The 112,049-nt window shown below is 42.7% G+C and carries 95 protein-coding genes (1 of these 95 only partly in view); 42 read left to right on the top strand and 53 right to left on the bottom strand.

Going from position 1 to position 112,049, the window contains the following annotated elements; translation table 11 throughout:
- Positions 1 to 263: hypothetical protein (locus tag BMX50_RS34805; RefSeq protein ID WP_208864766.1), on the bottom strand; the 263-nt coding region annotated here is incomplete at its 3' end.
- Positions 264 to 636: 373 nt separating this feature from the next.
- Between BMX50_RS34805 and sucD the strand changes: the two genes are divergently transcribed.
- Complete coding sequence (gene sucD, locus BMX50_RS28430) at positions 637 to 1,515, top strand: succinate--CoA ligase subunit alpha (RefSeq protein WP_091218750.1); 879 nt, start codon at positions 637 to 639, stop codon at positions 1,513 to 1,515.
- A 436-nt stretch (positions 1,516 to 1,951) separates the two neighbouring features.
- Here sucD and BMX50_RS28425 read toward each other — a convergent pair whose 3' ends face one another.
- Positions 1,952 to 3,133 (bottom strand): asparagine synthetase B, encoded by a 1,182-nt coding sequence (locus tag BMX50_RS28425; protein WP_208864822.1) that lies wholly within the window; start codon positions 3,131 to 3,133, stop codon positions 1,952 to 1,954.
- A 274-nt stretch (positions 3,134 to 3,407) separates the two neighbouring features.
- Between BMX50_RS28425 and BMX50_RS28420 the strand changes: the two genes are divergently transcribed.
- The 3 genes from BMX50_RS28420 (at position 3,408) to BMX50_RS28410 (ending at position 5,037) form a co-directional block, all read left to right on the top strand.
- The gene (locus BMX50_RS28420; protein WP_091218746.1) at positions 3,408 to 3,908 is read left to right on the top strand and encodes a hypothetical protein; all 501 of its coding nucleotides are present in this window, start codon (positions 3,408 to 3,410) and stop codon (positions 3,906 to 3,908) included.
- Positions 3,909 to 4,012: 104 nt separating this feature from the next.
- Complete coding sequence (locus tag BMX50_RS28415; RefSeq protein WP_091218741.1) at positions 4,013 to 4,450, top strand: peptidylprolyl isomerase; 438 nt, start codon at positions 4,013 to 4,015, stop codon at positions 4,448 to 4,450.
- A gap of 80 nt (positions 4,451 to 4,530) precedes the next feature.
- Entirely contained in the window at positions 4,531 to 5,037 is a 507-nt protein-coding gene (locus tag BMX50_RS28410; RefSeq protein ID WP_091218823.1) for a DUF5606 family protein, read from the top strand.
- 85 nt (positions 5,038 to 5,122) lie between these two features.
- Here the strand turns inward: BMX50_RS28410 and BMX50_RS28405 are convergent, their stop codons facing one another.
- The 8 genes from BMX50_RS28405 to rlmH all read right to left on the bottom strand — a co-directional run bounded on the left by BMX50_RS28405 (position 5,123) and on the right by rlmH (position 9,432).
- Positions 5,123 to 5,581: a hypothetical protein gene (locus BMX50_RS28405; protein ID WP_143065286.1), complete on the bottom strand. Its 459-nt coding sequence runs from the start codon at positions 5,579 to 5,581 to the stop codon at positions 5,123 to 5,125.
- Positions 5,582 to 5,723: 142 nt separating this feature from the next.
- On the bottom strand, positions 5,724 to 5,978 hold the full coding sequence (locus BMX50_RS28400; protein WP_091218733.1) for a hypothetical protein: 255 nt from the start codon (positions 5,976 to 5,978) through the stop codon (positions 5,724 to 5,726).
- A gap of 65 nt (positions 5,979 to 6,043) precedes the next feature.
- Positions 6,044 to 6,451, bottom strand: coding sequence for a Dabb family protein (locus tag BMX50_RS28395; RefSeq protein WP_091218728.1), 408 nt, complete (start codon positions 6,449 to 6,451; stop codon positions 6,044 to 6,046).
- Between the two features lie 79 nt (positions 6,452 to 6,530).
- Complete coding sequence (locus tag BMX50_RS28390) at positions 6,531 to 6,962, bottom strand: DUF1801 domain-containing protein (RefSeq protein WP_091218724.1); 432 nt, start codon at positions 6,960 to 6,962, stop codon at positions 6,531 to 6,533.
- 52 nt (positions 6,963 to 7,014) lie between these two features.
- Positions 7,015 to 7,296 (bottom strand): hypothetical protein, encoded by a 282-nt coding sequence (locus tag BMX50_RS28385; protein ID WP_091218721.1) that lies wholly within the window; start codon positions 7,294 to 7,296, stop codon positions 7,015 to 7,017.
- Between the two features lie 84 nt (positions 7,297 to 7,380).
- Positions 7,381 to 7,833, bottom strand: coding sequence for an SUKH-3 domain-containing protein (locus BMX50_RS28380; protein ID WP_091218717.1), 453 nt, complete (start codon positions 7,831 to 7,833; stop codon positions 7,381 to 7,383).
- A 15-nt stretch (positions 7,834 to 7,848) separates the two neighbouring features.
- Entirely contained in the window at positions 7,849 to 8,793 is a 945-nt protein-coding gene (locus BMX50_RS28375; protein WP_091218714.1) for a cation diffusion facilitator family transporter, read from the bottom strand.
- Positions 8,794 to 8,958: 165 nt separating this feature from the next.
- Positions 8,959 to 9,432, bottom strand: a complete 474-nt coding sequence (rlmH, locus tag BMX50_RS28370) for a 23S rRNA (pseudouridine(1915)-N(3))-methyltransferase RlmH (protein WP_091218820.1) — start codon at positions 9,430 to 9,432, stop codon at positions 8,959 to 8,961.
- 63 nt (positions 9,433 to 9,495) lie between these two features.
- On the opposite strand from rlmH, the gene BMX50_RS28365 reads away from it, so the two are divergent.
- Positions 9,496 to 11,304: a MutS-related protein gene (locus BMX50_RS28365; protein WP_091218711.1), complete on the top strand. Its 1,809-nt coding sequence runs from the start codon at positions 9,496 to 9,498 to the stop codon at positions 11,302 to 11,304.
- A gap of 202 nt (positions 11,305 to 11,506) precedes the next feature.
- Here BMX50_RS28365 and BMX50_RS28360 read toward each other — a convergent pair whose 3' ends face one another.
- The 5 genes from BMX50_RS28360 to BMX50_RS28340 form a co-directional block, all read right to left on the bottom strand.
- Positions 11,507 to 14,053, bottom strand: a complete 2,547-nt coding sequence (locus BMX50_RS28360; protein ID WP_091218706.1) for a TonB-dependent receptor — start codon at positions 14,051 to 14,053, stop codon at positions 11,507 to 11,509.
- 484 nt (positions 14,054 to 14,537) lie between these two features.
- Positions 14,538 to 15,350, bottom strand: a complete 813-nt coding sequence (locus BMX50_RS28355) for a DUF4249 domain-containing protein (protein ID WP_091218703.1) — start codon at positions 15,348 to 15,350, stop codon at positions 14,538 to 14,540.
- Positions 15,341 to 18,145: a TonB-dependent receptor gene (locus BMX50_RS28350; RefSeq protein WP_091218699.1), complete on the bottom strand. Its 2,805-nt coding sequence runs from the start codon at positions 18,143 to 18,145 to the stop codon at positions 15,341 to 15,343. Before BMX50_RS28350 ends, BMX50_RS28355 begins: the two co-directional genes overlap by 10 nt.
- 397 nt (positions 18,146 to 18,542) lie before the next feature.
- On the bottom strand, positions 18,543 to 19,247 hold the full coding sequence (locus BMX50_RS28345; RefSeq protein WP_243770910.1) for a LytR/AlgR family response regulator transcription factor: 705 nt from the start codon (positions 19,245 to 19,247) through the stop codon (positions 18,543 to 18,545).
- Positions 19,244 to 20,278: a sensor histidine kinase gene (locus BMX50_RS28340; RefSeq protein ID WP_091218695.1), complete on the bottom strand. Its 1,035-nt coding sequence runs from the start codon at positions 20,276 to 20,278 to the stop codon at positions 19,244 to 19,246. Before BMX50_RS28340 ends, BMX50_RS28345 begins: the two co-directional genes overlap by 4 nt.
- 228 nt (positions 20,279 to 20,506) lie before the next feature.
- Between BMX50_RS28340 and BMX50_RS28335 the strand changes: the two genes are divergently transcribed.
- Positions 20,507 to 20,875 carry a glyoxalase superfamily protein gene (locus BMX50_RS28335; RefSeq protein ID WP_244281130.1) on the top strand — a complete coding sequence of 123 codons (369 nt, stop codon included), beginning with the start codon at positions 20,507 to 20,509 and terminating at the stop codon, positions 20,873 to 20,875.
- A 118-nt stretch (positions 20,876 to 20,993) separates the two neighbouring features.
- Entirely contained in the window at positions 20,994 to 21,551 is a 558-nt protein-coding gene (locus BMX50_RS28330) for an REP-associated tyrosine transposase (protein ID WP_091218814.1), read from the top strand.
- A gap of 159 nt (positions 21,552 to 21,710) precedes the next feature.
- On the opposite strand, the gene BMX50_RS28325 is transcribed toward BMX50_RS28330, so the two are convergent.
- The 4 genes from BMX50_RS28325 to BMX50_RS28310 all read right to left on the bottom strand — a co-directional run bounded on the left by BMX50_RS28325 (position 21,711) and on the right by BMX50_RS28310 (position 26,487).
- Entirely contained in the window at positions 21,711 to 23,810 is a 2,100-nt protein-coding gene (locus tag BMX50_RS28325) for a putative porin (RefSeq protein WP_244281129.1), read from the bottom strand.
- Positions 23,810 to 24,625, bottom strand: a complete 816-nt coding sequence (locus BMX50_RS28320; RefSeq protein WP_091218692.1) for a purine-nucleoside phosphorylase — start codon at positions 24,623 to 24,625, stop codon at positions 23,810 to 23,812. The genes BMX50_RS28325 and BMX50_RS28320 overlap by 1 nt, the downstream gene beginning before the upstream one ends.
- Complete coding sequence (lpxK, locus tag BMX50_RS28315; RefSeq protein WP_091218688.1) at positions 24,609 to 25,652, bottom strand: tetraacyldisaccharide 4'-kinase; 1,044 nt, start codon at positions 25,650 to 25,652, stop codon at positions 24,609 to 24,611. Before lpxK ends, BMX50_RS28320 begins: the two co-directional genes overlap by 17 nt.
- A 376-nt stretch (positions 25,653 to 26,028) precedes the next feature.
- Positions 26,029 to 26,487, bottom strand: a complete 459-nt coding sequence (locus BMX50_RS28310) for a hypothetical protein (protein ID WP_091218685.1) — start codon at positions 26,485 to 26,487, stop codon at positions 26,029 to 26,031.
- A gap of 119 nt (positions 26,488 to 26,606) precedes the next feature.
- On the opposite strand from BMX50_RS28310, the gene BMX50_RS28305 reads away from it, so the two are divergent.
- Positions 26,607 to 27,515 carry a serine hydrolase gene (locus tag BMX50_RS28305; protein ID WP_091218681.1) on the top strand — a complete coding sequence of 303 codons (909 nt, stop codon included), beginning with the start codon at positions 26,607 to 26,609 and terminating at the stop codon, positions 27,513 to 27,515.
- Between the two features lie 91 nt (positions 27,516 to 27,606).
- Here the strand turns inward: BMX50_RS28305 and BMX50_RS28300 are convergent, their stop codons facing one another.
- Positions 27,607 to 27,810: a hypothetical protein gene (locus BMX50_RS28300; protein ID WP_091218678.1), complete on the bottom strand. Its 204-nt coding sequence runs from the start codon at positions 27,808 to 27,810 to the stop codon at positions 27,607 to 27,609.
- Between the two features lie 225 nt (positions 27,811 to 28,035).
- Between BMX50_RS28300 and BMX50_RS28295 the strand changes: the two genes are divergently transcribed.
- From BMX50_RS28295 to BMX50_RS28275, 5 genes are all read left to right on the top strand, one after another.
- Positions 28,036 to 30,396 carry a TonB-dependent receptor gene (locus tag BMX50_RS28295; protein ID WP_167668131.1) on the top strand — a complete coding sequence of 787 codons (2,361 nt, stop codon included), beginning with the start codon at positions 28,036 to 28,038 and terminating at the stop codon, positions 30,394 to 30,396.
- Between the two features lie 310 nt (positions 30,397 to 30,706).
- Complete coding sequence (locus BMX50_RS28290) at positions 30,707 to 31,234, top strand: hypothetical protein (protein WP_091218671.1); 528 nt, start codon at positions 30,707 to 30,709, stop codon at positions 31,232 to 31,234.
- 178 nt (positions 31,235 to 31,412) lie between these two features.
- Positions 31,413 to 32,156 carry a 3-oxoacyl-[acyl-carrier-protein] reductase gene (gene fabG / locus BMX50_RS28285; RefSeq protein WP_091218667.1) on the top strand — a complete coding sequence of 248 codons (744 nt, stop codon included), beginning with the start codon at positions 31,413 to 31,415 and terminating at the stop codon, positions 32,154 to 32,156.
- Positions 32,157 to 32,381: 225 nt separating this feature from the next.
- On the top strand, positions 32,382 to 34,463 hold the full coding sequence (locus BMX50_RS28280) for a vWA domain-containing protein (RefSeq protein ID WP_143065284.1): 2,082 nt from the start codon (positions 32,382 to 32,384) through the stop codon (positions 34,461 to 34,463).
- A 512-nt stretch (positions 34,464 to 34,975) separates the two neighbouring features.
- Entirely contained in the window at positions 34,976 to 36,133 is a 1,158-nt protein-coding gene (locus BMX50_RS28275) for an acyltransferase family protein (RefSeq protein WP_091218660.1), read from the top strand.
- 104 nt (positions 36,134 to 36,237) lie between these two features.
- Here BMX50_RS28275 and BMX50_RS28270 read toward each other — a convergent pair whose 3' ends face one another.
- The 6 genes from BMX50_RS28270 to eno all read right to left on the bottom strand — a co-directional run bounded on the left by BMX50_RS28270 (position 36,238) and on the right by eno (position 42,140).
- Positions 36,238 to 36,792 (bottom strand): hypothetical protein, encoded by a 555-nt coding sequence (locus BMX50_RS28270; RefSeq protein WP_091218657.1) that lies wholly within the window; start codon positions 36,790 to 36,792, stop codon positions 36,238 to 36,240.
- A complete protein-coding gene (locus tag BMX50_RS28265; RefSeq protein ID WP_091218654.1) occupies positions 36,789 to 37,682 on the bottom strand; it encodes a hypothetical protein in 894 nt (297 codons plus the stop codon). Before BMX50_RS28265 ends, BMX50_RS28270 begins: the two co-directional genes overlap by 4 nt.
- 241 nt (positions 37,683 to 37,923) lie before the next feature.
- Complete coding sequence (locus tag BMX50_RS28260; RefSeq protein WP_244281128.1) at positions 37,924 to 38,247, bottom strand: FtsB family cell division protein; 324 nt, start codon at positions 38,245 to 38,247, stop codon at positions 37,924 to 37,926.
- Between the two features lie 196 nt (positions 38,248 to 38,443).
- Positions 38,444 to 39,817 (bottom strand): DEAD/DEAH box helicase, encoded by a 1,374-nt coding sequence (locus BMX50_RS28255; protein WP_091218651.1) that lies wholly within the window; start codon positions 39,815 to 39,817, stop codon positions 38,444 to 38,446.
- A gap of 151 nt (positions 39,818 to 39,968) precedes the next feature.
- Positions 39,969 to 40,505, bottom strand: coding sequence for a signal peptidase II (gene lspA / locus BMX50_RS28250; protein WP_091218648.1), 537 nt, complete (start codon positions 40,503 to 40,505; stop codon positions 39,969 to 39,971).
- Between the two features lie 339 nt (positions 40,506 to 40,844).
- A complete protein-coding gene (gene eno, locus BMX50_RS28245) occupies positions 40,845 to 42,140 on the bottom strand; it encodes a phosphopyruvate hydratase (protein ID WP_090528991.1) in 1,296 nt (431 codons plus the stop codon).
- A 399-nt stretch (positions 42,141 to 42,539) separates the two neighbouring features.
- Between eno and BMX50_RS35070 the strand changes: the two genes are divergently transcribed.
- Positions 42,540 to 42,665 carry a hypothetical protein gene (locus BMX50_RS35070; protein ID WP_262494049.1) on the top strand — a complete coding sequence of 42 codons (126 nt, stop codon included), beginning with the start codon at positions 42,540 to 42,542 and terminating at the stop codon, positions 42,663 to 42,665.
- Between the two features lie 82 nt (positions 42,666 to 42,747).
- Here BMX50_RS35070 and BMX50_RS28240 read toward each other — a convergent pair whose 3' ends face one another.
- The 4 genes from BMX50_RS28240 to BMX50_RS28225 all read right to left on the bottom strand — a co-directional run bounded on the left by BMX50_RS28240 (position 42,748) and on the right by BMX50_RS28225 (position 46,198).
- The gene (locus BMX50_RS28240) at positions 42,748 to 43,485 is read right to left on the bottom strand and encodes a DUF2490 domain-containing protein (protein ID WP_091218642.1); all 738 of its coding nucleotides are present in this window, start codon (positions 43,483 to 43,485) and stop codon (positions 42,748 to 42,750) included.
- A 260-nt stretch (positions 43,486 to 43,745) separates the two neighbouring features.
- The gene (locus BMX50_RS28235) at positions 43,746 to 44,870 is read right to left on the bottom strand and encodes an ABC transporter permease (RefSeq protein WP_091218639.1); all 1,125 of its coding nucleotides are present in this window, start codon (positions 44,868 to 44,870) and stop codon (positions 43,746 to 43,748) included.
- Between the two features lie 96 nt (positions 44,871 to 44,966).
- On the bottom strand, positions 44,967 to 45,731 hold the full coding sequence (locus tag BMX50_RS28230; protein WP_091218636.1) for an ABC transporter ATP-binding protein: 765 nt from the start codon (positions 45,729 to 45,731) through the stop codon (positions 44,967 to 44,969).
- Between the two features lie 257 nt (positions 45,732 to 45,988).
- A complete protein-coding gene (locus tag BMX50_RS28225) occupies positions 45,989 to 46,198 on the bottom strand; it encodes a hypervirulence associated TUDOR domain-containing protein (RefSeq protein ID WP_091218631.1) in 210 nt (69 codons plus the stop codon).
- 485 nt (positions 46,199 to 46,683) lie between these two features.
- Between BMX50_RS28225 and BMX50_RS28220 the strand changes: the two genes are divergently transcribed.
- Positions 46,684 to 48,279: a hypothetical protein gene (locus tag BMX50_RS28220; protein WP_091218627.1), complete on the top strand. Its 1,596-nt coding sequence runs from the start codon at positions 46,684 to 46,686 to the stop codon at positions 48,277 to 48,279.
- 302 nt (positions 48,280 to 48,581) lie between these two features.
- Here the strand turns inward: BMX50_RS28220 and BMX50_RS28215 are convergent, their stop codons facing one another.
- The 4 genes from BMX50_RS28215 to BMX50_RS28200 form a co-directional block, all read right to left on the bottom strand.
- A complete protein-coding gene (locus tag BMX50_RS28215; protein ID WP_091218622.1) occupies positions 48,582 to 49,295 on the bottom strand; it encodes an SIP domain-containing protein in 714 nt (237 codons plus the stop codon).
- A gap of 76 nt (positions 49,296 to 49,371) precedes the next feature.
- Complete coding sequence (locus tag BMX50_RS28210) at positions 49,372 to 50,223, bottom strand: helix-turn-helix domain-containing protein (RefSeq protein WP_091218617.1); 852 nt, start codon at positions 50,221 to 50,223, stop codon at positions 49,372 to 49,374.
- A 105-nt stretch (positions 50,224 to 50,328) separates the two neighbouring features.
- Complete coding sequence (locus tag BMX50_RS28205) at positions 50,329 to 50,655, bottom strand: DUF6686 family protein (protein WP_091218614.1); 327 nt, start codon at positions 50,653 to 50,655, stop codon at positions 50,329 to 50,331.
- 89 nt (positions 50,656 to 50,744) lie between these two features.
- Entirely contained in the window at positions 50,745 to 51,668 is a 924-nt protein-coding gene (locus BMX50_RS28200; protein WP_091218608.1) for a DUF6607 family protein, read from the bottom strand.
- A gap of 402 nt (positions 51,669 to 52,070) precedes the next feature.
- On the opposite strand from BMX50_RS28200, the gene BMX50_RS28195 reads away from it, so the two are divergent.
- Entirely contained in the window at positions 52,071 to 54,605 is a 2,535-nt protein-coding gene (locus tag BMX50_RS28195) for an NACHT domain-containing protein (RefSeq protein ID WP_091218604.1), read from the top strand.
- Here the strand turns inward: BMX50_RS28195 and BMX50_RS28190 are convergent.
- Positions 54,595 to 55,143 carry a DUF892 family protein gene (locus BMX50_RS28190; RefSeq protein ID WP_091218599.1) on the bottom strand — a complete coding sequence of 183 codons (549 nt, stop codon included), beginning with the start codon at positions 55,141 to 55,143 and terminating at the stop codon, positions 54,595 to 54,597. The two genes, BMX50_RS28195 and BMX50_RS28190, sit on opposite strands and share 11 nt — an antisense overlap.
- 659 nt (positions 55,144 to 55,802) lie before the next feature.
- On the opposite strand from BMX50_RS28190, the gene BMX50_RS28185 reads away from it, so the two are divergent.
- Positions 55,803 to 56,357: a hypothetical protein gene (locus tag BMX50_RS28185; RefSeq protein ID WP_143065282.1), complete on the top strand. Its 555-nt coding sequence runs from the start codon at positions 55,803 to 55,805 to the stop codon at positions 56,355 to 56,357.
- A 133-nt stretch (positions 56,358 to 56,490) separates the two neighbouring features.
- A complete protein-coding gene (locus BMX50_RS28180; RefSeq protein WP_091218592.1) occupies positions 56,491 to 58,674 on the top strand; it encodes a TonB-dependent receptor family protein in 2,184 nt (727 codons plus the stop codon).
- Between the two features lie 291 nt (positions 58,675 to 58,965).
- On the opposite strand, the gene BMX50_RS28175 is transcribed toward BMX50_RS28180, so the two are convergent.
- Positions 58,966 to 59,337, bottom strand: coding sequence for a response regulator (locus BMX50_RS28175; protein ID WP_091218588.1), 372 nt, complete (start codon positions 59,335 to 59,337; stop codon positions 58,966 to 58,968).
- Between the two features lie 128 nt (positions 59,338 to 59,465).
- On the bottom strand, positions 59,466 to 60,047 hold the full coding sequence (locus tag BMX50_RS28170; protein WP_091218582.1) for a thymidine kinase: 582 nt from the start codon (positions 60,045 to 60,047) through the stop codon (positions 59,466 to 59,468).
- 73 nt (positions 60,048 to 60,120) lie between these two features.
- Here BMX50_RS28170 and BMX50_RS28165 point away from each other — a divergent pair, with 73 nt between their 5' ends.
- Positions 60,121 to 61,188, top strand: coding sequence for a hypothetical protein (locus tag BMX50_RS28165; RefSeq protein ID WP_091218577.1), 1,068 nt, complete (start codon positions 60,121 to 60,123; stop codon positions 61,186 to 61,188).
- A gap of 145 nt (positions 61,189 to 61,333) precedes the next feature.
- On the opposite strand, the gene rodA is transcribed toward BMX50_RS28165, so the two are convergent.
- The 6 genes from rodA to purH form a co-directional block, all read right to left on the bottom strand.
- The gene (gene rodA, locus BMX50_RS28160) at positions 61,334 to 62,599 is read right to left on the bottom strand and encodes a rod shape-determining protein RodA (RefSeq protein WP_091218571.1); all 1,266 of its coding nucleotides are present in this window, start codon (positions 62,597 to 62,599) and stop codon (positions 61,334 to 61,336) included.
- A complete protein-coding gene (gene mrdA, locus BMX50_RS28155) occupies positions 62,596 to 64,632 on the bottom strand; it encodes a penicillin-binding protein 2 (protein ID WP_091218564.1) in 2,037 nt (678 codons plus the stop codon). Before mrdA ends, rodA begins: the two co-directional genes overlap by 4 nt.
- Complete coding sequence (gene mreD, locus BMX50_RS28150) at positions 64,629 to 65,147, bottom strand: rod shape-determining protein MreD (RefSeq protein WP_091218801.1); 519 nt, start codon at positions 65,145 to 65,147, stop codon at positions 64,629 to 64,631. Before mreD ends, mrdA begins: the two co-directional genes overlap by 4 nt.
- Positions 65,140 to 65,973, bottom strand: a complete 834-nt coding sequence (mreC, locus tag BMX50_RS28145; RefSeq protein ID WP_091218563.1) for a rod shape-determining protein MreC — start codon at positions 65,971 to 65,973, stop codon at positions 65,140 to 65,142. Before mreC ends, mreD begins: the two co-directional genes overlap by 8 nt.
- Before the next feature lie 90 nt (positions 65,974 to 66,063).
- A complete protein-coding gene (locus tag BMX50_RS28140) occupies positions 66,064 to 67,086 on the bottom strand; it encodes a rod shape-determining protein (RefSeq protein WP_090528947.1) in 1,023 nt (340 codons plus the stop codon).
- Positions 67,087 to 67,359: 273 nt separating this feature from the next.
- Positions 67,360 to 68,886 (bottom strand): bifunctional phosphoribosylaminoimidazolecarboxamide formyltransferase/IMP cyclohydrolase, encoded by a 1,527-nt coding sequence (purH, locus tag BMX50_RS28135; protein ID WP_091218562.1) that lies wholly within the window; start codon positions 68,884 to 68,886, stop codon positions 67,360 to 67,362.
- 138 nt (positions 68,887 to 69,024) lie between these two features.
- On the opposite strand from purH, the gene BMX50_RS28130 reads away from it, so the two are divergent.
- On the top strand, positions 69,025 to 69,420 hold the full coding sequence (locus BMX50_RS28130) for a lipocalin-like domain-containing protein (protein WP_143065281.1): 396 nt from the start codon (positions 69,025 to 69,027) through the stop codon (positions 69,418 to 69,420).
- Between the two features lie 3 nt (positions 69,421 to 69,423).
- Here BMX50_RS28130 and purN read toward each other — a convergent pair whose 3' ends face one another.
- Together purN and BMX50_RS28120 are read right to left on the bottom strand one after the other, a co-directional pair.
- Positions 69,424 to 70,002 (bottom strand): phosphoribosylglycinamide formyltransferase, encoded by a 579-nt coding sequence (gene purN / locus BMX50_RS28125; protein WP_091218552.1) that lies wholly within the window; start codon positions 70,000 to 70,002, stop codon positions 69,424 to 69,426.
- Positions 70,003 to 70,117: 115 nt separating this feature from the next.
- The gene (locus tag BMX50_RS28120) at positions 70,118 to 70,624 is read right to left on the bottom strand and encodes a lipocalin family protein (RefSeq protein ID WP_091218542.1); all 507 of its coding nucleotides are present in this window, start codon (positions 70,622 to 70,624) and stop codon (positions 70,118 to 70,120) included.
- Positions 70,625 to 70,714: 90 nt separating this feature from the next.
- Here BMX50_RS28120 and yiaK point away from each other — a divergent pair, with 90 nt between their 5' ends.
- Genes yiaK through BMX50_RS34965 form a run of 3 tightly spaced genes read left to right on the top strand, consistent with a single transcriptional unit; the run spans position 70,715 to position 72,213 of the window.
- Positions 70,715 to 71,707 (top strand): 3-dehydro-L-gulonate 2-dehydrogenase, encoded by a 993-nt coding sequence (gene yiaK / locus BMX50_RS28115; RefSeq protein WP_091218535.1) that lies wholly within the window; start codon positions 70,715 to 70,717, stop codon positions 71,705 to 71,707.
- A gap of 42 nt (positions 71,708 to 71,749) precedes the next feature.
- Positions 71,750 to 71,968 carry a hypothetical protein gene (locus tag BMX50_RS28110; RefSeq protein ID WP_091218527.1) on the top strand — a complete coding sequence of 73 codons (219 nt, stop codon included), beginning with the start codon at positions 71,750 to 71,752 and terminating at the stop codon, positions 71,966 to 71,968.
- Entirely contained in the window at positions 71,968 to 72,213 is a 246-nt protein-coding gene (locus BMX50_RS34965; protein ID WP_244281127.1) for a PIN domain-containing protein, read from the top strand. Before BMX50_RS28110 ends, BMX50_RS34965 begins: the two co-directional genes overlap by 1 nt.
- Before the next feature lie 268 nt (positions 72,214 to 72,481).
- Here the strand turns inward: BMX50_RS34965 and BMX50_RS28100 are convergent, their stop codons facing one another.
- Positions 72,482 to 73,207 (bottom strand): RluA family pseudouridine synthase, encoded by a 726-nt coding sequence (locus tag BMX50_RS28100; RefSeq protein WP_091218520.1) that lies wholly within the window; start codon positions 73,205 to 73,207, stop codon positions 72,482 to 72,484.
- A gap of 136 nt (positions 73,208 to 73,343) precedes the next feature.
- Positions 73,344 to 74,159 (bottom strand): 3-methyl-2-oxobutanoate hydroxymethyltransferase, encoded by an 816-nt coding sequence (gene panB / locus BMX50_RS28095; RefSeq protein ID WP_091218517.1) that lies wholly within the window; start codon positions 74,157 to 74,159, stop codon positions 73,344 to 73,346.
- Between the two features lie 330 nt (positions 74,160 to 74,489).
- Between panB and carA the strand changes: the two genes are divergently transcribed.
- Positions 74,490 to 75,590, top strand: a complete 1,101-nt coding sequence (gene carA, locus BMX50_RS28090; RefSeq protein WP_091218510.1) for a glutamine-hydrolyzing carbamoyl-phosphate synthase small subunit — start codon at positions 74,490 to 74,492, stop codon at positions 75,588 to 75,590.
- A 125-nt stretch (positions 75,591 to 75,715) separates the two neighbouring features.
- Complete coding sequence (locus BMX50_RS28085) at positions 75,716 to 76,213, top strand: helix-hairpin-helix domain-containing protein (RefSeq protein WP_091218507.1); 498 nt, start codon at positions 75,716 to 75,718, stop codon at positions 76,211 to 76,213.
- A gap of 191 nt (positions 76,214 to 76,404) precedes the next feature.
- Here the strand turns inward: BMX50_RS28085 and BMX50_RS28080 are convergent, their stop codons facing one another.
- Together BMX50_RS28080 and BMX50_RS28075 are read right to left on the bottom strand one after the other, a co-directional pair.
- On the bottom strand, positions 76,405 to 77,265 hold the full coding sequence (locus tag BMX50_RS28080; protein ID WP_091165711.1) for a sigma-70 family RNA polymerase sigma factor: 861 nt from the start codon (positions 77,263 to 77,265) through the stop codon (positions 76,405 to 76,407).
- Positions 77,266 to 77,596: 331 nt separating this feature from the next.
- Positions 77,597 to 80,107, bottom strand: a complete 2,511-nt coding sequence (locus BMX50_RS28075; RefSeq protein WP_091218503.1) for an AsmA family protein — start codon at positions 80,105 to 80,107, stop codon at positions 77,597 to 77,599.
- Between the two features lie 141 nt (positions 80,108 to 80,248).
- On the opposite strand from BMX50_RS28075, the gene BMX50_RS28070 reads away from it, so the two are divergent.
- The 4 genes from BMX50_RS28070 to BMX50_RS28055 all read left to right on the top strand — a co-directional run bounded on the left by BMX50_RS28070 (position 80,249) and on the right by BMX50_RS28055 (position 83,700).
- Positions 80,249 to 80,923 carry an NAD-dependent epimerase/dehydratase family protein gene (locus BMX50_RS28070; protein WP_091218499.1) on the top strand — a complete coding sequence of 225 codons (675 nt, stop codon included), beginning with the start codon at positions 80,249 to 80,251 and terminating at the stop codon, positions 80,921 to 80,923.
- A gap of 144 nt (positions 80,924 to 81,067) precedes the next feature.
- Entirely contained in the window at positions 81,068 to 81,883 is an 816-nt protein-coding gene (locus BMX50_RS28065) for an alpha/beta hydrolase (protein ID WP_244281126.1), read from the top strand.
- Between the two features lie 320 nt (positions 81,884 to 82,203).
- Positions 82,204 to 83,070 carry a helix-turn-helix domain-containing protein gene (locus tag BMX50_RS28060; protein ID WP_091218494.1) on the top strand — a complete coding sequence of 289 codons (867 nt, stop codon included), beginning with the start codon at positions 82,204 to 82,206 and terminating at the stop codon, positions 83,068 to 83,070.
- Between the two features lie 87 nt (positions 83,071 to 83,157).
- On the top strand, positions 83,158 to 83,700 hold the full coding sequence (locus BMX50_RS28055) for a YbhB/YbcL family Raf kinase inhibitor-like protein (RefSeq protein WP_091218489.1): 543 nt from the start codon (positions 83,158 to 83,160) through the stop codon (positions 83,698 to 83,700).
- A gap of 380 nt (positions 83,701 to 84,080) precedes the next feature.
- Here the strand turns inward: BMX50_RS28055 and BMX50_RS28050 are convergent, their stop codons facing one another.
- A complete protein-coding gene (locus tag BMX50_RS28050; RefSeq protein ID WP_091218485.1) occupies positions 84,081 to 85,574 on the bottom strand; it encodes a family 43 glycosylhydrolase in 1,494 nt (497 codons plus the stop codon).
- A 120-nt stretch (positions 85,575 to 85,694) separates the two neighbouring features.
- Positions 85,695 to 86,591 (bottom strand): AraC family transcriptional regulator, encoded by an 897-nt coding sequence (locus tag BMX50_RS28045; RefSeq protein ID WP_091218482.1) that lies wholly within the window; start codon positions 86,589 to 86,591, stop codon positions 85,695 to 85,697.
- Between the two features lie 165 nt (positions 86,592 to 86,756).
- Here BMX50_RS28045 and BMX50_RS28040 point away from each other — a divergent pair, with 165 nt between their 5' ends.
- The 12 genes from BMX50_RS28040 to BMX50_RS27985 all read left to right on the top strand — a co-directional run bounded on the left by BMX50_RS28040 (position 86,757) and on the right by BMX50_RS27985 (position 105,129).
- A complete protein-coding gene (locus tag BMX50_RS28040) occupies positions 86,757 to 88,205 on the top strand; it encodes an arabinose isomerase (RefSeq protein WP_091218480.1) in 1,449 nt (482 codons plus the stop codon).
- A 550-nt stretch (positions 88,206 to 88,755) separates the two neighbouring features.
- Positions 88,756 to 90,462 (top strand): ribulokinase, encoded by a 1,707-nt coding sequence (locus BMX50_RS28035; RefSeq protein WP_091218477.1) that lies wholly within the window; start codon positions 88,756 to 88,758, stop codon positions 90,460 to 90,462.
- A 7-nt stretch (positions 90,463 to 90,469) separates the two neighbouring features.
- Positions 90,470 to 91,168 (top strand): L-ribulose-5-phosphate 4-epimerase, encoded by a 699-nt coding sequence (locus BMX50_RS28030; protein ID WP_091218472.1) that lies wholly within the window; start codon positions 90,470 to 90,472, stop codon positions 91,166 to 91,168.
- Positions 91,169 to 91,174: 6 nt separating this feature from the next.
- Positions 91,175 to 92,536 carry a glycoside hydrolase family 27 protein gene (locus BMX50_RS28025; RefSeq protein ID WP_091218468.1) on the top strand — a complete coding sequence of 454 codons (1,362 nt, stop codon included), beginning with the start codon at positions 91,175 to 91,177 and terminating at the stop codon, positions 92,534 to 92,536.
- 46 nt (positions 92,537 to 92,582) lie between these two features.
- The gene (gene araA, locus BMX50_RS28020) at positions 92,583 to 94,076 is read left to right on the top strand and encodes an L-arabinose isomerase (protein WP_091218464.1); all 1,494 of its coding nucleotides are present in this window, start codon (positions 92,583 to 92,585) and stop codon (positions 94,074 to 94,076) included.
- Between the two features lie 490 nt (positions 94,077 to 94,566).
- Positions 94,567 to 96,267 (top strand): sodium:solute symporter family transporter, encoded by a 1,701-nt coding sequence (locus tag BMX50_RS28015; protein WP_091218460.1) that lies wholly within the window; start codon positions 94,567 to 94,569, stop codon positions 96,265 to 96,267.
- A gap of 17 nt (positions 96,268 to 96,284) precedes the next feature.
- The gene (gene fsa, locus BMX50_RS28010; RefSeq protein WP_090528887.1) at positions 96,285 to 96,944 is read left to right on the top strand and encodes a fructose-6-phosphate aldolase; all 660 of its coding nucleotides are present in this window, start codon (positions 96,285 to 96,287) and stop codon (positions 96,942 to 96,944) included.
- Between the two features lie 210 nt (positions 96,945 to 97,154).
- On the top strand, positions 97,155 to 98,327 hold the full coding sequence (locus BMX50_RS28005) for an aldose epimerase family protein (protein WP_244281125.1): 1,173 nt from the start codon (positions 97,155 to 97,157) through the stop codon (positions 98,325 to 98,327).
- A gap of 7 nt (positions 98,328 to 98,334) precedes the next feature.
- The gene (locus BMX50_RS28000; RefSeq protein WP_091218452.1) at positions 98,335 to 100,305 is read left to right on the top strand and encodes an alpha-L-arabinofuranosidase C-terminal domain-containing protein; all 1,971 of its coding nucleotides are present in this window, start codon (positions 98,335 to 98,337) and stop codon (positions 100,303 to 100,305) included.
- A gap of 3 nt (positions 100,306 to 100,308) precedes the next feature.
- Positions 100,309 to 101,313, top strand: coding sequence for a family 43 glycosylhydrolase (locus tag BMX50_RS27995; protein ID WP_208864820.1), 1,005 nt, complete (start codon positions 100,309 to 100,311; stop codon positions 101,311 to 101,313).
- A gap of 272 nt (positions 101,314 to 101,585) precedes the next feature.
- Entirely contained in the window at positions 101,586 to 102,563 is a 978-nt protein-coding gene (locus BMX50_RS27990; RefSeq protein ID WP_091218449.1) for a glycoside hydrolase family 43 protein, read from the top strand.
- Between the two features lie 337 nt (positions 102,564 to 102,900).
- Positions 102,901 to 105,129 carry a glycoside hydrolase family 2 protein gene (locus tag BMX50_RS27985; RefSeq protein WP_091218446.1) on the top strand — a complete coding sequence of 743 codons (2,229 nt, stop codon included), beginning with the start codon at positions 102,901 to 102,903 and terminating at the stop codon, positions 105,127 to 105,129.
- Positions 105,130 to 105,472: 343 nt separating this feature from the next.
- Here BMX50_RS27985 and BMX50_RS27980 read toward each other — a convergent pair whose 3' ends face one another.
- Complete coding sequence (locus BMX50_RS27980; RefSeq protein WP_167668130.1) at positions 105,473 to 109,024, bottom strand: VCBS repeat-containing protein; 3,552 nt, start codon at positions 109,022 to 109,024, stop codon at positions 105,473 to 105,475.
- A gap of 239 nt (positions 109,025 to 109,263) precedes the next feature.
- On the opposite strand from BMX50_RS27980, the gene BMX50_RS27975 reads away from it, so the two are divergent.
- Positions 109,264 to 110,583 carry a vanadium-dependent haloperoxidase gene (locus BMX50_RS27975; protein WP_208864819.1) on the top strand — a complete coding sequence of 440 codons (1,320 nt, stop codon included), beginning with the start codon at positions 109,264 to 109,266 and terminating at the stop codon, positions 110,581 to 110,583.
- A gap of 238 nt (positions 110,584 to 110,821) precedes the next feature.
- Here the strand turns inward: BMX50_RS27975 and BMX50_RS27970 are convergent, their stop codons facing one another.
- A protein-coding gene (locus BMX50_RS27970) for a hybrid sensor histidine kinase/response regulator transcription factor (protein ID WP_244281124.1) crosses the window boundary here: on the bottom strand, positions 110,822 to 112,049 show its 3' portion. 2,765 nt of this gene lie beyond the right edge of the window; the window shows 1,228 of its 3,993 coding nt (coding positions 2,766–3,993); its start codon lies off the right edge, out of view; its stop codon occupies positions 110,822 to 110,824.

Raw genomic sequence — 112,049 nt, 5'->3', positions numbered from 1 at the left:
ATCTTTGAGCGCTGTTGACTAAAAGCAGACTTGGTGGCTTTCAGTTCCTGAAAACCCATATGATCGAAGAATGCTGATAGCTCTATATCATAACTTCTCTTAAAAAAATTAAGCAGCATGCATACTACCAGTTCAAAATGAAGCTTACGCCTTCTGCTAAAAGCATTACAAGAGTTGGTGAATAGCTGTCTTAACTCGCTATTTTGAGATGAAAGGGCAATAAAATTCCGTAAATCTGAAATGATTTTTAAGTTTGCTGACATACCACAGTTTTTTGATTCGTAACCATAAAGAACCGGATTTTATCCGGTTCTGAACTGTGGTGTTCCTTAACTTAATGACATTGGGATACCGGCCATGTGGATAAGGCCTGTAGGCGTATGAGCGTACAGCCCGGGCCGCAGGTAATGCCCTAATTTTAGTTGGCATCAGGCAGTTTTCAGCAGGCAGTTTTATTCTTCTACAACATAATATCCATTGTGCCATTATCATAAATTTCAGGCCTCCAAAACATGCCTGTCTCTTAATCCCAACTCTTTAAAAGTCACTTTTATGTTAACATATAAATTTAGATTACAATAGGGTTTGACATTCGGGCAAAAACTTTAGCTTTGCCGTACTAAAACGAAAAAACCAATGAGTGTACTCGTAAATAAAGATTCAAAAGTTATTGTACAAGGTTTCACCGGTAAAGAGGGTTCATACCATGCCGAGCAAATGATTGCTTATGGCACTCAGTTAGTTGGTGGTGTTACACCAGGTAAAGGTGGCCAAAGCCATTTAGACAGGCCGGTTTTTAACACGGTTAAAGATGCCGTAGTTGCAACCGGTGCTGATGTATCCATCATTTTTGTACCTCCAGCTTTTGGCGCTGATGCCATTATGGAAGCTGCCGAAGCCGGTATTAAGGTTATTGTTTGTATTACCGAAGGTATCCCTACAAAGGATATGATTGCGGTTAAAGAATATTTATCAGATAAGGATGCCCGCCTGATTGGTCCTAACTGCCCTGGTATCATCACTGCTGATGAGAGCAAAATTGGTATCATGCCTGGCTTTATCTTTAAAAAAGGTAATGTTGGTGTGGTTTCAAAATCAGGTACTTTAACTTACGAAGCGGTTGACCAGGTAGTTAAAGCCGGTTTGGGTATCACTACAGCTATCGGTATCGGTGGCGACCCGATCATCGGTACACCAACCAAAGAAGCTGTTGAATTATTAATGAACGATCCGGATACTCATGGTATCATCATGATTGGCGAAATTGGCGGAAACATGGAAGCTGATGCTGCCCGTTGGATCAAAGCAAACGGTACTAAACCGGTTGTAGGTTTCATTGCAGGTCAAACAGCGCCTCCGGGCCGCCGTATGGGACACGCAGGTGCTATTGTTGGCGGTGCCGATGATACTGCTGCTGCTAAAATGAAGATCATGGCCGAGTGCGGTATCCGCGTGGTTGAATCTCCTGCCGAAATTGGCGCTGCTATGGCTGAAGAATTGGCTAAGTTAGCTTAAAGCTTAAGGCTGAAAGCCGAAAGCAAAAGCTTTATAATATTTGAAAATCCCGGTCATGATTTGGCCGGGATTTTTTGTTTAACGTATAATAAAATCATGTGGACTTGCGCTCGTTTGTAACGAGTGCTTAATATGGTTTGGCGATTGTATCGCCTGTTGCGTTATAAACGCAAACCCAGACTACGCACTCGTTGCAAACGAGCGCGAGTATAGTTTGGCCGGGATTTTTTGTTTAATGTATAATAAAATCATGTCATTGCCAGGAGCAAAACGGGTATGAGCTTCGGCGCGACGTGGCAATCGCATGCTATACAGGGCGGCTTTGCTTCCGTGCGGTTGCCACGCTGCGCTCGCAATGACATGGTTTGTTTTGAACTTGTGCTCGTTTGCAACGCGCGTTTCATGGCTTTCAGCCTTTTGCTTTAAGCTAACAACATCACGTTTTCTGTTTTTTCTTTTTAGCAGCCGGGAAAAGCACGTTGTTTAAGATCAGCCTGTAGCCCGGCGAGTTTGGGTGGAGCTTCAAATCTGTTGGCGGATCATTTACGGCATGCTGGTAATCCTCAGGATCGTGGCCGCCGTAGAAGGTCCATTGGCCTTTGCCATATTCACCGTGAATGTAGCGTGCCTCATTGGCGGTTTTCATCTCGCCCATGATGGTAACGCCGGGTTTAAGCATGCTTTTATTATAAGCTGTGGTTAGGCCCATAAAGCCTTTAATTACCTTATCATGATCTTGCGTAAGCATACTTGGTACGACATCCCATTTGGCCGAAAAATCAAACAGCGTAAAGAAATCCCTTGTCCGGTCTACCTGGCGGGTAGTAGTAACATCAATATTGCTGAATGAGTGTGAAATGGGGTTCATATCCAGCGTGAAATTCTGGAAGGCGAAAGTCTGGCTGAAATCGAGTTTAGCTTGTGCATCCTGGTCGGCAGCGTCGCCATCAAACATGCGTTCGCAGATATCGGTATTGGCCGCGGAAAGGGCAATATCAAAGGTATCGGTACCGGAGCACATAGCAAACAGGAAGCCGCCGCCGGCACAAAAGTCGCGGATGTTTTGCGCTACTGCCAGTTTCATTTTTGATACTTTGCTAAAGCCCAGTTTATGCGCCATAGCCTCCTGGATCTTGATATCATCGGTATACCATTGCGCATAACGGAAAGCACCGTAAAACTTGCTGTATTGCCCGGTAAAATCCTCATGGTGCAGGTGCAGCCAATCGTACTTGGGCAGCTCGCCGTGGATCACTTCTTCATCGTAAACCAGGTCGTACGGAATTTCGGCGTATTTCAAAACGAGGGTAACGGCATCATCCCAGGGTAATTTGTTTTTAGGCGAGTACACTGCCATCCGTGGTGCTTTCTCCAGTTTAACCAGGTCCATGTTTACCGATGGATCGCTTACCTCGGTAATAATTTCGTTGGCTTTGGCATCGGCAATAACTTCGTAGCTTACCCCGCGAATCTTACACTCTTCTTCAACTTTTTGGCCGTACTTCATCATGAAGCTGCCGCCACGGTAATTGAGCAGCCAATCAACTTCTTCACCGTTTTTGAGCACCCAAAAGGCAATACCATATGATTTTAAGTGGTCCTTTTGCTCATCATCCATAGGGATTAAGATTGAGGCAGCTCGTGAAAAAAAGGGTAAAAGGATAAAGGCAAAAGGCAAAAGGAACTTTAGCTTTATAAGTAAAAAACGAAATGTAAGAGGTGAAAAGTTATTGTCTGATGAATTATCCACGATCCTTAATGATTTGTTACTGCCGGGTTATCAAATGTAACGAATAAACAGCTAATGTATTTTAACCATTTTTAACACACAGGGACTTCGGGCTTTGGGCATGTTGTTTTAGTTTTATACCGCTGTTAAATCCTGGCCTTAAATGAGTTTATCTGTTATTAAAAATATCATCCTTGTTGCAATTATATTAATATCTTGTTTGCCTGCGCATGCGCAGATTGGCAACGCCGGAATGCGCCTTAATCGTAACGTGTTAATTAAAAAGCTTACTGAGGCCGATAGTAGCCTTGTTTTTAAGCAAGACACAGATATCAGCCTGCTTCCGAATTTTGTTGCTACAGATGCTAATGGAAGCCGGGCCCAGCTGATTGGCAAGCCTGATGAACTGATGATAGTAAAGTGGACTTACGTTTTCAAAGCTGATGAAAAAGTAAACCTCATAGAACTGCAAAAGCTGGCCTGGTTTGCCAATACCTTAGGCGATCAGGAAGGGCTCGACTGGTTTTTTGCTCAATTGGCCGAATTGGGGAAGGATTATAAAAAGCCAGTTTCGGAGATCAAAATGTTTGATTCAAAGAGAAAAGGTGAGATCAGCTATTCGCCTAAAGAGAAAACGCTTACTATGACATTTACGCCCTGGTAATTAATAAGTATTGCAAACCTTTCGCCTTTTACCTTTCGCCTTTTACCTTTTCTTTAATCCTCAATTTTATTACCTTTGCCAACTGTTTTCTAAAAAAACAAAAAATGAGCAAAGCAATAATCAAAACCGAAAAAGGCGATATGACCGTAGAATTTTACGATCAGGATGCCCCTAATACCGTTGCTAACTTTAAAAAATTAGCAAAATCAAACTTTTATGATAACGTGACCTTTCACCGTGTTATCCCTAATTTTGTGATTCAGGGCGGCGACCCAACCGGTACCGGTGCAGGTGGCCCAGGCTACAAAATTGATTGCGAGCTTACCGGCAACAATCAATACCATGACCGTGGCGTGCTTTCAATGGCTCATGCTGGTCGTAACACTGGTGGTTCACAGTTTTTTATCTGCCATAGCCGTGACAACACTGCACACCTTGACCGTAACCATACCGTTTTTGGTAAAGTGATTGAAAATGTTGAGGTAGTTGACGCTATTCGCCAGGGAGATAAAATTTTAACCATCGAAGTTATTGAAGATTAAGTGAATAGTTGATAGGTGGATGATTTGTCTTTTTATGATGATGAATCATCCGCTTCATCAGGTTGACTAACAAAAAATATATGAATTTACAGGGAATTGTATCAGTATCAGGAAAACCTGGTTTATGGAAGGCTTTGGCTCAAAACAAAACCGGTTACGTGCTGGAAAGTTTAGACGCGCAAAAAACAAAGCTAATAGCTAACCTTTCTACAGCTAAATTAGCCGCTTTGAGCGAGATTACCATTTTTGGTGTTGAAGATGATATCAGGTTAACTGATGTTCTTGAGCGCATGAAATCAGCATCAAACATACCTGATGTTAAAGCCGACGGAAAAGCATTACGTACCTTCTTTTATGAAGTTGCACCAGATCATGATGAAGAAAAAGTTTACTCATCTGATATTAAAAAGGTAATAGCCTGGTTCCAGATATTAAAGCCGCTTCCAATTTTTGAAGAGGCCGATCCAACCCAAGCCCCTGCCCCGGTTGCAGAAGAGCCGGTTGCCGAAACAGTAACTGCTGAGCCGGAAGCTGAACCTGCTGCTCCAAAAGCAAAAGCTAAAAAAGCCACAAAAAAAGCCGAATAATCGGCTTTTTTTGTTTGTAGCAATTCTTTCCTTATTCGATATATACGTTGACACCAACCAATTAGCTTAATGCTACCTTAGCATCTTAATCAAGCGAACCGGTGATCTTTTTACCGGTTGAATCTATACTGATAGTATAGCCCCAGCCTTCTCCGGATAAAGGTATATTTATATTATAATCGATGGATAGCCGCTTTCCCGATATGCTCAGATCTGGAGTGTAGTAGAGTACGCCATATTTTTTCAGTCTCATGGAAACGGACTTACTAAAATCACTTTTAGTTATAGCGCCTTTATAAATCATCCTGGAGTTGATCTTAAACTCTATCTCCGATATAAAGTTGTGTGTTTGAAATTCGGAGATTCCATAAACATCCAGATATTCCTGTGGTACGCTTATTTTATTATCATAACTACAATAATGCCTGAATTTTATCGATACAGTATCGCCATTATCTGCTATTTCTGTGCTATCCACTTTAATGGTATCCCTGTAACTCCTTAATACCGCATCTTTAATGCTATCAAGTTGGGATTTATCCATGCTTTTTAACCGTTGTAAAGCAGTACGTTTAGGATTAGAACAGCTTAAAATAAAGTTACATACCACTGTTATCAACAAAATGTTTATGAAATAATTTAAGCATTTTGTTTTCATGATAAACTTTAAATCCAGGTGGGTAGTCTTATTGTTGTGTTTTAATGAAGTTGATCAAAGCGAAACCTCCTTTTGTACGTATATCAAAACACCATACGTTCTCCAACCCGGTAAGCAAAACGGCTTCATCATCATCAAAGCCATTTTTAATAATTATCGTTTTGTCATCAAGTGTTAAACCTTTAATTTCATCGGTTTCCAGTTTCTTCGCCCAAAGAATCATTGCCTCATTTTCATTATGTGCCCGTACTTGCGAAACGTAGGTGCCTCCAAGGTAATCCATAATAAAAGTATACAAAGAAACCATTCTTTTAGAAGAAGAGAGTTATAACGTGGGATAGTTGAGACTTAAGCATCCTGCGCGTCATAAACAATAACCTTTTCCCAAAGGTGGCTGCAGTTTTTAATAAACTCCAGGTGGATGGGGTGAGTTTGATAGGTTGCCTGTCCGGCCAGGTCGCTGAAGAACATGAGCTCAGATACAGCCCATGAGTTATCAACCACATCGCGTTTTTCGGTACTGGCTACAACACCTACACGAAGCTTGCGTACTGTTTCAATTTTGGCAAGGGTTTTAACACCGGCTACCAGTTTATCACGATCTTCTGTTGATCCCGGGTTTTTAAGCCAGAAAAATACATGGTGAACTATTGGCCATTCTTCTTTTTGCTCTTTCAATGATATTGCCGATGCAGTAACTGTTCCTGCAGCTAATGCCGCTGTTGTGGTTATAAATTTTCTCCTGGTTGATTTCATAATAGGTTAAATAATCGCTTTAAGGTAGCAAGAATTATTAAATAAACATTGGTATTTGCGTAGTGCCCCGGTTTAAGATTTAATTTTCAGCTGTAACCTTAACTCCGTACTGTATTGCCGCATCAAGTGTACTAAGGTTGATATCTTTCAGCGTTTTGAATTTAATGCAATATCCGGTTACGCTTGCCTTGCCGAGGTCTTTTCCAAAAGTTTGAGCCAAATATGTTTTATCCTTTATCCCGAGGATATAAACTGAAATTCCGGTTGTATTTGCGCTGATGCCAATTTGATAAAACTCTTTGGTTGTACCATCGGCGTATTTTATGGTGTATGATCCATATCCGATATTGGGATTACTAACAACTTTATTTTCGCTGTCCCTACCATCCAGGAACCATAATTTACATCCCGGCAGTAACTGAAGTATGTGTAAATGCAAGGTTTGCATGTCATTCCGTTTTGGTTCGGGCTGGCTGGCGATATATGCTTCGATTTGTTCCTGTATGTTCATACTAAATTCCTTTGGTTGTCATCAATATTTCAAACTGAATACTGTCCGTTTATCAAAATATGTCTAAAACATAAAGCAGCCCGATAATAGGTATTATATTAGAAAATATAATGAGGCCAATATTTTGATCGTCCTTCTCCCTTTTTGCATAGCGCGACAGGAATATGAGGAAGCCGATATAGTAAAAGAACGGTAAGATAAATATGGTAAAGAGCAGCTTCCCTGCCGGGCCGATCAACTGGCCCCATCCTAATATAACCGGCCATGCCACCATTGCGATTATTTCAAGAAAGGTAATTACAGAAAGTGCTTTTAAGGTTTTGGCTTTGCTCATCTTCAGGTAATAGTTTTACCATAAAAATAAGAAAATCAGTGGTTTTAAGAAATAGTTTCGCAGCGAACCATTTGTTGCTAAATATCATAAATAAGGTATTTCCTTAGAATTAAGACGCAGACATATTGCCTCGATTGCTTCTCGCCCGCTATTTGCTATAAAACACAAGAAATCATCATATCCGCCATACACCGCACCATCTTCATCCATCATTAAAGTCAAATGATTTGAATATGCTTCCCCTATAATGCAAAGGTTTTTGTTTGCCAACCGTGTTTTATAATCTTTCTGAGCCCACAACGGATCTACACCACGTACAGCTTCTTTAGCATCGAAATGTACTGTATCGGTTCCATGGGCTCGGAGAAAGATAATATTAAGGCGACCAAATTCGGTTAAAAATTTTTCTACTGCTATTGGGATGGTAAACCCATTAACCGTTAGTTCCTGTTTGAAATCTGTTATATCAATTTCCCTGCCTTGATACCACCCTGCCTGGCTTAATAATGATGCTATGGGCGCTGCGAATTGAAACATGTAACATTAAAGCAATTACAAACACTCAGGCTGCTTACACTCCTCTTCCGAAAATTCGGGTTCAAAGGTGCTATGGCTGATATCCAGATGCTCCAGCCGGTGACGCAGATCATGTTTGATATTATCAAAATCGGCCATTGATTCGGGGCTGATCACCAAATGAGCAGTAAGCGCATTTTCGGTAGTGCTGAGCGCCCAAACGTGCATGTGGTGTACATCAACCACACCTTTGGCTTTTTTGAGTTCGGCTTTGATTTTATCGAGGTCCATTTCGGCAGGTACGCCGTCCATTTCCAAACGTAAACTGGCAATAAGCAGGCTCCAGGTGCCACGCAATATCACAAAACCTATTATAAGGCTCACTACGCTGTCAATCCAATATAGTTTGGTGAAGTATATGATGAGGCCGGATACCACTACGCCAAACGATACAATGGCATCCACAGCCATGTGCAGGTAAGCGCCTTTAATATTCAGGTCGGTATCTTTATCCTTTACAAACAGCCATGCGGTAAAGGCATTAATGCCTATGCCTATAAAAGCCACCCAGGCCATAGTTCCGCCGGATACTGTTTCGGGGGTCATGAAACGCATAACGGCTTCATAAATAATAAAGCCAACCGCAACAAATAATATTACTGCGTTAAAGAACGATACGATGATGGTAGACCGTTTATAGCCATAGGTGTATTTACTGTTGGCACTTACCTTAGTCAGCTTGAAAGCAAGCAGGGCCAGTGCAAGTGAGGCCACGTCGCTCAGGTTATGACCGGCATCGGTTAACAGGGATAGCGAGTGTGTTATAAAACCAGTAATGGCCTCAACCACCACAAATACCGAGTTAAGCACGATACCCCATATAAAAGCCGAATTTAAATGATCGAGCTTAGGGGCGTGATCATGGTGATGGTGCCCATGCCCGTGCGAATGCGAGTGTGAATGATCGTGACCTGCTGACATTTAGCAAAGGTAGGGAAAGATTTTAGATGTGCAGATTTTAGATGTGCAGATTCATGTGTTGTTCATTTTCTGAACCTTGATTAACTTGATTTTAGGATTTCATGAATTTGGTTACGAGCATGCTTTATCAGGGCAATCCTCAAATCCTAAGAATCATGGTTCGAATTACTCATGATGATAAGGCTCACCCTTCATAATGGTATATGCCCTGTACAACTGCTCCACAAAAAACAGGCGTACCATCTGGTGTGAAAATGTCATGCGCGAAAGGGAAATTTTATCGTTTGCACGCTGATAAACGGAATTATCAAAGCCGTATGGTCCGCCTATGATGAATATCAGGTTGGCCGATGTGGTAACCTCCTTTTTGTTAATGTAAGCGGCAAACTGGGTTGAAGTAAATTCAGCTCCCTTTTCATCCATCAGGATCACAAAATCAAGCGGGGTGATCTTTTTCAGGATCAGCTCAGCTTCTTTGGCTTTTTGCTGCTCGGGGCTCAGGGCTTTGGTATTCTTGAGCTCCGGGATTTCGGCAAGCTCCAGTTTGGTGTAGTGCTTTAACCGTTTTACATATTTGTCTATGCCTTCTTTCAGGTAGGCATCCTCAGTTTTTCCAACGGTAAGGAACGTGATCTTCATATCTGCAACAAATAAACGTTTATTTAAAATATATGTGTTTATTTTGGTTGAATTTATCTGCAAATGGAACAAACAATTATCACCGATTATACCCAAAGGGCCAACCTCGCAGCTGCCGAAGCAGCCAAATATAAAAGTCTTGCCAATACTTATTCGCTTATGCGGCTTGGCATTTTTGCTATGGTGGCCGTAACTATAGCCTTCGCCATTCACTTCGACAATTTCAGCATCATTGCTGTTGCTTTTGTGTTGCTGGTTTTTGCCTTTGCCTGGTTGGTGGCCCGGCAAAGCGCTTTTGAAAAGGAAAAGCAGTATTATGATGACCTGAAACAGGTAAATGAAAATGAAATAGGCAGCATCCAGGCTCATCGTAATATTTACAATGATGGCACACGTTATGCCAACGACAAGCATTTTTATACGTCCGATCTGGATGTCTACGGCAATGCGTCGTTATATCAGCTTATTAACCGTACTGCTACCACACCAGGTAATAACAAACTGGCCGGTTGGCTCAATGCACCGGCAAACAAGCAAACTGTATTGCAGCGGCAGGAAGCTGTTAAAGAAATTGTCACTAAAAATAGCTGGAAACTCGACCTGCAAACTCGCCTTGTTTTTGCCATAAAGCAGGATGTGAACCAGCTTAAAAACCTGTTCAAATACCTGCATATCCCGCTTGATATGCCCGGCGAAAAGTGGCTCGCCGCTTATACCAAAATAGCTCCTTACCTTTTTACAGCTTTACTTATCGTGGCTTATTTCTATTCCCCGGCAAAATTGGCGGCAATAACCGTTGGTTTGTTCAATATGGGAGTAGTGTTTTCAAAAGCGGCCTATATCCGTAAAGCCGATCTCATTGCCGGAAAAATAGGTGATACTTTAGCCAATTATGCCGGTGTATTTAAGTGCATTGAAGATCAGCAATGGCAGTCCGGTTACAGCAACACGCTGGCGCAACAACTAAAAACCGATAAAACATCGGCCAAAATAAAAGAGTTGGGGCAATTGATCAATAAGCTTAATTACCATCTTAACTTATTAGTTGGCTTTGTGCTCAACCTGTTTTTTTTATGGGATATCCGCCAGATCATCGCCATTGAAAACTGGAAACGCCAAAACCAGGATAGTCTTGAAGCGTCTTTTGATGTTATTGCCGAATTTGAATCACTACTGAGCCTTGCCGGTTTGGCTGTGAACTATCCGGAGTGGAGTTTTCCCGTTATTGACGACAGGCAGGGCTATACCCTTACGGCCAAAGCCATTGCCCACCCACTTATTGATGCCACCAAACGCATCGAAAATGATTATGAGCTGGATAATACTTTCAAAGTTGATATCATCACCGGATCAAACATGGCCGGCAAAAGCACTTTTTTGCGTACGGTGGGTATCAATACTGTACTGGCTTTAAGCGGAGCACCTGTTTGCGCCAAAAGTATGCAGGTATCGGTGATCACCATGATCAGCTATATGCGGATCAAAGATTCGCTTAATGAAAGTACATCAACCTTTAAGGCCGAGCTCGACCGCTTGCAAATGTTGCTGGCCGCAGTTGAAAATGAGCCTAAGGTGTTTTTCCTGATAGACGAAATGCTGCGCGGTACCAATTCCGTTGATAAATACCTCGGCTCAAAAGCAGTTATAGAACAGCTGATCCGCAAGAACGCCGTAGGTATGGTAGCCACCCATGATTTGCAGATAGCCCATCTCGAGACTAAATATCCTAATTATGTTCGCAACTTTTATTTCGATATCCAGGTGGTAAACGGCGAAATGTTGTTTGACTATAAGATCAAGCATGGCGAATGCAAAACTTTTAATGCCTCGCTATTGCTTAAGCAGATTGGTATTGAGGTGGATGCGGAGTAACTCTTCGCTGCGTCATTGCGAGGTACGAAGCAATCCCCAACAGGCAGAGAGGCTGTGCAAGTCCGCCCTGTAAAGTAGGGGATTGCTTCGTGCCTCGCAATGACGGACACTGATAAAAAAGAAAAAGCCGGAAGCATTGACGCTTCCGGCTTTTTTATTTTTCTTGATTCCTGACTCTAACAGTCTTGACTTCTAAGCAAAATTATCTGCCGCCTGGGCCACCCTGACCGCCGGCCTGATCGCCTTGTTTTTGGTCGTCGTTGTTAACGCCTTTTTTCTGCTGATTAGGGTTGCTGAAGCTTAACTTACCAAAGCTGTAGCTAAACGTGATCCCAAACGAACGGAATGGGAATGCTGTTGAGCTGGTTTGCGTAAAGCCTGGGCTATTGATGTTCTGGTCAAAATGCTTGTCCCTTGCAAATGGCTGTACGGTATTGAAGCCGATAGCCAGTTTTTTATCTAAGAACTGTTTTTTAACACCGAAGGCATAGATACCGAACGATGGGTTAGTACCCTGGATAGTACGGCGTGATGAGTTGGTGAAACCAAACAGCTCGGCAAGGAAGTTATGCGGAAACTGGTACGATGCACTTCCGAAAGCAGAGTACTGAAAATAAGTACCTGTTGCAGATGAGTTTTGTACAAACACACCCTGCGGACTTGGACTATAAGTAAAACCGTTAATGCTGGCACGGATAGTTAATGGCTTAATTGGATTTATTGATCCGAAAAAGCTGGCACCAATTGAATTATTTACACCAACGTTTGAGTATGTGGTACGGGTAGCTATAACCGGTTTGTTGTTGATAGTATCAACAATTGGGCTTGCTATACCTTCAATCAAATCGCTGGTATGTTTGTAATACACAGAGAAGTTAAGTACTGATGATTTGATAAAGGTGTTATAGTTTAACTCAACAGTTTGTGAAATCTCCGGCGATAAGTTAGGATTACCTACAGTTTGGTTCTGCACGTTAGCACGGTTGATGAACGGGTTCAAAAACTGAAGGCTTGGGCGCTGGATCCTTTTGCTGTATGATAACTTGATAGTGTTTGAACCAAATTGTTTTTGTAAGGTTAAACTTGGGATAAAAGTTGTATAACTTGCAGTAAATGGCTCCAGGGTTTGGAAACCTGAACTACCTTCTTCCTGGAAAGGATTTTGTGGATCACCTTTAATCCTGGTGTTTTCAACACGACCACCTACCAATATCGAATAGCTTTTAGGAAGCGTGAACGTTAATACGGTATAGCCTGCGTACACATTCTGATTGTAATCATACAGGTTTGAATTTAATACATCTCTAACCGGATTGTTACCTTCGGTATCTGTATTAAAAATATCGTAATTACTGTTGATGCGGCGTTGAATGGTTTTAGCGCCTGCTTCTACCTTTAACAGTTTGCTTACAGGTAAAGTATAATCGGCTTGTCCAGTATATTCGTTGTTTTTGCCATTGTTATCACCTATCTGGCTTGGGTTAACAGCGGTAAAAATGCTTGTATAGTCTGTTGTGATATCACTATGGCTCCACTGACCTGATATGGTCAGTTCGTGACCTTCTTTTTTAAATTTGTGGGTATAGTCGATATTCCAGTCAAAACCGCCAAAATGGTTGTGTGATGTAGTTCGGCCGTTATAAGTTAACAAGTTGCCATTCAGCGTACGGTTGTAATCGCCGCCGCCATTGGTATTAAAACCACCATCATTTAACCTGAAGGTACTGTTGATGCTGTTAAAGGCGTTAAACTCATAACCTGCGGTAACCGAACCTATAGCGCCGTGTCTTTTGATCCTGCTTGATGTATTATTGCGGTTATGGAGGCTAACAGCAGCAACTGTATCATGTGCAGGGGTATTGATCATCTGGTCGAAAGTAGTCAACGAGGTTTGCGGCCATGTTAAGTTACCGCCGGCGTTAATACCTAAGCTGAAACGGTTTTTGTTATAGTTTAGGTTGATGTTACCATTGTTTTGGCGTGTACCTACACCACCGCTCACCGAACCGCTAAAGCCCGAAACATTTTTTTGCTTGGTAATGATATTGATGATACCACCTGAACCTTCAGCATCATATTTGGCCGACGGTGAAGTTACAACCTCAATGCTTTTGATCTGATCGGCTGGGATGGTTTTTAACACATCAGATAAACTTGCTGATGTAGCGCCGGATGGCTTACCGTTTATCAATACTTTAATGTTCTGGTCGCCACGGATAGATACGTTACCGTTAATGTCAACGTTTACCAACGGTACTTTTTGCAATACGTCGGTAGCGTTACCGCCGGCAGCTGTAAGGTCTTTTTCGGCATTGTAAACTATTTTGTCAATCTTGTTTTCAATCAACGCAGCCTGGCCAACTACCGAAACTTCTTTCAGCGCATGGGCCCCCGGCGAAATGAAAAGCTGGCCCAGTTTATTATCGGGTTTTGAGGCTGTAGTAGTAACCGGTTCAATAAACTTGGTTGGGTATCCAATAAACGAAACCGCCAGCTTGTATGTGCCTGGCTTTACATTATCCAGTTTAAAGTTTCCTTTTTCATCGGTTAAAACACCTGTAATTGGCGATTTGCCGCCGGTACGGTATAAGCCCACCGTGGCATAATCCAATGGTTTTTTGGTAAGTGAGTCAATCACAGTACCAGAAATTCTGCCTGTTACACTCGGGCCGCCTCCGCCAACTCCAAACTGAGCCTGGGCCGAAAAAGCAATGCAGAATAATACAATAAGTATGTAAAAACGTTTCATTTAGTGTTATTTTGGTAATTGGAGGCGAAAATACCCTAAATGTTACATGCTTAAATTTTATTTTTTTACAAAAAGTGCAATTGTCATGTATTAGTTACACTAACATGATACAAACCGTATATTTTACAATAAACGTTTAAACGGGTGTTTACAATGCAGTGACAAAGAGGGATAATTAATACATGTCATTGCGAGCGAAGCGTGGCAATCTCGTAGCTATACAGGGTAAATATGCACTGCGGCTGACATGGCTACGAGAAAGCCACGTCACTCCCTTCTTTGAGCCCCCTGCTATTTACAATGCGGTGATAAAGGGGGGCGAAACCAAAGGTAATTTAAAATAAACGCTTTGGAAGCGACGCTGGCTTTATAACATGCGGTTGCCGCGCCGTCCCATTGCATTAATCCTTTTTGCTTTTTTCAATTCGTCTTGTTCAGAAGACTTACGAAGTTTTTAAAACTTCGTAAGTTCGGATTATCAGAGTTACTCTGTTGTTACCTTCAAATTCAAGGTATCGGCCTGCATCGCTGTAAAAATGCCCAGGCCGTTAACAACATTGGTTGGGGTGTTTACCAGGTTTTGCGAGCTGCCCCGGGTATTGCTGGTTAATACATTGATGTATTCGTCATTTACCCTCAGCAATATCACCTTATAAGCCCCGTAGTATTTGAACGTAGTTTGCGTTATGCTGTAGGTCGAGGCACGTTCAGTATTGATTTCGAAGCTTGCATTTCTATTATTTCTTACTGCTATGATCTCGAAAGGGTTACTGTCGGTATTCTTGAAAAGCAGCATATGCTGTAACGAATCAGGGTTGGTCCAGGTGATGGTTTCACGAACCTTGTCGTTATATGCCTGATCGATAGTATTAGGCTCATGAAATACAGTATCAGTTATTTTAAAACCTTCAGGTTTACCTGGCATTACTGTCGAAGCACTGATGGCCACATTATTATAGGTAAACTGCATGCTATAAGTTTTACCCGCAGTTACAAATGAGGCATCGCTGTAAGTGTAAGTTCCGCTTGTTGTTTCGGTAAGTTTTACGGTTTGCGCGCCGTTGCTCACATTGATACTTAAACCGGTTAAAGCTGCGCCATAAGTAGCAGTATCGGTAAGGTCTTTTTGCTGATAAACTTTTACCGAAATCGGCTGCCCGGCAACCAGGTATGCTTCAACAACAGGTTTATTCACCGCGTTCGTATCTGAAGAGTTTTTTTTGCAGGCCGATGCCATCATCAGGCAGCCGGTTATCAGTGCAAAAAACGTATATTGTATGTATGTTTTTATTTCCATCTTAAGCTTAATGTAACGTTAGGGGTAAAGCCGAGGTAGTTAACATCGGTGGTGATAACCTGGTTGTTTTGCATCTGGTATTCGCGGTACCAGATATTGGTATGATTATATACGTTAAACAGCGATAAACCTATCGAACCTATTTTATGTCCGTCAATCTTCAGCAGGTCATATGAAACCGACATATCCAACCTGTGATAGGCAGGCAGGCGTTCGGCATTTTTGTCGCTGATGTTGAGGTAAGTAATGCTGTTGCCGTCAACTGTTTTAATGGTGTAGCTGGATAATGGTGCCGTGTAAGGGTGACCGGTACTGAACAGGAAAGTAGCAGCAAAATTCCAGCGCTCGTAATGGTACATGTTGATGGATTTAAACTCATGGCGTACGTCCTGATCGGCAGCATAATAATCAGTGCCAAATGCCGAGAATTTATTCTGTGCCTGGGCAAGGGTATAGCTGATCCAGCCGGTGTAACGCCCCATTTTTTTCTGTACCAAAAACTCAATCCCTTTAGCACGGCCTGTTCCCTGGTAAAAATCTTCGGTTACTGTTTGTGTTTGGTTTTGATTAGCCTCCATCCTGAAACCGCCTCCCGCAGGCTGTGTTTGCCTTACGGTGTATTGGGTAAGGCCGCTAAGCGTTTTGTAATATCCCTCAACGCTAAACAAAAGCTCATCCGTTTCGTAGCTGGTACCTAATATGTAATGCCTTGACATGCCAACAGGGATATTGCTGTTGTTGGATAGCACCCAGAAATTACGGTTACCGCCTAAAATGTCCTCGCGGATCACCTGGTTCTCAAACTGGTAAAACTGTCCGGTCGCGCCTTTGATAGTAAGCCGGTCGTTAACACTATAACTTGCCGAAAGGCGGGGTTCAAAGTACGGTTTGGATGTGGGACCGAAATAACTGGTACGCAAGCCCGGCTGAATATGAAATTTATTGTTTGGGTCGATAGCCAGCTCGGTGTAGAAGCCTGCTAATATGGCATTATTATGCTGGTTGATGAGCTTGCTGGTATCGTTTTGGGTATACTCATAGTCTATTTTTTTGTAGGATGCAAAACCACCGAAGAGCAGCTTGTATTTGTTGCTGGCCGTCCATTCCCACTCAGATTTATAACCCACATCTTTCAGGTTGTTGGTCTCCAAAGTTCCGTTGCTAACGGTATGCGAAATGCCGTTGGTATCAATCTGTGCAAAGCCCGAGGTACTCCTGTTTCTGTCGTTAAAATAAGATGAGTAGGTGATGTAGTTGTTTGAATACAACTTTTTGTTCCACTGCCTGAACCATTTAATACTACTGCCAAGGTTACCGTATTTGGTATAGTCGGTTATGTTGATACCGCTGCTGCCCGACGACAGAAACGAAGGCAGGCCCAGTTGCCTGCTATTGTCTGTTTTATCGGTACCGGTGTATAAGGTCCAGGAAACTTTATCTTTTGAGCTGATACTGTAGGTGTACTTGGCATCAAAATCATAAAAGTATGAACTTGGGGTAATCTGGTTGGCAAAGCCACCACCGCCAAAGCCGCCCCGGCCACCACCGCCACCCGGACCGCCGCCCTGCGTGGTTGAGGTTTGATTAAACTGGTTAAAGATCTTATTATAAAACGGTCCCTGGTATGAACGCCTCACTGCTAATAACAAGGTTGATTTATCAGAAAGCGGCGTTTCCAGGTAACCACTTGCGCTCAGTAAACTCAAATCGGTACCTATATTAGTTTCGTTCTTGTTGCCCTCCTTGCCGTTAAGCTCGGTAACGCTCGAAAGCCTGCCACCATATTTCGCCGTAAAACCACCTTTATATAATTGCACATCTTTGATAGCGCTGGCGTTAAAGGCACTGAAAAAACCGTACAGGTGATCAACCTGGTAAATGGTAAAACCATCCAGCACAACCAGGTTCTGATCGGGGGTACCGCCGCGTACATAAGCACCCGACGATGACTCGTTGGTACCGCTTACACCGGGCATCAGCTGAAATGCCCTTAGTACGTCCTTATCGCCCATGGTTGGCAGCTTATCCAAATTGGCCGGCGAAAGTTGTAACACGCCAACCTGCCTGCTATCGGTATTCATAACGCCGCTTTTTTTACCGGTAATGGTAACCTCGTTTAAGCTGTTGAGCGATGAATACAAACCACAAATCAGTGGCGAATTCAGCTTTTCGCTGCTCAGCCTGAAGTAGTCGGTTTGGTAACCCGTATATGAAACCTCCACTACTGATGTATCTGATGGCACCCTGAACATGGTAAAATAGCCATCAGAGTTGGTCATAACATTGAGGTCGGTACCCCTGATCTTCACCGTTGCCGATGGCAGCGACTCGCCAGTTTGCTGGTCAATCACCCGCCCGTTAATACTCACCAGGAAATGCTTGGGCTTGGCCTTGGGGGCTTCAATTTCTTTGGCCTTTACTGCGTTGGATGCCTGCAATGAAAGCTTGTTGAGTTTTTGCAGCCGTGCCAGGTCGTCGGTATTTTGAAGGATGTAGATGGTGCCGCTTGACTCTATCCAGTAATGCAGGCTGTTTTCATTACAAACCTTGGCAATAACTTCTTTAAGCGGTTCCTCAAAAAAGTGCTCCACAACATCCATTTCGTGAAGGGGCTCCCGTTCAAACACTATGCGAACTTTATAGTTCATAGCCAGCGTATCAAAGAGCTCATCAAGCGGACATGAAAAAAAATGGTTTACTACAATCTTTTTTAGCTTTTGTTGAGTTTGCTGACTATGGGCCACCGTACCGCACATTACAAGGGTGGTTAATAACAATAGGGAAAATTTCTTCATGTAGGGGTATATTTTCTTCAGCGCCGAAATTGCACCATGTTTTGAAGCAGCTCAAATAAAATCGACCATGAGAGGCTTTGTGTCGACAAATTGCCCGGATGTGTGGCAGGGGAATTTTGCTTAGTAGTAGTTGTTAGGGGCAGTTGCAGGTAGTTCCAGGGGCAGTAGCAGGTAAGAACGGGAGTAGTAGTTGGGAACGATGATGAATTTTTGGCTCACCACAAGGCAAGTAGTAGAATACGTTCAAGAAAACTATGTCATTGCGAGGAGGAACGACGAGGCAATCTCGTAGCTATGTAGATCGGACTTGTATTGACTACGAGATTGCCACGCTTCGCTCGCAATGACATAGTTTTTTATATTTGATATTCGACGTCGGAGGCACCAAACAACATTCTTACACCTTCCCGATCATCCTGTTAATCACATCACGGTAACCATCGCTTAGCGGGATCTCGGTGTTGATAAGTTTGATACGGGCACGGCGCATCTGCGATACATGGTCGAGGTTAACGAGGTATGATTTATGTACCCGGAAAAACTGGTCGGGAGGTAATTGCAGCTCAATAGCTTTTAGGCTGATACGGGACAATACCGGTTTTTGCTGATTAATGAGATGTACTTTAATATAATCTTTAAGGCCTTCAATGTATTCAACCTGGTCAAAGCTAATCTTAACAAGGTTATAATCAGCATGCAAAAAGAAATAGTTTTTAGTTGTAGGCTGCGGCACATAACTGCGACGAAGCTCATACAGGTCAAGCGCTTTATGACAGGCTTTCAAAAAACGGTCTAAGGGCACGGGTTTTACCAGGTAATCAACCACATCGAGTTCAAAACCCTCTACCGCAAATTTTTCATAAGCGGTTACAAATATTACCATAGGTTTTTGAGTGAGGCTTCTGATGAGCTGTAAACCATTAATGCCAGGCATGTATATGTCGCTGAAAATAAGGTCAATTTGTTCCTTTTGCATGGCAATGATCGCTTCGCCCGCGTTGCGGCAACGTGCTACTACCTGTATGGTGTTTACGTGTTTCAGGTTATCTTCCAGCAGATCAAGCGCCAGCGGCTCATCGTCAATTATTAAACATCGCATCATTTAAGTTCCAGTTGCAGCATAACTATATAAGCCTGCTCGTTTTGATTGATATATAGGTTGTGTTTGCCGGGATATAACAGTTCGAGCCGGCGTTTAACATTGGCAAGACCGATACCTGAGGCATTATCTTTACTGTCTTCGGTAGGATTATACACGTTTTGTACGCTGAAACGCAGGTTTTTTTCGTCGGTAAAAAGTGTAATAGCTATAGCCGGTGCTTCAATATCTCCAGTGCCATGTTTAAAAGCATTTTCCACAAAGGGGATCAGCAGCATGGGTTCTATCGTTTTTTCGGGAGCTTTGATATCAGAACTGAAGCTCACTTTCACCTGGTCGCGAAAACGGAGCTGCTGCAGTTCGATATAGCTGCGGAGATAGTCTTCTTTTTGGAACAGCGTAACTTTTTCTGCATCGGTTACATAAAGCATATACCGGAGCAATTTGGAAAGCTGAATGAGCGTTGGCTCAACTGCCGAGGGGTTTAACCGTGAAAGCGCGACTGCGCTGTTAATTACATTAAAAATAAAATGCGGACTGATCTGTGAGCGTAAAAAGGCCAGTTCAGAGATCAGCGAAGCATTATCAATGTCCTTTTTTTTGTTGATGGCCTTAAACTGATCGGCCAGGTAGTGATAGGCAAAACTCCCTGCTGTGATGGAGAGTAATGGGAATATAACCAGATAAGGCCCCTGTGGCCGGTGATGCTGCCCCATCCACGGAAAATGAGGTACTGGAAAATAGTGCCGTACTGCCATCAGTATGATATTAAATACCACAAAAGAGGCAAGCAGCGAAAAAAAGTAAAGCCAGATATTCTTTTTTAAGATCCCGGGAATAAGGACAAAAGCGTTGAGATAAAACTCGGCCGCCAGCACGAGGTTAAAACTGATAATATGGCCCAGCGAAAAGGCTGGTTGCGGAAAACCCCGCATATCCGGTCTGGAAATTACGGGCGTAAATATGATCAGTGCCCAAAATAAAAGATGGATACAAATTTCGATAATCAGCGCCGGTTTTATCCGTTTAAACATATCATGCTAAGGTAGTCTCATTTTGAACCCACTCTCAATGTAATAGACGAGGGGGCTAAATGTGCCGACGAAAGTAAGGTATCTGTTGTATGGAAACCTAATTTACAATGTCTTTCGGGGCGTATTTAACATCTATTAACATTTGCAGCCAGTTAATTGAAAACAAGTATGTTCGCTGTACAAAAGCGGCAGCATTTTCCGTTAAATTTGTTTAACAATCAATTACCTATGTCGATAACAAAACCCATTCTCCGAATTTTTGATTACGATAAAGCCATTGAGTTTTATATTACTTGGCTCGGCTTTAAAACTGATTGGGAACATAAGCCCGAAGGTGTGCCGGTATACATTCAAATATCCCTGCGCGATGTGGTGCTTTACCTTTCCGAACATCACGGCGATGCCAGTCCAGGCAGCCACGTGGCTATTGATGATTTTACAGAGCTAAGGGATTATCACGCGCACCTAATCGCCAAGAAATACAAATACAACCGTCCCGGCCTGGAAGTGCCCGAATGGAATGACAAAACTATAACCATGACTGTTCATGATCCTTTTGGCAACAGGCTTACATTTAGTGAAGAATTGAAGGGGTAAGAAGGTTTTTTTTGCGGATTTATAATTATAGAAGCTGTTTTTTAGCGCAAGTGTTGTGTGGTTGGCCGGAGGGATGCTCACTTGTGCTTTCTTTATTATATTTAACTATTTTCAGCGTGTGAGTACCAAATATAAATTCGCTAACCCAGAGGGTGTCTACTTCGTAACCTTTGCAGTGGTTCATTGGGTTGATGTTTTTACAAGAAACATATATCGTGATATCTTGCTTGATAGCTTTCGCTATTGTGTGAAGGAAAAAGGTTTAATTATTTATGGGTTTGTTATTATGAGCAATCACGTTCATTTGCTCATAGGCAAAAAAGGTGATCAAAGTCTATCAGCTATTATGCGGGATATGAAAAAGTTTTCGTCTGTTAAAATTATCAGGGAGATCATAGAAAATCCGGTAGAAAGCCGAAAGCAGTGGATACTTAAACTCTTTTCCGATACAGGAAAAGCAAATTCAAATAATACTCACTATCAATTATGGCAACAAGAAAATCATCCGATAGAAATTGAACCCAATTCAGATATGTTTGATCGAAAGTTGGATTATATTCATCAAAATCCGGTTAAAGCAGGATGGGTCGACGAAGCGTCAGCGTATGTTTATAGCAGTGCTTCTAATTACGAAGAAAAAGGTGGCGTTTTGAGGGAAGTTGAAGTAGTATATTAACTCAAAAGGCACAAGTCATCCACCAGCATTCCTGCCGCACAAGACTTGCGCCAAAAACACAAGACATCTTTGCAAAGGCACAAGTCATCCGCCTGCTTTCCTGCCACACAAGACTTGCGCCAGTCTAAGACATTTTTTTGAACTGTATAGGATGCTTTATTAATTATAAAACGTCCACGAAACGCCAAACTTCAGGATAGCATCCTGCTGAGGATAGCGGTTTACGGTATAATAGCCTTTGCTCCAGGCACGCTGGTTAATGTAATCATAAGCAACAAACAGGTTGGTACGTTGTAATGTTGCTTTGAAAAATACGCCGAATATAGGGTATGATGAAAAAGTTACGTTTGCGCCGTTATAAAACTGACCCAGGCCCGGGGCATATGAAGGGGCAACATATTCTGTATTATATCGTCCATTTATACCCATACTGGCATGTAGTACATTAAGCAAATTCCTGTTAACATACAAGCTGCTGTAAGCATATACCTCCGGCGTACGAAGCGTGCTCTGATAGTCGGTTTTTTGATATACTACGTAGTTATCAAAATGCAGGCTCCTGTAAGCGAAGTTTTTACCCAGACTTATTTTTAACAGGTTGATGGAACTGCCAAGTTGCGCCGGGCGTACATCACTGCCGCCATCTTGTGCCGTAAAATACAGGTAATTGCTAATCAAAAAGTATTCGGCTTTTAAATCAATTTGCAGGGCATTGTTAATGTAGTTGAACGATGCGCTGGTAGTTTTCTGATTGCTGAAATCATTATGGAAAATATAATGATTGGAGATCCAGTTGTTATAAACCAACGGCGGCGAGCTGTTTTGCGAATAGGCTTCTAAAATGATCTTACCTGTTTTTTTGCCGCCAGCCAGGGTAAGTTTGGCATCATACAAATAATTGCCAAAATCGCGGCCCTGGGCAATTTGCCTGAAATCGGCATCAAGGGCTATACGATCGCTGAAACGATACCCTAATTTAGCTTTCAGCGTAATGTCCTGAAATGTATTGTGCTGTACTTTATCCTGGTGAATGTATTTTGCACCGTACTGGTTAAGCGTGGTATCACTTACATACTGGTTATAAGAGTAAAAGTCATGCACAAGGCCCAGATCAAGCTTCAGCTCATTCTTAACAAATTTCACCGATTTGCTTCGGAGGTAAAAGCTGTACGAAAACTCATTCTGAATATGCGTGACGACTGTTGAATCGCGCGACCGGTTATTACTGTAATAATAATCGGGAAATACATTGTAGGTATCAACGCCGCTTTGCTTATAAAGGTACCTGCTGTTTGAGATATGAAGGGTATGTGATACGCGTTGGGTAGGCAGGATCTTTGAGTTATCCTTACCTTTATTTAGGCTATCTATCCGACCTAAATAGTAAAACTGTTTAATGTAAAGTCCTTTGTCGTTCCAGTTCTCATAGCTATACGGCAGGCGTACCGCTGCCCTGTCTTTTGAAAAGGCGTTGTTTACATTAGTGCTGGTAAATACCGAATCGTTGAGGATGCTACCCGTTTCGGGCGCCTTGAGATTGTTAAACAACAGGTTGGCCAGCAAGTTGTACCGTTTGCTTTTTGATTCGTACCAGGTAAAAATGGAGGCATTCAAACCACTTACGTTTTGGCCCAGCACGTTGTTATAGTTATAAAACCCCTTTGATCCGTTGAAATTGAGGTTAAAGCCGATATTCCAGTTGGGCTTTATGTTTTGGGTATGGACGATATTGAATAACTGGATAGCCGAGCCACCAAAGGCATTGTACAATGTAAGCTTGGTATAAGGTACCCGGGTATTATAATAATTGATGTCCTGCGGCTTTAGTGCGTAAATATCAAGTGCATGCAAACCGAGGTCAAAGCCGATGGTCCTGCTGGGCTCAAAAAGTAAAGGCCGTTGCGATAAGCCAATATTACCCAAATGGATCCGCGGGCTGCGCGGATCAACAAGCGGACTGTAGATCTCGAAATTAGTAATACCGGTATCAATCGGGAACAACTGTGTGCTATCGTTCAGCAGGCGCTCGTTGGTAACACGGATAAATTTGGAACTGAAGACTACCGAATCCTTTTTGTTTTCTTCCTTGCGGCGTAAGCTGTCCAGGAGTTGATCGTCGGTCATTTGTTTTTCCTGACGGCGTGCAGTATCACGTGTAGGCAGGTTGCGCGGATTAGTGCGGTTTCCATACTGCGCGAAAGCAGCCTGTACCGACAGGCACATCAGCAATAAAAAAATATATTTGAGCTTTTGGCGCATTAATTACCGGCTATCAGTTCTTTAAGTATCAGGGTCATTTTAGGTTCGGCTTCCTGCGCAATAGCAAGGATCTCCTCAAGTGTTATCGGCTTCAATATTTCAGGGAAGCCCTCATCGGTTAATACCGAAATAGCAAATGTTGGGATGCCCATGTGGTTAGCAACAATAACTTCGGGCACGGTGCTCATACCAACCGCGTCGCCTCCAATGATGCGCAGGTATTTGTATTCGGCACGGGTTTCCAGGTTAGGGCCGGTTACTGCTACGTAAACGCCTTTATGGCAGGTGATATTGTTTTTTTGTGCAATGGCTAAACCTTTTTCGATCATATCATGACGGTAAGGTTCGCTCATATCAGGGAACCGGGGGCCAAGCTCTTCATAATTGCGGCCAACAAGCGGGTTTTGCGGCTGCAGGTTAATATGGTCTTCAATGATCATCAGGTCGCCTTTTTTAAAATCGGGATTGAGCGAGCCGCTGGCGTTTGATACGTAAAGCGTTTTGATGCCCAGGTATTTCATCACCCTCACCGGGAAGGTGATTTGCTGCATATTATAGCCTTCGTAATAATGTAGGCGGCCTTGCATGGCAACAACTTTAACACCTGCAAGCGTACCAAAAATAAGTTTACCCGAATGGAACTCTAATGTTGAGATTGGAAAATCAGGGATATTAGAATACATGAGCTGTTTTTCAACCTCAATTTCTTTTACCAGGCCTCCAAGACCGGTGCCTAAGATAATCCCCACTTCGGGTACAAAATCGCCTATTCGGTTTTTGATGTATTGCGCAGTGCCTTCAATATTGTCTAACATATGTTTGTATTAATTCGTCAAATTGTTGTTGCCCGTTATTTAAAAAACTAATGCCTATGGGCAGCACCAAAATGGGTAGTTTTTTAACCATCGGAAGCAGGTCCTGTTCCCCTAAACGCTGTGCATCCTTTTCTGTTGTGATGATCACTTTTTTTTGTGAGGAGCAGGCCCAAAAATCATTGGCAAGTTTACTGATATTTTTTAAGCTAAAACGGTGATGGTCGGGATAATTGTGATGAATAAGCAGTTCGGTTTGCTTTTTCAGATACGCCAGCAATGGCTTAGGATTAGCTATCCCGGTAAGCAGGAAAACCGTGGTTTGCTTGTCGATATCATTGGTAACCGTTGCCCCCTCCATAGTTTGAGCAGGGAGATAATTGATAGTTGTGAAAAATAGCGACTGGTGAGGATAAGGCTTGATCCGTTTAATTACCCGGCCCTGTTCCAGATCGGTAAGGGAGGCAGGGCATTTACTGATGATGATCACATCCGCCCTTTTGCGCCCGGCAAATGATTCGCGCAGGTTACCCGCCGGAAGCAGGAAGTGAGGCTCGTTAACCCGACTATAATCAAAAAGTAAAATGCTCATGCCCGGTTCAAGTGCCCGGTGCTGGTAAGCATCATCTAAAATGATAATATCATGATTGTCTTTCAACTGTTCAACGCCATCAACCCGTTTTTCGGAAACGGCTACGTCAATATCCGGAAATTTATGTTTGAATTGTGCAGGCTCATCGCCAATATCGGAGGCTTTGCTTTCAGCAGATGCTAATAAAAAGCCTTTTGTGGTGCGACCATAACCCCGGCTGAGTGTGGTTATTTTATAACTGTCTTTTAACAGCCTGATCAGGTATTCTGTCATGGGGCTTTTGCCGGCACCGCCAACATCAAGGTTACCTACAACGATAACCGGCATATCAAACCCGGTGCTTTTGAAGATGCCCCGGTTATAACACCAGTTACGGATCCCAACAATAAGGCCATAGATCAGCGAAAAAGGGATTAAAAGCCAGCGCAGGAATTTCATATATGGTTTTTCTCAACCCGTCATTGCGAGGTACGAAGCAATCCCCTATTAGCAGGGCCACTCTGTATTGTTTGCGATTGCTTCGTACCTTATAATGACGTAATTGTAAGTTATTGATTATTAGGTGTGTTTTTTTTGATAGGTTTTATAACATGGGCGTTGCCTGCGGCCCGGGCTGTACGCTCATACAACACGGGCCTTAGCCACAGGCCGGTATCCGCTCCCATCCCTAACGCAACCCATCGCACTATCTCTAAAACATATTTTACACGTCATCACGATATTTTCCAAGGCTTCCCTGGTGGTTACTCGCAATGACGTTTTTCTTCTTTTAAATTTATGAAGAACAGCAAAGTTAATATTTGATACCAATTTACTACGAGCCTATCACCCCAAACTGCTTTAAATGGTGCGTAAAATGTTTACCATGCCATATGATCCATTCGTTATAATCCAGTGGGCCGAAACCGCCGTGAATCACTTTAAGGTCAAGCGTGTTGAAATGCCTGTCGAAGGCATCCAGCTCTTTCATTAATTGATTAATAGCTGTTTCCAGGTCTGGGTAGGTTAACGTTTCGGGCAACTCTTCTAAAATGATATTGCGCGGCATTTCATTGTCGGTATAAATGCCATTCTGCTTACGTGTAGGGGTGTTTTCATGAGGCCCGTCCCAGGTTGGTATTTTAACGCCGTTGGTGTATTGAACCTGAGTTATAAGATGTTCGATCATTTGTTGAGGCGTCATTTTACCCCAAAGTGGCTTAGCCTGCGCATCGATGTTAAGCAATAAGCGGTACAGTACTTTGCGGTTGGTGATATCAACAAAATGGTTCATGTGCTACGCGAGTTTTTGTAAATATAGAAAACATAGTTTTGAGTAGTACCTCCGGTTTGAACGCATGGTTGCTCATCGATTAAAAATTTGTATTTTCATTTTTCCAGATCGCTCATCTCATGAAACATAAACTCACCCTGCTGTTGCTGTTATTGGCGGCATCAGCCTTTGCTCAAACCGATAGTAAGCTCACCGCTAAATTAAATGATGCAGTAAAAGATTTTCACGGACAGGTTGGCATCTATGTACACAATTTAAAAACAGGTAAAACTGCTGAGATCAATGCAGATACGCTGTTCCCTACGGCAAGCATGATTAAAGTAAGTATTCAATGCGGGGTGATGGATAAGATAGAAAAAGGCGAACTGAAATATAATCAGAAACTGGGTTATCGCGACTCGTTACTGTATGCAGGCGAAGATTTGTTGGGTTCTTTTAAAGATAAAGATACCGTGCAACTGAGTAAGGTAGCCATGCTCATGATCACCATGAGCGATAACACCGCAAGCCTTTGGCTGCAAAAGCTGGTGGGCAGTGAATATATCAACAACTGGCTCGATCAGAATGGATTTAAGGTGATGCGTGTAAATTCAAGAGCACCGGGCCGTGAAGCTATGCGCAAAATATATGGGTGGGGCGTAAGTACCCCGCGCGAAATGTGCCGATTGTTTACCATGATCCGTGAAGGTAAAGCAGTAAGCCCGGCAGCCAGCGAGCGGATGTACCGTAATATGGGCCGTATTTACTGGGATGAGCATGCGCTGTCGCAAATTCCGCCTTATGTACATACCATATCCAAACAGGGTGCTGTTGACGAATCGCGCTCAGAAACAGTGCTGGTTAACGCCCCACATGGTGACTATGTGTTTTCGATCATTACCAATCATAATACCGATACCAGCTGGACGCCCAACAACGAAGCAGGCTTGCTGATCAAAAAAATATCGGCCCTGCTATGGCATTATTTTGAACCAGCTGATAAGTGGCAGCCGGCCGATGGAGTAGATAAGTTTATGTTGAATGAATAGTTATGCAATGTCAGCTTCGTGACGTTAATGCGGGACAAAAGCAGGAGGATTGCGGCAGCAACGCAGTAGATAAAATAAGCTTATTTAAAATTTATACTGATAAGGATTGAAAAATCAATATTATTCCAGCGATAATAGCCGTAATCACTAAGCCCCAACTTTTAATGTAACTGACTTTAAGAACTTTCCGGCCGATATCTTCATAGTATGGTTTTCCATCTTTAACAAATAGCCTATAAAATAGATATGCGGCTGCTAAAGAACCTGCGCCACCAATAAACAGTTCCCAATTCATTTCTTTTTTATTTGAAGAATTACTTTTAAACAGACCCGAAGCTTTGAAGTTTATGTGAATTTAATACATTACTCAGCTATCAGATTCGGCGTCATTCAAATTTGTATAAATATTACTTAAATTTAAGTAATATTTATGCGGGATAGCTGTTAATTGTTTGTCAATTGCTATTATTGACAATCGATTACAATGTGTGATCCGTACACATTTAAATACACCTATTTTATGCGTAAATTATTTACTTTATTACTACTTATTATTATTGCATTTTCGGCCCGGAGCCAAACCTCGGGCGATTTTTCGGGCACCGTTACCGATAGCAAAAATCAACCTGTTGCAGGCGCTTCTGTGTACCTGCTCAATACCAACTACCAAACCAGTGCCGACAAAAGCGGAAAGTTTGTTTTAAAAAATATAACTACCGGAAAATATACACTGCATATCAGCGCTATTGGTTACGCGGCCAAAAACATACCGGTGAATATGATCGGTACCAGTCGCCCGATAACCATTCAGTTGAATGATGCCAGCAACCAGCTGGATGAAGTTACGGTATCGGCCCAAAAAACAGAAGAACAGGCCCAGCGGGTACCTTTCAGTATTTCAACATTATCGGCCAAACAAATTCAGGATTACAGGCTTTGGGATTTGAAAGACCTCACCGCTATTGTTCCTAACTTAAACTCAGGCGCCCCCGGCGATGGCCGTACGGTTACAGGCATCCGCGGTATTGTTACCACATCGTATGATCCGGCTGTGGCAACTTATGTTGATGGTGTAAACCAATACGGGCTGGATACTTATATTCCGCAATTGCTTGATGTGGATAGGATAGAGGTTTTGCGCGGTCCGCAGGGAACACTTTACGGGCGTAATGCTACCGGCGGTGTTATCAATGTGATCACCAAACAACCGTCAAACACCTTGAGTGGTTTTGCGGGTATCGACATTGGCAATTACAACCAGCAGCGTTATACCTTAGGCATTAAAGCGCCATTGGTAAAAGATAAGTTGTATTTAGGCGTAGCCGGAATCTATTCTGGCTTTAATGGTTTTTACACCAATACATTTAACAATACCCATTTTGATAAGCAGCATTATTTTTTAGGCAACTATTACCTCAAGTTTTTAGCTACCTCAAAGCTGGCCTTTACGCTGAATGTTAAAAACTACAACAACCGTAATAACGGTGCATTCACCTTGGCGGGTTCTCCTGATGAAGCACTGAGCCATCCGTTTGAGGTTAACCAGAATGCTACTACCAAAATGATTGATAATACCTTTCAATCGTCCTTAACAGCCAATTACAGTGGCAGTGATTTTAACTTTACCTCGCAAACCTCTTACCAGGTAAATAACAGGTATTATACCACACCTATTGATGGTGATTTTTCACCGATTGATGCGGTTTCTATAGTAAATAACTATGGCGGTAAATGGAACAAAGTGAAAACCACTATCCAGGAGTTCAGGTTTACATCGCCTGCCTCATCAACCTCAAAACTTAAATGGGCAGCCGGTACTTATGGCTTTTACCATTATGCGCCAAATAAACAGGGAACCTATTTTGGCGATGACGCGGCCGCAGTTGGCTCGCCGATCAGTGATTTTACCAGCATCAACACCAATACCGACAGGAATTATGGTTTAGCCATTTACGGCCAGGCCACTTATTCGGTTAGTGAACAGTTTGATGTTACCGCTGGTTTGCGTTATGATTACGAACACAAAAAAGAAAATATAATGGGCGAGTTTTTGCCAAACGGTGGCGAATCAATGGTTACCCGCTCGGATACCTCATCAACCGCACACTATAAAGCATTTACGCCCAAAGTGAGCCTGGCTTACCATGTATCGGCACATAATAACCTGTTTGCTACTTACAGCCGTGGTTTCCGCGCCGGTGGTATCACCGAGTTAGGTTCTGACCCTTCGTCTCCGCCGCTTTATTCTTTTAAACCGGAGTATAGTAATAACTTTGAAGTAGGTTCAAAAAACGACTTTTTAGATAATCGCCTGCGTGTAAACGTAACCGCGTTTTATACCCGCGTTACCGATGCGCAGGTGCCAACGCTGGTTCTGCCCGATGCTATCACCATCACTAAAAATGCAGGTAAGTTAAGCAGCAAAGGTATCGAGGCCGAAATTAACGCCACTCCAATTAAAGGTCTGGAGTTTGATTACAATTTCGGCTATACCCATGCGCGTTACACTACATTAGTGGTAGGCAGCAATGGCGAAGAAGTGAACTTGAAAGGCAATAAACAAATTTACACACCAAACATTACCAGCATGCTGGCCCTTCAATATGGCTATGACCTGGGTGGTCCGCTGAAAACAAAGCTGATTGCCCGTGGCGAGTGGCGCTACCTTGGCGATCAGTATTTTGACCTCGCCAATCAGATCGAGCAAAAAGGATACAGCAAGTTTAATGCAAGGGTAGGCGTAAGCACCAAAAGGTTCGGTTTGTTTTTCTGGGAGAGCAACATCGCCAACAAAAAATACATTGATTATGCCTATGACTTCGGCGCAACGCACTTAGGTAACCCGAGGACTTATGGAGTATCGTTGAATACTACTTTTTAATCGATGTAGATAAGGAGGCACCTACGGAGCCAAAGCATCTCATCTATTTTTCTATAAACATGGGGCTCCTACGGAGCCTTTTGTTATTTATATACCTTGCCCGTACATTTAGTGTTCACGCTCTTGGTTTGTAGTGAAAGATCGACTCCATAGGAGTCACATGTTTATAGCATTTTTGCAAAAAAGAAATTTGCTCCGTAGGTGCACCCTTTCTGCCGCAAAACCAATAATGGTTATTTTGCCTTATGTTATCCCGGATATTTTTTGTTAATTCAATCAAAATCTGATCGTTAATAAAACCCTGATCTTCATGAAAAAGAATATCCTGCCACTGCTCATTGCTATTATAAGTATTGCCGTTACTTTCCCTGCGCATTCGCAGGTTATTACCAAATACGGCGATAATGTAAGTACCCTTGACGGCATCATAAAAGCCTATTACGGTGTAGTCTCCGTTAAAAAAGGCGAAAAAGTAAGTTATGAGCGCGATAGCCTGCTGCATATCGCCAATGCCCATGTTGGTGCAGGTTATACCGATAAACAAGGCAAACAACAGTTCAGCTATATGACCCTGAAACAATACCATAAGCTTGCCGATCCATCACTGTCAAAAAACGGTTTTGATGAACGCGAAATAGCCCGTCGGGTTGAAAAGTTTGGCAGCATTTACCATGTGTGGAGCACTTATGAATCGCGCAACACGGTCGACGGCCCTGTAACAGAACGGGGTATCAATAGTATTGAACTGTTTAACGACGGCACCCGTTTCTGGATCCTGGCCTGGTTTTATGATGGCGAACGTAAGGATAACCCGATACCGGCAGAGTATTTGAAGTAAGTCTAAAGTCCTGAGTCGGAAGTACAAAGCCTTGAAATCATTGCGGGAATTTAAGTTCTGCTCTTTACTGACTTTAGACTTAACACTTTGAACTTCTGACTTAAGACTTCCAACTCCGGACTTTAGACTTTCCAACTAAATACCTAACTTCACCGCCCTGAAATCATATACTTTAATTATGAAATTATTAGAAGGAAAAACCGCGTTGGTTACCGGCGCGTCAAAAGGAATAGGCCGTAAGATTGCCGAAAAATTTGCCGAGCATGGCGCTAACGTAGCTTTCACTTATTTATCATCAGTTGAAAAAGGTCAGGCCCTTGAGCAGGAACTGCAAAGCTTCGGTACTAAAATAAAAGGTTACCGTTCTGATGCTTCCAAATTTGAGGAAGCTGATAAACTGATCACCGATATTGTTGCTGATTTCGGTACGCTTGATATTGTGGTTAACAATGCCGGTATCACTAAAGACGGCTTACTGATGCGCATGACCGAAGAGAACTGGGACGAAGTGCTTGACGTAAACCTGAAATCGATATTCAACGTTACCAAGGCCGCTTCAAAGATCATGATGAAAAACCGCAAAGGTGTATTCATTAACATGAGCTCGGTTGTAGGTGTGCAGGGTAATGCAGGTCAGGCCAACTATGCCGCTTCAAAAGCAGGTATCATTGGTTTCTCTAAATCGGTAGCTAAAGAGCTGGGCTCACGTAATATCCGTACCAACGTGGTTGCTCCGGGCTTTATCCGCACCGAAATGACCGAAGTGCTGGATCCCAAAGTTGTTGAAGGCTGGGCAGCGGGCATCCCGCTTAAACGTGCCGGCGAAACAGAAGACGTAGCCAATGCCTGCGTATTCCTGGCATCGGATATGGCCGCTTATATCACCGGACAGGTTATTCCTGTTGACGGTGGGATGTTGTAGGAAATAAAATACTAAAAATAGCTTCACCACGCGTCATTGCGAGGTACGAAGCAATCCCCAGTTAGCAGGTCCGCCCTGTACAGTAGGGGATTGCTTCGTACCTCGCAATGACGTTTTTAGTTAAATGGGAAAAACTTATTCCCCTCGTTTCACAATAATTTCGCATTTTGCAGGTAATGTTTATTGGGCCGGATGATCTGCGCCCTGATGATACCATAGCTACAAATGTTTTCACTTACATGGGGTTCTGTTTCGGGATGGTGGTTGCCTGCCGGCTTATTGCTGGGTTTGGCATATGCCTGGCTCATGTACCGCAAGCCGGTTGATTTAAACAAAAACTTACGCTATATACTGGCTGCTATCCGTGCGGTAACCGTATTTTTCATAACGGTATTGCTCATATCTCCTTTGGTGAAATCGGTTAAGTATGAGCCGCAAAAACCTTTAGTACTTATTGCACAGGATAATTCATCGTCCATAAACACTTTTAAACCAGCGAATTTTAATCCATCTGCCTTTATTGATGACCTGGCTAAACTGAAGCAGGAACTTGGCGATAAGTATGATGTACAGGAGTTTAATTTTGATAAAGACCTGCATCCCGGCTTTTCAAAAAGCTTCGGCGGTAAACAAACCGATATAGCAGGGGCGCTGCATCAGCTTAACGACAGGTTCATTAACCAAAACATCGGCGCACTGATATTGGCTACCGATGGTTTATACAACCAGGGGAACGATCCGCAATATGAAGCCCGTAATATCAAAACCAGTATCTATACCGTAGCCCTTGGCGATACCACTGCCAAACGCGATCTGCTCATTGGCAATGTAAACTACAACAAGACGGCTTTTTTAGGGAACGATTTTGTGATAGAGGTACTTGCCACGGCCTATCAAAGCAAGGGTGAAAACATGGCTATTTCGGTTACTGAAGATGGTAAACAGGTTTATACTCAAAGCATCCCGGTAACGGGTGCCGATTTTAAAAAGATCGTTCCCATAAAATTGAACGCCGCTAAAAAGGGCCTCAGAAAATATAATATTAGCATTGCACCTGTAAAAAACGAGTTATCGATCCAAAACAATACCGAAACTATTTATGTGGAAGTATTGGATGCAAAGCAAAAGGTGCTGCTGTTATATAATGGTCCGCACCCCGATTTAACGGTAATTAAACAAGCTATAGAAACCAACAAAAACTTTGAGGTAAAGGCAAGTTCTCTCGCCGATGCCGCTACCATTAAACCAGGGGATTATAGTTTGGTAATTTTATACCAGATCTCGGCAGGCGAATATGCCCCGATAAAGAATTTTATAGCTAAAAGTAAAACGCCGGTTTGGTATATAGTGGGCTCGCAAAGTAACCTGCAGGCGGTTAACAGCGAACAAAACACCATACGCATAAGTGCAGGAAGGGCCGAAACACAGGAGGTGATGCCGTTGCCTGTGAATGATTTTACAGCTTTTACGCTGTCTGATTCGGCAAGGAGAAAGATTGCCGTTTTCCCGCCGTTGGTGGCACCCTTTGGGAGTTATGGAACAGGTACCGGCACTTCGGTTTTATTGAAGCAAAAGATTGGCGCTGTGGTTACTACATATCCGTTACTGGCCTTTGGCGATGAGGCTGGTAGGCGTGTAGCTGTGCTTGCAGGCGAAGGGATTTGGCGCTGGCAATTGTCCGAATTTCAAAATTATGGCAACCGGAATGCTACCGATGAGCTTTTAAGTCAAACTGTACAATATTTAACTGCAAATGCCAATCGGCAGCGTTTTCGCGTTTACCCGGCACGTAATGTATTTGATGAGGGAGAAAACGTGATCCTCAACGCCGAACTGTATAATGACGCGCTTGAGCTCATCAACACACCTGATGTAAAAATAGAGCTGAAAAGTGCGACAGGGAAAAATTACAGCTTCCTGTTCACCCGTACCGGCCAAAGTTACCAGTTGGGTGCCGGTTCGCTTCCTGTTGGTGAATACACATACAACGCCTCAACCCAAAACGGAAAGCAGGAGTTTAAAGCCAGCGGCCAGTTCACCATAAAACCGCTTAACCTCGAAACCCGCCAAAGTGCTGCCAATCATACATTGCTTAGCGCCCTCTCCAAACAAAGCGGTGGCCAAATGATCAAACCTTCACAAATTAGCCAGCTTGCCGATCTGATCCGCAAAAACGAAAACATCAAAACGGTAGTTTATGAAGATAAACATTACAACGATCTGATAGATATGAAATGGCTGTTTGTATTGATCCTGCTGCTGTTATCAACCGAATGGTTTTTGAGGAAGAGAGAGGGGGAAGTTTAGGGGAGAGCCAAGACGGTAAGATACAAGAGGCAAGAAAAGAAGAAAGAAAAAGGGAAGGGCACGTGCGATTCCCTCCCTTAAGCCTGTGGTCGGTGTTTTCACCGTACCACATGATTTATTGCCCAATGTTTAATGTAGGGAATGTTAAATTTAGAGGTTTAAGAATGGTGCGGTAAAAACACGACAAGTGTTCGGAAGATGAAATTATCTCTTAAAAAAAATATGTCATTGCGAGCGTAGCGCGGCAATCTCGTAGCCAATGCATGTCCGCTCTGTATAGCTACGAGATTGCTTCGTCGTACCTCCTCGCAATGACATGGCTTTTTAAACCAACATTTTTAATTGACCCGCATCTTCCAAACTCCTGCGGCGAGAACACCGACCACAGGCTAAATATATCCTTATCCCCCGTTCCCAAACAGAAATAACGTAATATTCTTACTATAAACCAGGATCGACATCGATCAGCAAATAAAAATCAATAGATTACGACGTAAATCTCCACATAATTAATGTCGATCTCTACATCTGCTGTCGGCCTGGATATATCCGGCAAACATAAACTTTCGGGCCTCGATCATTTACGTGCTTTTGCCATTGTGTTTGTGTTTTTATTCCATTACCAGTTTTACGGTCACCCGGAATGGGAAAATAAAATCGGAAGTTTTGGATGGACGGGTGTCGACTTGTTTTTTGTTTTGAGCGGCTTTTTGATTGCCGGGCAGCTTTTCAATACTGTAGCCAGGGGTAAAAGCATAGCTATAAAGGAGTTTTTTATCAAACGTTTTTTCAGGATCATTCCGCCATATCTGGTTGTTATTGCCCTGTATGCCTTAGTGCCATATTTGCGCGAACGCGAACATTTTGCGGCCCTGTGGAAATACCTGACTTTCACTTTCAATTTTGGGCTCGACCTGCGTCAAACCGGTACTTTTACTCATGCGTGGTCGTTATGTGTAGAAGAGCAATTTTACTTAATACTGCCATTAACCTTTTGCTTATTCAACTATTTGAAAGCCGGCAAAAAAGCTATATACCTGATTGCAGCTTTATTTATTAGTGGTTTCGTGATAAGGTATGCAGGCTGGCAATATTTTATTGAGCCTCAATTATCCGGGGATGGCATAGGCGCTGTGTGGAACGAGTTTATTTATTATCCAACCTACAATCGCCTCGATGGCTTGCTCATAGGAGTGAGCATAGCCGGGATTTATACTTTCTATCCACACATAAAGGCTAAAGCCGGCAAATACAACCACGTATTGATGTTAACGGGTTTTGCAATTTTGATAGCTTCTTATTTTGTAGCTACACCACAAGCCAGCTTTAACACTACCATGTGGGGTTTTCCGTTAATTTCGGCAGGATATGGGTTGGTTGTGGCTGCTGCAGTGAGTCCTGGTAATATACTTTATAAGCTCAAGTCAACAATCACCATGCAAATCGCTACGCTCTCTTATGGCATTTATCTTACTCACAAGCTCATGATCCACCTTACGCAAAACCTGTTATCGGCAGCAGGTATGGATAAAAACAGCAGCCTCATGATGTTGTGCTGTATTATAAGCAGTGTGGCCGGGGCATTGGTGTTAAGATACGCCGTTGAAAAACCATCGTTAAAGCTCAGAGACAAAGTTTTGCTTAAATGGCAAGGTAATAAGTTGCCTTAATGCGGTGTTGGAGATTTTGATATTTTAATCTTCTTTGCTATTTCTGGAGTCACGAGCTAAAATAAAGAACAAGTATTGGCTTGTGTTCCCACATTTGGTTTTACTTATCTAAACTTAGCTGCCCTTTCTTTTTCCATCTTTTTTATATACCCTTTCCTTACGGCCGTAGCTTTTCCCATTCTGAGTAAAAGCCGGGGAAAGCCTTCCTGTGTTACATAGCTGTCAACAATTTTACATTGCAGGCGGTAAGGCTGATCGAGGTCGCTAAAGTTTACGGTGTCTTTCCAAAGTTTTATAAAGTCGGCTTTACCATTAATGAAATTTATATCACCGTAGTCAAATTGATTGTAAATTTCTTTCCCGAAAATAGGATTAGGTTTATATGCTTTTTTTAGCGAATCGAGTTGTCGTATTATTTTATTGGCCACACGTACCGGAATATAAACGATCCCGCTGTCAACAAGTACGTCCCCACTATCAGTTGCCTCTTCATGAAGAGCAAGTATCTGTGTGGTACAGGTATCGCAAACTTTACATTCCTGGTTTTCAAAAAAATAGGGGTGTACAATTACGTGTTTTAAAACAGGTGCTTTTTCTTGCTTTAACTGGCAGGCAAATAGGGTTAGTACCATTAACATGGCAATGAAAGTGGCTTTCATTTATTGCTTTGATCGTAGAGTGTTTGCAGGGTTTCTTTTGACTGGCTGTATTTGAAAAACTCCGGCTTGTGTAAAATGGAGTTGAAATACAATTCCCGCGCATGAAATTTATCGCCTGTTGAGGCCAGATTTGAAAAATGGATCAAAAGTGTATTGATCAGCATGTCTGCGTTTTGTTTTTGATAAGATTTAGATTTGTTGTAACCAATGTAATCAAAGTCCGGAATATCCAGATTGGAGTAATAATAATATGGCTTACCGTTAAACATGGGCATTCTGGCAGAGACCGCGCTCAGCTTATCGGGTTTCTTTAAATAGCTGAGCACTCTAAAACGGCCGTTGGCCAGCGCATCGATGAGATTATAAAAGAAAATGGCTTTTTCGGTGTCATCCTTTAATCCAAAATCATCCAGGTTGAAATTAAAATGGCTTAGGTCTGCTTCATTAAAATACATGCTGAGGCCTTCGCGGGCAAAATAGTAATAGTTATCAAGCAGCCATCGTTCATCGATGTTTTCGTTAAGTATTTTGCGTGCTACAGCCTCATCGGGTAATGATTTTCTGGAAGTATCAACACGATTATAATGTATTTCTCTTATAACATACCAAAGCTTTAATTCATTAGTGTTAGGCCTTTGAAAAATGCTTTTTTGGATAGTGGAACTGTCTTGTTTGCCAGTGGCAATCATGTTTTCAATGATATGATCTAAAACCGGCGTTTTCAGCGTTTTTACTTTTTTGGCAAATTCAGCGCCTGTACACATGTTGTTGTGCGAATAAAGTTCGCCTAAGGCTATCAGGTTGTTAAAATCTTTATCAGATAGTTTTGTTTGGGCTGTAACGGAAATAGTAATAAAGGATAGAAAAAGCAGAAGAGTAAAATGTTTCATGAGCCGGATAAGGTTTATTAATTATCATAAAGATAAATTAATGCACTTAATTATTGGGGTACCTATTCTATTTTTAAGTATGCAGCTCAAAAAACAATTAAGGCTACGGCAACATTTAAAGTGAAGATGACAGTACCGGAAGCCATACTAATAGCTTTATTATCATCTGCTTTGCGCCAAGGCCTGGCGAAAGCTTAATATAGAAGGATGCAAAGAGTCTTAATTAATCGGGGGCTGGTTCTTACTTATCCTTACTCTCCGGCACTACCACGTAAACATCCTCATTGGCTTTTTTCATAAGGTATTTTTCTCGGGCAAATTTTTCCATTTGCTGGGGGTTGGTGGTCAATTCTTTAAGCTCTTTGGTCACCTGGTCGGTTTGGGCTTTGTAGAAATCGCGCTCAAGCCTTAGTTTTTTTACCTGCTGGTGGTATTGGTATTGAGAGAACAGATCGTTCCTGTCGAAAAAAATCATCCACACAACAAAAGCCATAGTAACCAGGAAAAACTTGTTCTTGAAAAGATCTATAAGGCGTTTCATTGATACCGGCTGTATGATTTTCATTTAAAGCTATTTAATTTTTTCGACGGATACAAATATGCTTATTAACTTATTAACAGGGAAATTTTTTGGTGAGTGGTTGATTGGGTTGATTAGGAGAGTGGTTGTTTTGTGGAGAGTGGTTGGTTTTGGGTGAATGATGATTTTTAGATAGACAAACTACTCACCTAATCAACCATTCACCCAATCAACTTAATATTTATCCTCTTCTCGCTCCACTCATGCCGCTGGCGCCACCTGGCCTGCCTGCTTCTGAACGGCTGCCGCCTGATCTTTTATTGCCGCCTGAACGACCATTACCAGCCGAACGGCTATTGCCGCTACCGCTACCACCAGACCTGCGGTTGCCACCACGACCACCGCCGCCACCGCGCTGACCGCCGCCCGAACCACCCTTTTTAGGTGCTTCGTTTATTTTAGCTGCCATTGCCGCCGGACTAAGCGGGTAAGGGTGACCTTCCTCAACCGGAATTTGTTTAGCAATCAGCTTGTGGATATCTTTCAAAAACTCCAGTTCTTCGGCATCGCAAAATGAAAAAGCTATACCATTGGCGCCAGCCCGGCCTGTACGGCCAATACGGTGTACATAGGTTTCGGGTACGTTGGGCAGTTCGTAGTTAATAACGTGGGTAAGGTCATCAATATCAATGCCACGGGCTGCAATATCTGTAGCTATCAACACACGGGTTGTACGGTTTTTGAAGTTGGTTAAAGCACGCTGCCTTGCATTTTGCGATTTATTACCGTGAATAGCTTCGGCAGTGATGCCAACGCGGTTCAGGTCTTTCACCACTTTATCGGCACCATGTTTGGTACGGGTAAACACCAGTACTGTTTTAATGTTTTTGTCTTTCAGGATGTGGATCAGCAATGATTTTTTATCTCCCTTATCCACATAATAAACCGCTTGCTGTATAGTATCGGCGGTAGAGGAAACCGGGGTAACTTCAACCTTTTCGGGTTTGTTCAGGATACTATCTGCCAGGCTCTGGATCTCTTTTGGCATGGTGGCCGAAAAGAAGAGGGTTTGCCTTTTGGCAGGTACTTTGGCTATGATCTTTTTAACATCGTTAACAAAGCCCATATCAAGCATGCGGTCGGCCTCATCCAGTATCAGGAATTTAACATGCTCCAGGCTAATGAAACGCTGGTTCATTAAATCCAGCAGTCGTCCTGGGGTTGCCACTAAAATATCAACACCACGACGCAAAGCATCAACCTGTGGGTTTTGTGATACGCCACCAAATATTACCAGGTTTTTAAGGCCTGTATGCTTGCCGTAATTGGTGAAGCTTTCACCAATTTGCAGCGCAAGCTCACGGGTAGGAGTTAAAACCAAAGCTTTAATGGTTTTTTGCTCTTTGTGCGCTATCCTGTCCTGGTGCAATAGCTGCAGGGTAGGGATAGCAAATGCCGCGGTTTTACCGGTGCCGGTTTGGGCGCAACCAAGTAAATCCTGGCGCTGTAATATAATGGGGATGGCTTGCGCCTGTATTGGAGTAGGTGTTGTATAGCCCTCTGTTTTTAAAGCCTTGAGGATAGGCTCAATTAAATTTAAATTTTCGAATGACATTTGATCTTTTGTAATGTATAATGTGCTAACGCGAAAGCATAAGCGGATCTGAAGAGTTTGCTGGGCTCAAAACCGTAAGCGAACGGGTAATTACCCGCAAAGATACGCTTTTTATTGTTAAGAAAATTTTAAGAGCAAGAGCTGCACCGGATTAAGCTGCCAGCGTTTCGGTATCAGGAGCTCCTTGTTCCTTTTTTGCCTTACGGTCTTTTTGCCATGACTCCAATAAGATGAGGCCCATACCTATCATAATAGATACGTCGGCCACGTTGAATACGCCGGTTTGGAAGATACCGAAATTCATGTGCATAAAGTCGGTTACGCTGCCGTATAGCATCCTATCGTAAAGGTTGCCTGCGCCGCCGGCAATAACTAAAACAATACCAATAGTGGTTAATTTACCTATTGACGGTTTTAACATTACATAAAACACTCCAAAAGCGAGTGCCAGCAAAGGCAGTAACGACAACAAGATGAATTTCCATGGGTTTTGCAATGAGTCGCCAAGGCTTAAAAAAGCGCCTGTGTTTTCGGCATGCAGAATGGTGAAAAAGTTTTTAATAACAAAAATGTTATCGCTGATGTGAATATGATTCCTTACGTAAATTTTAGTAACCCTGTCAAGCGCAATGCTTACAACCAATATCAGCACTATACCCAAAATCCTCAAAATCCCTTTTCTGTTCATTAGTTTATTTTAACAAGTTATTATAACGCAGTTGCTTCGGTTTAATTATACGGCTTTAGTTGCAGGATGCAAAGGTATAAAAATACTTGGTAGCAAGTATCTGTTTGTGGAAGATCGGACGTCAGGTGAGCATAACAATTAAAAAAAACACATGTCATGCTGAGGAACGAAGCATCTTCTTCGCTCTGTATAACGGCTCTGCTTATTGAAGAAGATCCTTCGCTATCGCTCAGGATGACAAAGCGTGGTGATTTATGTCTCTTTATCCGGCTTTCTTTTTTAGTAAAACAAAAAAAGGCCATCTGCATAATACAGATGGCCTTTTGATATCTCAAAAGATTATTTTTTGAAGTATTTGAAATCTTTACCGATGAATTTAGCGTTGGCGCCTAATTCTTCTTCGATACGTAACAACTGGTTGTATTTAGCGATCCTGTCTGAACGTGAAGCTGAACCGGTTTTGATCTGGCCGCAATTTAATGCTACAGCAAGATCTGCAATGGTTGAATCTTCAGTTTCGCCCGAACGGTGGCTCATTACTGAGGTGAAACCGTTAGTTTGAGCCAAAGTAACCGCGTTGATAGTTTCGGTTAATGAACCAATTTGGTTTACTTTTACCAGGATTGAGTTAGCAATACCTTCGCTAACACCTCTTTGTAAACGTTTAGTGTTGGTTACAAATAAATCGTCGCCTACTAACTGTACTTTTTTACCGATTTTGTCGGTTAAGATTTTCCAGCCTTCCCAATCATCCTCAGCCATACCGTCTTCGATAGAGATAACAGGGTATTTAGCTACTAATTCAGCAAGGTAATCAGCTTGCTCAGCGCTGGTGCGGATAGCACCTTTTTCGCCTTCAAATTTAGTATAGTCGTATTTGCCGTCTTTGTAAAACTCAGATGCAGCACAGTCAAATGCGATGAAGATATCTTCGCCTGCTTTGTAACCTGCTTTTTCAATAGCTTTCAAAATGGTTTCAACACCATCTTCAGTACCTTCAAAAGTTGGAGCAAAACCACCTTCGTCACCAACTGCAGTTGATAAACCGCGGTCATGAAGAATTTTTTTCAGGTTGTGGAATACTTCGGTACCCCAACGTAAAGCCTCAGAGAATGAAGGAGCGCCAACCGGCATGATCATAAATTCCTGGAAAGCGATAGGAGCGTCAGAGTGTGAACCACCGTTAACGATGTTCATCATCGGGATTGGAAGCGTGTTAGCATTTACACCACCAATGTAGCGGTATAAAGGCTGACGGCTTTCCTGAGCAGCAGCTTTAGCTACAGCTAATGAAACACCTAATATAGCGTTAGCACCAATTTTACCTTTGTTTTCGGTGCCGTCAATTTCAATCATTAAAGCGTCGATAGCATTTTGTTCAAACACATCGATACCTTTTAATTCAGGAGCTAAAACTTCATTTACATTTTCAACGGCCTTTAAAACGCCTTTGCCCATGTATTTTGATTTGTCGTTGTCGCGAAGCTCAACAGCTTCGTGAACGCCGGTTGATGCACCAGATGGTACAGCAGCGCGACCGAATGCGCCATTCTCGGTTAAAACTTCTACCTCAATAGTAGGGTTACCGCGCGAATCTAAGATCTGGCGGGCATGCACATCAATTATTATGCTCATAGTGAATTGTCAGAGTGTGGTTTGAATGAATACTATTAATAACGGCGGCTAAGTTAATGCCTAAATAAGGAAAACGCAATTGAAATTTTGTATTTGTAACGATTATTGGCAATTAATGATGCGATTTAACATGAATTTAATATAGAATGGACTGTTTTTTCATGAAAACGTCGGTTTTTTGAACAAGAATCGGGGCATTTTGAGATTGATTGGTGTTAAAATCGATGTGCTTTTTTTATCCCGTTGTCGTGTCCTCACGACAACACGCGTAATTAGTTGCCCTGAAGACACGGCAACGGGAAGTGTATTTGTCTGAACCGTGATTTTTAGGATTAAGGGATTGCCGGATTGTATCATCATATAGTCGTAAATCATGAAGATCCTTAAATCCTAAAAGTCATGGTTCAAAATCATGGTTCAAATATTGGCATTGCCTGCGGCCCGCGCTATCCGCTCATACTGCACAAGGCCTTAATCACAGGCCGGTATCCGCTACTATCGCTAATGCTGGCTTACGATTATTAATAACAAGGATTTAGCTATTTTGAGAAAATCATAGTTTAGACTGTATCAGCGAAATCAACGCAATCATTCCAATCAACGGAGATTAATCACTTGTAGTAGGCACATGCTCGCGCTGCACGGCGTTTTTACGCTGAATGCGATACATGAGAATCAGCATAATATTGTCCTTGTCGCTCCTGGCGGCAGCCGAATAATTATACTGATTGATCCAGCCGGCCTGTAAGATCCAAGATTTATCAAACTGGTAACCAAGAGCCGCCGAAACCCGGTTACGTTCAAAGTTGGGTACTTTATTGTTCAGGAATACCTCGTCAAAGGCAGAGATGAACCAGGTTTTAGCAACAATTTTAGTGTTATTCAGAGGCACAAATACGTTGAGCCTGTAGCGAAACCGGTTGCGGTAATCGCCGTTAACCCAGCGCTGCTCTACCCGGTAGCGGTGCTCCAGTTTTATGCGGTACAGGAATTGGTTGCTCGTGATCTGTTCCCAAAAGCGGGTTTCGTTAATAGTAGGGCCTTTGCCAACATTCATATAATCGAAGGTGCTGTAATGACCTGTGCCTAAAAGCGCAGTGAAGTTTTTGTCGATATCGTAGCTTATACCCGCCTTTGCTTCATAGTACTGAAACTGGCTGAATACATTATTTGTACGGGTTTGAAATTCGGTGTAGCCGCCCCATTTGTGCGTGCTGTCGCCGGGGAGCACAACGGTAACTATTCCCCATGTGCCCACTTTTGAATCCTGGGCCTTAACGGTAATTGAACATATAGTTAACAAAAAGAATACTAAGGCGGTAAAACTAACTGGTTTGATTATCATTACAGAGATTGTTTCTGCAAAGATATTTCCTAAATGTTACCCTAATGTTAATATCAATACGCTTAATGTTAAGATAATGTTAAGGATTTGAGATGTGATTCTATTAGTAAATAGAATTGCAGACTTATGAAGTTTTTAAAACTTCGTAAGTCTGCAATTTTACAGTTTTTCATAGGTAAGAAGCAACGAGGCGGCGAGGTTGGTAATCGGCAAATCTCAAATTCCTGACTCTTATTTCTAAAAGTCTTGCGTCTTTCCCGCTATTCCCATTTAAATGTTTTCACTGCAACAGCATAAATGCCGATAAACCATGCAAAAAGTATCAGCAACTGGTGGGTAACATCGCCTAAGCCAGCCCCTTCAAATGCTACCTTACGCATAGCATCATTTAAGTGCGTAAGCGGTAACACTTTGCTGATATACTGCAGCCAATTTGGGAAGGCGGTGATTGAAAAAAACGTACCTGAAAGCAGGAATTGCGGCAATGTAATAATATTGGAAAGCGGCGGCACCGAGCTTTCATTTTTGGCAATGCCGGATACGGTAAAGCCAAAGCCCATAAAAATGATCAGGCCAATGGCCGATAGCACCAGCATATTAAGTACGGTTGTAACACCATGGATCAGCGTGAAGCCAAACATGTAATGCCCAATAAGAATGATAAACAGTGAGCCTAACAATGAAAAAGCCAGCCTTGCAATAGCCTCGCCCAAAACAATGCTGTAACGCTTAACAGGCGTGGCAAAAAAACGCTTGATAACCAGCGTTAACCGTAAGCTCAGAAATACGAAAGCGGTACCAAATACACCGCTGCTCAGTAGCGAAAACCCTAACTGGCCCGGTAATATAAAGTCGATATATTTATACGGGCGACCGCTTATAGTTTCCTCTTTAAGATCGATTAATTTAGGTACTTGAACTGTGGTATATGATTGAATACGCTTTAACTCTTCCGATTGAATACGGTAAAAGATATTATTCAACGCCGACTTAAGCACGCTGCCTTTATCGCCCGATGCCTGGCTGTACTGCACGTGTACGGTCATGGCTGCTGGCGGGGCAAATGGCTTAAGGTCAAGAATGGCATCTATATTGCCCTTTGCCAGGTTTTTGCTCATCTCATCGGCGGTTTGATCATTGATGAGGTGCATGATCTTGTTTTTTTTCAGCGCCATGTAAACCGGGTTGCTGGCCGATGTATCGCTGCCTTTGGCTACGCCCACATCTATCGACATACCGCCCCCGCCAATATTGGCAAAAACAATGATAAATATTAACGGGAAAGCCAGTGTAAACACCACCGCCGAAGGGCTGCGTAATATCGACCGGAAACTTGCCCGGGCAATAGCCAGGGTTGCTTTTGTATTGCTGTAAGGTTTGTTCATTAGTTCAATGGTTCATTAGTTCATTTGGCCCGGATATTTACTGCCACTGCAAACTCAAAACTGCATACTGGCTCCCCTTTTAGGGGGCTGGGGGGCTTACCCCTCCCGCCATTCTTTACCGGTAAGGTTGATGAATACGTCTTCGAGGTTAGCGAGTTTTACCTGCTTTTTACGCTCAAAGCCTGAGGCTACCAACTCGTCAATAAAATGATCGGGGGTATCAATGCCGATGATATGGCCGCCATCCACAAAGGCAACCCGGTCGCACAGTACTTCGGCTTCATCCATGTAGTGGGTAGTAATTACTACCGTAGTTCCCTGGTCACGGATCTCGCGGATCAAATCCCATAGGTTGCGGCGGGCCTGCGGGTCGAGCCCTGTTGTGGGTTCATCCAAAAATATGATCCTTGGGTTATTGATGAGGGTAGTGGCTATTGAAAAACGTTGCTTTTGCCCGCCCGAAAGGTCTTTATATTTAGCCTTAGCCTTATCAGTAAGCGCTACTTTTTCCAGCATCTCCATCGGTGTCTTATCGATGCCGTACAGGCCTGAAAACAATACGATGAGCTCCGAAAGGTTGAGGTTAGGGTAATATCCGGCGGCCTGTAACTGTACGCCTATGCGTTTTTTGATGCTATCGGCATCAGTTTCAATATCAAAGCCATCAACAATGATGCTGCCCGATGTTTTATCACGAAGGGTTTCTATAATTTCGAGGGTAGTTGTTTTACCGGCACCGTTAGGGCCAAGCAGACCGAAGATTTCGCCTTCATAAACTTCAAAACTAATGCCTTTAACGGCTGCAAAATCGCCATAGTTTTTTACCAGGTTGTTTACAGTGATGATAGGTTGTTTTGTCATAGGGTAAAAATGCATCACATTAATGAAATAACCATGAGTTTTTCGGCGAAGTACAGAATTTTTACGGTGAAAGGCGGAGTTTTCAATTAAACGTCATTGCGAGGAACGAAGCAATCGCGAACTATACAGGGCGGCTTTGCTTATAGGGGATTGCTTCGTTCCTCGCAATGACGTTTTTTATAATTTAGTGTAGAAGTATATTAAGCAAAAGAGCCCTGATGCTTATCAACCGGGCTTATAATATTATCCGCAAAAGTTTAACGTTTCTTGCTTATTTCACTTTCAGATTTCAGCACTTTGCTGCCGTTTTTCTGTTCAATTTCATAAGCGGGCTCCTCTTTGCTGGCGTTGCGTTTAACTTTTGCGCCTTTTATAGTTTTGCTTATCGGCTCATTGTGTTTTTTAACGATATGGCCTTCAGCTTCTGATTTTCCCCATTTCCAGGTTACTTCATCTCCTTCTTTCATATACTCGCCCTTTTTAAGGATAACATGTATGGTTTATTATTGATTTAACAAAGATGAAATAACGCGCCCTCGGGGTGCCGGGACATTATTTTATTAAATGCCCAATTGAGTGGGCGATAGCGACGGCGTGTTCGGCGGCTTTCATAACTAAATGGATCAATTGAATTGCAAGTAGAGTTTTCATGGCATTTATTTGTTGTTGTTTAGTGATCCAAAATTGCACACAAAAGGCACCCTGCCGTTAGATTTATTAGGCGAAGCAAGTACGGTTATCGGTGAATAGCGGTAAAACATCGGAGAAATGCCGGTAAAAACAGGGTGTTGTCGGTAAAACTTTTGCGAATGCTTTCGCTGTTTATTTAAAATGAGTAAGAAATATTGCCTGTTGTTTCAATTCTTATTAGATCGTAATATTGGAATTGTATTGATTTTGTTACATTTGTTGCAGTAGTAAATTCAAATCACACCTAATTAATTATCACGAAATGAAAAGAAATGCCTTGTTATTGGCACTCATGCTATTGTGCGGCATAACTCTGAAAGCACAGATCAAACAAATTGCAGAAGGCCCCGTATTTGAAGAACCCGAAGAGGGCTTTGCTAAAATACTCCAATTTAAAAATGGCAGTACCATGTTTGTTCATATCGACGCAAAAAAAGGCATTGATGTACGCAGATATGATGGTACACACAAGGAAACTGTTGTAAATCATATCGACCCATCATACGGCAAACTAAAGAACGGCAGCATTAAAGGTTTTTTTGAGATCAGTGGTAACGCTATTTTATTGGTTAGTGAAATTGATGGCCGCGTACCATCACTTTACCGGATTACAATTGATGGAAAGACAGGTAACCTGATAGATGACCGCAAAATAGCTGAGTTAAATAAAATGAGCATGTTTGCGGGCTATTCAATGGTATTTGGCAGTGTGCCCATGCCTGATTTTTTTGTTCGTAAAGATCCGGATAGCGATAACTATGCAATTGCTTTGTTCAATTCGTTTGAGTCGGACAGGAGCAAACGGATTGAAATTGTGGCCTATGGTTCTGACAACAATGAGAAAAGCCGTGCCTATTATAACTCGCCTGATGATAGGTACAAGTATCTGAAATACCTTGATATGGCGGTGATTGGTAGCGAAAAGGTTTGCGTGCTGGCCTATGCCTCTAACTCGCAATCGGGTGGAAACGATGGTGAGCTTATTTTAGCAGGTTTGGATAAAGGCGCGAAAGCGGTTACTTTAAACGAACTTGATTTTGCACGAAATGAGGCGGTATCATGGGGCCTTGCCCGCTATAGTCCAACCGTAAAGCAGATCATCGTATCTGTAACGGTTAAAGGCAGAGGAAATAAGTATACCCCTTTACTGGCGTTTGTAAATCCCTTTGATAAAAAAGTTAACCGGGTTGATGCAGCCATCCCCTCATCAAGGATCATCAATTATCCCAAAGAAGAATTTGACGGAGTACCTGTTAATTTGTTTTTAAATACCGACGGAACATTCAGTATCGTTTTTGAACAGATCAGCATTACGGTTGTAAGTTATTCAGGTATTAATATTGGTCCTGTAGCTCCGGGAAGCTCTACCAGCTGGCTGCGCAACATAGCCATTGTAAACTATAGCAAAACAGGTGAGTTTATAAATGATTACATGATAAGGAAAAGGCACGATGTTAACGCGGCCTATCTGCAACCTTATTATCAGTCTATACGCCATGACATGGGCCAAATGTTATATAAAGGCAACCAGTATAAATCATTTGATTTTATAAGTGCCGGGCCACGCAGTTATGTTGTTTTCAACGATACGGAACGTAATAACGATGCACAGGAAAAAGGCGGTTTGACAACTATCGAGGGCGTAAGTAATTGCGATGCATTTGTTTATCCACTAAAAGGTACCGACTTAATACCTAAAAGGGATTATATTTTCGGTAACCCGGAAAGTAAGAAGGATCATAACCTGGCACTATTTACGATATCTGATTATGATAAGCAAAGCAATGTTTATGCAACCCTGAAACTCGAAAATCAACATGGTAATAAAGGTGTTAAAGTTATTTGGCTGCAACCGTAAATGAAATAAGCTGATATTAAATAACAAAGCCGATTTGCAATTAAGCAGATCGGCTTTCGGTTTTTCATAGATAGATGAGCATATCAACTCACCAGGTTAGCCAATGCCTGGATAACTGTCACCGTATGTTCCTGTAAGGCGATCATCACAGCAATAAGCGGATTGTAAAATGTTTTCATAATAATTTTATTTGCCGCAAATATGTGCTCTTAGCTTTTTGTTAAACAGGGGTTTTAGGTGAAACGGCATAAAATGTCGGTGAATGAACCGCGGGTGCAGGAAAAGCACTATCAAACTCGTTTTTACGACCAAAACCCATGCGCCCTGATCTGGCTTGAAGGATACCCTTGTAGTTTTAATAACTTACGGAGTTCACCCACCATGGTATGGTTGCCTGCAAGATAAAAAACCGAGTGTTCAAGGTTGTATTGTTGCTCCATTACCCACTGGATGAGGCTGTGGTGCCCGTAAACATCATTGCGTTCAATAGGTTTTAACGGCGATTTGAAATACTCGCCAAACAGGCCACGATGATTTTCATCGGCCATAACTATCGCACCCGAAAAGCGGGTTGCAGGTAATACCATTTGTTGCAAGGCCAGCATATGCCCCATGCTGCTTTCATCGCCGAGGCCTATGATGGCAGGTGTGCTTGCCGGCGCGTGGCGGGTTGTACGGATCTTGAAATAATGAATTGCATCACGGGCTTGCAGTTGCTTAGCCCATTTACTGCCGGGGCCGCTATGAGCTGCATCAATATAAAGGGTACAGGTACTGGTTTCTGCATCCCAGCCGGCGGGAGTATAATCGCGGTAGGTGAAGTTATCAACTTTTACTTTTATATAGGGTACTTCGTGCCAGTTTTGCATATCGGCCTGTGGTAGGTGCAGGTCGATCTCGATCATGGTCGACGGTTCCCAGTGCCTTACCTCAAGCACTCTGCCGCTTTGTAAAAGCTGGCTTTCAAATAAGCTGCCAGCCCTTCTTTTTAATTTATGTAGAGTGGATGTTTCCATGGTGTATTGTTTTGATACTACAAAGAAACATTGAATTTTAGGCCAAAAAAATAGTAATTTCGGGGTAAAGGTTGGATTATTTACGGTGTTTGTCCCTGAACTCGAGCGGTGTAATACAAGCTGATTTTTTAAATAATCGCGAAAAATAGGTATGGTCATCATAGCCTAATGTATGCGCAATTTCCTTTACGTTAAGGCCGCTGTAATACAGTAATCTTTTTGCTTCCAGCATTACTTCCTGGGTTATCCAATAACTTACCGGGAACCCGGTAGTTTTCTTTAACACCTCGTTAAGATATGATTCGGAGACGTTAAGCATACCCGCATAAGCTGATGGACCTTTAACTTTACGCACATTTCTTAACAAAAGCTTTTTAAACTGATGTGAAATTTGTGCCGGCCGCGAAAGTTGCTTTTCGGGTGTATGAACATTACTGAAAGTGGCCGCCGCCATACCGCTGAATGATTGTATAAGCGATTGCAAAACCGGCAAAAAGAATGCGTTGTTATCATCCTCATTATTTTTTTCGCGCAACAGGCAAAGGATCTGTTGGTATTGCTTCAATTCAACGTCGTTAAGTTGATAAGGCTGTTGAAGGAAAAGCTGGTTTTCAAAAATATTCCGAAAGTCGGACGGGATGTGTTGTGTGTCGATGGCTACATACCAGCCGCCGGCAATTGAATTATTTATCCGGTGGTGTACCTGTCCTGGCAGGATGTAATAAAATGTGTTTTCGCAAAAATGAACTTCGTTAAAATCTATCATCAGCGATGCTGATCCACTTTCAATCAAAAAAAACAGGTAATGATCATCGCGGTGGGCGCCCATCGGCCCTTTTTTTGAATTTTCTTCGCCGCTTTCAAAATGCCTGATCTCAAAGCCGGTATTTGTTCGTTCAATTAACTGGTGTACAGGTATATCTTTCATTTTGCGGGGTAGGTATTGTATTTAATATCTTAAATGTAAACTTTAGAGGTGATGTTTATGTTCAGCCGTTAAGAAGTTTGTTTTTAATTAGGGTAATTTCAAAGCTTATTTACCACCTTCAACCATGGCATAAATTTCCTGCATGTAAATGGCTTCATCCATTGAGGCATGAAAATCTTCCCATTCGTCAACAGTAAAAGTAAGCTGGATATCATTGACGGGCGTGCGCATCACCACGCGTTCCTGCCCATCCGGAAAGGGGAAGGAGTGATCGCCGAAGTCAAGATCGATAGCAAAGTTTTTAAACTGTATAAATTGATCGGGTGTAAAGCTAAGGATAAGATTATGGTGCCATATAAATAGGCATTGGCATTCGGAGCAACGGCTTACTACCGATGTTCCCCTCTGGCTGAGTATTTTAGCATCGCACATAAATTGGGGTAATTAAGTTGAATTGGTGCCTGCTCTGCCGGTTAAGCGCCTGATAAAAGCAGCTGAACTACAGAACAGGACTTTATATTTTAAACATTGGTATCCAAATAGTTGTTAATGAGCTTTCGGGCTTCTGCTTTGTTTTTTTGTGCATCCCATTTTTCTTTTGCCGATTGATCGGCAAGGTCAAACAGGCGTTCATAAAGCAGTTTGCCATCTATTTTTCCTTTTAGTTTGATAACGGAGTTCTGGGCATAAACCTCGTCCCATACCTGTCGCACAGCGGTCCAGTAAGGTTGTTGTTTTTGCCACCAGCCTTTTGCAAAAGCAAATTTGGCTTCATCGGTTTTAGTAAACTCTTCATACCCTTTTTCGCGGGCCAAAAGTTTATCGCCACCGGCCGAGCGGATTATCTTTTGATTGTCCTGCTCAAACATCCATCCGTTTGGAGTTAAATAAATACGGTTTCCACGGCGTAAAACATTGTAATCGCTGCGCTTCGTAAACTCGCGGCGGGGCAGGGGCGAATCACACTCACTTTGCCAAAAATGTTTACCATCGGCATGGATCCAGGTGCCAATACTTTCGTATCGCGGACTGTCATCAACCTGGAAAACTTTTTGTACCCAACGGCCTTTAGCTTCAGTAGTTTTTAATGTACCTTTTTTCCAGGTGCTGTTTTGATCGAAGTTGAGAAGGGCGGGTTCTTCGTATACCCAGTCTTCCCGCCAGTGTTTTATTACGGCGCTGTCGCCTACAACCAATAAATGTTGTATGACTATTTTTTTTGGAGAATCTTCTTCAACGGCCGCCCATTCATATCCCCATGAATGATATTGCGGGTGGTTGTGGTAGGCAGTATCAGGCGAAAAGGTTTCTGCATAATCAAAGGTAACTTTATAGAAACCGCCAAGCGCGCGGATGGCGACGCGGTCCTGATCTAATTTTGATTGTGCTTTAACATTTGCCTGAACCGTACTTAACAATGCTACCAGGAAAAATATTTTCTTCATGAACAGGAAACTAATTACTGTGATGTATTAACAGCAACAAAGGAAAACCTTATTTAGAATAAATCCAAATAAAAATAAAAAAACCTCATTTTTAATTTGATAACTAATTAATGGCACAAGAAATAAAGATTTTAATTAACAATATCGTGCCATGATTATGGATAATCGTGGATGTATTTGCGGCTAAAGCTTTGCCATTATAACTACATCAACGCTTAATATTTTATTCATTTCATTCATGTTGGTAGTTTGGCCTTCCAATAACTATATTTAAACATAAAATTATTGTGCTAACCATAAATAGCTTTTATAGGTAAAAGTATAAAAGCAATAAATATTATCAGCGTATTATTGGCGTACCCCCTTAGCGATAATAAGTTTTGATGACTTGAAACGCCAACTATGACGAATTTTTCTAAATATTCGGAGAGCCTAAAAAATTGTGTGCTTATAACTGCGGGGTTATCAAACATTGCCCCCGCCGATTGTAAAACACTGGAAGCCTACATCCTTGACAAAACCAAACAGCGTGTTAGCGAAACAACGTTAAAACGGATCTATGGTTTTGCGTACAGCAAGTTTAACCCATCTATATTTACACTCAATACATTATCACGTTATTGTGATTATGAGGGCTGGGACGATTTCTGCAAAAAGCAGGAGGCCGAATCAGCCAGGCAAAGTAATACTACTGTTGACTGGGACCTGTTAAAAACAAATGCCGGTAAAATAACTTCTTTTACCCTTCAGGCAATCAAAAACAAAACCGGGATCCCTTACCCTCAAACCATCAGGAGGCAATTTATTGATGACCATTTTGCTGCCTTTTTGCAGGGAAGTTATACAGCAACCGTAATTGCCGCGCCTGCAGGGTATGGTAAAACCGTGGCCCTTTGCCATTGGGTTGATGAAAAAATACAGCAAAACAGCAAAGATATTGTACTGTTTTTTAGCAGCAGCGCTTTGATGAATGTATTTTTAAGCGGGCGCGATCTGAATGATTGGATGCTTAGCCTGCTTGGCTATTCAACGGAAGAGGATATTGTTGCGTTGCTTGATGTAAGGCAACGTAAAGAAGGACGTTTTTTTCTGATTGTTGACGGCGTTGATGAACATATGTTTAAGAATGATCAGTTTCAGCTGGTAATAAACCAATTATTTGATATTTTTTCATTTTATCAATCGCATGAGTGGTTTAAACTGGTTTTAACCATGCGTTCATCAACATGGATGAATTATAACCATATGATTGAGATGGAACAGAGCCCCTGGTTTGAAGGCTTTTTTAGTCAGCATAACCAGTTGTCAAACGTTCCGTTGTTTAGTGTGCAGGAAATAAGGGAACTTTGCCTTAAGATAAATCCTGCTATAAAAAGCTTCATAGCGGTAAATGTGGTCGAAAATTTTAACCACCCGCTATATTTTCAGTTTTATTATAAACAGCATAAGAAAAACTTTTCGCTCAATGACGTTGATCATGTGAGCGTTTATGAGCTTATTTCAAACTTTGTTTTAAACAAGGTTTATATGGGCCAGCATTCGGCCGATAAAATATATTTGATCCAGGCTATCATTGAGCAAATGGATTTTGAAAGTGGCGTATTTGAAGCAAGTAAGCTCGATCTTATTAATATTATAAAGCAGTACAATCATGCCTATCTTGAATTGCTGAGCATTGGTTTTATCCGTGAGCAAAATATCAGCCGCGATTTTGAATACAAAACATCAATTGAGTTTAGTAACAATCACTTTTTTGAGTTTTCAATATCCAGGTACTTGCTGCTTAAAAATGATAATCTTTTCAATATCGAGCTGATCAATGCCATTAATCGGTACTTTACCGGCGAGCGTAAGCTATCTATATTAAAATGGAGCATTATTTATGCCATTAAAAGCGGACAGCAGGAAAGTTTCCAGCTGTTATCCCAAACCCGCCTTACTACCAACGAAAAATCAGACCTGATCATCTTTTTAGGCGACCTGCTTGAAAAGGAATTTAGCGCTTTAAAAGACACCGAAACACTGGTGCAATATTTTAAACAGGATTGCAGCGATGAACTGTTTGATTATTTATTTGGCTTGGAGTTTATTAATCATGATTATGCCAAAACCTTGCATACGCTGCTTAAGTTTGAGCTTTCGGATAAAAAGAAGATCCTGGTTTATACTGCTCTTGCTACAATTAGTGTATTAGGGCTTGAAATGAATAAACTTGACGAGTATCTTAAAATATTGAGAGGCTTTGCAACGGTAAGTTATTATGAATTTTCGGTTGATCCATTGAAATGCATTAATGCGATATTTCAGTATTTTAAGTATGGCATTATTGATAAGGAGTTTTTTAAAGATATTACACGGTTTTACTTTCGCCCTCCGTTGCAGCTTGAACGCTCTGTTTCAAACGACCTGATATTTTTGTTAGCTGCGCATACGTTAAGGCTTTGCAATGAGCCATTAAAAACGCTGCGTTTTATTACTGTACTTGAAAGATATTATCGTCCTGTTACTGATACGGCCTGTGTATATAACTTTTTTTTAAAGCGAATAAAAACAGAAGAATACCTGGCCCTGGGGCAAATCAAAAAGGCAATGTTACTATATTTTGAGCTGGATGAAGCTTACAGCCAGGCAGCTGAAGCTTTTACCCCATTCATGATTGCATCATTCAATTGCATTAAGATAATTGTTAGTTTCAATAACAGGCAGTTTTCGATAGCTGATGACACCCTTGAGGAGTGGGCAAACCTTATTATTAATGAAATGGATTATAAACTATCAAGGGTATATATGTTTGCTTTTTTATTGAGAAACCAACATGCAGTTAAACACTCGTCCGAACGGGTTTACAAGCATATTAACTACATGTTTTTAAAAATGATGAGCGAAAGCGGTTTACGTGCCGATATATTTTTAAAACAAAACAGCTTTATAAGTTAATGGCCGGCCGTTGGTCGTTATCATACTTATCTATGATAAAATTGTAAAGCGTAAGTCTATCTTTTGAGGGATTCAGGTATTCATCTAAAAAGATGGCTATCGGCTTATTGTTTCTTTCACTGGCCATTAATTTTAATAACTGGATCGAGTTTTTTTCTACGTTTTCAATATTTTGAAGGTACGAAAGGAGGCGTATGTCGCGCAATAATTCATCATCATCTTGCTGATGAATGGCCGTAAATTCATCCTCAAGCAAATTGATCAGGTTATTGCATTTATCAAACGAATAATGTTTCTGAAGGGCTGCATAAATACTATCCATGAGGGCGATGTGCTTTTCGGTTTCATCGATAGTATCTTTTATTGGATTATTAAGGTCCTTGAAATTGGTAGTACCGGCAATTTCTAAAAGCCGCTCGACCAGGTGTGCATTTGCACAATAAATTCTGTTAAGATGTTCCGTAAAAAAAGTTGTCAAATTATCCGACGCCCATTGTGCTGGATAGGGGGGTACCGTACCGGGTGTTTTCTTTTTCATTAATTGTGATCAGTCATGGTTAAATAATGCCGCTGTTATATTCGTTTAAAGCCTTTATGACCGATAAACATTGGGAATGAATCATTGATAGAAAACAACAGACCGGGTTACCGGTTTTTAGGATAATTTGAGCAAATTGCTAATCGTGCTAAAGTTATTTCTCTTTGCTTAAAACGACAAAGTTTTATACAATATTCATTCTTTTAATGTGATCAAAAAAAAATAAACAAATTGTTTATTTTCTTACGTAATCGTCAGGACATTATTGAAAAAATAAATCTACACGACGCAATTCAAAATGCGTACCGATTTTGTTACATGGATGTAAAATTCACAATCGTAACATATAAGTTACTGTTTTTTTGTTTTTTTGAGAGGCATCGGCTTCCCGTTTTCTTTATAGTTATTAAAATGTAGTCATATCATACAAGCTGTTTGCATATCTATACATGATGAGTATACATGATGAGTATACATATAAACGCCATTTAACAATTATAAACTGCCAAATTGCACTAAATTAATTTAGTTTGGGCCCAATTAATAATCTATACAGAATATATCCAGAATTAATTATCCGGATTTAATTTTTTTAACATATAAATTATTATTTAGCTGAATTTTTATGTAGCATTGCTATTGTTTAGACTGATTATTGATTGAAAAAGACCTTTGCCATAGTAATGTTAGTTACCCACATGCTCAATTTGCTGGGGTACATGGCGCTTAATCAATATTTTGTTAATAAATCAAATAAAGTTATAGCCCGTCAAATTGCCAAAGGCAAATACAACACCCGCGACCTTATTGAAATTAAGATCAAGCAAAACCTGCCTTTTATACATAATTGGGATAGCTATGTTAATGTTTGCGGGCAGTTACAACTGGATGGTGTTTCATACAATTATGTAAAGCTCAGGGTTACCCGCGATACTGTTTATGTACAATGTATCCCTAATTATGAAACCACAAGGCTGCTTAACGAAAATGTGATATGCGCACGAAAACTGAATAGCACCCCTGTTAGTAAACGCACACACGAGTCGTCGGAAAAGAAACTGGGCAGCGATGCAAAATATAACTGCCCCGAAGCTTCATTTTCTTTTATAAAACCGGCAGAGCCCGTTCAGCCTCCGGGCACGTTTATCTATATCAGCATTCCTGATCCTTTTGTATCCGTTTGCGGTCAACCACCTGAAATGGCACTCGCCTGAATTTATAGCTGATAATTAAATCTGTTCCGTCAATCTTAAATGATCTGCTTTATGGCACTGTTATGTGCTATGCGTATGTATTTGTCATTGTTGTACCTGAACAGTATACCCCTAACTTTTTTAATTTGAATAAATGAATACTCTTTATAAAATTTTATTACCTGCGCTTTTTATTTGTTGTGCAGATGTAGCCCAGGCACAGCATAAAAGCGTTAAAGATACCCTGCAATTGGATAGCGTAATTATCAAAGAAAGCAGACCAAAACATTTGCCCAATATTTCGGGTACCAACATATTTGCCGGTAAAAAAACTTTCGATATTTTCCCTGATGCCGGTAAGGCCAACCTGGCCAATAACAATGCCCGCATGACTTTTGCCAAAGTACCTGGCGTTAACGTATGGGAGATGGACGGTGCCGGTTTACAGCTCAATATTGGTACCCGGGGCACCGATACCCATCGGTCTATCGAAACCAATATCAGGCAAAATGGCTATAACACCAACTCTGATATGTTTGGTTATCCCGAAAACCACTATAATGTGCCATTCCAGGCAGTAAGTGAAATTCAGATAGTACGCGGTTCGGCGGCATTGCAATTTGGCAGCCAGTTTGGTGGTATGGTTAACTTCAAACTTAAAGAAGGGGACAGCACCAAAGTGTTTGGTTTTGAAAGTGAACAATCGGCAGGCTCCAACAGATTTTTCAATTCGTATAATGCCATTGGCGGTAAAGTTGGCAAGGTTAGTTATTACGCTTTTTACAGTGCCCGCACCGGTGACGGCTGGAGGCCCGATGCTGCTTTTAACTCCCGGGCTTACTATGCCAACATCAAATACCAATTTAATGATAAGGGAAGTATAGCTTTTCAGTTTTCGAGGTCGGATTATAGGCAACAGATAGCAGGCGGTTTAACCGATGCCCAGTTCGATGCCAATAATCGTCAGTCGACTCGCGCGCGTAACTTCTTTAACCCCGAAATTAATATCCCGGCACTATTATTCAATTATCAGTTTGATAAAGACACCAGGCTGGAAGTTACATCGCATGTATTATTCGGTCAGCGTAACAGTGTGCAGTTCATTAATACGGCCAACATTCCTGATACGGTTAACGCAAGCCTGAAAACGTATAATCCCCGCCAGGTAGACCGTGATTATTACGCCGGTTTTACCACCGAGGCCCGTTTACTGCATAGTTACAAGCTGGGCGATCTTAAAAGCTCCTTCACTGCCGGCGTAAGGTATTTTGAGGAAACTACCAAACGCAAGCAAAAAGGTACAGGTACGGTAGGTTCTGATTTTGATCTAAGCCTGGTGAAAGACTACGGCATCGACCTGAGATTACACACTTTAAATTACGCTGCGTTTGCCGAAAACATGTTCCAGGTAACTGAAGCATTTACCGTTACGCCGGGTGTACGTTTTGAGCAAATCAATACCACCAATACAGGGGTTATAGTAAACCGCACTGTACCGGTAAGCTATAAGGATAAACGTAACTTTCCGCTGTTTGGAACCGGGTTGCAATATCAGCTGGATAACGGAAGCCAGTTTTATGGCAATTTTTCGCAGGCTTACCGCCCATATATTTATGCAGCGGTTACCCCTGCAGACCAGTTAACCATCATCGATCCTAACATTAAAGACAGTAAAGGCTATGACGCCGACCTGGGTTACCGCGGCCATATCAGCACAGCGTTTAGTTTTGATGTTAATGCCTTTTATGTTTACTACGGTAACAGGGCAGGTACCCTAACTCAAACTGATGCCAGTAATGTAACCCATCTTTATATGACCAACATTGGCAATGGTGTGGCTAAGGGTGTTGAAGCTTTTACCGAAGTTTCACTGATCCGCTCGTTTGATAAATCGGCAGGGAGCGATCTGCGTTTGTTCAACTCACTATCGTATACACATGGCCGCTATACAAGTGGCGCTATCAGCCAAAATGGTAAAAATGTAAGTTTGGTTGGTAATCACCTGGAAGGTACACCAGACTGGATTGACCGTGCCGGTTTAACATTTTTGAGTGGTCATGTAAGTAGTACCCTGCAATACAACTACGTAGGCAAAAGTTTTAGCGATGCCAATAACACTACTTTTAATGTTACGGGAGCTACCGGGATAGTGCCTTCATATCATTTGTTTGATTGGGCTTTCAATTATAGTTTCCTGAAAAACTATCACCTTACAGCTAACGTGAACAATATTTTTAATGCTAAATATTTTACACGCCGTATCAACATGTACCCCGGCCCAGGTATTTTACCTGCCGACGGTCGCACGTTTAATATTGGCTTTGGGGTGAAGATTTAAGAAGCTTGGTCCGGAAATGCGACATTCTTTACTCACCCGGTCTACGCTTCGCTGGACCACCCTCTCTATCCTTCGGATAAAGAGGGTGAAAAGGAATTAAAAACTAAAACCCCCTCTTTACGCTCGCGTAGAGAGGGGTGACAAGCGCAGCGATGTCGGGGTGAGTCGATACGGCGTTAATTTTATCTACGTCATTTTGTAAGCTATACTTAAAGAAAGTAATAGTACATTTACAGCAAAACGGCCCTTCAAATTAATGGAGGGCCGTTTCATTTATACTGATAAGGATGCTTACTTTGCGATGTGTCTTTTTACGATTTCGGAGAGTGCGGTAAGATCAAATGGTTTGGCAAGATAGCCATCGGCATTACCTGCTTTGGCTATTTCTTTGATATTGCTTACAGCCGAAATAATCACCACCGGGATATGGCTGGTAGCAGGATCATCTTTTATCCCTTTGCTTAGTTGCTGTCCGTTAGCGTCGCTGGTCCAGTCGGTGAGCCAGTTGTCAAGCAAAATCAGGTCGGGGTTAATGGTGGTAAGGGTACGCAGGATACGTGCATTGTCGGATTGTATTACTTCGTAACCTTCTTCCTCCAGTACATATACCACAGTGTCGCGGATATCTTTATCGTCCTCTATAACTAAAACCTTTTTGGCCATAAGTTTTTGATTGCTATATAATGTATCAACTGCCTTTTGGGGCTGCTCTGTTTATTATATAACAAACAAATACCCTGTATTTGTTTTAGCTATAGTATTAAATAAAAAATATATTGTTTAATGAAATGTTAACCTGCAACGGTATTGTAACAAGCGCGGCAGCGGGGTTCGTAGCTTTCCTTTTCGCCCAGTAATATTTTTGAATTGTCGTGTACCAGGCGATATGAATATTGAGCTGGGTTGCCACATCTTACGCAAACGGCCTGCAATTTGGTTACCGACTCGGCAATGGCCATTATGTTAGGCATTGAGCCAAACGGCCGGCCTTTAAAATCCATATCCAGGCCGGCTACAATTACACGCACACCCCGGTTGGCCAGTACGGTACATACCTCCGGAAGTTCATCGTCAAAAAATTGCGCTTCATCAACGCCTATCACATGTGCATCACTGGCTAACAATAGAATAGCCGAAGCACTATCAACCGGGGTGGAGGTTATTTTACTGGCATTGTGCGAAACAATGGCGTCTTCGTCATAACGGGTATCAGCTTTCGGGCTAAAAATCTCGACTTTAAGCTTGGCTATGCGGGCCCGGTTAAGCCTCCTGATCAACTCTTCGGTTTTGCCCGAAAACATTGATCCGCAGATAACCTCTATACTGCCGCCTAACTCACTTTTACGCCTGAAAACCTCTTCGTGATATACCATTTATGACTTTTATAGTCGGCAAATATCAGAATTTAATCCTACTTTTGATAAGCATTTTCCTAACATTGAGGCCATGAAGCAAATGGATGTATTTAAAAAGATAGGTGGGATTTTAAAGGAGCTTAATGATCAATACGACTACCTTTCTGCTGATCCCAGCGAACTAAACGAACTTGAATTAGAGCTTTTTGTAGCCAACGCCCATTTTTTAAAAGACCATGCCGAAATTTTGCGCCGTATCAACGAGCGCGCGGTGACTCCTGCGCCCGTTACAGAAAAGCCGGAACCGGTTGCCGGGCAGCCAAAACCGGTAACACCGGCAATTCCACCTGCACCCGTAACGCCGCCGCCGGCAAAGGAAGAAGCTTTATATGAGCAACGCTTTTTTGAGCCGGTAGTGCAGCAGCATGTGCCCGTTCCTGTTGATAAGATTGAGCTTACTGGTGATGTTGAGCCGGTAGCCCCTGTGCCGTTTAACAACCCGGTAAAAATAGAAGTGGTTGATGCCAAACCTGAAATAAAAGAAACTCCTGAACCGCAGATCAATATTGCTGCCGAAAAAGAAATAGACAGTTACTCTTTTCAACAGGAAATTCCTGAGGGAAGCGGCTTTGAACTTAATTTAAATGAAGCTGACACCTGGGATGATGAAGCCGACCGTTTTGAGCAGGAAGAGCTGATAAGCCAGCTTCCCGAAAAGCCTGTTGAAGTGGTTCCTATAGCCGAACAACCCAAGCCATTGCCCGTAATTGAACCAGTAAAACCAGCGGCAGAGCCCGTTACTGCAACTGCTCCTGCTACAGATACCAATAGCCAGCAGGTATTAACCTTTAATCAAAGGATAATGGCCCAAAAGGCGGAGAAGGCCAATACAGCAACAAACACTACTGCTGAGCTGCCGGTTACCGACCTCAAATCAGCTATCAACCTTAATGATAAACTGCTTTATATAAAAGATCTGTTTAACGGCTACAGTTTGGCCTATAGCGAGGCTATTGAGATTGTAAACCGCTTCAGCACCTTTGAAGAAGCCGAGCATTTCCTGAAAACAAACTACGTAGTTAAAAACAACTGGGAAAGTAAAGCTTCAACAGCCGATAAGTTTTATGCGTTGCTGCGAAGAAGGTACCCCGCTTCTTAAGTCATAAGTCTGTATTCGAAAGTTGAATTTCGGATGAAGGGAGGCTGAATCCGCTTTTAAACAGAACATTTATCTGCTTCCGACTTAAGACTTTCGATTCGAGACTATTGACTTCAAACTCCCGACTCAAGACTTCTGACTTAAACTAAACGTTCGATTTCCTGTTTGAGTCAAGCTTAATGAGCGTGAACAGGAGCATGGTGAAACTCAGCAATGAGGATCCGCCGTAGCTGATGAATGGCAAAGGAATCCCGATAACCGGTACTACACCGATGGTCATACCGATATTGATCACCACGTGAAAAAATAGTACTGAAGCTACGCCATAGCCATAAACACGGGTAAAAGGAGATCGTTGCCGCTCGGCTATAAGAATGACCCGTAGTATCAGGAACATGAAAAGGCTAATCACCGTTAACGAGCCTGCAAAGCCCCATTCTTCACCAACGGTACAAAAAATAAAGTCGGTACTTTGCTCGGGTACAAATGAGTATTGAGTTTGTGTGCCATGTAAATAACCTTTACCCCAGAGTTTCCCGGAGCCAATAGCTATTTTAGATTGATTTACGTTGTAACCTTTTCCCCTTAAATCGGTTGTGATACCCAGCAATATGTTAATACGTTCTGTTTGGTGTTTCTTTAAAACATGTGAGTAGATAAACTTTACGCTAAATATAAATGCTATGCAAATGGCAAGGCCAATAACCATAGTTTTAATGAGCTGCCTGTTACGTTTAAATAAAAAGATAATGAACGCTGTCAGTGCAACCAGTATCAGGATAATATAAAGCGGGTTATACAGCAGCGATGTAACAAAGAGGGTAATAAACAGGCCTGCTATGATCAGGAAATAAGGGGAAAGCCCCTCGCGGTATAAAACAAATATCAGGGAGCAAAACACCAGAGTTGAGCCAGTATCGGGCTGCAACATGATCAGCAACATTGGAAACCCGATAATGGCCGCTGCCATTAAAAATGATTTGGGATCGGTAACACGGATGTTGGTACCGCTTAAATATCGCGCTAATAATAAACAGGTGGCAAATTTGGCGAACTCCGAAGGCTGCAGCCGGAAACCACCACCCATGTTTATCCAGGCCTGGTTACCGCCCACGTTTCGGCCTATTATTAATACCAGTACCAATAAAAGTACAATCACCACATAAAATGCCGGGGCCAGGGCTGCAATAAACCGGCTTTCGAGCAGCAATATTACAATGCCAACTACAATTGATACGCAAATGTAAATGAACTGCTTACCGTAGTTAGTAGAAGTATCAACAATGCTGGAATGGTTGGCATCAAAAACTGCTGCGTGAATATTGAACCAGCCAATAGCGCAAAGTATCAGGTACAGGAAAACCGTAAGCCAATCTACGTTAAAAAAGAAACTACGTTGCTGAGTGCTCATGACTTGCCTGTCCTCCCGCCTGTTAGTGTTTTAATCCAGTTTGCCGGCTTGTTATTATAAGCCGCTTCGCGTCGTTCTTTTTTTATTGAATCGGCCTTGAATTTCTTGATTGAATCAGCTTTGAACTTCTTAATTGAATCAACCTTTGCTGCCCTGATACTGTCACGTCTGCGTTCTTTTTGCAGATCTTGTGCATAAAGGCTAAGATCAGGCAGGCGGTTGGCATTTGCAAAATAGTCAACCGTGAATCCCGATTCGCGCGGGGTAACTTTACCTTTTAAATATTTTTCGACAATAAAGCTGGCAATAGGAGCGGCCCAATGGGCACCTTCGCCCGAGTTTTCTACAACAACGGCAATTGCAATTTTAGGGTTATCGCGGGGGGCAAATGCCACAAATACCGAGTGGTCCTCACCATGCGGGTTTTGCGCCGTACCGGTTTTACCACACATAATAATGTCTGGTATTTTTGACCTGCGCGCCGTGCCATTTTCAACCACGGCCTCCATTCCGTTAATAACAGGTTCAAAATATCCGGAATCTATTCCCACATAATTTTTCTCTACGTATTCCTTTTTGATTACGTTTTCGGTGCCGATAGCTTTAATAAGGTGCGGTTTGTAAAAAAAACCACGATTGGCAATGGTGCACTCCAGGTTTGCCAATTGTAATGGGGTAGCTAACAACTCGCCCTGGCCTATAGCTAATGCAGCAATAGTACTTGAACGCCAGCCGCCTTTATGGTAAGCATTATCATAGTGCAGAGGCGTTGGTACATTGCCCCGGCTTTCTGCCGGCATATCAAGATCAAGCCGGGCGCCAAGGCCAAATTTCATTACATTATTTCGCCATGCGACGAAATTGGCTTCTGTATTTTTTACACCGTACCGGTCAACAATACGCTGAAATACCATGGTGAAGTAGCCATTACATGACTCGGCTACCGCTTTGGCCATATTTACCGTGCCGTGTGCCTCGCCATGATTACAGTGTACAATACGGTTCCCTACCCTGTAGTTACCGGTGCAGTAAAAAGTTTCGTTAGGATTGATAATGCCTTCCTGTAAGGCGATTAACGCACTTAAGGGTTTAAAAGATGAGCCCGGTGGATATTGAGCCTGTATAGGCCTGATGAAGAATGGCTTATACGGGTTATTATACATTTTAGCGAGGTTATTGCCACGCTGACGACCTACCATCAGATTGGGATCATAAGTAGGGCTACTTACATAACATAAGATTTCGCCCGATGAAGGCTCGATAGCCACAATACCACCCAGCTTGTTTTGCATCAGCTTTTCGCCAAGCCTTTGCAGGTCGATATCCAGGGATGAGGTAAGGCGTTCGCCCGATCGCGGTACGGTGTCAAGTGCGCCATTGGCAAACGAACCTTTAAATGCACCGTGCGAATCAACCATTTGTACCTGCACACCACGCTGACCGCGAAGCACATTTTCATAAGCTTTTTCAACCCCTGTAACGCCAATATAGTCGCCAAGGCGATAATAGCCGTTTGAGCGTTTAATGTCCCTGTCAGTAACCTCACCAATAAAGCCCAAAAACTGCGCCGCTACAGAATCGGGATATGTACGTATAGTACGGGGAACAATGGAAAAACCAGGGAACTCAAAAAGCTTTTCCTGTAGTGCGGCGTAAAGCTCAACAGATAATTGTTTTTCAAATATTGACGCCGTATTGGGCGATTGCCTTTTGGCCTTAATAAAGCGTTTATCAAACCCCTCTTTATCAATACCTATCATCTTGCAAAAAAGCAGGGTATCAAACGGTTTAACCTCTTTGGGGTTAATCATTACGTCGTAAATAGGTTCGTTTTGTACCAGGATTTTGCCGTTACGGTCAAGTATTGGTCCGCGGGCAGGGTAAAGTATGGTAGTGCGCCTTACATTGCTGTTGGCGTATATGGTATAGCGGTCATCCACTATCTGGATATAGTAAAGCCGTCCCAGCAGGGCCAAAATAATAGCTATAAAGATACCGGTAACAACGTAGCGGCGTTCAAAAAACTTATTCATTTACGTTCTTTCCTTCTGAAAAATAGCAGGCCCGAAATTAGTATTAAAAATACGGTAAACAATGAACTCAAAACAACACGGCTTAGTGTGTATTGTATTTCAGAAAAACTAAAAACCTCTAAATTAAGCAGGAAAAAATGGTGGAATAAAGTGAGTATCAAAACATAGGTAAAAAACCAGCGGAAACCCATGATGCTCAATGTGGGTTCCGGCTCATTGTCAAAGCCATCTTTTTGTACGGTTATGCTAATGAATAAAACACGCACAAGGGCCAGTACAACACAGGCTGCGGCGTGCAGGCCCGGTGTGTCATAAAAGGCATCGATACAAAGTCCTGTTACAAAAGCCAGTACAAAAAGTAAAGGATTGGGAACCTCAAACGGAAGCAGCAGGATGAACAGTATATAAAAATATGGCGTAGCGAGATTATAGAACGTGATGTTTTTTAACAGGAAAACCTGCATAAAAACCAGCACAATAAACCTGGCGAGATTAACAAGGATAGTCCTACTCATTTTTGTTTTGTACGGCCTCCAGTCCCGTTTGTTCACCTGCAAATTTGTTATTTACCACGTAAACGTATTGAAGCTTTGTAAAATCAACAGCTAAAGCCACCTCAACATTAATAAGCAAACCGCCGCCTTTGGCATGCAGGTTAGTAATTTTGCCAAAAGGTATGCCTGTAGGGAAAAGTGAATAGCCAGAGGTAACCACCGTTTCGCCTATTTTAGGCTGTGCGTTATTCTGTATATCAATCAATACCCCTCTGTGCGGATCAAGGTCATTGCCCCATACAAAGGAGCCTATATCCTTAGTACTTGCCAGCATGGCGCTAAACCGGGTGTTTTTATGTAAAACCGATTGGATAATAGCTAAATGATCGGTTACATCAATAACCTGGCCTACAACACCGGCCCCGGTTATTACACCCATATCTTTTTGTATGCCATCCCTGCTGCCCCGGTTAATAGTAATGTAGTTGCTGCGTTTATTGAAAGAGTTATTGATGACTTTGGCTACAATATAACTGTACTGCTGTTTGTAAACAGTATCATTAACCTTGTGCTTTTCAACGCTATCAACATACATGGATACTTTGAGCTGGCCCCGAAGCTTTGCATTTTCGCGGGCAAGGCTGTCATTGGTTTCTTTTAACGAGAGATACTCTTTTAATGCATCAACCTGGCTGTACAGTGTACCTGTTACCTTGCTGGTTGAATTAATAAAAGATGCCTTTTGAAATGAGTTGTATTTGATATAAATAAGCAGCGAGCTAATCTCAAAAATCAGGAATAAAAAAAACGCGTTATACTTAGTTATAAATATCCAAAGGTTACGCATTGATCAGTGAGTTGTTGAATGGTGAGTAGTGAGTAGTTGTATGAATGAGCAGTTAACCACTCACTTATCCTCTACTCACCACTCACTAAACTATTGCATTAAAAATTTAAAGTTCCCGATGTTTTTAAGGGCGGTGCCGGTTCCGCGTACTACGGCGCGAAGTGGGTCTTCGGCAACGTGAACAGGAAGTTTGGTTTTGGCTGCCACACGCTTATCCAGGCCGCGCAATAATGCACCGCCACCGGTTAAATAGATACCGGTTTGGTAAATATCGGCCGAAAGCTCGGGAGGGGTGATCTCCAATGCTTTCAATATCGCTTCTTCAATCTTTGAGATTGATTTATCCAAACAATGCGCAATTTCGGTGTACGATACCATGATCTGTTTTGGCACACCTGTCATCAGGTCACGGCCTTGTACTGCAAAATCACCCGGCGGCTCGCTCAACTCAGGAAGGGCAGCGCCAACCTCAATTTTAATTTTTTCGGCAGTACGATCGCCAATCATGATATTATGCTGGCGACGGATATATTGAACAATGTCCGAATCAAAGTTATCACCCGCAACACGGATCGACTGATCGCACACGATACCTGATAAAGCGATAACGGCAATTTCGGTAGTACCACCACCGATATCGATGATCATGTTGCCCATCGGCTCTTCCACGTCGATACCGATACCTACGGCAGCTGCCATTGGCTCGTGGATAAGGTAAACCTCTTTAGCGCCGGCAATCTCGGCCGAGTCACGCACTGCACGTTTCTCAACCTCGGTAATACCCGAAGGGATACAGATCACCATACGCAGCGATGGAAAGAACCATCCCTTGCCCTGGTTAATCATTTTGATCATCCCGCGGATCATGTGCTCGGCAGCGTTAAAGTCGGCAATTACACCGTCTTTAAGCGGGCGCACGGTACGGATATTATCGTGCGTTTTACCTTCCATTTGCATGGCCTGACGACCAATTGCGATCACTTTATTGGTTGTTCTGTCGAACGCCACGATCGAGGGTTCGTCAACAACAACTTTATCGTTATGTATAATGAGGGTATTTGCTGTACCTAAATCGATAGCAATTTCTTGTGTAAAAAAGTTAAATAAACCCATCTGGTATTTCTTTCAGTATGTTATGCAAAGTTTATAAAAATACGCTTAAATAGTTTAGCATTTTGCAAACTTAAGCGTTAAAAAATCACATTTATTGTGTTGAGGTTGGGTTGATAGAGCTTATTTATTAAGTGGTTGACCGGATTTACAGGTAAATTAAGTTAAAACAGGTTAGAAACATTTTCCCTTTTCACCAAATCAATCTCTACTCTTCAATCAAACGTTTTTAACCTAATAAACTACTCACCTAATCACCCCGGTCAACCTTTAAAATTAGTGTTTAAAATGACGAACTCCGGTAGTCACCATCGCTAAACCTTTTTCGTTGCACATGGCAACCGAAAGCTTGTCATTAATTGAACCGCCCGGTTGTAAAATGGCAGTGATGCCTGCTTCGGCGGCCAGTTCGGCACAATCAGGGAACGGGAAGAACGCGTCAGATGCCATTACTGCGCCGTTCAGGTCGAAGCCAAAACTTTGTGCCTTGATCACGGCTTGTTTGAGCGCATCAACCCTTGATGTTTGACCTACTCCGCTCGCCATTAGCTGATTATTTTTAGCAAACACGATAGTGTTTGATTTGGTATGTTTTACAATTTTGTTAGCGAAGTACAGGTCTTTCAACTCAGCTTCAGTAGGAGCTTTTTCTGTAACGGTGGTCATTTGGGCCGGACCTTCAATAACCGCGTCTTTATCCTGCTCAATTACACCGTTCAATAAAGTTTTGAAATGTTTAACAGGCAGTTCAACCGGCTGACGAACCAACAGGATGCGGTTCTTTTTTCCTGAAAGGATTTTTACAGCCTCGTCTGTAAACGCCGGAGCGATCAGCACTTCATAAAATAATTTGTCGATCTCGGTAGCTGTTTCAGCGTCGATCTCGGCATTGGCAATAATTACACCGCCAAAGGCAGAAACAGGGTCGCAAGCCAAAGCATCAACCCATGCTTGTTTAATGGTTGAGCGGGTAGCTACACCACAGGCATTGGTATGTTTAAGGATAGCGATGGTAGGTTCGGTAAACTCATCGATGATAGCAACAGCAGCGTCAACGTCAACCAGGTTGTTGTATGAGAGCTCTTTGCCGTTCAATTTATTGAACATGGCATCGAGGTTGCCATAAAATGTACCTTTCTGATGCGGGTTTTCGCCGTAACGTAAAACCTGGCTGGTTTGGATACTTTGTTTAAATACCGGAAGCGGCTCGGCTTCGTTAAAATAGTTGAAAATATGTGTATCGTAGTTTGACGATATGTTGAATGCTTTTTGGGCAAATGAGCGGCGCTGATCAATTGTGGTAACACCATCCTGTGTTTTTAGGATATTTTCCAGGCCGGAGTAGTCATCTTTTGATGCTACGATCACTACATCTTTAAAGTTTTTTGCAGCTGCGCGGATCAAAGAAATGCCGCCGATATCGATCTTTTCGATAATATCTTCGGCGCTGGCACCTGATGCTACGGTTTCTTCAAACGGGTACAGATCAACAATCACCAAATCAATTTCAGGAATTTCGTATTGTGCTATTTGCTGTTTATCACCATCATGATCTCTGCGGGTTAAAATACCACCGAAAACCTTAGGGTGCAGGGTTTTAACACGGCCACCCAGGATTGAAGGATATGAGGTAAGGTCCTCAACCGGGATCACATTTACACCTAAATCGCGGATAAAAGTTTCGGTACCACCGGTTGAATAGATATTTACACCAAGGCGGTTTAACTCATGAATGATGGGCTCTAAATTATCTTTGTAATAAACAGAAATTAAAGCATTTTTTATTTGAACTGACTGGCTCATGTACACGCTGTTTTTTGAGCCGCAAAGGTAGTGATATTTAGTTAATTGGTGATTAGATAATTAGAGATAAGTTTTAGAAAATTAACACTGCTGTAGCGTTAGCTGTTGAGAATGCGTAACTATAAAAAAACAAATGCAATGAAACACCTTATCACCTTATTAATTGGAATAGTTATTATTCAAAGTTTGGGCTGCAAAAAAGAAAACACCTCAGCTGCAGGCGAATCTTTAAACGGCAAATGGAAGATAGCCCGTCGGTTTATGAGTAACGGGGGGCCAGGCCAATGGGTTGAAGCCAATTCTAATGACTATATCATTTTCAATAGCAACGGGAAAGTAAGCGGAACAGTGTATCCTCAATTTACGCGATATATTTTGAAGGACAGCATAACTATTACGCTAAAAAATGCCGATAATTCACAGTTCGAAGATTATAGGTATAAAATAAAAGACAGTTTGCTAAACATGAGCCCTGCTGGTCCTGTAATGTGTACAGAAGGTTGCACTGATCAGTTTGTTAAATTGAGTAAGTAAAAATCAGCTTTTCATCTTTTTAAGCAGTGCTTCAACCACTTTAGGGAAATGGTTATGCTCTAACTGTTGCCCTTTAAATTTTACGATCTCAAGTGTGTCGCCGGGTTCTATTTTGAATTTTGACTGGTGGATGATCTCGCCTTCATCAAAGTTTTCGTTAACGAAGTGGATGGTGATACCGCTTTCTTCTTCTTTATCCTCTAATACTTTGCGGTGAACATTATCGCCATACATGCCTTTACCGCCGTATTTTGGCAACAGGGCGGGGTGCAGGTTGATGATCTTATTAGGGAATGCTTTTAATAAAGATTGCGGTACAAGCCACAAAAAGCCGGCAAGTACAATCAGGTCAACCTGCAGGTTTTTTAACAGGCGGATAACATCATCCGTTTCATAAAATTCGTGGCGGCCAAAAATGTGCGAGGGTACTTCAAAATTATCGGCGCGTTGCAAAACGTAAGCTTGCGGGTTATTGGTAAGTATCAGTACAACTTCGGCATCGGCATTGCGTTTAAAATGCTCCATTAATTTTTGAGCGTTTGATCCGGAACCTGAAGCGAAAATGGCAATTCTTTTTTTCATCGATAATATGTTTTTCAACGGAGATGAAGCTACAATAGTTTCATCGGGCTGATTGTTTACTTGGAATTGAAACTATTATAATAAAACCATTTTTACAATTCGAAAATATTTTATGCTATTGGGTTGAGGTTGTTTTTTGCCTGATAAACCCGTAGCGCATAATGCGTCGTTTTTTTGTTGCCGAATAATTAGGTTCAACATCCCCCGTTTCCAATACCAGCGAATAATTACCTAAGGTAACTATTTTACTGTTTGCAAATGGCTTTGAGGTACCGCCAGAAGATTTGGTTGTGTCTTTACAAACCATATCTGAAATTAAAAATAGTTTATTGTCCGAAAGCGACCAGCGGCCTACCGTTGAATCGGCATTGCATTGAAAGTTGGTGTAATTGCATGAATTATCGGCATTGAATGTAAAATGCTGGATAATATTACATGTTTGGTTTAACGTGTCTAACGAAATTTGGGCGTCACCAACATAATTAGTGACGGTTATGGAGGCAAGTTGCCATTTTCCAGCCATTAAAGCAGGTATGTGGCTTAAGTTATCTTTCTTGCATGAATTAACAATCAGCGCAACGCTTATTACAAACAGGAAAAACAACAGCGGAGTTCTTTTCATTTACTTAAAGGCAAAATTATAAATTATGGTTGATTACCTTGCATCAGTACACTGTAATAAACGTTATAAATAAAAATTATTTCAAAATCTATGCTTGTTCCGTTTGAAAAACTTAAAGCAGAATTTAAAAGAGTGTTATCAGAACTTGCTTTTGCTGAAGATAAAGCCGAAGTAATAGCAACTATTTTTGCCGAAAACAGCAGGGATGGAGTTTATACCCATGGCCTAAACCGTTTCCCTGTTTTTATTAAATATGTTAAAGATGGTCTTATAAATATCAATGCCGATGCCGTTAAGTTAACCGCTTTTGGCGCTATTGAACAATGGGATGGCAAGCTTGGGCCGGGAATATTAAACGCGCGTTTGGCCATGAGCCGGGCAATGGAGCTTGCTACCGCGCATGGTATTGGCTGTGTGGCAATAAAAAACACCAACCATTGGATGCGTGGCGGTACTTATGGCTGGCAGGCTGCAGAAGGAGGTTTTATCAGTATATCATTCACAAATACTATTGCTAATCTGCCACCCTGGGGAGGTGTTAGCCCGCGGCTTGGTAATAATCCGCTGGTTATTGCTGTACCCCGTAAAAATGGACATGTTGTTTTGGATATGGCCATATCCCAATATGCTGTTGGGAAGCTGAAGCAATATGCTGCTAATAACAACGAGCCGCTTCCGCTACCGGGCGGTTATGATGATGATGGGAAACTTAGTAACGATGCTGCTGCTATATTAAAATCGAAGCGGATTTTACCAGTTGGTTTTTGGAAAGGATCGGGGCTGTCGTTGGTGTTGGATGTGTTAGCAACTGTATTAAGCGGGGGCAAGTCTACTGCCGAGATAACTAAAAGTGAGCATGAATCAGGTATTTCCCAGGTGTTTATTTGCATCAGGTCTGATGGTAGCGAACATACAGAAAGCCTGATCAACGAAATTATTGATTATACCAAAACCAGTATGCCTGAATATGAAGGTTCTTCAATTTCTTATCCCGGAGAAGGTACTTTAAGAACAAGGGAGAAGAATTTAAGGGAAGGTATTCCGGTTGATGAAAGGATTTGGAATGAGGTGTTGAATATGTGATGTGTAAAATATTTTTTATCTTTGATAAAAGCTAAAAAAGCAATGAAGCATAATATTTCAACCAATAGCGGCTCATTTAAAACCCATCCTACTCATTCGCCCGAAGAGGTGTTGGCTGCAGGTGGAACAACCGCTTTTAGCTTAAAATCTAATAAAAACACGGAGCGATTAATAAAAGCGCTTCAAAACTCTCCCATAATAGAACCATTCACCGACGAAGAATGGAATGATTTGACAAAACAAATGGATAAGGATAAGTAATGAATTTATTACTTGATACTAACATTGTTTTAAATGTAATAAGAGCTAAGGATTTTGCCGGTATTGTAAATTTTATTAACCCAAGCAATGCTCAATTATATCTTTCGGTTGTTTCAGAGGCTGAGCTTAAATCAATAGCCCTCAGAAATAATTGGGGTGTTAACAGGCGAGCGTTACTTGATAGTTTTTTAGAAGAAGTAAATATCATAGAGGTTAATCAATTGTATGTAAACATCTATGCATAAATTGACGCGTTTTCTCAAAGGTCAAATCCGGCCTTTCCCAATTATGATTTTAAAACACCACGTAATATGGGGAAGAATGATTTGTGGATAGCATCACTTGCTGCTCTTTTAAGCTTGCAGCTTGTAACCACTGATGCGGATTTTAATCATCTCAATAATGTGTTTCTTGAGATAAGGCATATCAGTCCCGCCGATTTTATGAGATTCTTTTAACTAAAACTAAAGCAACCGGTTAGCCTGTGGTGGTATTTTCACGGCCCCACACAAATCAACCCACCATCATCCCCTCAAATTTCTCCCAAAAACCATCGCGCGGTACAGGCGCAATAATGGCAACAGGTTCATTTTTTACCGGGTGAATAAAAGTTAGTTTACGGGCGTGTAAGCAAATGCTTTTGCGCAGGCTGCCACGGGGATAGCCATATTTATTATCGCCTACAATAGGGCAACCGAGTGTTGAAAGCTGTACCCTAATCTGGTGCGGCCTGCCTGTTATCGGGTCAACCTCAATTAGATAATATCCGTTTAGCTCACCAACTAATTTATAGCTCAACTCTGAGCGTAAGCTGCCCTGAACTTCGCGGTCATGGGCTTTGGTTACGTTTTTTTGCGAGTTTTTTACCAGCCAGTGTACCAGTGTACCCTCTTCAGGAAATGGTTTTTTGCGCACTACTGCATAATAGGTTTTATGCATTTCGCGGGCTTTAAACATTTTGTTGATACGGTCGAGCGCTTTGCTGGTTTTAGCAAAAAGGATCACGCCGCTTACGGGCCTGTCCAAACGGTGCACTACACCTAAAAACGCACCGTTAGGCTTGCTATATTTTTGGGCGATGTATTTTTTTACTTTTTCGTCCAATGGCTCATCGCCGGTTTCATCAACCTGCACAATATCGCCAGCACGTTTATTTATGCCGATAAGGTGATTGTCCTCATAAAGTACATCCTTATCGGTAATATCGTTACTGCTATAATTAAATTCGGGACGAGGCATTGTTATTTAGGATATCGGATGTTCGATTTCGGATTTAATTTTTGATTTGCAAATCCTGCATCTTTATTTTTCGATTGTAGATGTGCCAATTCCGATTTATTCATCATCTGAAATCTGCACATCTATAATCTGCACATTAATACTGTTCCTTCTCGTTAGGGAAGCCATTGCTTTTAACGTCGGTATTGTAATTTTTGATTGCGTCGTGCATGATATCATACAGGTTGGAGTACTGGCGTAAAAAACGTGGTTTAAAGCCTTTGTTAATTCCCAGCATATCATGAATTACCAATACCTGTCCGTCGCAATGCTGCCCTGCGCCAATACCTATTGTAGGGATCTGCAGGCTTTCGGATACTTCCTGCGCCAGTTTAGCCGGGATTTTTTCCAATACCACACCAAAACAGCCAAGTTCCTGCAGCTTAAGTGCATCTTCGCGTAGTTTTTGCGCTTCAGCTTCGTGTTTGGCACGTACCGTGTATGTTCCGAATTTATATATCGATTGCGGGGTAAGACCAAGGTGTCCCATCACCGGGATGCCGGCTGTCAGGATGCGGCTAACCGATTCGGCTATTTCAACACCGCCTTCAATTTTAACGGCGTGCGCACCTGCTTCCTTCATGATGCGGATAGCTGAGTTCAACGCTTCCTTTGAATTGCCCTGGTATGAGCCAAAGGGCAGATCGACAACAACTAAGGCGCGTTTGGCTGCACGTACTACCGATGATGCATGGTAGATCATCTGATCAAGGGTGATAGGCAGCGTAGTTTCGTGACCGGCCATCACATTGGAGGCCGAATCGCCAACAAGGATGATATCCGTTCCTGCTTCATCGACTATAGTAGCCATTGAATAATCATATGCGGTAAGCATAGAGATCTTTTCACCACGAACCTTCATCTCCTGGATGGTATTGGTGGTGATTCGTTTTATTTCTTTATTTACAGACATTGATAAATGTTTTATCGGCGATGCAAAGGTACGTATGATTTCGGATTTCGGAATTTTGATTTCGGATGTGATTTTTTGATCTCGGATTTCGGAATTTCGATTTCGGATTTTTCTATTTTTTGATTTGTTATTTTAATCGGCAGAAAGCTTAATAATTAATTAATAAATCCGAAATCAAAATAAATCCGAAATCAAAATTCCGAAATCCGAAATAATTTTCTACTTTTGCGCCGTGAATCCGGAAGTTCCTTACTTCATTATTTCTATCAGTTTTCACGGGGCTTTGAACCAGGCGATCCGATCATTTAACCCTTTCAATTTTTTTAAGCGATGAACTATTTAACCAAATTACCGGCTATTTTGCTGCTTGCCGACGGCACCGTTTTTTATGGTAAAGCTGCGGGCAAAATGGGTACTACTACCGGCGAGATTTGTTTTAATACCGGCATGACCGGCTACCAGGAAATTTTTACCGACCCTTCATACTTTGGGCAAATTATGGTAACCACCAATGCGCACATTGGTAACTACGGTATTGCTAATGAAGAGGTTGAATCGGGCAAGATCCAAATCGCGGGCCTTGTTTGTAAAAACTATAACATCGCTTACAGCCGTAAACAGGCTGATGAATCGATACAGGATTATTTCCAGGAACAAAATATTGTGGGTATCTCCGATATCGATACCCGCCAGCTTGTTCGTCACATTCGTGATAAAGGCGCTATGAACGCTATCATTTCATCAGAAATATTGGATCTGGATGAACTGAAAGCTAAGCTTGACCTGGTACCGTCAATGGATGGCCTTGAGCTTTCATCGCAGGTATCAACTACCGAAACTTATACTTTTGGCAGCGAAGATGCTCCTTACCGTGTAGCGGTGCTTGACCTTGGTGTAAAGAAAAACATCCTTCGCAATTTTGATTCGCGCGAGGTTTATGCTAAAGTATTCCCGGCTAAAACAACCTACGCCGAAATGGAAAAAGATTTTGCCCCTACAGGCTACTTCATTTCAAACGGCCCCGGCGACCCCGCTGCTATGCCTTACGCGGTTGAAACAGTAAAAGAAATTTTAGCTGCTGATAAGCCGATGTTCGGTATTTGCTTAGGTCACCAGTTATTGGCTTTGGCTAACGATATCCCAACACAAAAAATGTTTAACGGTCATCGCGGTTTAAACCACCCGGTAAAAAATATCATTATTAACCATTGCGAAGTTACTTCACAAAACCACGGTTTTGGCGTAGTACCGGATGCTGTTCGTGCTTCAGAAAAAGTGGAAATTACCCATGTTAACCTGAACGACCAATCGATAGAAGGTATCCGCGTAAAAGGTAAAAAAGCCTTCTCGGTACAGTATCACCCGGAATCATCACCTGGTCCGCATGATTCAAGGTATTTGTTTGATGACTTTATCAAACTGATGAAATAAATTTTTGATTACAGCTGTGCAGATTTTAAATGTGCAGATGCTGCGAAAAGCCTTTCAATTTAATTTGAAAGGCTTTTTTGTTTCTCAGGATTCCTTGTTAACTTAGTTACATATCCGCCTGAATTATGAAGAAATCAATTAACCTGCTGTTAACAGCAGAGGAGAAAGCTATTCTCCGTGCCCAAAAAACTAAAATAGCCGATCTCACAACTTTTGCCCCGGATGAAGTTGCTATGATATTAAATGCAGATACCGAACGTACAAGAGAGATTAACGCGCTAATTGAATTTCAAAGTATTCCGTCATTAGGGATTAATTTTGCAACGGAATTGATTCAGCAGGGATATTACTCATTAGAACAATTAAAGGGCAAAGACCCGGTTGAACTGTTCAATGCATTTGAACGGCACGTGGGTGCCTGGGCCGATCCCTGCGTGGAGGATTCATACCGATTGCTGGCGCATTATATAAAGCACGGTGATACCGGTAAAAGCTGGTGGCATTTTACTTCGGAGCGAAAAGCATATCGGGCCGAGCATGGATTTCCGGCAAACAGGCCAGCTAAAGCATGGTACGAGTTGCCTCAATATCGTAAGGGGAAAGAGTTTGTAGGGGGGAAGTAGAGATGTCGCTGTCTCGATCAGTAAAAAAATATGTCATTGCGAGCGCAGCGTGGCAATCGCTTGCTGTACAAGGCGGCAATGCCTCCGTGCGATTGCCACGCTGCGCTCGCAATGACATAACTAAATAAAAAAACGCGAATGATTTACTCATTCGCGTTTTTGGTATAAAAACTCAGGCGGATATTCCTGGATTAGTTTAAGTATGATTGCAACAGGTTTGATTTTGAATTGTGACGTAAACGCATCAAAGCCTTGTCTTTCAACTGGCGAACACGCTCGCGGGTTAAATCAAATTTTTCACCTATTTCCTCTAAAGAATGTGGTGCATGGCCACCAAGGCCAAAGAATAACATCAGTACTTCACGGTCGCGTTCGGCAAGGATACCTAACGAACGTTTAATTTCCTGTGATAATGAATCGGCCATTACTTCGGTATCAGTTGCAGCATCAGAGCTGGCCAATACGTCAAGTAAAGTATTTTCTTCACCCTGGATAAATGGTGCATCCATCGAAATCTGGCGACCTGCATTATTCATTGAATCGGCTATTTTATCAACCGAAATTTCAAGGTTATCTGCAAGTTCTTCAGGCGTTGGCTGCCTTTCATATTCTTGCTCCAGTTTTGAAGCTGCTTTATGGATTTTACTCAATGAACCAATTTGGTTCAATGGTAAACGTACAATACGCGATTGCTCGGCAATGGCCGACAGGATTGACTGACGGATCCACCATACGGCATATGAAATAAATTTAAAACCTTTGGTTTCGTCAAAACGTTTTGCCGCTTTGATAAGGCCAAGGTTTCCCTCGTTTATTAAGTCGCCCAGGGTAAGGCCCTGGTTTTGGTACTGCTTAGCAACCGATACCACAAAGCGCAGGTTAGTTTTTGTCAAACGTTCTAACGCTACCTGGTCGCCCTCACGAATCTTTTGCGCCAGGATCACTTCCTCTTCAGCAGTGATCAAATCTACCTTGCCAATATCGTGCAGGTATTTTTCGAGCGATGCTGATTCACGGTTAGTGATTGATTGGGATATTTTAAGTTGTCTCATTTTTTAATACAGATTATTAAGCTAAAAACGGTTCAATAAGATACATGTGCCGGGTTAAACAACCGGAGGTAAAACAGACTACATTAAACTTTGCTTCCTTCTTTATTTGTGAACCCGGGATAGTATTTATTTAAAACGAGGGTTTGCTACTGATATTATTGCTGTAAGGAGCGAGCGGTTTAAAAGTTTTAAAATAATGTGCTAACCAATAAATGTTTAATCAACATATTACCCTATAATGAACAGCACAAAGGTAAGCATTTATTTGCTATTATAGTGTCATTTAAACACCATGAAACAACGGTTAATGTGAAGATTTAGTGAACTTAAGCTAATCTTGTTTAGGTTCGGGCGTTTGCTGGGTATCATCTGTCTTCTGGTCATCATCATCTGCTTTGGTTTTTTTATGATTTTTGTTCCACTTAATTTTTATTTTACCATCATCGCCATCGGTGGCAAGTATGTGTAAAACAATGCCTTTCATGCGTTTTTTATTGCGTTCGGTTTCATCGGCTATTTTGCTGTCGTTTTTGGGGTTACGTAATGGTACATCAAGGGCAATGTTAGTACCTCGCGATAGCGAATAAGTGCCCTCAACATCCATGTTGAGCACGCTGGAATTAATTTGCATAGGCGCAATTTTTATTTTATCGCCATCAAGATCAAACCGGGCCTTCAAATCACCGAAAGTTATATTGTCCAGGTCGCGGAAAGGGAAGGCGAATTTTCCTACACTTTTTATGGGCGCAAAGTTTACAAGCGCGCCATCAGTCAAATTAACCTGCGCAAATCCTTTTATTGATTTCGGCACCAGGTCGCCGGTATTTTTAATCCCGCCTTTAATATCAACCCTTGCCGACAGGAAGCCGTGCAGATTATCACTGGTAAAATCCTTAAGGCCAAAATTATTGAACGATGCAAAAAAAGTGCTGGTATTCACATTTTTAATGTTGGTACTGATAGCGAAATTATTGGTCGGCCCCTGCAATACCAGTCCGCTTAGGTTTAATGATCCCCCCGAGCTTTTCAGGCTTACATTGCGCATTTTCATCGTGTTGTCGGCCAGTAAAATATCGGCATTTACATCGGTAGCTAAAAACTTCTTGTAGTAAACTTTAGATAAGCGCAAGTGCAACTCTGCCTGCCCCTTATCAAAGGCGGTATTAAGCTGACTGGTAATTTTTGCATTCGAAACCTTTTTCCCCGATCCACTACCGGTGGTATTGCTTTCATATTGCCGGTTGTTCAGGAATCCCAAAAACTCGCCCAGGCGAATCTGCGGACTGGTGATCTGCCATACAATTAAAATCTTTTGCGGATCGGTATAATACAGGTTCAAGAAGTTGCTCACTTTGCCTTGCATATACACTATACTGCTGCCATTCTGCAGGCGGATATTATTGATATAAAGATCTTTATCGGTAAATTTTAAGGCAATGGAGTTGTTTTTGAAAACCAGGCCACGTGGCAGGTATTCTACATCTGCATTTTTAATATCTACATTGCCGGTAACAAAGGGTTTGGTGAATTTGAAATTTACAATATCGGCTTTATAGGCCAGTTTTAAATCAACAATGCCTTTGGTAAATTTCAGGCTTTCGTCGCCAATAACCGGGTTAAGCTTGGTAACCGGAAAGCGGGAACGGAATATGCCTGTGGCTACGGGCGTATTCAGGTTATTAATAAAGGCGGTATCAATAGTAAACGGAATATCCTTATAGCTACCGTTAAAATGATAAAGTTTTATTACCGAATTATCATCATTTAAACCTTTGCCGTTGATGTAATTATTACTGAAAATACCTTTAAAACTGCAATTTTCAATAGTGCCTCCCCGGGTTTTCAATATGTTATCTTTTACTTTGGCCGTAACATAAATTGATGGATCGCCGCCTCCGCCAAAGCTTCCTTTCAGGTCGCAGGTAACATCAATCGGCTTTGTAAGATCGAACATCTTGAGGCTTTTAGTAATGTTGGCAGCCAGCAGGTTGGCGGCATCATTCCATAAAATATCATCTACCTTGAGGTTGATTGTAAAATCCGTTTGTGGAGATTTAAGATTAAACTGTGCACCTACCGTAAATGGATTGTCGCCAATGTTTAAAGTATTGGGAGCAAGGTTAACAACCTGCGAATCATCATCGTAGCTGATATCAAAGTGCCCTTTTAAAAGCCTGTTTTTCATAAAGCTCCCCTTTTTTGTGTTGAAGGAGAAACTGTTTGCCATGGTATTCAGATCGATATCTGCATTCCATCCTTTGGTGGGGTACTCCATCCGGCCCTGGATATCGTTAACTGCAAATTTGAACAGTTTGTAAGCATGACGGTCGTCAACAACAAAATTTACCTTATTCAATGAAAACCTGCCAATTTGCGTGGAAGAGCTGGTTTGTTTCTCTTTCGGATCTTTTTCAACTTTGGGTTTGGCTTTAAATATCGATGTATTGCTGTAGCCGGTGCTATCGGTAAACAGGTCGATATCGGCATTGCTGATATCTATCTTATTGATCACCACTTCGCCTTTTAAAAGAGCAGATGCATTTACAGATACTTCCAGATCTTTGGCGGTGAGCAATGTGTGATGATGTTCGGCCCAGCGGTTATCTTTCAATACCACATCTTTCAACTCAACGGATACACCGGGGAAGCCTTTAAATAGTGTTGGATCAATAGTACCGATAGTTAAAGTACCGTTAATATTTTTATTGAGCTCGGAGGTGATCATAGCAAGCACCTTCTGTTTATTATAATTAACATAAACAGTAAGGGCAATAAACAAAATTATAATTAAACCCACGAGCGCACCGGCGATCTTTAAGGTTATCTTTAACCATTTCGGCATTTCAACTAATTTATTGTTAAAGCGTTATGGTTATATAATTGTTTGTATTGTAACATATAATTAACACACGGTATAGGAATAGGTAAATAAATCTGCAATAAGATACAATATTTTTAATGTATAATCGGCTACATCAGTATCATGGAAACAACTAATAAAATAAAGGCAATAATTACAGGCGCTACCGGCATGGTAGGCGAGGGCGTACTGCACCAATGTTTACTGAGTGATAAAGTTGAATCGGTATTGATCATTAACCGTAAACCAAGTGGTGTAATCCATCCTAAACTAACGGAAATTATCCATGCCGATTTTTTTAACCTCACACCCATTCAGGATCAGTTGGCTGGTTATAATGCCTGCTTTTTTTGTTTAGGGGTTTCATCTGTTGGGATGAGCGAAGAAGCTTATTATAAAGTAACTTACCTGCTTACCATGCATGTTGGCGAAATTTTAAGCCGTATTAATCCGGATATGACCTTTTGTTATGTATCAGGTGCCGGTACCGATAGCACCGAAAAAGGCCGCAGCATGTGGGCCCGGGTAAAAGGTAAAACAGAAAACGATTTAATGAAGCTGCCTTTTAAACAGGTATTTAACTTTAGGCCCGGATTTATGAAAAGCTTTAAAGGGGCAAAAAACACCTTGTCTTTTTATAAATATATTGCCTGGATGTATCCCATTGGCCGACTGATTTACCCTAAAGGTTTTATCACGCTGGCGGAAGTTGGTAAAGCCATGATCAATACGGTGAACCGGGGAACCGGCCGCTGGATCCTGGACGGAAAGGATATTGTGGCGATGGCTAAAGAATAGGTAATTATGATATACGGATAATATCCTCGTGTAAATTCGATATATCGTGAATGTTGGCGAGGTTTGTGTTTTGTAATTATTTGATTGTTAATGGTTTGCTGTTTTGGAATGAGCTTTGGAATAATGCTGTCAACAGTATTATTTATGAAACTTAAACTCCAGCAAAAAATGAACACGAAATTCACAACGCGCCGTCTGAAAACATTTTTAACAGCGGTGGTTATTTTATTGGGTGGCTTGTTCGCCTTTATCCCCAATGTAAACGCCCAGGGCACACCTGTCAAAAACATTGTATTAGTACATGGCGCTTTCGCCGATGGCTCGGGCTTTCAGGCTGTGTATAAAATCCTTACTAAAAAAGGTTATAATGTTACCGTGGTTCAAAATCCGTTAACTTCTTTAAAGGACGATGTTGATGCCGCTAACCGAATCCTCGATAAACAGGATGGCCCTACAGTTTTGGTTGGCCACTCTTACGGCGGTACGGTAATTACCGAAGCCGGGAATAATTCAAAAGTAGTGGCGTTGGTTTACATTGCCGCTTTCGCACCGGATAAAGGTGAGAACACTATAAAATGGGTACAATCTGCCCCTCCGGCACCTGAAAACGGTATTTTGCCACCAGATGATAAAGGATTTGTTTACTACGACAAAGCCAAATTTCATGGCGGCTTTGCCGCTGATCTGAGCCAGAGCGAGGCTGATTTTATGTTTGCCTCACAAGGGCCAACCTCGGTTCAATGTTTTGTAACTCCTATTACCGAAGCAGCGTGGAAAACCAAACCAAGCTATGGCATAGTGGCTACCGAAGATAAAAGTATTGTGCCTGATGTTGAACGTACCATGTACAAACGTGCTGGCGCTAAAATAACCGAAATTAAAGGCAGTCATGTGATTTTTATTTCGCAACCCGAGGCCGTTGCCAAAGTAATTATTGACGCTGCGAACGGCGTTAAGTAAAAGATAGTTTTTGTTACAGTTTTAAGCGGAACCGGCGATTGGCCGTTCCGCTTTTTTTATTTGATAATTGTTAGTTTTACGCCATAGGTGTTTGGAGGATGAAATCATCTCTATTTTTAATTAAAAAAATATGTCATTGCGAGCGTAGCGCGGCAATCTCGTAGCCAGTGCATATCCGCTCTGTATAGCTACGGGATTGCCGCGTCGGCCCAAGCGCTCTTGCCCATGCCGCTCCTCGCAATGACATAGCTTTTTTAACCAACATTTACAATTGATGTTCATCTTCCAAATACCTATGGTTTACCCCTTACAATTATCAAATGGAAGCCATCGCCGTACCCGAAGCAGTTAAAGATAAACCGCAAATTAAAGCTGGCGACATCTCTTTTGTGTACTATCGTGAGCGCGGCGATCTGTTCAAAAATCAGGTGGTTTTTAATCAATGTGCTATCAGTTTTGTACTTAACGGACAAAAGGAACTTTACCGCCATGCCGATTGTACCATCATCAGGCCCGGGCAGGGCTTACTTATTCCTGAAGGTAACACCCTGATTGCGGAGCATGTGGTAAAGGACACTTCAAGAGATGAGTTGTATAGCAGCTTTATCGTCTTTTTTCCGCAGGCGTTGATAAATGAGTTTTTTTCAAAACATGCCATCAGTACAAAAAATACCTTGCCAGATGCTCCGCCTTATGTGCTCTTTTCGAACACTGCATATCTTAACGAATACCTCCGGGGCATACGTGCTTTAGTTGATGGCGGACAACAGCTTTCATACCCGGTAGCCTTGCATAAACTGGAAGAATTGCTGCTTATTATTTATGAATTGTATCCGGCGCAATTGCTCGCTTTGTTTGGTGATGGACATGATACTGCCAGTTTATCATTGCAGAAACTCGTTGAAAATAACCTGTTAAATAACCTTACGCTTGATGAGCTGGCTTTCCTGGCCAATCGCAGCCTATCCTCATTTAAACGCGATTTTGAGAAAACTTATGGCCTATCCCCGCAAAAATATATCCGCGACAGGAAACTGGAATCGGCCTGTGCCGAACTGAAAAAAGGCCGGAAAGCAAGCGAACTTTTCACTACCTATGGCTATGAAAACCTTTCCAATTTTAATACTGCTTTTAAAAAAAGGTTTGGGGTAACCCCGGCCGCTTATGGACAGCAAATGGTATTTTGAGCTATCTGCACCACTATTTGAACCGTTTGCAATAACAGTATAAAAACCATTAAAGCCAACTTTGTGGTGTAATTAAATACTGTTATTATGAAAACGATCTTCTCTCTATTCATCAGCTTTTTTATAGCGAAGGCTGCATGTTCACAAACGTTTACCTTAAAAAGTACCGATCTTGGCGGCCAGTTTAGCAATGAATTTGTTGCCGGTAATTTTGGTTGCAGTGGTGGAAATAAATCGCCACAGCTAAGCTGGGTCAACGCGCCCGAGGGTACTCAAAGCTTTGCGGTTACCATGTATGACCCCGATGCGCCAACGGGTAGCGGCTTTTGGCATTGGGTTATTGTAGATATCCCTGCAAATGTTTATGAGCTAAAACAAGGCGCCGGCGACGTAAAAAGCGGCATAGCCCCACAAGGCAGTTTGCAAAGTATAAACGATGTAGGCGTACCTGGCTATCAGGGCCCATGCCCCGGCGTTGGTGAGGGCGATCATCGTTATTTGATCACTGTATATGCTTTAAAAACAGCTAAGCTGGGCACAACACAAGCTTCAACGGCGGCTTTAACGGGTTTTATGCTGGGTAAGCAATTGTTGGCCAAAGCCTCGTTGATAGTTTATATGAAAAGATAAGCGGCCTGTTTTTTTAAGTCCCCTCTTGAGAGCAGGGCTGTTGCATTCTAATGTTTAGTCGCAAGTTCAAGCGTCTTTCGCTTGAATTATGGCTCCGGTAAGCGTCCACGCTTACCTTTTTGAAATTGTTACGCGAGCGTGGACGCTCAAAAAGGGCCAACACTCGAGCGTGGACGCTCGACCGTGCGATTTTTAAAGTACATTGATTTAGAATGCAACAGCTCTGCTCTTGAAAGGGAGCGCAAGGGGAAGCGTGGTTGCAGGGGGTGTGTTTATGCGATTGGCATATTAAAGCAGAAACACACCCCTCCACTCCTCTCGAGAAGGGAATCGCACAACCCCGTGCTTTTTGTTTTGTAGATTGATGGCCAGTACTTCTATTACCGGATAGCAACCTCGAGTTTAAGCACCCTGTTTCTCTCTGCCGAAAAAGTTGCACCGTTATCATTACTTATCAACGCCACATTGTTCGGGTCTGTTAAAATATCGCTGTAAGCAAAACCATAGCAACCCTTTGTAGTGGCCGATTTGATGACAACGGCATACCGCTTACCGGCAATCACAGGAATGTTGGGCTTTACTGCAATATTTCTGGCCGACCAGGAAATGGAATCAACTGTTAAAGTAGCAGCAGACAATGCATTGCCCGCAGGTCGCCCGGCATTGTCAAGCTCAAACACCTCAACAGACAGGCCTGCATCGGGGTAACCGGTTTGGAAGGTGGTGAAGCTAATTTTAGTCAAAGCGCCGCTTTTTGCAGCGGTAAAAGTTTGCAGGCGCTGAGCATTTTTGCCGATGTCGCAGCCCGTTGTAAAATCTTCGGCTGGTTTATTGGGGGCATGGCTTTTGATAAAATTGGCCGTTTGTTCGCATTTCATAGGGTTGATAGAACCGTCGGCAGCAAAAGTTAGCGGCGCCCAGTAAAAATTGGCAAGGGCTTCGTTTTTGGCTGCGTTATTCCACAAGTCGCTGCCAAAAAGGAAAATGGTTTCTGAGTTTAGCTTGATGGTTGATACAAAGGATGGCTGCCCTCCGCAGGAATTATCACTGATCTTGATCCCATCCGACCATGGCCCTAATGGCGACGGTGCTGTACGATAAGATGCGCCTGTGCCTGAACAATAGCCACAATTTGGGTCGGAATAAATGAGATAATATTTGCCTTTGCGGTTGAACAGGGCAGGGGCTTCGGTATTGCCTGTAGTTACAGATTTTACGTGCTGCCCGGTGCCGGTTAAATAATCGGCGCTTAATTTTTCTATAACGATACTTCCTTTGGTACGCCAGTCGGTATAAGCCAAGTAAGCGGTGCCGTCATCATCAACAAAAGTGTCATGATCGCCATTGTTTAATCCAGCCACCGGCATTTCGCTGTTCACAGCCAGGGTAGGTTCTTTAACTTCTGTGAAAGGTCCAACCGGTGTTTTGCTTGTAAACACCCGGTAGCCTACACGGTTATCATAAACGTTGATCCACAGTACATAGCGTTTTGTTTTTTTATTGTAGATAACATGCGGGCGAAAACAGCCATAAGTTTTGCCATCGCAGCGGGTTTGCCAAACGGGTGTTTTAGCATCAAACATAAAGCCCCGGTCGGTCCAGTGTTGCAGATCGGTTGACGAATAAGTTTTAAAGCCACAAAAGGGCGCAGTTTTATTTCCCCATTCAAAGCCGCAATCATAACTGGTGCCGTACAGGTAATACACCCCATTAAATAAAGCTATCTCACCATCGTGCGCATCAACAGCATTGCCAAGGTTGTCAAATTTAGTTACCTGCTTGCCGTTTTTATCAAAATTTTTAATGGTTTGTGCTGATGCAGGCTTCTGCATAAAGATGACGGCTAACAGGCCAAGCAGGATAAGTTTTTTCATTGATTTTTATTGTTGGACCTGCCGGTGTCATTTTCGGTACAAAACAGGTATTATAGTCAAACCAAATTTATCCGATAACATTAAAGCTCCGGTTACATTTTTTGATATTAGGTTTATCATTTATGACAGCGGGCTGGTAATCCCACCCTGCGCCCGTTTCCGGTAATCGGTAGGCGCAATGCCTGTTTTTTCTTTAAAAAGTTTGGAAAAATAGAAATATGACTCAAACCTCAGATCGTAAGCAATTTGTTTGATTGGGATCGAAGGATCGTTGAGTAACTCTTTTGCCCGTTCAATTTTTAGCTGGATATAATATTGCCCGGGCGATAACCCAGTATGGTTTTTAAAAGCCTTCCTGAACCATGAGTAACCTACACCCAGTTGAGAAGCAGCTTGTTCGGGAGAAAAGTCGGCAGCTATATTTGAGCGGAATAATAGCCTTGCTTCATTGATAAGTGCTTCCCTGCCATCGCTTATTGCATTTTGTTTGCTCAGGGCATGAAAGCTTCCTAAAAGGTGCAATACAGCGCCCGAGATTTGGGGTTGATAACCGGTATCTTCCTGCTGTGTTTTTTCAATGATGCTGCTGAATAAGCCAAAAACATTTTCATTAAAACCTATGCTAAGACATGGAGACTCTGGTTTAAAAAACCTTTTGTTGATCAGGTTATCCATCACCTCGCCTTTAAAGCCAATCCAGTACTCGTCCCAGCCGGTTTTTTCATCAGGTTTATAACGGTGTCGTTCTCCGGGAAACAATACAATAACACTGCCTGCTTTTACTTCAATCTGTTTACAACTATCTGATTCAAAAATGCCTTTGCCCCGGGTAATATAAATTACCTGGTATTCGTTCAGTACCCGGCCGGTGTTCCAGCTAAAATAGTGATGTGCCGGATGTGCCTTACCCGGATATGAGCATGAAGCCTCAATATGGGTACAGCCGGTATTCAAAACGCATAGTCCCCAGTTTTCATCTTCCTTACTTACGGGCAGGTATTTGTAGTAATTGATCATATGGTAAATGCTATCGGGCGTCAATAACTACATCTTAAATATCAAAATGTGTATTGGTGCCAGGGTTTATATGGCAATATTTGACTTAATGATAATTGAAACCTAAGTTAATACATCTTGTACGGTTTTCTAACTAAACTATTTTGCCAATAAATAAGTATCAAAATGATTATCTCCGCTAATCAAATAAACCCCGGCCTCAAAATAGGACTTTTCGGCATAGGACTTAATACCTATTGGGATCAGTTTGAAGGGCTTGAACAACGCCTTTCGGGCTATGTGAATGAAGTGGCAGATAAACTTGCCGGCTTCGGTTCGGACGTAGTTAATCTCGGGTTGATTGATACGCCACAAAAGGCATTTGAAGCAGGCAGCCGTTTTCGCAGGGAGGATGTCGGCCTGATATTTTTATACGTTACCACTTATGCGTTGTCATCAACCGTTTTGCCTGTTGTTAAGAGGGCCAAAGTACCGGTGGTGATCCTGAACCTTACACCAGGAGCAGCTATTGATTACACTGCATTCAATAAAATGCAAAACCGAACAGCCATGACCGGCGAGTGGCTGGCCTATTGCTCTGCCTGTCCGGTACCCGAAATTGCCAATGTGTTTAAACGGGCTTCTATTCCTTTTTACCAAATAACAGGCATGCTGCATAATGATCCACATGTTTGGCAGCAGGTGGAAGAATGGATAGCGGCAGCTAAAGTTGCGCACACCATGTATCATAACACGTTGGGAGTTATGGGTAATTACTACGGCGGTATGCTGGATATTTATTCAGATCTCACTTTGCAGTGTGCCACATTTGGCGGTCATATCGAAATTTTGGAAGTAGATGAATTATCTGGTTTACGTGGTACGGTTCAACCGACAGAAGTGCAGGATAAGATCAATGAGTTTCATGAACGCTTTGACATCCAGTTTGATTGCTCAGACTTCGAGCTTGAACGTGCAGCAACGACCGCTGTAGCGTTGGATAAGCTGGTGGCCAAATATGGCCTGGGTTCCATGGCTTACTACCACAAGGGCACCGGTAATGCAGTTAACGAAGATGGCATGAGCTCGGTGATTTTAGGTAACTCGCTGCTTACTGCCGGGGGGATTCCTGTGGCCGGCGAATATGAGATCAAGAATGCCCAGGCCATGAAAATAATGGACAGTTTTGGCGCGGGAGGTTCTTTTACCGAATACTATGCAATGGATTTTAACGACGATGTTGTGCTGATGGGGCATGACGGCCCATGCCACCCGGCCATTGCCGAAGGCAAGATCAAAGTAAAACCATTGCAGGTTTATCATGGTAAGGTAGGCAACGGTCTTTCGGTGGAAATGTCGGTAAGCCATGGCCCTGTTACCATGTTTTCTGTTGTGGAAACAGCAGGCGGCAAGATCATCTTCCTGGTAGCCGAAGCTGAATCGGTACCTGGGCCGATACTGGAAATTGGGAATACCAACAGCCGTTATAAATTTACCATAGGAGCAAGGGCCTTTGTAGAAACCTGGAACTCACATGGGCCTGCGCATCACTGTGCCGTAGGCAAAGGGCATATCGCATCAAAAATTAAAAAGCTGGGTGATTTGTTGGGGGTGGAGACGGTGAAGGTTTGTTGAGGGTAGATTATTCATTGTAGATGAAAGGCTTTGGATGCCCGTTTTAGGAGGCACCTACGGAGCCTAAAATTCTTCTCCCTCATACTATAAACACGATACTCCTCCGGAGTGTGAAAAGCATGAACCTGTAAAGCTCCGGAGTTTTGCAGGTTATAGATTCTACGCAAATTTACTTCCTCCGGCTCCATAGGAGCCACATGTTTATAGGAAAAATGCATCCCCAATATTAGGCTCCGTAGGTGCCTCCTTAGCTTTTAAATTTTATAAGATAAGTAACATTATTGTTCGGAAATTAAACGTTTTACCATTCCAAAACGGCGAATCCGCTTTAAAATGATATTTTTATATTGTTAAAACAACACTAATTATTGATTCTTCGTTTATTCTCTTTCACGACCATTTTCAGAGTTGTTTTGCCTGTGTAATGACTTTTTTACAGGGTTGCTGATCTTGTTAAGCCAATAATGCATTTTATCTGAATAAAATTTTAAATAAAATTTTTCTTTGTCAAAAATTAAGTGTTATTTCGACAATAATTATAAATCTTTATATGAGCAATAACCAATTAGTGATCGGGGTTGATTACGGGTCTGATTCCGTGCGCTCCGTGATAGTAAACGCCGCTAACGGAGAAGAAATAGCATCATCAGTATTTAATTATCCCCGCTGGCGCGATGGCAAGTATTGCGTACCTGCCGAAAATCAGTTCCGCCAACATCCGCAGGATTATATCGATGGATTAAAAGCCACCATTAAAGATTGTATAGCACAGGCCGGCGGTGAGGCCATCGCAAAAAATATAAAAGGTATTTCTGTTGATACTACCGGCTCAACCCCCGTTGCGGTTGATGCTACCGGTACCCCGCTTGCTTTAACTGCTGGTTTTGAAACTAACCCCAATGCCATGTTTGTATTGTGGAAAGATCATACTTCGGTTAAGGAAGCAGCGCAGATCAATGAGCATGCTACAAAATTTGATACCAATTATTTGAAATATGTTGGCGGTATCTACTCATCTGAGTGGTTTTGGGCCAAGTTACTGCATGTGCTAAGGGTTGATAAAAGTGTACGTGATGCCGCTGCCTCATGGGTGGAGCATTGCGACTGGATCCCCTTCCTGTTAACCGGCGGTAACGATGTTAAGGCTATTAAACGCGGCCGTTGCTCTGCAGGGCATAAAGCCCTTTGGGCCGAGGAATTTGACGGCCTGCCTCCTGAAGAATTTTTTGTTTCTCTTGATCCGCTACTGGCTGGTTTCAGGGATAAATTATATGAAGATACATACACTGCCGATGAAGCAGCCGGAAACCTCAGTGCGGAGTGGGCGGAGATATTGGGACTCTCAACAGATGTAGTTGTAGGTACCGGCGCTTTTGACGCGCACATGGGCGCGGTTGGCGGCCAGATTGAGCCTTACCACCTAAGCAAGGTAATGGGTACTTCAACTTGTGATATTTTGGTTGCTCCAACCTCAGAGATGGAAGGCAAACTGGTACGTGGCATTTGCGGACAGGTTAACGGTTCTGTTATCCCAGGTATGGCAGGTTTAGAAGCTGGCCAGTCGGCTTTTGGCGATACTTATGCCTGGTTTAAGAATATTTTGGCCTGGCCATTGAACAACCTGCTTTCACAATCGCAGGTAATTGACGCGGCTACTGCCGAAGCTTTGAAGGAAGAAATCTCTGAAATGATCATCCCTGAACTAAGCAGGCAGGCAGCATTGTTGCCAATTGAAGAAAGCAACGAGCTGGCTATCGATTGGTTTAACGGCCGCCGTACGCCGGATGCCAACCAGGAATTAAAAGGCGCTATCACCGGCCTGGGTTTAGGCAGCGATGCTCCAAGGGTATTCCGTGCATTGGCCGAGGCCACCTGCTTTGGTGCCAAAAGCATTGTCGATCGTTTTATCAGCGAAGGTATCCCGGTAAAAGGCATCATCGGTATTGGCGGTGTGGCTAAAAAATCATCTTTCGTGATGCAAATGATGGCCGATGTTTTGGGCATGCCTATCCGTATCCACCAGTTTAAACATACCTGTGCTTTGGGCGCGGCGATGTTTGCAGCGGTAGTTGCCGGCATTTACCCAACCATTGAAGAAGCTATGACCGCCATGGGCCGTGGTTTTGACGTAGTATACGAGCCAAACATTGCGCTGAAAGAAGTATATCAACAGCGCTATAATCAATACAGCACATTGGGCAGGTTTGTTGCCGCTGAGGTTGCCCTGAAAAATAATCCTGAACTGCAAAACGCATAATAACAAAATGAGTAAATATGATCATATAAGGCTTAGCGCCTATAATGCCAACATGCAGCTGCCTAAACTTGGCCTTGTGCTGTTTACTTTTGGCAACGTAAGCGCTGCCGACAGAGAATTGGGCGTATTCGCCATTAAACCAAGCGGCGTACCTTATGAAGACCTTTCGCCAGAGAAAATGGTGATTGTTGATTTTGACGGCAATACTGTTGAAGGTGACCTGCGCCCTTCAAGCGATACCAAAACACATGCCGTACTTTATAAACACTGGGATGGCATCAACGGTATTGTGCACACGCACTCTACCTACGGAACCGCCTGGGCACAGTCGCAACGTGATATCCCTATTTTCGGTACTACCCACGCCGATCATTTAACGGTTGATATCCCTTGCGCCCCTCCTATGAATGATGAAATGATCAAAGGCAACTACGAGTACCAAACCGGTTTCCAGATCATGGAATGTTTTGAAGAAAAGGGTCTGGATTATAAAGAGGTTGAAATGGTATTGGTGGGTAACCACGCACCATTTACCTGGGGTAAAACCGCCGAGAAAGCAGTTTATAACAGCGCCGTACTGGAAGCCGTTGCCCAGATGGCCTACCTTACCGAGCAAATTGACAGAAGCGCCCCCCGCTTAAAAGATGCACTGATCAAAAAACATTACGAGCGCAAACACGGACCTGACTCATATTACGGACAATAAAACCTGATGAAAAAAATAAACCTGTTTTTCCTGCTGCTTTGTTTTTTCGCCTGCACCCGGTTATCGGCGCAGGTAGCAGCTACACCGCCAATGGGCTGGAACAGTTATAACTGTTTTGGTTCGGCAGTACATGAAGATGAAGTAAAAGCCAATGCCGATTATATGGCAGAGCATTTGAAGCAATACGGCTGGGAGTATGTGGTGGTGGATTTTTTATGGTCGTACGATAATCCTCCGGGCAGTAATATCGGCAATCCATTTCAGTTACGTTTACAGGATGGCTCATACGTGCCATGGTTAACCATGGATAAATGGGGCCGTCTTACACCGCAACCCACCAAGTTTCCATCGGCTTTTGGTGGCAACGGCTTTAAACCGCTGAGCGATTATATCCACAGCAAAGGTTTAAAATTTGGTATCCACGTGATGCGCGGTATCCCGAGACAAGCCGTTTGGTCAAAATCGCCGGTAAAAGGCACCAATGGCATCACCGCCGATATGGTGGCCGATACCAACTCAAAATGCCCATGGATGAACCATATGTATGGTTTGGATATGAAGAAGCCCGGCGCACAGGAATACCTGAACTCGCTGCTGGAACTTTATGCCTCATGGGGAGTAGACTTTATTAAGGTGGATGATCTTTCGCGCCCATATAGCAATGCCGAGGTTGAAGGTTACCAGAAAGCCATTCAGCAATGCGGCAGACCGGTGGTATTGAGCCTTTCGCCGGGCGAAACCCCGGTTGCACAGGCTGCTCATGCTACCAAATATGCCAATATGTGGCGCATGGCTGATGACTTTTGGGATAACTGGAAAGAGATCCTGCACATGTTTGAATACGCTAAAAGCTGGGAAGGCGTTGGTGGCCCCGGTCACTGGCCCGATTGCGATATGATCCAGATTGGCAAGCTAAGCAAACGTGGTCCGGTAGGCCAGGAGCGTTATAGTCGCTTTACCCAGGATGAAGAAATTACACATATGACTTTTTGGAGTATTTTCCAGTCGCCGTTAATGCTTGGCGGCAACCTGCCCGAAAACCGCGATTTTGAGTTGAAGCTTTTTACCAATGATGAGGTAATTGCAGTAAATCAAAAAGGTGCGCATCCTAAGCAATTATATAAAAAAGATGGCGCCATGATCTGGTACTCGCAAATCCCCGGCAGTAAGGACATTTACGCAGCCTTTTTCAACATTGGCGATGATGACAAATCCGTATCCCTGAATTTCAAAGACCTGGGCCTGAAAGGTAAAGTAACAGTGCGCGATCTGTGGAAAAAACAGGATGTTGGCCAGTACAGCTCAGCCTATCAGCAAAAAATTAACAAACACGGTGCAGCGCTATTCAGGCTGTCGCCCAAAAACTAAACCAATTCACTAAATCACTAATTCGCAAAATCAATAATTAATTATAATGATCGATCTGAAAACATTTGAAGTATGGTTCATTACCGGGAGCCAGAATTTATACGGAGAAGAAACACTGAAAAAAGTTGCCGAGCACTCGCAGGAAATAGCTAAAGGAATTGACGGCGCAGCCAATATCCCCGTACGTGTGGTGTACAAGCCTGTTGTTAAATCAACCGAAGAAATTTACAACACTTTACAGCAAGCTAACGTTGCCGAAAACTGTATCGGTGTTATTGCCTGGATGCATACTTTTTCGCCTGCCAAAATGTGGATCAGGGGCTTAAGCATCCTTAAAAAACCGATGCTGCACCTGCACACCCAATACAACCGCGATATTCCATGGAGTTCGATAGATATGGATTTCATGAACCTGAACCAAAGCGCCCATGGCGACAGGGAGTTCGGTTTCATGGTATCACGTATGCGCATTAACCGCAAAGTAGTTGTTGGCCACTGGCAGGATAGCGAAGTATTGAAAGATATTGAAAGCTGGAGCCGCGCAGCAGCAGGTTGGTACGATTGGCAAGGCGCTAAATTTGTTCGTTTTGGCGATAACATGCGTTTTGTTGCGGTTACTGATGGCGATAAAGTTGAGGCTGAATTGAAATTCGGTTTCGCTGTAAATACTTATGGCATTGGTGATCTGGTTGCTGTAGTTGACAGCATCAGCGATGCCGAAGTTAAAGCCCTTACGGACGAGTATGAAGCTACTTATACCATGGCCGACGACCTTAAACAAGGTGGTGCAAGGTATCAATCAGTATATGACGCAGCTAAAATTGAACTTGGCTTGCGTAAGTTTTTACAGGATGGCGGTTACAAAGGTTTCAGCGATACTTTTGAAGACCTGCATGGCATGATCCAGTTACCGGGTATTGCCTCACAGCGTTTAATGGCCGATGGTTACGGTTTTGCCGGCGAAGGCGACTGGAAAACTGCTGCTTTAGTGCGTGCATTCAAAGTAATGGGCGCAGGCCTGCCGGGCGGTAACGCTTTCATGGAAGATTACACCTACCACTTTGATCCAAACAATGCATTAGTTTTAGGTTCACACATGCTTGAGGTAGATAGCAGCTTAGCTAATGGCAAAGCAGCATTAGAAGTACATGCCTTAGGTATTGGCGGCAAAGCCGATCCCGCACGTTTGGTATTTAACGTAGCCGGTGGCGCAGCATTGAACGCTTCTATCGTGGATATGGGCAATCGTTTCCGTTTAATTGTTAACGAGGTTGAAGCCATTGAGCCTATTGAAGATCTGCCGAAATTACCGGTTGCAAGGGTACTTTGGAAACCACTCCCTGATATGAAAACCGGTTGCGCAGCATGGATCTATGCCGGTGGTGCACACCACACTGCTTACAGCCAAAACCTGTCGGCCGAGCTGATCAATGATTTTGCTGATATGGCCGGTATTGAGTTTTTACGTATTGGTAAGGATACTAAGCTTGATCAGTTCAGAAACGAGATCAGGTGGAATGATGCAGCTTATAAGCTGTAACGAAGCAAAGGTCCTCAGGGTCCTCTACGAGAGACCCTGAGGGACATAAAAATAAAATATAGATAGCCGCCGCTCGGCCGGAGCCGAGCGGCGGTTGGTTAAATTAAAAATGTCATTGCGAGGAGCAGCGAAGGGATTGTGCAAACGGGGCGACGTGGCAATCTCGTAGCAATGCATAGCCACTTTACAGGGCTAATAGCATGACTACGAGATTGCCGCGCTACGCTCGCAATGACATGAATAAATTAACGAACACAACGCGTTAGGGATAGAAGCGGATACCGGCCAGGTGGTTAAGGCCTGTGCAGTATGAGCGGATAGCCCGGCCGCAGGAACGCCCCAATTAATATATTGATTAACAAAAACTAAAAAGATAACCCTGATTAAAACAGATACATAGCCTATTGATAATGGGTATTACGGCTATAACATTAACAGGAAGGATATAAACTAAACCACAAGCAAACTAAACTAAATTTTAAACCAAATAATGAACAAATTTTCCACTATCGATTACGTGATCTTCGTAATCTATTTTATTGTAGTTACGAGCTACGGGTACTGGGTATACAGCCGTAAAAAGGTCAAAGGCGTATCTGATAGTCACGACTTTTTCCTGGCCGAGGGTTCACTTACCTGGTGGGCTATCGGCGCTTCGCTGATTGCTTCAAACATATCGGCCGAGCAATTTATTGGTACCAGCGGCCAGGGTTTCCAGGTTGGTTTGGCCGTTGCGGCTTACGAATGGGTTGCCGCTATCGCGCTGATCATTGTAGCAGTGTGGTTTATACCGGTATACCTTAAAAACAAGATTTTCACCATGCCGCAGTTTCTGCATACGCGGTATAACGAAACGGTGAGTTTTATTATGGCCATTTTCTGGCTTTTATTATATGTGTTGGTTAACCTAACTTCTATACTTTACCTGGGTGCATTGGCCATTAATAACTTAATGGGCGGCGGATATCTGCACGAGATCATCATCGCCTTATCCATCTTCGCGCTGTTCATTACCCTTGGCGGTATGAAGGTTATCGGCTTTACCGATGTTATACAGGTATTGGTACTGGTTGTTGGCGGTTTGGCTACCACTTATATAGCGCTTACTTTGGTAAGCGAGCATTTTGGTTTGGGCAAAGATGCTATGGCCGGTTTAAATAAAATGATGAGCGATGCGCCTGATCACTTCAGAATGATGATGGCTAAACCTAAACCAGGTGCGCCTCAGGCTGAGATCAACAAATATCTTGCCCTTCCTGGTATTGCCATGTATTTTGCCGGTCAGTGGATTGTGAACCTTAACTACTGGGGCTGTAACCAATACATTACCCAAAGGGCTTTGGGCGCTAACCTGAAAACTGCACGTACCGGGATCCTTTTTGCCGGTTTAATGAAACTGGCTATGCCTGTTATTGTAGTTTTACCTGGTATTGCAGCTTACGTATTATACAAAAACGGTGGTTTGCAGCAGGAAATGGCATCAGGTGGTCACTTCAATTCAGATAATGCTTACTCTGCTATATTGGGCTTTTTGCCAACCGGCTTAAAAGGACTTTCGGTTGCGGCTTTAACGGCTGCTATCGTGGCTTCATTAGCAGGTAAGGCCAATAGTATCTCTACCATCTTTACACTTGATATCTACAAAAAACATATCAGTAAAGAAGCCAGCGAAAAGAGAATGGTTAACGTAGGCAGGCTTACTATTTTAGCTGCTTTGATCTTCTCTATCATGCTTACCTGGAAAGATTTATTAGGTATTGGTGGTGAAGGTGGCTTTACCTTTATCCAGAAATATACCGGCTTCATTAGCCCGGGGATCTTCGCCATTTTCATTTTAGGTTTCTTTTGGAAACGTACCACAGGAGCAGCAGCTATTGCGGGTATCTTAACAGGCTTCGGCATGTCGGTTCTGTTCAATAACTATGCACCAAAATTGTTTGGTAACGAGACCTTGCTTTATACAGCTTTCCCTAATGGTAAAGGCGGGTTTGAAATTCCGTTCCTGATTTGTATGGGGCTGTCGTTCATGTTTACCATTATAGTGATGGTGGCCATCAGCCTGGCTGGTCCAAAAGTTAATCCAAAAGCATTTGAAATTCCGCGCAATATGTTCAAGGTTGAAAAATCAACCATGGCATTAATTGTAGTTACGTTGATCCTGCTTACCATGCTTTATGCTAAATTCTGGTAGGTACAATAATTTATAAAATGAAGTTTTTTATTGACACAGCCAACCTGGCACAAATTAAAGAAGCCCATGACCTGGGTGTATTAGACGGCGTTACCACCAATCCATCGCTGATGGCTAAAGAAGGTATCACCGGGCACGAAAATATCATTAACCACTACAAAGCCATTTGTGAAATTACCGACGGCGACGTAAGCGCCGAGGTAATTTCAACCACTTTTGATGAGATGGTTGCCGAAGGAGAAGCACTGGCTGCCCTTCATGAGCGTATTGTGGTAAAATTGCCTATGATAAAAGATGGCGTAAAGGCTTTAAAATACTTTAAACAAAAAGGTATTAAAACCAATTGCACGCTGGTGTTTTCGGCAGGACAGGCTTTACTGGCCGCTAAGGCAGGCGCTACTTATGTATCGCCGTTTATTGGCAGGCTTGACGATATCTCGACAGATGGTTTGCAGCTGATTGAAGATATCCGTTTGATATACGATAACTATGGTTATGAAACGCAGATCCTGGCGGCTTCGGTACGCCATGCTATGCACATAGTTAATTGCGCTAAGTTAGGTGCCGATGTAATAACCGGTCCGCTGAGTGCTATTACCGCATTGCTAAAACATCCGCTTACAGATAACGGGCTTGCTCAGTTCCTGGCTGATCATGCTAAGGCTGCGGGTGTTTAGTTGAAGTATTTGATTTTTGAATAAGAAAGTCCCGCGCGAGGCGGGCTTTTTTTAATTAAATATTTTAAGTGTTTTTTTAACAATTATAAATTAATTTTTATACATTGGTCTCGCTGATTCCTAACCGTCAGTTAAACCAATTTATTTGTTCCGGAAATTATAATAGTTAAACAGCAATGCTTTAAAAAGGCAAGCTAACAACCTCAAATTATGAAGAATAACAAGAATTTATTAATGATGTTAAGCTGTTCGGCAGCGCTTTTTGCGGCTTGTAACGGTAATCCTAAAAAAACTGATTCAACCGTGAAAGATTCAACTTCGGTAACAACCCAGTCTATACCCGATTCGGCAAATTTTGAGGCCGATGTACAAGGGCAAAAAACAAAGCTTTTCACCCTTAAAAATAACAGTGGCGCTACTGTAGCCGTTACCAATTACGGTGGCAGGCTGGTAAGCTTATTGGTACCCGATAAAGACGGTAAAGCTACTGATGTTATTTTAGGTTACGACTCATTGAAAAGCTATCAGAAACCTAAAGAGCCATATTTTGGCGCAATCATCGGTCGTTATGGTAACCGTATTGCAAAAGGTAAATTCACGTTGGATGGCAAAGCTTATCAGCTGGATATCAATGATGGCGTAAATACCCTTCATGGCGGCTTTAACGGCTTTTACGGTAAGGTGTTCGCAGCTAAGCAACTGAGCGCATCACAACTGGAACTTACTTATGTTTCAAAAGATGGCGAAGGTGGCTACCCGGGCAATTTAACAGCAACAGTGGTTTATACTCTGGGCGATGATAACGCGCTTAAAATAGAATACAAAGCTACAACCGATAAAGCCACTATCGTTAACTTAACCAATCACGCATACTTTAACCTGAATGGTGCCGGTAATCCTACCATTACCGATAACGTATTGCAAATAAATGCCGACGCTTTTTTGCCTGTAGATACCACGCTTATCCCAACCGGCAAACTGCAGCCTGTTAAAGGTACTCCGTTTGATTTTACCACATCAAAAACCATTGGTAAAGATATTGATGTGGCCGATGAGCAATTGAAAAATGGTAAAGGTTATGACCATAACTTTGTTTTAAACAAGCATGACCTTACTACTCCTGTTGCTACCGTAAAAAGTACTGTAACAGGTATCACTTTAGAGGTATTTACTGAAGAGCCCGGACTGCAATTTTACTCAGGCAACTTTTTAACCGGCGAAACTAAAGACGGAAAAGGTGGCAAAGCTTATCCACACCGTTCGGCCTTTTGTTTGGAAACCCAGCATTTTCCTGATGCGCCAAATCAACCGGCGTTTGCTTCAACCGTGTTAAAGCCAGGACAAACCTACCATACGGTTACCATTTACAAATTCTCCAAATAAGTAAAGCATGTTAAAAAGGACTTTTTTAACGTTATGTGCGGCCGGTGCCTTTACCATGGCCCATGCACAAACGCAATATACCATAGCTGCTGATAATGTGAAAGCACACATTCAGCCTACCATGTATGGGATATTTTTTGAGGATATTAACCTTGCTGCCGATGGTGGTGTATATGCAGAACTGGTAAAAAACCGTTCGTTTGAGTTCAATATGCCTTTGATGGGATGGAAAGAGCAAAAAAAGGATGGAGGCGATGGCAGAACAGAAGTAATAAACCGTGCTGTTGAACGGCCGGAGAATGCGCATTTTATAAAGAGCTATATCACAACCGACGCCGGTTTCTACGGATTCTCGAATGAGGGTTTCCGCGGGGGAATGGGCGTTAAGGAAGGTGAGGAATACAGCTTTTCGGTAATAGCTAAACAGGAAGGCGATACTAACGTAAAGCTGAACATTGAGCTGCGTGGTGATAATGACGCTATCATAGGTAAAGCCGAACTTACACCAACTGATAAAGAATGGAACCGTTACAGCGTAAAATTTAAATCGGACGCTACAACGCCGAAAGCAAAATTATATGTTTGGATGAGCGGCAAGGGCGTCATTGATCTGGATATGATCTCCCTGTTTCCTGAGCATACCTGGAAAAACCGTCCGGGTGGTTTGCGTGCCGACCTGGTACAGCGACTGGCTGATCTTAAACCAGGTTTTCTGCGTTTTCCGGGTGGATGTATTGTTGAAGGCCGTGAGCTGAACAACCGTTATCAGTGGAAAAAAACCATAGGTCCGGTTGATAAACGTGAAAACATCATCAACCGCTGGAATACTGAATTTAAACATCGCCCGGCACCTGATTATTATCAAACCTTTGGTTTGGGTTTTATGGAATATTTCATGACAGCCGAGGATATTGGTGCTTCACCGCTGCCTATCTTGAATTGCGGTATGGCGTGCGAATTCAACACCGGCGAGCTGGTGCCTTTGGATAAGCTTGATCCTTATGTGCAGGATGCGCTCGACCTGATTGAGTTTGCCAATGGCGATGCCAGCACCAAATGGGGTAAGCTGCGTACAGATCTTGGTCACCCGGCGCCGTTTAATTTGAAAATGATAGGTGTGGGTAACGAGCAATGGGGCCCTCAATACATCGATCGCTGGAAAATTTTCACTAAGGCTATCAAAACTAAATACCCGAACATCAAGATCGTATCGGCCTTAGGCCCGTCGCCCGATGGTAAGGAATTTGACCTGTTAAATAAAACGTTCCGCAGTTTAGGTGCCGACATCCTGGATGAGCATTATTACGCGCCTGCAAAATGGTTCAGGGATAATGCCCGCCGTTATGATAACTATGATCGTAAAGGCCCTAAAATTTTCGCCGGTGAATATGCAGCGCAAAGCGTATCAACAGTAAATCCTGATAATAAAAACAATTGGGAGTGCGCGTTATCTGAGGCGGCCTTCATGACCGGTTTAGAGCGTAATGCCGACGTAGTGAATATGGCTTCGTACGCCCCGCTTTTTGCTCATGTGGAAGGCTGGCAATGGACTCCAAACCTCATTTGGTTTGATAACCTGAAAAGCTATGCCACGCCAAATTATTATGTACAACAATTGTTCTCTATCAATAAAGGCACTGATGTAGTACCGCTTACATTGAACAATGAAGCCGTAGCCGGGCAAAATGATAGCTATGCTACCGCCAGTTTGGACAAGAACACCAACGAACTGGTGATCAAGTTTGTGAATACAAGCACAACTGCACAAAATGTAAGCTTTAAAATTACCGGCTCAAAAGGCTATCAAAAAGAGGCTAAAGTTACAACGCTAAAGGCTGATAACAAGGACGCCGAAAATTCATTGACCGCGCCTACAGCAGTTAGCCCTGTTGAAAGTACGGTCGATATCTCCGGTAATACCCTGAAGCTGGCTGTTGAGCCATACTCATTCAAAATAGTAAGGCTTAAAAACAAATAACCGTTGAAAAAGCTCCTACTGATCATATCCTTATTGTTCCCGGGCATTATAAGCAATGCCCAGGAACTAAAGACTGATATATCGGTGCACGACCCGGTAATGACCCGGCAGGATAGTACGTATTACATTTTCTGTACGGGTAATGGTATTGCGATGTGGTCGTCAGATGATAGGGTACATTGGAAGGCTGAGAAACCGGTATTTGCCGCAGCGCCTCAATGGGCTGTTGATGCTATCCCGGGTTTTAAAGGACACATCTGGGCACCGGATATTTCGTTTTATAAAGGCGCTTACTACCTGTTTTACTCGGTATCGGCCTTTGGCAAAAATACTTCGGCCATTGGTGTGGCAACTAATACAACGCTGCATACCAATGATCTGGCCTATAAATGGGTTGATCATGGTAAAGTGATCCAATCCATCCCCGGCAAAACCAACTGGAATGCTATCGACCCTAATTTAATTACGGATAAAGATGGTACACCTTATCTGGTTTTCGGATCGTTTTGGGATGGCCTGAAATTGGCGAAGCTGAATAAAGACAGGCTAAGCGTTGCAGAGGATCTTGATAAGATCCCAACCATTGCTACCCGTAGAAAAGTCAGTTCTGAAAATCTTCCTGCTGTTGATGGCAACCCGGTTGATGCGGGCGGTAATGCCATTGAAGCCCCATTTATTTTTAAACATGATAAATATTTTTACCTCTTTGCCTCGATAGATTATTGCTGCAAAGGACCGAAGAGTACTTACAAAATGATCATCGGTCGCTCCCAAAATCTAAAGGGGCCGTACCTGGATAAGGACGGCATCGCCATGAACAAAGGCGGCGGCAGTATCCTGCTGGCCGGTGATGCTAACTGGTATGGTGTTGGCCATAATGGGGTAAGTACTTTTGATGGGGTTGATTATATCATCTTCCACGGCTATGATGCTGCGGATAGGGGGATTTCAAAATTGCGAGTTGAGAAACTGGATTGGGTTGATGGATGGCCGGTGGTAGGGAAGTAGATTTAATGAAGTGAATAAACTTATGTCATTGCGAGCGATAGTGTGGCAATCTCGTAGCTCACGCATGTCCGATCTGCATAGCTACGAGATTGCTTCGTCGTTCCTCCTCGCAATGACATGATTTTATTTCTGCAGGTTTAAGCGTCTGCGCTTGCCCCCATTTTCTTGTAAGCATCCTCGCTTACGCATCTGAAATAACTAATAACTTGAGCGTGGACGCTCATGTTTTGTATTATTCAAGCATGGACGCTTGAACATGAGATAAGGACATTATGAGAATATCGAAAAAAATAATCGTGTTAGCCATAACTGTCGGCAGTTTAGCCTCAGTTAAAGCTACTCCCCGTGATACCACTTTCCATGCCGATGGTAACCCCATCATCAGGCACAAGTACACTGCCGATCCGGCGGCTATGGTTTATAAGGATAAAGTATACCTGTACACCGGGCATGATGAGGCAGCGCCAGGGCATAACGGTTATACCATGCATGACTGGACTTGCTTTACTTCAACCGATATGGTGAACTGGACGGAGCACCCATCGCCTATGAATGTTAAGGAGTTTAAATGGGCTAAAGATGATGCATGGGCTTCGCAGGTGATTGAACGGAATGGCAAGTTTTACTGGTATGTGGCTGTTGAACATGGTACTATTCACGGTAAAGCTATAGGTGTTGCGGTATCTGATAGTCCGCTGGGGCCATTTAAAGATGCCCGGGGCAGCGCTTTGGTTACCAATGATATGACCAAAGCCGTAAAACATTCCTGGGACGATATCGACCCGACGGTTATGATTGATAAAGACGGACAAGCTTACCTGTTTTGGGGCAATGGCATTTGCTATTATGCTAAATTGAAAAGTAACATGACCGAGCTTGACGGCGAGATTAAAACCATCACCTTGCCGCATTATACCGAAGCACCATGGATCCATGAGCGTAATGGCTGGTACTATCTTTCATATGCTTATGAGTTTCCTGAAAAAATAGCCTATGCCATGAGCAGGAGTATTAACGGCCCGTGGGAGTATAAGGGGATCATTAATGAGATAGCAGGAAATTCGAACACTAATCACCAGGCTATCATTGAATTTAAGGGTAAATGGTATTTTATTTACCATAACGGCGCACTGGTACCGGATGCGGGTAGTTTTCACCGTTCGGTTTGCATCGATTATTTATACTACAATAAAGATGGCAGTATCAAACGGGTGATCGTGACCAGCGAGGGTGTGAAACCGGCAAAGTGATTTTATTGTAGAGGCGCGCATAATTTCGTCTCCGGCATACAGATCAATCAGGGAAGTGCGTTTGCCCTGATGGGAGACGAAATTATGCGGCTCTGCAATAAGAAATATTATAAAATAAGAAGCAGGAAAGGATTATCCTTTCCTGCTTCTTATTTTATGGGCTGTTGCCTGCAACAAATCGTATCAACTTTTCTTCAAAACCAATCAAACGTAACCAAACGTTAAAATTGGTTCAATTTATCCTATACTTTTAGTGCGAAATAATTAATTCAAAAGCCTGTACGGCCGGTTTAAACGGTTTGTCGGAACTGTTTGACCGGCTTTATAACCTACAATTATGAACATTAAAAAGTTTATTATCATTGCTGCTGCCGCGCTTCCATGCTTTGTCCATGCGCAGGAATGGCAGCCCAAAAAAGCCGTTTTAATGACGCGCTTTGCCAAAGATGTCGATCCGAAAAATGTATTGCCTGAGTATCCCCGTCCGCAGCTGGCACGTGAAAAATGGCTGAACCTAAACGGCCTGTGGCAGTATCAACCGGGAACCGCCGGCGAGGCTGTACCCCAAGGCAAGTTATCTAAAACTATCCTTGTGCCATTCCCGGTTGAATCTGCTTTGTCGGGCGTAATGGAACAGCATGACAGGATCTGGTACCGCCGTAAATTCACAGTCCCTGCTTCGTGGAAGGGGGAGCATGTCCTGCTGCATTTTGGTGCGGTTGATTATGAAAGCGAAGTGTTTGTTAACGGCAAAAGTTTTGGTAAACATACAGGCGGCTATGATCCGTTTAGTTATGACATCACATCTGCTATTAAAGGTGCAGGTGAACAGGAGATCACCGTGCGTGTTTATGACCCAACGGATGATGGCGGTTTCCCACGCGGTAAACAAACACTGCACCCACAGGGAATTATGTATACTTCAACTACAGGTATCTGGCAAACTGTTTGGTTAGAGCCGGTTCCGGCTGTAAACATCAGTGATATCAGGATCACGCCGGATATTGATCAATCGGTCATAAAGCTAAATGTAGATGCTGCGACTGCTGCTGGCTACACGGTTAATGTAAAAGTAAAAGATGGCGGCAAAGTTGTAAGTACAGCTTCCGGCAAGCCTAATGCCGAGTTTGCCGTACCTGTTCCTAACGCCAAATTATGGTCGCCGGATTCTCCGTTTCTGTATGACCTGGACATTACGCTTGAAAAAGGCGGTAAAAAGGTTGATGCTGTTAGCAGCTATGCGGGCATGCGCAAGATTTCGATAGGTGAGCAGGATGGTTATAAAAAACTGTTCCTGAATAATAAATTTCTGTTCCAGATCGGTCCGCTTGACCAGGGTTTTTGGCCTGATGGGATCTACACGGCTCCAACAGATGCCGCTATCAAAAACGATCTGCAAATGATCAAAAACTTTGGTTACAATATGGTGCGCAAGCACATTAAGGTTGAGCCATACCGCTGGTACTACTGGGCCGATAAACTGGGCCTGATGATTTGGCAGGATATGCCTTCGGCTAATTCATATACCGAGCATACGCCTCCGGTAGATACAGCTGCCTATGCTTCAGAACTTACCCGTATGGTTAAAACCCACTGGAACTCACCTTCAATTGTAACATGGGTAGTATTCAACGAGGCACAAGGCCAACATAATACGCCTGGGTTGGTTAACCTGGTGCGCAACCTGGATAATTCAAGGCTTATTAACCAGGCCAGTGGTGGTAACCATTTTGGCGTGGGCGATTTTCTGGATATCCACAGCTATCCGCCGCCTGCAGCTCCTTCAAGCAAAACACAGGTATTGGCCTGCGGCGAATATGGCGGGATAGGTTACATTATTCCCGGTCACGTTTGGAAAACAGGCCCGACCTATATCATGATGGATAACCAAAAAGCTTATACCAACCTGTATGATGAATTTGCCAATGATCTTGTGATCTATAAAACCAACGAAGGCTTAAGCGCTGCGGTATACACCGAAACTACCGATGTGGAAGTTGAGCTGAACGGCTTGCTTACTTACGATAGGGAAATTGTGAAAGGCCCGGTTGCAACCATCAAGGCTTCAAATGATAAGATCATTCATGATGAAGAGTATATCCGTGAGGTACTACCATCATCAAAAGATAAAGCACATACCTGGAAATATACTTTTGATAAACCTGCTGATGGCTGGTTTGGCGAAAAGTTTGACGACAACTCATGGAAATCCGGCGAAGCAGGTTTTGGTACTGCCAATACTCCGGGGGCAGTAGTAAAAACTGTATGGGATGGCAAGGACATCTGGATGAGGCAGGAGTTTACACTCAATGTATCCAACGTAAATAAAAACGACCTGGTATTGTCATTACACCATGATGATGCCTGCGAAGTTTATATCAATGGTGTTAAGGCTACCATAAAAGAAGGTTATACATCAGGCTATGCTATTATCCAAATGACTAAGGAAAGCAAGGAGGCTGTAAACCTTAACGGTAAAAACGTGATTGCTATCCACTGTAATCAAATTCAGGGTGGTCAGTATATTGATGCTGGTATTTCTGCAATGAGCAAAACAAAACCGTAATAAATGGTTTTGATATTATGAAAAACGCCCGGGCAATTTGCCCGGGCGTTTTTGTTTTGAATCCGTTTTTGGTGAATGTGTTTATTAAATTATGTCATTGCGAGGCACGAAGCAATCTCGTAGCTATGCATATCGGTCATGCATTGGCTACGAGATTGCCACGCTACGCTCGCAATGACATAGTTTTTATTGTTTTTACGAGCCACTTTTATCTTCTCAATACCTATGGCCGGAGCCGAGCGGCGGCGTAAGGCGTAAATGTTATAGAGCAAGTTGTATAATCCAGACTTACGAAGTTTTTAAAACTTCGTAAGTCTTAAAGGAACTGTTTGTTAGAACGCTATCACCCTTTCCTCTTCCTACCATTATAGCTTGTTATCGTCACATCGCCTGCGTTTCCATCCAACTCCAATACCCTTGATGATTGTGACAAATAAGTTGATCCGTAATAAAACTCAACATGCCTTTTGCTGCCGTTTTTAAGGGTAATGTCAGCATAAAAATCATCAGGTTTAAGCTTGATATAACGCTTGCCCGAAGCTGCGCCGGCATTGCGGAATACTTTAACACTATCCTGATTTTGGGTTGCTACCAATAGGTCTCCTTTGGCCGATTGGATATTTGCCAAAGCTTTACCATCGCCCGCAACATAAATACCGCTGTTGGCTATCGATAAACTGGCAAAACCACCTTTGCCATTTCCTTTCATATATAACCCCATAAAAGCATCATGCCTGCCGGTGAATGGTTCCATGCCGAAATCGTTGCCAACCATTACCAGGTCAAGGTTACCGTCATGGTCAACGTCTTTGGCTATCATCCCGTAAACCGGCGCCATTTGGGCATCCTGCGGTAGTGCACTGATACTAAAAGTACCAGTGCCTTTACCGGTGATAAGGCTGGTGTTCATGTCGGTAGCTTTCAGGATAACAGCACCTTCTTTGTCTTTTTCAGCCCATAAGTCGTTCATGGTAGCGTGACCGAAGCCACGGTAGCTTGGATATTTTTTGCGGATGGAGATCAGCTGACTGATCAGATCATCGCGGGTATGCATCGGGAAGGGTTTTTGAGAACCGTCCTCATCCTTCATGTAGCAAAATATCATGGCATCAAATGAGCCATTACCATCCAGGTCTTTACCCATAATGGTCATCGGTTGTTCAAATGATGCTTTGTAATTGGAGTTTTGGCCAAGGTTCCCGGCTACATAATCGATATTGCCGTCGTTGTTAAAATCGCCGGCAACGATGCTGTTCCACCAGCCTACATGGTCATCGATGACCGATTTGATCTTGCTGAAACCATGGCCGTTGTTTTTGTAGAATGTAACCGGCATCCATTCGCCTACTACTACCAAATCAGTTTTACCATCCTTGTCAAAATCCGACCATAACGCGTCAGTGATCATGCCGCCATGGATCAGGTCGGGGCAAAGCTGGCTGGTAACATCAGTAAACTTACCGCCATCGTTCCTGAGTAAATGACTAACCGGCGATGAAGGATAAGCCCCCGAAACCGATCTTGAACCCACAAAAAGATCAAGGTCTCCATCACCGTCAAAATCAGCAGCGCGAACGCATGAACCGTTATCATATTCCACGGGTACAGCAGCAATATCACGAGAGAAATGGCCTTTTTTATCATTGATATAAAGCCTGTCTTGCGCGGTGGTATGTCCTTTCTGAAATTCGTAGCTGCCACTCGCTATGTACAGATCCGGGAAGCCATCGCCATTGGCGTCAAAAAGCAGGGCACCCATGTCTTCCTCATCTTTAATTTCTTCGTTTACAAAGCGGTTGTTATCCATGGTGAAATGGCCATTGGCATCCTGCATGAAGAACACGCCTTTATTTCCTGCCGATCCTCCTACAAAAAGGTCATCATAACCATTGCCGTCCACATCACCAACAGCAATTGCCGGTCCGTACTGGCTTAGCTTATGCGGTAGCGTAGGCTGGATGTTATAATCGATAGCATCCTTTTCCTGGTGAACATATTTTATACCGGTTGAATTATTTGCTGATTGAAATACCGGGGCAATTTTACCGGAAGCATCAGGGGGGAAATAACCAGAGGCGTTTTTGTACTGCAATGTAAGTGTTTGATTGGCCTTAACATTAGTAAGCAACTGGGTTTTGCCATCGGGCCAGCGTACCCGTAACGAATCGACTGTAGCTGACGATCCGATACCAAAATGCCCGCGGGCGTCATCAGTACTCATGTAGCCGCGACAGGGCTGCTGGTCATAAAACTGCTGATTGCCTTTGTAGTAAATGCGGATGGTAGCTCCAAATCCGCCAATGTTTTTGCTATCGCCCTGCAGGGCAACGGTAAGGTAATTATGGTTTTTAGCAACCTGCGTTTTGCTGTTGGCCGTGTTTTCATAAACAAAAGCGTCATCATCAATATTGTTGATCACCAGGTCGAGGTCGCCGTCATTATCCAGGTCGGCATAAACACCGCCGGTTGAAAAAGTGGGTTTTACGATGCCCCAATCCTTCGATTGATCTTTAAACAAATAACCACCTGCATTTCTGAAGGCGTAACTTGGTGTTTTTACAACGGGAAATGAATCGGCCGCGGCCAGTGTAGTGTTTTCCTTAACGGTACGGCCCTGATCGTTACTGTACAAGGCATGGTCAAGGTCTGTCACGTCTCGGGGATAGCCGTTGGTGATCATCATATCGCGGTAGCCATCGTTATCAAAATCGGCTACCAATGGAGTCCAGCTCCAGTCGGTTTGATAAATGCCAGCCTGGTAAGCCATTTCGCTGTATTGCGGGTGACCGAGTGGCGTTTGTCCCTGGTTTAACTGCAATACGTTGCGGATATACTGATGCTCGTAATTGAACTTTTTATTGTTGATATAGGTAATGTAATTATCGCCTACCAGCATGGTTTTTTTACGTACATTCTCTTCCGGCAGCATCTCGAGCGATACCAGGTCGGCCTTGCCGTCGTTGTTGATATCAACCATGTCCGAGCCCATTACCGACCAGCCTGTATGTTTAAAATATTCGCCTGCACGATTAGTAAATGTTCCGTTTTTATTGTTTACCCACAGCAGGTCATTTGATATAAAGTCGTTGCCAACATACACATCCGGCCAGCCATCGTTATTTACATCGCAAATAGAAACGGAATTGCCAAAGCCCTCAATTAAAATACCGGCTTCTTTGGTTACGTTGGTGAATGTGCCATTGCCATTATTACGGTATAGGCGGTCATTGTTCTGAGCGCTGCCGTCAGTTAATTTAGGGCGATAAGCTACCGGGGTTTCCTTGCCTAAAAAGTTGGTGAGCAGGTACATGTCCAAATCGCCGTCATGATCGTAATCAAAAAATACCGCCTGGGTGCTATAGCCTGTATCCTGCAGACCATAAGCCGCGGCAGACTCTTTGAAAGTAGGTACCCCGTCTTTATTGGCTCCCTGGTTAATGTATAACAGGTTTTTACGATGAGTTGGATCGCTTTTAAACGATGAGCAAACGTAAATGTCCGGCCAGCCATCGTTGTTGATATCCACTACAGATACACCAGCGTACCAGTCGCCGTTTCCGGCTACTCCGGCTGCATCGGTAGCATCTTTAAAGGTAAGCGCACCTTTATTGAGGTAAAGCTTATTGGCAACCATGTTGCCTGCAAAGTAAATATCGGGCAAGCCATCGTGGTTAAAATCGCCTATGCCAACGCCGGCTCCGTTGTACAAATACGGATGATTGAGGATGTTGATGCTGTCACTTTCGGTAATGGTATTCTTAAAACTGATGCCGGTTTGAGATGCGTCAAGCAGTTTAAAGAGCGTTGGTCCCGATGATTTTTTTGAGCAGCCAACACCTAAAAACAATAACAATAAGGTAGATAGTTTAAACGCTTTGGGTAAACTTTTTATCATGCAGATATGGTTAATAATTGATTGATGGTTTATGCTTTGGTTAAGCTTTAACTTATTGGTTATAATGCAATAAGCCATTGTAAAGTAAATGGATTTTACAATTCCTGATTCTGCAAATTGTATCAAAAGTTAGTTATTTACTATCGGCTCATAATTAAATATTTATTAACTGTTAGCTTTGATCTGAACCCTTATTGGGGAGTAAGCCAATTAAACTGATCAAGCTTGTTTGTTCCATCATGATGAAGAGATTATATTTTGCCCTTATTGTTATCATAACCTGCTCATCATGCGGAAAAAAAAGCTGGGAAAAGCCTGCCGGAAACCCTGAATTTATTCACCGGTCGATAAAAGATGTTACCGATGTGGTGCGGCATGATATTTACTCGCCGCCGGTTGCCAGTCGTATTTATGCTTATATCAGCGTGGCGGCGTATGAGGCAGCACGCAATGGCGATAGCCACTACCAATCGCTGGAAGGGCAACTGAAGGGGCTGGATTCTGTACCTAAGCCTATCGCCGGAAAAAAATATTGCTTTACACTATCCGCATCCCATGCCATTTTAACGGTTGGCAAAATCCTGATCATGAGCGAAGGGAGGATAGAAGGTTTTCATGATAAGCTGATGCAGGAGTTTAAAGAAACCGGCATGCCCGATAGCGTATATAATAACTCGATTGAATACGGCAAGCTTATTGCCGACAGGATCATCAAATGGGCGGCAAAGGATAACTATAAACATACACGGTCGCTATCAAAGTATGATGTGCAAACCGATGATGCCAGCTGGAAACCTACCCCACCGGCTTACATGAAAGGTATTGAACCACATTGGAACGAGATTCGCCCGTTTTTGCTTGATTCGGCACAACAATTTAAGCCATCACATCCATTTACTTTCAGTAATATTCCCGGCAGTAATTTTTATAAACTGGCTATGGAGGTATACGATACAGGCAAGCACCTCACCGATGACGAAGCTACGATTGCCACCTTTTGGGATGACAATCCTTTTAAAGTAAATATCAACGGACATACCATGTTTGCTACCAAAAAAATTTCACCGGGAGGACATTGGATCAATATTACCGCATTGGTTTGCCGGAAGGCTAAGGCCGATTATGTGAAGAGTTCTGAAGCTTATGCCAGCGTAGCCGTGGTTATTGCCGATAGCTTTATCAATTGCTGGGACGAAAAATACCGCAGCAAAGTGATCAGGCCGGAGACTTATATTAATCAGTATATAGATCAAAGCTGGATGCCATTGCTGCAAACGCCGCCTTTTCCGGAATATACCAGCGGGCATAGCGTGGTTTCAACGGCCTCTGCTGCGGTATTAGGTAAATTATTTGGTGAGGAGTTTTCGTTTACTGACTCTACCGAAATGGAGTTTTCCATCCCCGCCCGTAACTTTAAATCATTTAAAGCCGCAGCTGAAGAGGCTGCTATCAGCCGGTTTTATGGAGGTATTCATTATATGCCATCCATCACTAATGGCGTTGATGAAGGTGATAGGATAGGGCAATTTGCCTTAACGAAACTGCATACAAGGAAGTAAATTAATCACCATCATTCGAATAATTTAAGTACGCAGGTTCAAGCGTACAAGGCATAATCATTAACTAAAAAAAGCACGGGCTTGTGCGATTCCCCTCTTGAGAGGGGCGGAGGGGGGTGTTTCTGCTTTGATAGGCATACAGTAGAAACACACCCCTGCTACCGCTCAATCTTACGCGCCCCCTCTCAAGAGGGGATTTTTAGAACCTTTTGTCCGTTTAATTGATTGCGTGGCTAAATTAAACCTGTTTTATCTTACTCCGTTTAGCAGCCTGATATTCAGTTGGCGTAGTACCAAATTGTTTCAGGAAATTGCGGCCCAGGTGTGATTGTGAGCTGTAACCTACCATGTTAGCTACCTCATAAATCTTATAATCGCCTTCTTCTAATAATTGGGCGGCGGCTTTAAGCCTGGTGATATTGATGAGTTCGTTAATGGTAAGGTTGGAGATAGCCTTAACCTTGCGGTATAAGGTTGGTTTGCTCATGTTCATGAGGTTAGCTATCTGCTCTACATCAAGCTCTGCATTCTGGATGTTTTTGTAAATAACGCCGTTGAGCTTATCCAAAAAGCTTTCATCGGGCTTTGAATACGCCATCGACTTGATATGCGCAAGCGGCGAACTTGCAAAATGTTCTTTGATCTTATTGCGGTTAATGAGCAGGTTTGCTATCTGCACTTGCAAATGCTCGGGCGAAAATGGTTTTTCGATATAAGCGTCGGCACCAACTTCCAGGCCCTCAATTTTACTTTGCAGGGTGTTTTTGGCAGTAAGTAATATAATAGGTATATGGCTGTAATCGAAATTAGTTTTGATGGTTTTGCACAGTTCAAACCCATCTATTCCGGGCATCATTACATCGCTTATAATAAGCTGGATGTTTTCGATGGCTATCATATCCAGCGCTTCTTGTCCGTTAAGAGCTTTAATAACCGAATATTTGTCGCTCAGATCATCCGAAATAAAATCAAGTATTTCGGGATTATCATCCACTAAAAGTATAACTGGTTTCATAAAGTCAATATTCTCCTCTCTGTTACTTAGGTCTGCCTGTTCATATTCATCGGGGGTAATATGCAGGTCGAATTCTTTTTCCTGGTGAACAGGCAAAGTAAGGTTAAATATATTAAAATCGTTAATAGATTTATTCAACACTAATAAACCTTTATGCAATTCGGCTAAGGAGCGCGATAAAGAAAGGCCAATGCCTGTACCAATTTGCTTTTCCGATTCTTTCATCCTGAAGAAAGGCTCAAAGATCTTTTCGCGCATCTCGTAAGGGATCAGGTTGCCGCTATTCCTTATTTCTATGGTAAAAGTAGAATCATTAACAGGCTGATCAACCAATTCGATCTCAACATCAGATGTGCTGTATTTAATAGCATTATTAATAAGGTTACTTATAATTTTGGTGAATGCTTCAATATCCACATAGGCATAAACAGTTTTAACCGGGTGTATGAAT

Origin of the sequence: Mucilaginibacter gossypiicola (assembly GCF_900110105.1) — a bacterium.
Taxonomy (GTDB): domain Bacteria; phylum Bacteroidota; class Bacteroidia; order Sphingobacteriales; family Sphingobacteriaceae; genus Mucilaginibacter; species Mucilaginibacter gossypiicola.
The sequence above is the reverse complement of the archived record's forward strand: the minus strand, read 5'-3'. Positions and strand labels throughout refer to the sequence as shown.

Bases quoted from the DNA above. Each gene is read 5' to 3' on its own strand.
- sucD (WP_091218750.1), top strand. From the start codon at position 637: ATGAGTGTACTCGTAAATAAAGATTCAAAAGTTATTGTACAAGGTTTC.
- BMX50_RS28425 (WP_208864822.1), bottom strand. From the start codon at position 3,133: ATGGATGATGAGCAAAAGGACCACTTAAAATCATATGGTATTGCCTTT.
- BMX50_RS28420 (WP_091218746.1), top strand. From the start codon at position 3,408: ATGAGTTTATCTGTTATTAAAAATATCATCCTTGTTGCAATTATATTA.
- BMX50_RS28415 (WP_091218741.1), top strand. From the start codon at position 4,013: ATGAGCAAAGCAATAATCAAAACCGAAAAAGGCGATATGACCGTAGAA.
- BMX50_RS28410 (WP_091218823.1), top strand. From the start codon at position 4,531: ATGAATTTACAGGGAATTGTATCAGTATCAGGAAAACCTGGTTTATGG.
- BMX50_RS28405 (WP_143065286.1), bottom strand. From the start codon at position 5,581: ATGGATAAATCCCAACTTGATAGCATTAAAGATGCGGTATTAAGGAGT.
- BMX50_RS28400 (WP_091218733.1), bottom strand. From the start codon at position 5,978: ATGGATTACCTTGGAGGCACCTACGTTTCGCAAGTACGGGCACATAAT.
- BMX50_RS28395 (WP_091218728.1), bottom strand. From the start codon at position 6,451: ATGAAATCAACCAGGAGAAAATTTATAACCACAACAGCGGCATTAGCT.
- BMX50_RS28390 (WP_091218724.1), bottom strand. From the start codon at position 6,962: ATGAACATACAGGAACAAATCGAAGCATATATCGCCAGCCAGCCCGAA.
- BMX50_RS28385 (WP_091218721.1), bottom strand. From the start codon at position 7,296: ATGAGCAAAGCCAAAACCTTAAAAGCACTTTCTGTAATTACCTTTCTT.
- BMX50_RS28380 (WP_091218717.1), bottom strand. From the start codon at position 7,833: ATGTTTCAATTCGCAGCGCCCATAGCATCATTATTAAGCCAGGCAGGG.
- BMX50_RS28375 (WP_091218714.1), bottom strand. From the start codon at position 8,793: ATGTCAGCAGGTCACGATCATTCACACTCGCATTCGCACGGGCATGGG.
- rlmH (WP_091218820.1), bottom strand. From the start codon at position 9,432: ATGAAGATCACGTTCCTTACCGTTGGAAAAACTGAGGATGCCTACCTG.
- BMX50_RS28365 (WP_091218711.1), top strand. From the start codon at position 9,496: ATGGAACAAACAATTATCACCGATTATACCCAAAGGGCCAACCTCGCA.
- BMX50_RS28360 (WP_091218706.1), bottom strand. From the start codon at position 14,053: ATGAAACGTTTTTACATACTTATTGTATTATTCTGCATTGCTTTTTCG.
- BMX50_RS28355 (WP_091218703.1), bottom strand. From the start codon at position 15,350: ATGGAAATAAAAACATACATACAATATACGTTTTTTGCACTGATAACC.
- BMX50_RS28350 (WP_091218699.1), bottom strand. From the start codon at position 18,145: ATGAAGAAATTTTCCCTATTGTTATTAACCACCCTTGTAATGTGCGGT.
- BMX50_RS28345 (WP_243770910.1), bottom strand. From the start codon at position 19,247: ATGATGCGATGTTTAATAATTGACGATGAGCCGCTGGCGCTTGATCTG.
- BMX50_RS28340 (WP_091218695.1), bottom strand. From the start codon at position 20,278: ATGTTTAAACGGATAAAACCGGCGCTGATTATCGAAATTTGTATCCAT.
- BMX50_RS28335 (WP_244281130.1), top strand. From the start codon at position 20,507: ATGTCGATAACAAAACCCATTCTCCGAATTTTTGATTACGATAAAGCC.
- BMX50_RS28325 (WP_244281129.1), bottom strand. From the start codon at position 23,810: ATGCGCCAAAAGCTCAAATATATTTTTTTATTGCTGATGTGCCTGTCG.
- BMX50_RS28320 (WP_091218692.1), bottom strand. From the start codon at position 24,625: ATGTTAGACAATATTGAAGGCACTGCGCAATACATCAAAAACCGAATA.
- lpxK (WP_091218688.1), bottom strand. From the start codon at position 25,652: ATGAAATTCCTGCGCTGGCTTTTAATCCCTTTTTCGCTGATCTATGGC.
- BMX50_RS28310 (WP_091218685.1), bottom strand. From the start codon at position 26,487: ATGAACCATTTTGTTGATATCACCAACCGCAAAGTACTGTACCGCTTA.
- BMX50_RS28305 (WP_091218681.1), top strand. From the start codon at position 26,607: ATGAAACATAAACTCACCCTGCTGTTGCTGTTATTGGCGGCATCAGCC.
- BMX50_RS28300 (WP_091218678.1), bottom strand. From the start codon at position 27,810: ATGAATTGGGAACTGTTTATTGGTGGCGCAGGTTCTTTAGCAGCCGCA.
- BMX50_RS28295 (WP_167668131.1), top strand. From the start codon at position 28,036: ATGCGTAAATTATTTACTTTATTACTACTTATTATTATTGCATTTTCG.
- BMX50_RS28290 (WP_091218671.1), top strand. From the start codon at position 30,707: ATGAAAAAGAATATCCTGCCACTGCTCATTGCTATTATAAGTATTGCC.
- fabG (WP_091218667.1), top strand. From the start codon at position 31,413: ATGAAATTATTAGAAGGAAAAACCGCGTTGGTTACCGGCGCGTCAAAA.
- BMX50_RS28280 (WP_143065284.1), top strand. From the start codon at position 32,382: ATGTTTTCACTTACATGGGGTTCTGTTTCGGGATGGTGGTTGCCTGCC.
- BMX50_RS28275 (WP_091218660.1), top strand. From the start codon at position 34,976: ATGTCGATCTCTACATCTGCTGTCGGCCTGGATATATCCGGCAAACAT.
- BMX50_RS28270 (WP_091218657.1), bottom strand. From the start codon at position 36,792: ATGAAAGCCACTTTCATTGCCATGTTAATGGTACTAACCCTATTTGCC.
- BMX50_RS28265 (WP_091218654.1), bottom strand. From the start codon at position 37,682: ATGAAACATTTTACTCTTCTGCTTTTTCTATCCTTTATTACTATTTCC.
- BMX50_RS28260 (WP_244281128.1), bottom strand. From the start codon at position 38,247: ATGAAAATCATACAGCCGGTATCAATGAAACGCCTTATAGATCTTTTC.
- BMX50_RS28255 (WP_091218651.1), bottom strand. From the start codon at position 39,817: ATGTCATTCGAAAATTTAAATTTAATTGAGCCTATCCTCAAGGCTTTA.
- lspA (WP_091218648.1), bottom strand. From the start codon at position 40,505: ATGAACAGAAAAGGGATTTTGAGGATTTTGGGTATAGTGCTGATATTG.
- eno (WP_090528991.1), bottom strand. From the start codon at position 42,140: ATGAGCATAATAATTGATGTGCATGCCCGCCAGATCTTAGATTCGCGC.
- BMX50_RS35070 (WP_262494049.1), top strand. From the start codon at position 42,540: ATGGTTCAAAATCATGGTTCAAATATTGGCATTGCCTGCGGCCCGCGC.
- BMX50_RS28240 (WP_091218642.1), bottom strand. From the start codon at position 43,485: ATGATAATCAAACCAGTTAGTTTTACCGCCTTAGTATTCTTTTTGTTA.
- BMX50_RS28235 (WP_091218639.1), bottom strand. From the start codon at position 44,870: ATGAACAAACCTTACAGCAATACAAAAGCAACCCTGGCTATTGCCCGG.
- BMX50_RS28230 (WP_091218636.1), bottom strand. From the start codon at position 45,731: ATGACAAAACAACCTATCATCACTGTAAACAACCTGGTAAAAAACTAT.
- BMX50_RS28225 (WP_091218631.1), bottom strand. From the start codon at position 46,198: ATGAAAGAAGGAGATGAAGTAACCTGGAAATGGGGAAAATCAGAAGCT.
- BMX50_RS28220 (WP_091218627.1), top strand. From the start codon at position 46,684: ATGAAAAGAAATGCCTTGTTATTGGCACTCATGCTATTGTGCGGCATA.
- BMX50_RS28215 (WP_091218622.1), bottom strand. From the start codon at position 49,295: ATGGAAACATCCACTCTACATAAATTAAAAAGAAGGGCTGGCAGCTTA.
- BMX50_RS28210 (WP_091218617.1), bottom strand. From the start codon at position 50,223: ATGAAAGATATACCTGTACACCAGTTAATTGAACGAACAAATACCGGC.
- BMX50_RS28205 (WP_091218614.1), bottom strand. From the start codon at position 50,655: ATGTGCGATGCTAAAATACTCAGCCAGAGGGGAACATCGGTAGTAAGC.
- BMX50_RS28200 (WP_091218608.1), bottom strand. From the start codon at position 51,668: ATGAAGAAAATATTTTTCCTGGTAGCATTGTTAAGTACGGTTCAGGCA.
- BMX50_RS28195 (WP_091218604.1), top strand. From the start codon at position 52,071: ATGACGAATTTTTCTAAATATTCGGAGAGCCTAAAAAATTGTGTGCTT.
- BMX50_RS28190 (WP_091218599.1), bottom strand. From the start codon at position 55,143: ATGAAAAAGAAAACACCCGGTACGGTACCCCCCTATCCAGCACAATGG.
- BMX50_RS28180 (WP_091218592.1), top strand. From the start codon at position 56,491: ATGAATACTCTTTATAAAATTTTATTACCTGCGCTTTTTATTTGTTGT.
- BMX50_RS28175 (WP_091218588.1), bottom strand. From the start codon at position 59,337: ATGGCCAAAAAGGTTTTAGTTATAGAGGACGATAAAGATATCCGCGAC.
- BMX50_RS28170 (WP_091218582.1), bottom strand. From the start codon at position 60,047: ATGGTATATCACGAAGAGGTTTTCAGGCGTAAAAGTGAGTTAGGCGGC.
- BMX50_RS28165 (WP_091218577.1), top strand. From the start codon at position 60,121: ATGAAGCAAATGGATGTATTTAAAAAGATAGGTGGGATTTTAAAGGAG.
- rodA (WP_091218571.1), bottom strand. From the start codon at position 62,599: ATGAGCACTCAGCAACGTAGTTTCTTTTTTAACGTAGATTGGCTTACG.
- mrdA (WP_091218564.1), bottom strand. From the start codon at position 64,632: ATGAATAAGTTTTTTGAACGCCGCTACGTTGTTACCGGTATCTTTATA.
- mreD (WP_091218801.1), bottom strand. From the start codon at position 65,147: ATGAGTAGGACTATCCTTGTTAATCTCGCCAGGTTTATTGTGCTGGTT.
- mreC (WP_091218563.1), bottom strand. From the start codon at position 65,973: ATGCGTAACCTTTGGATATTTATAACTAAGTATAACGCGTTTTTTTTA.
- BMX50_RS28140 (WP_090528947.1), bottom strand. From the start codon at position 67,086: ATGGGTTTATTTAACTTTTTTACACAAGAAATTGCTATCGATTTAGGT.
- purH (WP_091218562.1), bottom strand. From the start codon at position 68,886: ATGAGCCAGTCAGTTCAAATAAAAAATGCTTTAATTTCTGTTTATTAC.
- BMX50_RS28130 (WP_143065281.1), top strand. From the start codon at position 69,025: ATGAAACACCTTATCACCTTATTAATTGGAATAGTTATTATTCAAAGT.
- purN (WP_091218552.1), bottom strand. From the start codon at position 70,002: ATGAAAAAAAGAATTGCCATTTTCGCTTCAGGTTCCGGATCAAACGCT.
- BMX50_RS28120 (WP_091218542.1), bottom strand. From the start codon at position 70,624: ATGAAAAGAACTCCGCTGTTGTTTTTCCTGTTTGTAATAAGCGTTGCG.
- yiaK (WP_091218535.1), top strand. From the start codon at position 70,715: ATGCTTGTTCCGTTTGAAAAACTTAAAGCAGAATTTAAAAGAGTGTTA.
- BMX50_RS28110 (WP_091218527.1), top strand. From the start codon at position 71,750: ATGAAGCATAATATTTCAACCAATAGCGGCTCATTTAAAACCCATCCT.
- BMX50_RS34965 (WP_244281127.1), top strand. From the start codon at position 71,968: ATGAATTTATTACTTGATACTAACATTGTTTTAAATGTAATAAGAGCT.
- BMX50_RS28100 (WP_091218520.1), bottom strand. From the start codon at position 73,207: ATGCCTCGTCCCGAATTTAATTATAGCAGTAACGATATTACCGATAAG.
- panB (WP_091218517.1), bottom strand. From the start codon at position 74,159: ATGTCTGTAAATAAAGAAATAAAACGAATCACCACCAATACCATCCAG.
- carA (WP_091218510.1), top strand. From the start codon at position 74,490: ATGAACTATTTAACCAAATTACCGGCTATTTTGCTGCTTGCCGACGGC.
- BMX50_RS28085 (WP_091218507.1), top strand. From the start codon at position 75,716: ATGAAGAAATCAATTAACCTGCTGTTAACAGCAGAGGAGAAAGCTATT.
- BMX50_RS28080 (WP_091165711.1), bottom strand. From the start codon at position 77,265: ATGAGACAACTTAAAATATCCCAATCAATCACTAACCGTGAATCAGCA.
- BMX50_RS28075 (WP_091218503.1), bottom strand. From the start codon at position 80,107: ATGCCGAAATGGTTAAAGATAACCTTAAAGATCGCCGGTGCGCTCGTG.
- BMX50_RS28070 (WP_091218499.1), top strand. From the start codon at position 80,249: ATGGAAACAACTAATAAAATAAAGGCAATAATTACAGGCGCTACCGGC.
- BMX50_RS28065 (WP_244281126.1), top strand. From the start codon at position 81,068: ATGAAACTTAAACTCCAGCAAAAAATGAACACGAAATTCACAACGCGC.
- BMX50_RS28060 (WP_091218494.1), top strand. From the start codon at position 82,204: ATGGAAGCCATCGCCGTACCCGAAGCAGTTAAAGATAAACCGCAAATT.
- BMX50_RS28055 (WP_091218489.1), top strand. From the start codon at position 83,158: ATGAAAACGATCTTCTCTCTATTCATCAGCTTTTTTATAGCGAAGGCT.
- BMX50_RS28050 (WP_091218485.1), bottom strand. From the start codon at position 85,574: ATGAAAAAACTTATCCTGCTTGGCCTGTTAGCCGTCATCTTTATGCAG.
- BMX50_RS28045 (WP_091218482.1), bottom strand. From the start codon at position 86,591: ATGATCAATTACTACAAATACCTGCCCGTAAGTAAGGAAGATGAAAAC.
- BMX50_RS28040 (WP_091218480.1), top strand. From the start codon at position 86,757: ATGATTATCTCCGCTAATCAAATAAACCCCGGCCTCAAAATAGGACTT.
- BMX50_RS28035 (WP_091218477.1), top strand. From the start codon at position 88,756: ATGAGCAATAACCAATTAGTGATCGGGGTTGATTACGGGTCTGATTCC.
- BMX50_RS28030 (WP_091218472.1), top strand. From the start codon at position 90,470: ATGAGTAAATATGATCATATAAGGCTTAGCGCCTATAATGCCAACATG.
- BMX50_RS28025 (WP_091218468.1), top strand. From the start codon at position 91,175: ATGAAAAAAATAAACCTGTTTTTCCTGCTGCTTTGTTTTTTCGCCTGC.
- araA (WP_091218464.1), top strand. From the start codon at position 92,583: ATGATCGATCTGAAAACATTTGAAGTATGGTTCATTACCGGGAGCCAG.
- BMX50_RS28015 (WP_091218460.1), top strand. From the start codon at position 94,567: ATGAACAAATTTTCCACTATCGATTACGTGATCTTCGTAATCTATTTT.
- fsa (WP_090528887.1), top strand. From the start codon at position 96,285: ATGAAGTTTTTTATTGACACAGCCAACCTGGCACAAATTAAAGAAGCC.
- BMX50_RS28005 (WP_244281125.1), top strand. From the start codon at position 97,155: ATGAAGAATAACAAGAATTTATTAATGATGTTAAGCTGTTCGGCAGCG.
- BMX50_RS28000 (WP_091218452.1), top strand. From the start codon at position 98,335: ATGTTAAAAAGGACTTTTTTAACGTTATGTGCGGCCGGTGCCTTTACC.
- BMX50_RS27990 (WP_091218449.1), top strand. From the start codon at position 101,586: ATGAGAATATCGAAAAAAATAATCGTGTTAGCCATAACTGTCGGCAGT.
- BMX50_RS27985 (WP_091218446.1), top strand. From the start codon at position 102,901: ATGAACATTAAAAAGTTTATTATCATTGCTGCTGCCGCGCTTCCATGC.
- BMX50_RS27980 (WP_167668130.1), bottom strand. From the start codon at position 109,024: ATGATAAAAAGTTTACCCAAAGCGTTTAAACTATCTACCTTATTGTTA.
- BMX50_RS27975 (WP_208864819.1), top strand. From the start codon at position 109,264: ATGATGAAGAGATTATATTTTGCCCTTATTGTTATCATAACCTGCTCA.